Genomic DNA, 115,343 nt, shown 5'->3' with positions numbered 1-115,343 from the left:
TCGCCGCCGACGGATCCCCAGGTTACTGGAGCGTGTTGATCGTTAACAAAGACAGTCCGATCAATAACCTGAACGATCTGATCGCCAAACGTAAGGATCTGACCTTCGGCAACGGCGATCCCAACTCAACGTCAGGCTTCCTCGTCCCCGGCTACTACGTCTTCGCCAAAAACAACATCTCCGCCAGCGACTTCAAACGCACCGTTAACGCCGGACACGAAACCAACGCGCTGGCCGTCGCCAACAAGCAGGTCGATGTCGCCACCAACAACACCGAAAACCTCGACAAGCTGAAAACTTCCGCGCCGGAAAAACTGAAAGAACTGAAGGTGATCTGGAAGTCGCCGCTGATCCCGGGCGATCCGATCGTCTGGCGTAAAAACCTCTCCGAAACCACCAAGGACAAGGTGTACGACTTCTTTATGAATTACGGCAAAACGCCGGAACAAAAAACCGTACTGGAACGCCTGGGATGGGCACCGTTCCGCGCCTCCAGCGATCTGCAACTGGTGCCGATTCGCCAGCTGGCGCTGTTTAAAGAGATGCAGGGTGTGAAGGACAACAAAGGGCTGAACGAGGAAGAGAAAACCAGCAAAACCTCGGCATTGAAAGCGCAGCTCGATGACCTTGACCGTCTGACCGCCGCACTGGGCGCTATGACCAGCGTCACCAAAGCGGTGCAGTAAACCTGGTGACCAAATTGTAGGCCTGATAAGCGCAGCGCCATCAGGCAATGCAAGGGATTCCATGCCGGATGGCGGTGCCAGCACCTTATCCGGCCTACAACAGACCCGAAACATCGACACCCAGGAGCTAAACATGCAAACCATCACCGTCGCCCCGCCCAAACGTAGCTGGTTCTCGCTGCTGAGCTGGGCCATTCTTCTCGCCGTGCTGGTGATCTCGTGGAAAGGTGCCGAAATGGCCCCGCTCACGCTGATCCAGGATTCCGGCAATATGGCGACCTTCGCCGCCGACTTCTTCCCGCCGGACTTCAGCCAGTGGCAGGACTATCTCGGTGAAATGGCCGTCACCCTGCAAATTGCCGTCTGGGGGACTGCCCTCGCCGTTGTGCTGTCGATTCCCTTCGGCCTGATGTGCGCCGATAACCTCGTGCCGTGGTGGATTTACCAGCCGATGCGTCGCCTGATGGACGCCTGCCGCGCCATCAATGAAATGGTCTTCGCCATGCTGTTCGTGGTCGCCGTCGGGTTAGGCCCATTCGCCGGGGTGATGGCGCTGTTTATCCACACTACCGGGGTGCTCTCCAAGCTGCTTTCCGAAGCGGTAGAAGCTATTGAGCCAGGTCCGGTAGAAGGCATTCGCGCCACCGGTGCCAACAAAATTGAAGAGATTCTGTACGGCGTTCTGCCACAGGTCATGCCGCTGCTTATCTCTTACTCGCTGTATCGCTTTGAATCCAACGTTCGCTCGGCCACGGTGGTCGGAATGGTGGGTGCAGGCGGTATTGGCGTGACCTTATGGGAGGCGATTCGCGGCTTTCAGTTCCAGCAAACCTGCGCCCTGATGGTGTTAATCATCGTCACCGTCAGCCTGTTGGATTTCCTTTCCCAGCGTTTGCGTAAGCACTTTATCTGATTAGCGAGGCATTGATTGCTATGCACTTGTCTACACATCCGACCAGTTATCCAACGCGTTATCAGGAAATTGCCGCGAGACTTGAGCAGGAGCTACGTCAACATTATCGCTGCGGTGACTATCTGCCCGCCGAGCATCAGCTTGCCGCGCGCTACGAGGTAAACCGCCACACCCTGCGCCGCGCCATTGACCAGTTGGTTGAACGCGGTTGGGTTCAGCGTCGTCAGGGCGTCGGCGTGCTGGTGCTGATGCGCCCGTTCGATTACCCGCTTAATGCCCAGGCGCGCTTTAGTCAGAATCTGCTGGACCAGGGCAGCCATCCCACCAGCGAAAAACTGCTGGCGGTGCTGCGTCCGGCCTCCAGCCACATTGCCGATGCGCTCAGCATAAACGAGGGCGATAACGTGATTCACCTGCGCACCCTGCGCCGGGTTAACGGCATCGCACTGTGCCAGATCGACCACTATTTTTCCGACCTCTCGCTGTGGCCGCTGCTGCAAGGCTTCAACAGCGGTTCGCTGCATGACTACCTGCGCGAACAGTCCGGTCTGACGCTGCTACGCACGCAAACGCGCATCAGCGCCCGCCGCGCGCAGGCCAAAGAGAGCAAGGTACTGGAAATCCCCAATATGGCGCCGCTGCTGTGCGTGCGCACCCTGAACCACCGTGAAGGCGAAGAACACGCGGCGGAATACTCCGTCAGCCTGACCCGCGCCGACATGATCGAATTCACTATGGAGCACTGAATGCATTTCGATACTGCCACCCGCCAGCGCTGGATGCGCGCGCTGGCTTACAGCAATGCCGATGTCCTGAACGCCCGCATCACCGCGCTCAAACTGACGCCGGACTATGAACTTATCCGCGCTCCGGAAAGCGGACTGATGCAGATCCAGGCCCGTATGGGCGGTACCGGCAACCGCTTCTTTGCCGGTGACACCACGCTTACCCGCGCAGTGGTACGCCTGAAGAGCGGCACGCTGGGTTACAGCTACCTGCTGGGACGCAATAAACAACATGCCGAGCAGTGCGCGGTGATTGACGCACTGCTGCAGGAACAAACGCATTTCCAGAACCTAATGGAAACCTTAATTGCCCCGCTGGAAGCGGAACGCGATGCGCTGATTAACGCACGCCGTGCCGAAGTCAACGCCAGCCGGGTCGACTTCTTCACGCTGGTACGCGGAGATAACGCATGACACGATCTACAGCACTTCTGACCGCTTTTAATTTACCCGTTCAGGATGCTCAGCAGAGCTTTCGTCGCCTGCTGAAAGCCATGAGCGAACCGGGCGTAATCGTCGCCCTGCATCAACTGAAACACGGCTGGCAGCCGCTGGGTCTGGCAACCACCAGCGTGCTGCTGACCCTGGTCGATGGCGACACGCCGGTCTGGCTGGCGCCGTCGATGGATAACGATATTGCCCGCCAGAACCTGCGTTTTCATACCAACGCGCCGCTGGTGGATCAGCCGCAGCTGGCGGCCTTTGCCGTCGCCGACGAGCGCATCAGCAGCGAACAGCTTAACGCCCTCTCCGCCGGTTCAGCCGTCGCGCCAGAGACCAGCGCCACGCTGATTGTGCAGGTCTCTGGCTTAAGCGGCGGACGCATGCTGCGTCTGACCGGCGCGGGCATTGCCGAAGAGCGCATGATCGCGCCACAGCTGCCGGAATGTCTGATTCACGAACTCACCGAACGCCCGCACCCGTTCCCACTGGGGGTCGATCTGATCCTCACCTGCGGCGAACGCCTGCTGGCTATTCCGCGAACCACCCATGTGGAGGTGTGCTGATGTACGTCGCCGTCAAAGGGGGCGAAAAGGCGATAGCCAACGCCCACGCCCTACAGGAAAACCGACGCCGGGGCGATGAAACCATTGCTGAACTGAGCGTGGCGCAAATCGAACAGCAGATGAACCTGGCCGTTGACCGGGTGATGACCGAAGGCGGTATTGCCGACCGTGAACTGGCGGCACTGGCGCTGAAGCAGGCCAGCGGCGATAACGTCGAAGCCATCTTTTTGCTCCGCGCCTACCGCACTACGCTGGCAAAAGTGGCGGTCAGTGAACCGGTTAACAGCGCAGAAATGCGCCTTGAGCGCCGAATCTCGGCGGTCTACAAGGATATTCCCGGCGGGCAACTGTTGGGTCCAACCTATGACTACACCCATCGCCTGCTGGATTTTACCCTGCTGGCCAATGGCGAAACGCCGCCTCTGCGCAGCGCAGACGGCGTGCAGGATGCCTCCCCGCACGTCTTTTCCCTGCTGGCCAACCAGGGGCTGGCAAAGCGTGAAGAGGATGATGGCGCGACACCCGACGACATCACCCGCACACCGCCGGTTTATCCCTGTTCACGTGCTTCACGCCTGCAACAGCTGATGCGCGGCGACGAAGGCTATCTGCTGGCGCTGGCCTACTCCACCCAGCGCGGCTACGGGCGCAATCACCCGTTTGCCGCCGAAATCCGCAGCGGCTATGTGGCACTGGAAACGGTGCCGGAAGAGCTGGGATTTGCGGTTAACGTCGGCGAACTGCTGATGACCGAATGTGAAATGGTGAACGGGTTTGTCGCACCAGAAAACGAATCCCCCCATTTTACCCGCGGCTACGGGCTGGTGTTCGGTATGAGCGAACGTAAAGCGATGGCGATGGCGCTGGTGGACCGCGCCCTACAGGCAGCCGAATACGATGAAACGGTCACAGGACCGGCGCAGGACGAAGAGTTCGTGCTGGCGCATGCGGATAACGTCGAGGCGGCGGGTTTTGTTTCGCACCTCAAACTTCCCCATTACGTCGATTTCCAGGCCGAACTGGAACTGCTCAAACGCCTGCAACAGGAGGCCGCCCGTGACCACTAACCTCTCCGGCTACAACTTTGCCTATCTTGATGAGCAGACCAAACGCATGATCCGCCGCGCCATTCTGAAAGCGGTGGCAATCCCGGGTTACCAGGTCCCGTTTGGCGGACGTGAGATGCCGATGCCCTACGGCTGGGGAACCGGCGGTATTCAGCTTACCGCCAGCGTGATTGGCGAGCCGGACGTACTGAAGGTGATTGACCAGGGCGCAGACGACACCACTAACGCCGTGTCGATTCGTAATTTCTTCAAGCGTGTGACCGGGGTGAATACCACTGAGCGTACGGAAGATGCGACGCTGATCCAGACCCGCCACCGCATCCCGGAAACGCCGCTGGTGGAAGATCAGATAATCATCTTCCAGGTACCGATCCCTGAACCGCTGCGCTTTATCGAACCGCGTGAAACGGAAACTCGCACCATGCACGCGCTGGAAGAGTACGGCATCATGCAGGTGAAACTGTATGAAGATATCGCCCGCTTCGGCCATATCGCCACCACTTACGCCTATCCGGTGAAGGTCAATAACCGCTACGTCATGGACCCGTCGCCCATCCCGAAATTCGACAATCCAAAGATGGACATGATGCCAGCCCTGCAACTGTTTGGCGCTGGCCGCGAAAAGCGTATCTATGCCGTTCCACCTTACACCCGCGTGGAAAGCCTCGATTTCGACGATCACCCGTTTACCGTGCAGAGCTGGGATGAGCCTTGCGCCATCTGCGGCTCAACCCACAGCTATCTCGATGAAGTGGTGCTCGATGACACCGGCAAACGCATGTTTGTCTGCTCCGACACCGACTACTGCCGCCAACAGAGCGAGGCCCTCAGCAAATGACGCAACCGCTGCTTTCAGTCAACAACCTGACCCATCTCTACGCGCCGGGCAAGGGCTTCAGCGATGTCTCTTTTGACCTGTGGCCAGGCGAAGTGCTGGGCATCGTCGGCGAGTCCGGTTCCGGCAAAACCACGCTGCTGAAATCGATCTCTTCACGGCTGACGCCGCAGAGCGGTGAGATTTTGTATCAGAACCGTTCGCTGTACGGCATGAACGAGGCCGACCGTCGCCGTCTGCTGCGCACCGAATGGGGCGTGGTGCATCAGCATCCGCTGGATGGCCTTCGCCGTCAGGTCTCCGCAGGCGGCAATATCGGCGAACGTCTGATGGCCACCGGCGCACGTCACTACGGCGACATCCGCGCCACCGCGCAGCGCTGGCTGGAGGAGGTAGAGATCCCTGACTCGCGTATCGACGATCTACCCACCACCTTTTCCGGCGGCATGCAGCAGCGCCTGCAGATTGCCCGCAACCTCGTCACCCATCCCAAACTGGTGTTTATGGACGAACCTACCGGCGGGCTGGACGTTTCGGTACAGGCCAAACTGCTGGACCTGCTGCGCGGCCTGGTGGTGGAACTGGATCTGGCGGTAGTGATTGTCACCCACGATTTGGGCGTCGCGCGCCTGCTGGCCGACCGTTTGCTGGTGATGAAGCAGGGTCAGGTGGTGGAAAGTGGGTTAACTGACCGCGTGCTCGACGATCCGCATCATCCGTATACCCAGCTGCTGGTGTCGTCGGTGTTGCAGAACTGATTTTTTGTTGTGCCGGATGGCGGCTGCGCCTTATCCGGCCTACGGAGCGGCATTGGTTGTAGGCCTGATAAGCGAAGCGCCATCCGGCAATCGAACGCAAAAATGTCTAAAGAGGCTAAAAATGAACGCGATCCGCGTTGAAAATGTCAGTAAAACCTTTGTCCTGCATCAGCAAAACGGCGTGCGTCTGCCGGTGCTGAAAAACGCCACTCTGGACGTTAAAAGCGGCGAATGCGTGGTGCTGCACGGTCACTCGGGCAGCGGCAAATCCACATTGCTGCGTTCGCTGTACGCCAACTACCTGCCGGATGAAGGACACATCCACATCCGTCACAGCGATGAATGGGTCGATCTGGTGCAGGCCCCGGCGCGCAAAGTACTGGAAGTTCGCCGTTCAACCATCGGCTGGGTGAGCCAGTTCCTGCGCGTGATCCCGAGGATTTCCGCGCTGGATGTGGTGATGCAACCGCTGCTGGATCTGGGGGTCTCCCGTGAGGAGTGTGCAGCCAAAGCAGCTAACCTGCTTACCCGCCTGAACGTGCCGGAGCGGTTGTGGCACCTGGCGCCGTCGACCTTTTCCGGCGGCGAACAGCAGCGCGTCAATATCGCCCGCGGGTTTATCGTCGATTACCCAATTCTGCTGCTCGATGAGCCTACCGCCTCGCTGGACGCCAAAAACAGCGCCGCCGTCGTCGCATTAATTGAAGAGGCGAAAGCCCGCGGCGCAGCAATTGTCGGCATTTTTCACGATCAAACCGTGCGCGACCGCGTAGCGGATCGTCTGCATCTGATGGGAACAACAGCATGATTATCAATAATGTAAAGCTGGTACTGGAAGATGAAGTGGTGCAAGGATCGCTGGAAATCGAGGGCGGGGTCATTCGCACCTTTGCAAAAAGTCCGAGCAGCCTACCTGAGGCGCTGGACGGCGAAGGCGGCTGGCTGCTACCAGGGCTTATCGAGCTGCATACCGATAATCTCGACAAATTTTTCACCCCGCGCCCGAAGGTAGACTGGCCTGCCCACTCGGCGATGAGCAGCCACGACGCGCTAATGGTCGCCAGCGGCATTACCACCGTGCTGGACGCGGTGGCAATTGGCGATGTGCGCGACGGCGGCGACCGTCTGGAAAATCTGGAGAAGATGATCAATGCGGTCGAAGAGACGCAAAAGCGCGGGGTCAATCGCGCCGAGCATCGCCTGCACCTGCGCTGTGAGCTGCCGCATCACACTACCCTGCCGCTGTTTGAAAAGCTGGTCGGCCGCGAGCCGGTAACGCTGGTGTCACTGATGGATCACTCGCCAGGCCAGCGTCAGTTCGCCAATCGCGAGAAGTACCGCGAGTATTATCAAGGCAAGTATTCGCTCACCGACGAGCAGATGGCCCGCTATGAAGAAGAACAGTTAGCGCTGGCGGCGCGTTGGTCACAGCCCAATCGCACGGCGATTGCCCAGATGTGTCGTGAGCGCCAGATTGCGCTGGCGAGCCATGATGATGCCACCCATGATCATGTGCTGGAATCGCACCAGCTTGGCAGCGTGATCGCCGAATTCCCCACTACCTTCGAAGCGGCTGAAGCCTCGCGCCAGCATGGTATGAACGTGCTGATGGGGGCGCCCAACATCGTGCGCGGAGGTTCTCACTCCGGCAACGTAGCGGCGCATAAGCTGGCTGAGCTGGGGCTTTTGGATATTCTCTCTTCCGACTATTACCCCGCCAGCCTGCTCGATGCGGCGTTTCGCGTAGCGGACGACGACGCCAACCGCTTTACGCTGCCACAGGCCATTCGTCTGGTGACCCGCAATCCGGCACGGGCATTAAATCTCGACGATCGTGGCGTTGTAGCCGAAGGCAAACGCGCGGATCTGGTGCTGGCACACCGCAAAGGCGGCAACATCCATATCGACCACGTCTGGCGTCAGGGCAAAAGGGTATTCTGACTATGGGTAAACTGATCTGGCTGATGGGGCCATCCGGCTCCGGTAAGGACAGTCTGCTGGCCGAACTCCGCCAGCAGGAACCGGCGCAACTGCTGGTGGCGCACCGTTACATCACCCGCGCCGCCAACGCCGGGAATGAAAATCATATTGCGCTGAGCGAACAAGAGTTTTTTACCCGCGCCGGGCAGAACCTGCTGGCGCTGAGCTGGCACGCCAATGGCTTCTACTACGGCGTTGGCGTGGAGATTGACCTCTGGCTACACGCCGGTTTTGATGTGGTGGTCAACGGCTCACGGGCGCATCTGCCCCAGGCGCAGGCCCGTTACGGCACATCTTTACTCCCCATTTGCTTACAGGTTTCTCCGGCGATTTTACGCCAGCGCTTGCAGGCTCGTGGACGGGAGAGCGAAACGGAAATCGCCGCCCGTCTTGAGCGCGCAGCCCGCTACGCCCCGTATGACTGCCACGTCCTGAACAACGATGGAAGTTTGCTACAGTCTGTCGATACACTACTCACACTGATGGGACGCAAGGAGAAGAAACATGTCTGTCTGTGAATTACGCCGCGCTACGCTATACGATACCGATGCGGTTTATGCGCTCATCTGTGAGTTGAAACAGGGTCAATTCGACCTGCAGGCCTTTAGTGCCGGATACGCCGCAAATCTGCAAGATCCCAATATGCACTACCAACTGGCGCAGCTCGACGGACAGGTCGTCGGCTTGATCGGTCTGCACCTGCAGTTTCATCTGCACCACGCTAACTGGATTGGCGAAATACAGGAACTGGTGGTGATGCCGCAGGCGCGAGGATTAACGGTAGGCAGTCAGTTACTGGCCTGGGCCGAAGCCACCGCGCGCGAAGCGGGTGCAGAGATGACCGAGCTTTCCACCAGCACTCAACGCCTTAACGCTCACCGTTTTTATCAGCGCGAAGGCTATACCCAGAGCCATTTTCGCTTCACTAAACCGTTGTAGGGGGAGCCATGAGTCTGACCATTACGCTGACGGGAACGGGCGGCGCGCAGCTGGTGCCGACATTTGGCTGCGACTGTGCGGCCTGCCAACGAGCACGCTTACAGGCGCAATACCGTCGACGCCCTTGTAGCGGGGTGGTCAGGTTCAATAATGCGTTGACGCTGCTGGACGCGGGGATCCCGCATCTGATTGACGACTGGCCGGCGGGCAGCTTCCAGCAGTTTTTGCTGACCCACTATCATATGGATCATGTGCAAGGGCTGTTTCCGTTGCGCTGGGGTGTGGGGGCGACTATCCCGGTGTACGGTCCGCCGGATGAACAGGGTTGCGACGATCTGTTTAAGCATCCCGGCATCCTCGATTTTAGCCATACCGTGGCACCGTTCGTGGTGTTCGACCTGCAAGGATTGCAGGTAACGCCGCTACCGCTCAACCATTCAAAGCTGACGTTTGGTTATCTGCTGGAGACCGCACATAGCCGCGTGGCATGGCTCTCCGATACCGCCGGACTTCCCGACAAGACGTTGAAGTTTCTCCACAATAACCAGCCTCAGGTGATTATCATTGACTGCAGCCATGCCCCGCGCGCCGAGCCACCGCGCAATCATTGTGATTTAAACACCGTTATCGCATTGAACGACTTCATCCGCTGCCCACGGGTGATCCTGACGCATATCAGCCACCAGTTCGACCTGTGGATGATGGAACATCCGCTACCAGTAGGGTTTGAGGCAGGATATGACGGAATGGAGATTGTGCTGGAGTAAGGAAATTTGCCGGATGCGATGAAAACATCTTATCCGGCCTACAAACAGATGATTAAGCGACTTTTTTTGCGCCGACATCTCGCTGCGCAATAAAATCTTTAACTGAAACAATCCGGTTCAGTTCTTCTTGCGCCCGCATGTCATTTTCAACTTCCCACAGGTCAACCGCCGCCTGTAGGTTACGCCAGAAATCAACGGAGGTATCGAACGCTTTTGCCAAACGAAACGCCATATCCGTTGTTAATTTGCGATTATTGTTGACCAGTGCGCTCACTGTATTGCGGTGAACATGCAGAATTTCAGCCAGATCGTTGATTTTCAGATCAAGCGGTTCCAGGTATTCATATTGCAGGATATCACCCACAGTCGTTGGTTTTCTGGATGCCTGTTTCATATCGTTACCTTACGTTTTCTCTAATAGATGTGTGGATCTAAGTACACATCTTCGGCCTTACCATTAATCCATTTAAATATTAATCGGTACTGCTTGTTTACTCTGATTGAAGAATATTCCTGTAATTTTCCGGTTAACTCTTCATATCTGTTACCGGGTGGCGAGCGCAAATCCCGATGCGAAACAGCCGCATTAATGATATCCAGCTTTCTGGCTAATGCAGTGTGAATATCCGCAGGTATTTTTCTGTGCGATGTCGCCCGTTCAAAAAAATCTTCAAGCCATGTATCCCGAAAATTTCTGATATTTAATGATTTAGACATTCCATTGCCAGCACCTTTTCCATAAGCATAGAGAGATTGTAGTGCATACATGCACTGTGCTCAAGTGCATTCATTAACATAAAATGGTGAGCCGTTGGGCGAGCAGGTAAATCCCTGCCAGAAAGATAAAATACCCATAAATTTAATCGTTACCGCTAACGATCGTAATCCTCTTCCATTCTGCGCTCTTCGTCTTCTAACTGACGCCGTTCTTGATCGAGCTGGCGCTGACGGTCATCCAGTTGGCGACGTCGATCTTCAAACTGGCGGCGGCGATTGTCATATTGCCTGCGCCGGTCGTCACTCATCTGGCGCAGCCAGCTTTCATCACGGGAGTCATCATAATCCCGCCCGTTGTCCGGTTTGTATGCGTCGTTAATCGCCTGCTGAATATTACCAATGGCGTCATCGATAATATCCGCCTGTGCCGATACGGTGGTCAGCATTAGCAAACTAAAAAGAAGGAATGTCGCGGAGCGTTGCATAAAACCAGCCTCATCAAGAAACTCGCCCCACGGTAATCAAAGCGTATTTACGCGGGTAGCGGAGGAATCTCAATTACGCGAATGCCGCAGCGCCTGCGCCAGCTCTCCCCGAGTAAAAGGCTTACGCAATAGCGCCACATCCGGCAACGCCGGGTTATGCGCCGGACGTAAATCCTGACCGCTTATCAGCAGGATGGACAACTGCGGATAATGTGCCTGAGCATGGTTAACCACATCCACGCCGCTTAAACCACCTGGCAGCATTAAGTCGCTGATAAAAATATCAATCTCGGATGAAGCCGCCAGCATATGCATCGCCTGTTCCCCGTTTGCGGCCTCTAACGTCAGGTAGCCCAGCAGGTGTAATTGCTCGCACAACGTCTGGCGTACATCGTCCTCATCCTCGAGCACCAGTACCAGTTTTTCACCGCTGTTCGCCGCATGTACCGCCACCGGTTCTGCCTGAGCCTGCACCGGCACAACGGCGCGAGGCAGTTGTAGCCTGACCGTCGTTCCCTGCCCGGGAGCGCTTTCAATCTCCACCCGACCACCGGACTGGCGCACAAAACCGTAAACCATCGACAGCCCCAGTCCGCTGCCGCTACCGGTCTGTTTGGTGGTGAAAAACGGCTCGAAGACCTGGGCTTTCACCTCCTGTGACATCCCGCTTCCCTGGTCGGCAACCTCCAGCATCACCATATCCTGCTTGCGCCCATCGCTGCGCGTGACCCGCTGATTCCAGGTACGGATTTTAATCGTGCCCGCCTGCCCGTCCATGGCGTCACGGGCGTTCATCACCAGATTGATAATGGCGTTTTCCAGTTGGCTGACGTCAATCCACGCGGGCCAGGCGGGAGACTGGGCTTCAATCTCCAGCGTCAACGTGGCCGGAAGAGAGTGGCGCATCAGTTCGCCCAGATTTTCCAGCAGCGTTTTCAGCTCCACCGCATGAGGGTGCAACGACTGTTTGCGCGAAAAGGCCAGCAGTCGCTGGGTAAGCAACGCCCCACGCTCGGCGGCTTTTAGCGCCCGATTTACCCGTGGCGCATCGGGCGACTCCGGATTCACCAGATCCAGACTGCCAATAATAACCGCCAGCAGGTTATTGAAATCATGTGCTAATCCACCCGTCAGTTGCCCCACCGCCTTAAGCTTTTGGCTGTGCAACAGCGCTTCTTCCAGCCCCTGACGTTCGGTGCGATCGATTTCCATCTGGCTGGTTTTTTCTTTGAGCAGTCGGGTGGTGTGCTCCAGCGACGCCGTATTCCGGGCAAAGACGCTAAAGGCGCGGGCCAGCTCGCCCAGCTCATCGCGACGCTGCAGGGCCGGGACGCTGACGTCTGATTCACCGTGCGCCAGCCGGGTCATCGCCCGTGAAATGGCCGTCAGGTTGGAACCGAGATTACGGTAGATATACCACCCAGCAAAACCGGTGATCACCACCGCCAGCAGCGCAAACACTAAAATAAACAACGCGCCGGATTGCAGTTCCTGATGGCTTTGCGCCACCCGTTGCTCTGAGATCAGCGCCACCTGCGAGGCATACTGATTGATATCGCTGTTGAGGATCGCCACCAGCGCTTTGATATGAAACATATACCAGTTGATGGCCAAATCGCTCTGCTCCAGCGCGGAAGAGAGCGGCTCCAGCTTATGCAGCTCCTGGTTGAAGTCGTTGAGGATACCGCTAATCAGCGGACTAGCATGGCGCAAGGGAAGCGCAGGCATCGCCGCATCCAGTTGTTTCACCACCGAACGCGGCGTGGGCGTGTCGATGGCGGCAACAATTAAGCGGTCCATCTGCCCCAGCAGCGCATCATCCTGCGCGCCGGTCAACTTTTGCAGATGACGTAAATAGCTTTGATTTTGATACAGCGAACTGAGCAACGCGTTACGCTCCAGGTGTCGCCGCTGCCCGCGCTGCAACATCCCTTCTACGCTGCTTTGTAGTTCATTACTGCGCTGGATAATACGCTCGACCAGCACCGGCTCTTGTTGTGCCAGCGGCGCGGTAGCCAGTTGTTCCAGCGACTGCTTCAGCGCCCTTTGCGTCTCCTGCAGCCGCTCCGCTTCCCCTTTGTATTCCAGCGCCCCGACCACCTGCGACAACCGCACTGCCGCCGTCGCCACGTTCGCCGTATCCCGCGCCAGGTTCATGCTGCCGGTCATGTCGTCAACGGTTTGCTGCTGCACCTGCTCCTGAATCTGACTGGCATGCTGAAAACCCAGCACCGCCACGCCGCTCACCATCAGCGTGACAGCCACCACCAGCAGATTGAAGAACAGCAATCGTCCGCGCGCACTGGCGAGAAAGTGACGTCCCGGTTGCGGCATATCACGCTCCGTGAAGAAAAATCGCAATATGACAAATATGAACGGCTTCTGACATTTTGCATTTACATTCCTGTGATGGACTGCTGATATCGGCCACCCCACAGGAGATCCGCCATGAGCAGGACACCGGTTCTGGAGATGCGCAACATTGCTAAAGCGTTTGGCAAATTTTACGCGCTGAAAGGGGTCGATTTAACGGTCTGGCCGGGCGAGATTCATGCCCTGATGGGCGAGAATGGCGCGGGGAAGAGCACCCTGATGAAGATCCTCGCAGGCGCCTATACCGCCACCAGCGGTGAGATCCTGATTGACGGTCAGCCGTTTCACATTCGCGGTCCCAAAGATGCACTTAGCGCAGGCATCACGCTGATTTATCAGGAGATGCAGCTCGCGCCGAACCTGACGGTAGCGGAAAATATCTTTCTTGGCAGCGAGCTGTCGCGCGGCGGGCTGGTCCAGCGTAAAGAGATGGTCATGCAGTCGCAGAAAGTCATCGACCGACTCGGCGCCCAGTTTAAGGCCAGCGACCGTGTGATGACGTTGACCATCGCCGAACAGCAGCAGGTGGAAATTGCCCGCGCCCTGCACCGTAACAGCCGCATTCTGGTAATGGATGAACCCACCGCCGCCCTCTCCTCACGTGAAACTCACCGCCTGTTTGAACTGATCATGCGCCTGCGCGATGAGGGGATGGCGATTATCTACATCAGCCACCGCATGGCGGAAGTGTACGAACTCTCGGACCGCGTCAGCGTCCTGCGCGATGGGCAATATGTTGGCAGCCTGACCCGCGACAAGCTCAACGCCTCGGAGCTGGTGCGCATGATGGTGGGCCGTCCGTTGAGCGATCTGTTCAACAAAGAGCGCGATATTCCCTTAGGTAAAGCACGCCTCAATGTTCATCACCTGACCGACGGCCATAAAGTCCAGCCGTGCAGCTTGCTGGTGCGCTCCGGGGAGATCGTCGGCCTGGCCGGGCTAGTCGGTGCCGGGCGTTCTGAACTGGCTCAGCTTATTTTTGGCGTGCGTAAAGCCATCGGCGGCATGATTGAAGTAGACGGTGAACCGGTAGTGATCCACTCCCCGCGCGAGGCGATTGACCACGGCATTGGCTTTCTGACGGAAAACCGCAAAGAACAGGGATTATTTTTAGAGCTGGCAGCGGCAGAAAACATCACCATGGCAACGCTGGAGCGTGACGCCAACTGGGGCATGCTCGATCGCAAAAAGGCGCAGGCTATTTCCGATGACGCCATCAAGCTGCTCAACATCCGTGTGCCGCACGCACAGGTACGCGCGGGTGGGCTGTCCGGCGGAAATCAGCAAAAACTGCTGATTTCACGCTGGGTCGCGATCGGCCCACGTATTTTGATCCTCGATGAACCCACGCGCGGCGTGGACGTCGGTGCCAAAAGCGAGATCTACCGGATCATGAACGATATGGCGCGCAAAGGCGTAGCGATCCTGATGATCTCCAGCGAGCTGCCGGAAGTCGTCGGTATGAGCGATCGCGTGTACGTCATGCGGGAAGGCAGTATTGCCGGCGAGCTGAACGGACAAAGCATTACCCAGGAAAATATTATGACGCTGGCAACCGGCGTGAACGACTCCCACCATCAGGCGGTGCCCCATGAATAATCCAACCACTCCCCAGCAGGTGGCAAAATCCGCCTCCGCAAAAAAAATGCTGATGAGCGATCTGATGCAAACGGTCGGCATCTTACCGATTCTCATCCTGATTGTGGCGGTATTTGGCTTTATCGCGCCTAACTTTTTTACCGAAAGTAACCTGCTGAATATTACCCGTCAGGCCTCAATCAACATCGTGCTGGCGGCTGGCATGACCTTCATTATTTTGACCGGTGGGATCGACCTCTCGGTTGGCTCGATTCTCGGTACCACCGCTGTCGCAGCCATGGTCGTTTCTCTTATTCCTGAGCTTGCCATGCTGTCGATTCCGGCGGCGCTGATGCTCGGTCTGGTGCTGGGGCTGTTTAACGGCGCGCTGGTCGCTTTTGCCGGACTACCGCCGTTTATCGTCACGCTTGGAACCTATACGGCGCTGCGCGGTGCGGCCTATCTGCTGGCCGACGGTACAACGGTGATTAACTCCAATATCAGCTTTGAGTGGATCGGTAACAACTATCTCGGCCCGGTTCCGTGGCTGGTGGTCATTGCGCTGGCGGTGGTGGTGGTGTGCTGGTTCATTCTGCGCCGCACCACGCTCGGCGTTCATATCTACGCGGTCGGCGGCAATATGCAGGCCGCACGTTTAACCGGGATCAAAGTGTGGCTGGTGCTGCTGTTCGTCTACGGCATGAGCGGTTTGCTCTCAGGTCTTGGCGGGGTGATGAGCGCCTCGCGGCTGTATAGCGCCAACGGCAACTTAGGTATGGGTTACGAGCTGGACGCCATCGCGGCGGTGATCCTCGGCGGCACCAGCTTTGTTGGCGGGATCGGCACCATCACCGGCACGCTGGTGGGGGCGTTGATAATCGCCACGCTCAATAACGGCATGACGCTGATGGGCGTCTCCTATTTCTGGCAACTGGTGATCAAAGGGGCGGTGATCATCATAGCGGTGCTGATCGACAAATACCGTACCCGACACCATCAAAGTGCATAGACAAGCTTACTGGCCTACTCATTCGTAGGCCTGATAAGCGCAGCGCCATCAGGCGTATAACAACAATACCCTACGTGAGGAAACGAGTATGCGTTTGAAGCCATTAGTAACCGCGCTCTGTGCTGGCGCCCTGCTTGCTGCAGCTCCGTTTGTGCAGGCAAAAGAACTGAAATCGATCGGCGTTACGGTAGGCGATCTGGCCAACCCGTTCTTCGTGCAGATCACCAAAGGCGCGGAGCTGGAAGCACGCAAGCTGGCAGGTGATAGCGTTAAAGTAACGCTGGTTTCCAGCGGTTACGATTTGGGGCAACAGGTGTCGCAGATCGACAACTTTATTGCCGCAAAAGTCGACATGATTATCCTTAACGCCGCCGACTCTAAAGGCATCGGCCCGGCGGTAAAACGCGCGAAAGACGCCGGGATTGTGGTGGTTGCCGTTGACGTGGCGGCGGAAGGCGCAGACGCGACCATTACCTCCGATAACACCCAGGCAGGTGAAATGGCCTGTAAATACATTACCGACCGCCTGAAAGGCAAAGGCAACGTCGTCATCATCAACGGGCCGCCGGTTTCCGCCGTCCAGAACCGCGTGGAAGGCTGCCAGACTGAGTTCAAACGCCACCCGGACATCAAGGTGCTGTCGCATAACCAAAACGCCAAAGGCAGTCGCGAAGGCGGGCTGGAGATCATGACCGCGCTGCTGGCGGCGAATCCGAAGATCGACGGCGTATTCGCCATTAACGATCCGACGGCGATCGGTGCCGATCTGGCGGCAAAACAGGCGCAGCGTAGCGAATTCTTTATTGTCGGCGTAGATGGATCCCCGGACGGTGAAGAAGCGCTGAAGCGCGAAAACTCACTATTTGTGGCGACTCCGGCACAAGATCCGCAGGTGATGGCTGCCAAAGCGGTCGAAATCGGCTATGACATATTGCAGGGGAAACCCGCCCCGAAAGAACCCGTGCTAATCCCGGTGACGATGATCGATAAAAACAACGTCGGCAGTTATAAGGGTTGGACGGTTAAATAGCCCGCCACAACAACGCCGGATGGCGGCGAAAATGCCCTATCCGGCCTACAAGATCGCTATGAATTTGTAGGCCGGATAAGCGCGGCCCATCCGGCATTATATTAAGGAGGATTCAGCCGATGAAACGCTCCGCAATAAACGAGATCCTTGGCCACACGCGCCAGTTTTTCTCTCAGCACGACGTGCATCTCCCCCCTTTTGCCAGCTTCCCCCCGACCCAATGGCGCAAGCTTGATGCCACAGCCTGGAGCGAAGTGTTCGACCTTAAGCTCGGTTGGGATGTCACCGCATTTGGCGGCAACAATTTCGCCGCGCAAGGGTTAACGCTGTTCACTCTGCGTAATGGCTCGCCGAAAGGAATGCCTTACGAGAAATGCTACGCCGAGAAAATCATGCATGTTCGCGATGCGCAGGTCACGCCGATGCATTTTCACTGGCGCAAACGCGAAGACATTATCAATCGCGGCGGCGGCAATTTAATTGTGGAACTGTGGAATGCGGGGATCCGGGAACAAACGGAAGAGACCGACGTCAGCGTAGTGATTGATGGCTGTCGGCAAACCCATGCAGCGGGCAGTCAGTTACGCCTGACGCCGGGTGAAAGCATCTGCCTGCCGCCGGGCCTGTATCACAGCTTCTGGGCAGAAGAAGGTTTTGGCGACGTGCTGGTCGGCGAGGTTTCTTCTGTTAATGACGACGACCACGATAACCACTTTTTGCAACCGATCGCCCGCTATAACGACATTGAAGAAGACGAGCCGGCGCAGCTGGTGCTGTGTAACGAATATCGCCTGTTCCGCTAACCAAGGAGCGCATTATGCCGTTGATATCTCTCGCTGATGGTCTTGCACATGCCCGTGAGCATCACTATGCCTTAGGGGCATTTAATGTTCTGGATTCACACTTCCTGCGCGCGCTGTTTGCCGCAGCTAAACAGGAACGTTCGCCGTTTATCATCAACATCGCCGAGGTGCATTTTAAATATATCTCGCTGGATTCTCTGGTCGAAGCGGTCAAATTCGAAGCCGCCAGGCATGACATTCCGGTGGTGCTGAACCTTGACCACGGCCTGCACTTTGAGTCAGTGGTGCGGGCGCTACGCTTAGGTTTCAGTTCAGTGATGTTCGATGGTTCCACGCTGGAGTATGAAGAAAATATCCGCCAGACCCGCGAAGTGGTGAAAATGTGCCATGCCGTCGGCGTGTCGGTGGAAGCCGAACTGGGTGCGGTGGGCGGTGATGAGGGCGGCGCGCTGTACGGTCATGCCGACGAGTCGCTGTTTACCGACCCAATGATGGCGCGTGATTTCGTCGACAGAACCGGGATTGACGCGCTGGCGGTCGCCATTGGCAATGCCCACGGCAAATACAAAGGCGAACCGCTGCTCGACTTCCCGCGTCTGGACGCCATTCGCCAGCAGGCGGCAATCCCGCTGGTACTGCACGGCGGCTCCGGTATCAGCGACGACGATTTCAAGCGCGCGATTGAACTCGGCATTCACAAAATCAACTTCTATACCGGCATGTCGCAGGCGGCGCTGTCGGCGGTAGAAACACGGATGGCGAATCGCCAGCCGCTGTACGACGAATTCGCCGAACTGCTGCTCGGCATTGAAGAGGCCATTACCGATACCGTTTCGGAACAGATGCGCATTTTTGGCAGCGCGGGACGGGTCTGATGGAACGCAAAGGCGTTATCGCCGCAGGCAACATGCTGGTCGATCACGTGCATCAAATTGTGCAGTGGCCGGAACGTGGCTGGCTGGCGGAAATCACCCGTAGCGAACGCGCCACGGGCGGTGCGCCGCTTAATGTGCTGCTGACGCTGGCAAAAATGCACACTGGGCTGCCGTTGCAGGCGGTGGGGTTAATCGGTCAGGACAGCGACGGCGACTACATCATGGCGATGCTGGAGCAGTATCACGTTAATCGCCAACACGTGCAGCGCACCACATTCGCCCCCACGTCGATGTCGCAGGTGATGACCGATCCCAGCGGTCAGCGCACCTTTTTCCACTCGCCCGGGGCCAATCGGCTACTCGATCTGCCTGCGTTTGAGCAACTGGATACCTCGATGAAAATCTTCCATCTGGGATATCTGCTGCTGCTCGACAGTCTGGACATGCCGGATGAGGAGTTCGGGACGCGTAGCGCACGGCTGCTGGCGCAAATGCGCGACAACGGCTTTGAAACGTCGCTGGATCTGGTCTCACGTAAGGGCGACCCGCGCTATCAACCGCTGGTGATGCCAGCCCTGCGCCATCTCGACTATCTGGTGATTAACGAGCTGGAAGCCGGGGAGTTCAGCGGGCTGGAGATCCGCCAGCCCAACGGCGAACTGCATATTGCGCACATCGCCACCGCCGCACGCGAATTATTGGATGCAGGTGTACGCCAGCGGGTGGTGATCCACTGTCCGGAAGGTGCCTGGGGTGAAGCGCCGGATCTACCGGGCGTCTGGATCCCGTCGCAGTACCTGGCGCAGGAGGAGATCGTTGGCAGCGTCGGAGCGGGAGATGCGTTTTGCGCTGGATTTTTGTATGGCTGTCATGAGCGCTGGTCGCTGACGGACAGCGTCAGGTTGGCACACGCCTGTGCGCGGGCAAGCTTGCTGTGCGCGAATGCGATAGATGGCGCGAAGACGCTGGCAGAGTTGAAAGCAGAAATGGCTGACGCCTGATGCGCTACGCTTATCAGGCCTACGGGGTCGTTATCGTTTTTGTAGGCCGGATAAGGCGTTTACGCCGCATCCGGCAACTGCACACGATCACGCCGCCTTATCGTGATGTTGCACGTCGGCGGCAAACACATAACCCAGCCCGCGCAGGGTTTTGATCAACATTGGCTGGTGCGGATTGTTCTCTATTTTTCGCCGCAGCCGCATGATTAACACGTCAATAGTGCGGTCAAACACCTCAACGCTGTCGCTGCGCGTCAGCTCCAGCAGCTGTTCCCGGCTCAGCACCCGGCGGGCATTTTGGGCCAGCGCCAACAGCAGGCTGTATTCCCCTTGCGTCAACTCCACCTTCAACTGCTGGGGATTATGTAACTGGCAACCGGCGGTATCCAGATGCCAGCCATTGAAAGAAAGCCCCGTGGTCTGTGGGCTGCCGCTTTCTGCCGTTAACACGCCAACGCGTCTGAGCACCGCCTTTACCCGCGCCACCAGCACCCGCGCATTGAACGGCTTACCGATATAGTCGTCAGCCCCCATTTCCAACCCAACAACTACATCCGACTCGCTGCCAAGCCCGGTCAGCATCACCACCGGTAATCCGGGCCTCAACTTCTGCACCTGTTGTAGCACCATCAGGCCGTTAGTATCGGGCAACATCATATCCAGTAATACCAGAGCGATATACGGCTGAGTCTCAATGCAGCGCAGCGCCTCCTGCCCGGTGTGACAGGCGGTCACCGTAAAGACGTGTTCGCTCAGCACATCCTGTAAAAGCGTGCAGACAGCGATGTCATCATCCACAACCAGTATGGCTGGCTTCATTGTTTTTCCCCATTTCTGGCCAACTTAAATGAGTGTGATTGATTCTGCACAGAGTGACAGCGATAAGGCACAAGGATGTGCGGGAAACATAACCTCGGTCACACTGCCGGGGCGTCACGTATTGGAGATTCGTCACGTCAAATATGACGACAGCCTGTTTTTCGTCAGGGTTTTGCGCAAAATTCGCCCGTAATATCGACTAATGCCCCTGATAAAAACATGGCATAAAAGATGCATAACAAAAACGACAAGCGCGTATGCGCGATTTGATTAACTGGAGCGAGACCGATGAAAAAAGTCGTCACGGTTTGCCCATATTGCGCATCAGGTTGCAAAATCAACCTGGTGGTCGATAACGGCAAAATCGTCCGGGCTGAAGCGGCGCAGGGGAAAACCAACCAGGGTACCCTGTGTCTGAAGGGCTACTATGGCTGGGATTTTATCAATGATACCCAGATCCTTACCCCTCGTCTGAAAACCCCTATGATCCGTCGCCAGCGTGGCGGCAAACTGGAATCTGTTTCCTGGGATGAAGCGCTGAATTACGTCGCCGATCGCCTGAGCGCCATCAAAGCGAAGTACGGCCCGGACGCTATTCAGACGACCGGTTCATCTCGCGGTACAGGTAACGAAACCAACTATGTAATGCAAAAATTCGCGCGCGCCGTTATTGGTACCAATAACGTTGACTGCTGCGCTCGCGTCTGACACGGCCCATCGGTTGCAGGTCTGCACCAATCGGTCGGTAACGGCGCAATGAGTAATGCTATCAATGAAATTGATAACACGGATTTAGTGTTCATCTTCGGGTATAACCCTGCGGATTCCCACCCGATCGTGGCGAATCACGTGATTAATGCTAAACGTAACGGGGCGAAAATCATCGTCTGCGATCCGCGCAAAATTGAAACCGCGCGTATTGCCGACATGCACATCGCATTGAAAAACGGCTCGAACATCGCGCTGCTCAACGCCATGGGGCATGTCATCATCGAAGAAAAACTGTACGACCAGGCGTTCGTCGCCTCCCGTACGGAAGGATTCGAAGAGTACAGCAAGATCGTCGAAGGCTACACGCCGGAGTCCGTCGAAGATATCACTGGCGTTAGCGCGCAGGATATTCGTCAGGCTGCACGTATGTATGCCACGGCGAAAAGCGCGGCCATCCTGTGGGGCATGGGTGTTACCCAGTTCTATCAGGGCGTGGAAACCGTGCGTTCACTGACTAGCCTCGCAATGCTGACCGGCAACCTCGGTAAGCCGAGCGTGGGCGTTAACCCGGTTCGTGGGCAGAACAACGTTCAGGGCGCATGTGACATGGGCGCGCTGCCGGATACCTATCCGGGCTATCAGTATGTGAAAGATCCGGCTAACCGCGAGAAGTTCGCTAAAGCCTGGGGCGTGGAAAGTCTGCCTGCTCATACCGGTTATCGCATCAGCGAACTGCCGCACCGTGCAGCGCATGGCGAAGTCCGCGCGGCGTACATCATGGGTGAAGATCCATTACAAACCGATGCTGAACTCTCCGCAGTGCGCAAAGGCTTTGAGGATCTGGAACTGGTTATCGTGCAGGATATCTTCATGACCAAAACTGCCGCTGCCGCAGACGTTATTTTACCGTCTACGTCATGGGGTGAGCATGAAGGCGTTTTCTCCGCAGCTGACCGTGGCTTCCAGCGCTTCTTTAAAGCCGTTGAGCCGAAGTGGGATCTGAAAACGGACTGGCAGATTATCAGTGAAATCGCCACCCGTATGGGCTATCCGATGCACTACAACAACACCCAGGAAATCTGGGACGAGTTGCGTCATCTGTGCCCGGATTTCTACGGTGCCACTTACGAGAAAATGGGCGAACTGGGTTATATCCAGTGGCCTTGCCGCGACACCTCAGAAGCCGACCAGGGTACGTCTTATCTCTTCAAAGAGAAGTTCGACACCCCGAACGGCCTGGCGCAGTTCTTCACCTGCGACTGGGTAGCGCCAATCGACAAACTCACTGAGGAGTACCCGATGGTACTGTCTACAGTGCGTGAAGTCGGCCACTACTCTTGCCGTTCGATGACCGGTAACTGTGCGGCGTTGGCCGCGCTGGCGGATGAACCGGGCTATGCCCAGATCAACACCGCCGACGCAGAACGCCTGGGCATCCAGGATGAAGAGCTGGTGTGGGTGAACTCGCGTAAAGGCCGGGTCATTACCCGTGCGGCAGTCAGCGATCGTCCAAACAAAGGCGCGATTTACATGACCTACCAGTGGTGGATTGGCGCATGTAATGAACTGGTAACCGAGAACTTAAGTCCGATTACCAAAACGCCGGAGTACAAGTACTGTGCTGTAAACGTTGAACGCATTGCCGATCAGCGCGCTGCCGAGCAGTATGTCATTGATGAGTACACCAAGCTGAAAGCCAGCCTGCGCGAAAGCGCGATGGGTTAAGCTTCCCCTGACGGCCTCCATTCGGAGGCCGTTTTTTTATGCATATAATCTCTCTATACTGTTCATTCCCTACACTAAATCTAAATATAAGATGAAACGACTTTTCGCCTTGATGGTGTTAATGACATGCTTTGTCCATGCCGAAGAGCCCGGTAGTCAGTTTTTGCAAGCCGCCGAGTCCGGAGACCGACGTGCACAATATTTCCTCGCTGATACCTGGTTTAGCTCAGGCGATTTGGGTAAAGCGGAATATTGGGCGCAAAAAGCCGCCGACAATGGTGATGCCGATGCTTACGCATTGCTGGCACAGATTAAGATTACCAATCCGGTCAGTCTGGATTACCCCCAGGCCAAAACGCTGGCGGAAAAAGCGACCCAGGCAGGCAGTAAAACCGGGGAAATTACGCTGGCGCGTATTCTGGTCAATACTCAGGCTGGACACACCGATTACCCCAAAGCCATTACCTTGCTGCAAAACGCCTCCGAGGACCTGGAAAACGACTCCGCCGTCGACGCGCAAATGCTGCTTGGGCTGATTTACGCCAACGGCGTGGGTATTCCCGCAGACGATGAGAAAGCGACGTGGTATTTCAAACGTAGCTCTGCCATTTCCCGCACCGGCTATTCCGAATACTGGGCCGGGATGATGTTCTTAAACGGTGAGCAGGGTTTTATCGTGAAGAATAAACAGAAGGCACTGCACTGGCTGAATCTGAGCTGTACGGAAGGATTCGATACCGGCTGCGAAGAGTTTGATAAGTTAACCAACGGGTAGTCGTTGTAGGCCTGATAAGCGTAGCGCCATCAGGCAACCCGGAGCAGGTTGCCGGATGGCGGCGTTGCCTTATCCGGCCTACAAGGCGGTCTTATCAAACTTACCTAATACTTCGCGCTCATAGGCCAGCGCTTTTTTGCGGTCAAATTTGTGTTCCCACTTGGAGATAACCAGCACCGCCAGTGCGTTACCCACCACGTTCAGCGCGGTACGCGCCATGTCGAGGATACGGTCAACACCGGCAATAAACGCCAGGCCTTCCAGCGGGATCCCCACGCTGCCCAGCGTTGCCAGCAGCACCACGAATGATACGCCCGGCACGCCCGCAATCCCTTTCGAGGTCACCATCAACGTCAACACCAGCACGATTTCCTGCCACAGCGACAGGTCGATACCATACAGCTGCGCAATAAAGATCGCGGCAATACTCTGGTACAGCGTTGAACCATCAAGGTTGAATGAGTAGCCGGTCGGCACCACAAAGCTGGTGATTGAAGCCGGTGCGCCATAGGCTTCCATCTTCTCGATAATACGCGGCAGTACGCTCTCGGAGCTGGCGGTAGAGTAAGCCAGAATCAACTCGTCTTTCAGAATGCGGATCAGGATCCAAATGCTCAAACCGCAGATACGCGCGACAATCCCCAGCACCACCAGCGCGAAGAACAGGATGGCAAAGTGCACCAACAGCACCAGCTTCGCCAGCGGCCACAGGGAGGCAAAACCGAAGTTTGCGACGGTAACGGCAATCAGCGCGAAAACGCCGACTGGCGCATAACGCATAACCATGTGGGTCACTTTAAACATGGTTTCGGAAATAGAGCGGAACACGGTAACCAGCGGCTCGCGGTGAGTGGCTGGCAGGGAAGACAAACCTAAACCGAACAGCACCGCGAAGAAGATAATCGGCAGCATATCGCCTTTTGCCATCGAGGCGACGATATTGGTCGGCACCAGTGACAAAATTGTCCCCATCAAACCATGCGCGTGGCTCTGTACTTCTGCAGTCGTGCTTTGATATTTCGAAATATCCACGGTCGCCAGTTGCGACATATCAATCCCGGAACCCGGCTGGAACACATTAGCCAGCGTGATCCCAAGGATAATCGCCACGGTGGTGATCACTTCGAAATAGAGAATAGTTTTGGCGCCAATGCGGCCCAGCTGTTTTGCATCACCGACTCCGGCGATACCGACAACCAGCGTAGAGATGACAATGGGCACAACGATCATTTTGATCAGATGGATAAAGATATCGCCCGCCGGTGACAGCAGGTTTACAACCAGCCATTCACGGCTGTCACTATGGTAATGCAGGTAACTCCCTAGCAGAATGCCCAGCACCATGGCGATTAGAATCTGCCATGCCAGGCTGACTTTCAAATTTTTCATAACAACGGACTTCCTCGATGGAGCGCTATTCCACATGCGGTGTGTGGGAATAGTACATACTGAAAGGGTATGAATTGTGTTGCGTTCGTTTATGGAGTTTTTTAACGCTTATTATCATTATCATCTGCATGGCATTCCGCGCAACCCTCTAAGAACAGGGCTTTTGGCTGATTTTATGCATAAAAATGCAATTTTATCGCGGTATTGATGAATAACTTTTTGTTATAAAAGAATTTTAATATGTTCAAAAATGAAGAAGTCATGGTGTGAGTTTTTTTCGCCAATTTGTTCGTTTGCCTGTTTTTTAAACAGGCCAAATGATACAAATCACAAAAAAAACAAATTTATTTTTGCCGATTCTGCAATAACTTCGCCATATTAATAGAGTCAACGAGCTGTGCCCGGTTCACCCTAGGCGAGTTTAAATCCATAACCTTTTGCCACACTGAAATAGCCTGGGCGTAGTCTGCCTGCATAAACGCATCTGAGGCTAACAGCATCAGCGCTGTGACCTCTGCCGGATCCAGCGCCAGAGCCTTATCAATCATCTCGCGAGTGGGTGGCGTCATATGTTGTCCGGCCTGGTAATACAATACCGTTGCCATCGCTGAATAGATCTCAGCATTTTCACCGCCGACACGCAGCGCCTGCTCGTAGGCCAGCAGCGCATTATGATACGCGTTTTGCCAAAGATAGTACTCCCCGAGTTGCGCCCATTTCACGCCGTTCTGGGGATTAGCGCGAATCTGCGATTGCAGCAAAAGCAACTGTTTTTCCTGAACATTCTCATCGGAGAAAGCATGTAAAGGGTCCGCCAGCCGCGTCTGCTCCTGACGAACCGCCTGCCATTTTGGCGTCAACAAGTAGCCTCCAATGCAGGCCACAACCATCAGCACCGCCGCAGCGGTCAGCCGCTTCACAGGCATTGGGCGTAACAGCGGTTCGGACTGGTTCATTGTTCACCTGCCTCCGTATGCTGACGTCTTCTCACTCGCCAGACCACCACCCCTACCAGCAATAACAACAGGCACGGTAACGCCCACAGCAGCAGCGTTTGCTCATTCAGCGGCGGATTATAACGAACGAAGTCACCATAACGCTCGGTCATCCATGTCGTGATCTCGGCTTCGCTTTTCCCTTCCGCTACCATGCTATAAACCTGATGGCGCATACTGACCGCTACCGGCGCATTGGATTCCAGCAAGTTTTGGTTTTGACACTGCGGGCAGCGAAGCTGGCTGGCAATGGACAGCGCTTGTTCCTGCTGTTGCGGATTTTCAAAGCGCCAGGTATCCACAACCTGGGCATGGGTGGTAAAAGGTAGAAAAATCAGTAAAGCCACAAGTAACATCGTTTTGCCGGATGGCGGCGTGAACGCCTTATCCGGCCTACCATGCTTTTCACTCGTAGGCCTGATAAGCGCAGCGCCATCAGGCAATAACTCTGGATGCTTCCTTCCTCGCCACGCGCACAGCAGCGCGCCAAAGACCATTAATAGTCCCCCACCCCAAATCCAGCGCACGCCGGTCTGCACGTACAAACGCATGGCATAGCGGTCAGGTCCGGTTTTTTCACCCATTACCGCGTACCAGTCATGCATCAGATTCCAGCGGATCCCCGGCTCCATCATCTGTTGACGGCGCGCGGCATAGAAGCGCCTTTCAGGTTGCAGGCTGCCAATACGTTTCTCATTGTGCCACAGCGTGATCTGCGCTTTTTCACTGGTGTAGTTACCTTTGGCTTCCAGGTCGAGGCGCTCAAAACGGAAAATGTAACCCGCCAGTTCAACCTGCTGCCCAGGGCTCAGGTTCAGGCTTATCTCCTGACGGCTACCGCTGGAAAAGACGATCCCCGCCGCAAACACCAGCACCCCGGCATGCGCCAGCAGTGCCGGAAGCTGGATGCGGAAAGACACGTTGCGGCTTCTGACCGTTGCCAGCACGATAACCAGCAGCATCAGCAGGCCAAAGGGCAGCGTAGCGCGGTTAAAGTACGGTGCGCCTACGGAGAGCCGTCCCCAGCCGAACAGCCCGTAAATCATCGGGTAGAGCGTGCCAATCAACACAATCAGCAGCACCGCACTAAAGAGCAGCAGCGCAACCAGAATCAGCATCTCGCGTGACCAACCGCCAAAACGCGCATTCTGCCGGACTTGCTGGCCCCGCCAAGCGTACAGCCCGAGCGACGCCAGACTCAACACGGTAAACAGCACAAACAGGGGCGCGGCGCGGACGTTATCCAACGCGAAAGCATGTACCGAAACGAGAATACCGGAACGTACAATCAGCGTCCCAAGCAGCGATAAAATCAGCGTGACGATCGCCAGTAGCAGCGACCAGTGGCGGAAGATTCCGCGCTGGCGCGTGATATACAGGCTATGCAGCAGCGCGCTGGCGGAAAGCCAGGGTAATAAGGAAGCATTTTCAACCGGGTCCCAGAACCACCAGCCGCCCCAGCCCAGTTCGCAGTAGGCCCACCAGGAGCCGAGGATAATCCCCAGCGTCAGCGCGCACCAGCCGGGCAGCGCCCAGCGCCAGCACACCCAGGCGCTCTGCGCATTAAAGTCACCACGTAGCAGCGAGGCCAGCGCCACGCCTGCCGCCACCATCAAACCACCGTAACCCAGGTACAGCAGAGGTGGATGGAGGATTAACCCGAGATGTTGCAGCATCGGGTTAAGGTCGCGCCCTTCAATGGCTGGCGGGAAGATGCGCACGAACGGATCGGACCATAGCACCACAAACAGCAACAGCAGGGCCGTTATCATTGAAAGGACGCTGAGCGTCAGCGGAAACAGCGCGTCGGTATCACGCCGATAGCGTAAAGCGAACAGCGCGCTCCAGCCGGAAAGAAACAGCACCCACAGCAGCAGCGATCCTTCATGACCGCCCCACACCGCCGCCAGTTTTAATCCCCACGGCAGCAGGCTGTAGCTGTGCTGAGCAACGTAGACCACCGAAAAGTCGCTGGTCAAAAAGCAGAATACCAGAATGGCAAAAGCCAGCAGTAGCAGGGTAAATTGCGCCCACACGCCCACCGTTGCAAGCCGCATCACCCCTTGCCAGCGCTGGCGGACACCCACCAGCACGGCAAGCGGGGTCAACACGTTGACCCCAAGGCTTAATAACAGCGCCAGAAAACCGGCTTCAGGAAGGAGAACGTCCAGATATCACCTTACGCAACGGTTAGCTGACCCGCATAGAGTATAAAAAAACGCAGCAGCAGTACGCCGGTCAGGCTGGCGCCGCACACTGCCAGCACGCCATGAAACGTCGAACTGCGGTTGGCCCAGGGTTTTAGCAGCATCGGCAGTATCAGCCCAAGCCCAGCCACGCCAAGCCAGAACCACCAGGTCCAGAATCCGCCGCCCAATGCCGCCGCCAGCGCGCGCATTTTGCCGTCATCGCCCAGCGCCAGACCGACGAAGAACGCCGCCAGCAGGAAGATCTCCAGCCATACCACCGGGACTTCCATGCGATGCACAAAGTGCGCTTCGGTGCTGTGCGGGTTGCTACGATGGCGTAACGCCATGGCGATCAGCGCCACCGCGGCGCCGGAGGAGATCCCAGAGAACAGGAACAGCACCGGCAGGATCGGGTTATTCAGGAACGGGTAAGATTTCAGCGCCGACAGCAGAAAACCGGTGTACGCCCCGAGCAGGACCGCCAGCACCAGCATTAACGTCTCAAGCGCACGATGGAACGGCCCTATCAACGTCAATACTTTCTGCACGATACCTAACCGCGGCAGCCAGCGCTGTTGCAGAGCAATCACCTCTTTTTCAAAGATTTTTGCCAGCCACAGCACTAACACCACCATGTACAACTGGAACAACATGACCCCCATCGACATCACCGAAGTGAAGCTGTAGTGGAACATCAGTTTCCAGAAGGTCCATGGACGCGTCAGGTGGAACACCAGAATCAACAGACCGAGGATAATCGCCCCCGGCCCTAACACCAGCGTAGTGCGCAGCAGCGTGCTGTCCGAACCGCCCGCCTCCGGATGGAAGCGACGCAGCAGAATCGCCAGCGTGACCAGTCCGGCAGAGATACCTATCAGGAACAGATAGATGGCAATGGGCCAGTCCCACACCAGTGATTCAAAATGAAATGCAGAAGCGGATGTCATTGGCTCACCTCCCCAAATTTAAAGGGAACGCGGTAGACCTTCGGTTTTGTACCCAACGCCAGCTTGTAACGGTAGGTCGTTTTCTGCTGCAACAAACGGGAGATATCGCTGTTGGGATCGTCCAGATTACCAAACGTCAGCGCCTTCGTCGGACATGACTCAACGCAGGCGGGCTGTTTGCCCGCTTTCAGGTTGGTTTTCCGGCAGAAATCGCATTTATCCGCCGTTTTGCTCACCGGATGGATAAAGCGCACGCGATAAGGACACGCGGCAATGCAGTACTGGCAGCCAACGCAAAGGTCCGGGTTCACATCCACAATGCCGCTGGCGGCATCACGATACGATGCCCCCGTCGGGCAGACGTCAACGCAGGGAGCGTGGTCGCAGTGCTGGCACGAGTGACGGAAGAAGCGATACTTCACATCAGGAAACGTTCCTTGCGGCTCACTGCGAATAATCGTCAGACGCGATACGCCTTCCGGCACGTTGTTGACTTCGCGACAAGCATCCATACAGGCCGTACAGCCGATGCATAATGACTCATCATGTACCATACCGTAACGCACGCCGTTGATGTTCAGCGTCTTCGCCACAACGCGCCCCGCCGTCCCGCTCACTGCCACCAGCGCGCCGACGCCGGTGATAAACTGGCGACGAGAGCAACTCATGGATGCTCCTTAAGCAACGGAATCGACGCCGGGTTAAAGTTCGGATTGTTACGCTGATCGCTATGGCAATCGACGCAAATCTTGATCCGTCCTTTATCGCTCAGCGTTTGCATCGTGTCTTGCTTCGGATGCAGTGAGTGACAGCTGGCACACGCCACTTTGGTTACGTGGACATCGTGCGGCCAGAACGCTTTTTGCAGCTGCTCAGGCAGGTGACAGGACATACAGACGCTGTTCTGCTGCTCCACGTTGTACATCGGCTCATTAAAGCGCATCACATCTTTCACCCCTTCACGGTGGTTCGGTGACGGCTGGCCGTGACAGTTGGTGCAGGTGACCGGCAGTTTGTTATTCGGGTTGATGACTTCCGCATGCTTACCATGCATGCCTTCGGTATCCGGCTTGTGACAGTCCAGACAGGCGGCATCCGGATTACGCTGTTGGGTAACCGTCCAGCGTTGATCCGACTCCTGCGGCGTTGGCGTGGCAGTGATTCCACTCAGGCTCCATAACAAGCCTGACGCCAGCACCCCAGCAGTTAATAACGAACGTAATACGCTCATATTCACTCCGTTGAGTTATCCGCCCCTTGCGGGGCGGAATGGGGTTATTGGCTTAACAGACCGTTTTTACGTGCCTGATCTTCCCACTGTGGAATCACCGTTTTGATGAAGTCCTGCTTCTCAGCATTGATTTGCTGCATGTTCAGACCAATCGCCGCCTGGGCTTTCTCTTTGGTCGAGATATCCGGCAACGGAATTTCATGCGTGATACCTTTGGTCGCCAGCAGACGGACCAGTTTGGTACGCGCGTCGGCGGCTTTATCCATTGCGCTACCCAGCATCCGCAGACCTTCTTCCGGGGCGTGCATATGAATACCGTGTGAGGCGATAGACAGGTCCCAGCGCCATTGTGCGTGACGGATATCTTCCAGAATCGGCTTCATTTCCGCTTCAGTCGCGCCCGCATCCCATGCGGCTTTCGCTTCGAAGTGCGCACGAACCAGCTGATCTTCAACTTTGATTTTCAGGTCATGAATGGCCTGTTTACGCTCGGCGACCACTTTTTGCAGGGACGCTTTGTCCTGGGTGTGGCAGTTCGCGCAGGTCTGAGGGAAGTTGTCGAACGGGTTACCAATCTTATGGTCGGTATAGATCTTGCCTTCCGCGTTTTGCACTTTCGGCATGTGACAGTCGATACAGGTCACGTTGTTCTTGCCGTGAATGCCCGCGCTCCAGGTTTCATACTCCGGGTGCTGCGCTTTCAGCATCGGCGTTTTAGACAGGGAGTTGGTCCAGTCAGAGAAAGCAATGTTGTCGTAGTATTTCTCCATGTTCTCGACTTTCATGCCGTCGTCCCACGGGAACTTAACGGCTTTGTTTTTACCGTCGAAGTAGTATTCCACGTGGCACTGGCCGCAGACCATGGATTGCTGGTCAAAGCGACCGGCTTTCTCAAACGGTTTACCGATGGCTTCCATCGCGCGTTCTGCATAAGGACGCGACAGGGTCAGTTCTGGCTTGCCTTTGGCGAAGTCTGGTGACGCGGTATTATGGCAATCCGCACAACCGAGGTTGTTAACAATTTCCGGACCGCCGCGCGCCCATTTACCGTGGAAGTAGCCATCTTCACCGTCTTTCTGGATAAGACGCGCTACGTCCGGGCTTTTACAGCTCCAGCAGGCCATCGGCAACGGACCATCTTCTGCCGTTTTTGGTGCGCCGGTACGTAAGGTTTCACGGACATCGGTCACGGCATACGCGTGTCCCCGCGGTTTGTTGTAATCGCGCGAGAATGGGTATCCCGCCCACAGGATCACCAGACGCGGATCTTCTGCCAGTGCATCTTCACGGGCTGATTGCTCAGACGTGGCTTTCCAGGAGAGATATTGATCGGGATGCTGAGGTGCGAAGGTTTCATTCTTCGCTTCAACGGTGACGGTTTTTGCAGGTACAGAAGTTTGTTCAGCGTGAACAGCAGAAATAAATAATAAAGGTAATAACAGGCTGAAGAAACGGCGTACGCGTGATTTTATCCTTGCCATAGGGGTCTCATCCAGATGACGCCATTATCTGCAATGGCGGTTCTTTTATTGTTTTCCACAACAGCAACCACACGAATACTGTCATGACATTGCTCCACCCTATTTGTAACAAGAAACCACACTGAAAATGTTGTTTTTAATCAATTGTAAGTGTATGTAAAATACCACTTTAGAGTTATAACACCCCTCTAATCTCTCACTCTTTTGTCTAATTCAGAGACAGATCACCTTTTCAACAATCCTTTAGATAACTGCATGTTATCGCGAGATTTAATCAATTTTTGCTAGTTCCCTTCAAAATTCAGTTTGTCGCTAATTTGCACAATTCGTTTATTGCGTGATCTGCCGCGCAAATACTAAACAAAACTCTCAAAGCCCCTACATTTAACGTTTATGAGACATATTATTAACATCCTACAAGGAGAACAAAAGCCATGAGCCAAATACATAAACACGCTATTCCCGCAAACATTGCGGATCGTTGCCTGATAAATCCGGAGCAGTACGCAGAGAAATACCAGCAATCCGTTAACGAACCCGACACATTTTGGGGCGAGCAGGGAAAGATTCTTGATTGGATCAAGCCGTACAGCCAGGTGAAGAACACCTCCTTCGCACCAGGCAACGTGTCTATTAAATGGTACGAAGACGGCACCCTGAACCTGGCCGCAAACTGCCTTGACCGCCATCTGCAGGTAAACGGCGATCGTACCGCCATTATCTGGGAAGGCGATGACGCTACCCAAAGCAAAAACATTACCTATCGCGAGTTGCATCGCGATGTCTGCCGTTTCGCCAATACGCTACTGGATTTAGGCATTAAAAAAGGTGATGTGGTGGCCATTTATATGCCGATGGTGCCAGAGGCTGCGGTTGCCATGCTGGCCTGTGCCCGCATTGGGGCCGTGCATTCTGTCATCTTCGGTGGTTTCTCACCGGAAGCCGTCGCCGGACGTATTATCGACTCCAATTCACGCCTGGTGATCACCGCCGACGAAGGCGTACGCGCCGGGCGCGCTATCCCACTGAAAAAGAACGTGGATGATGCGCTGAAAAACCCAAACGTGAAAACCGTTGAACATGTGGTCGTCCTCAAACGTACCGGTGGTAAAACGGAGTGGCAGGAAGGCCGTGACCTGTGGTGGTCCGATCTTATCGAGAAAGCCAGCTCAGAACACCAACCGGAAGAGATGAACGCGGAAGATCCGCTGTTTATCCTGTATACCTCCGGTTCAACCGGCAAGCCGAAAGGCGTGCTGCACACTACCGGCGGGTATCTGGTCTACGCTGCAACCACCTTTAAGTACGTGTTTGATTACCATCAAGGCGATATCTATTGGTGCACCGCTGACGTGGGTTGGGTAACCGGACACAGCTACCTGCTGTACGGTCCGCTGGCCTGCGGCGCAACCACGCTGATGTTCGAAGGCGTACCAAACTGGCCAACGCCTGCGCGTATGTCACAGGTTGTGGACAAGCACCAGGTCAATATTCTGTATACCGCACCGACCGCCATTCGCGCACTGATGGCAGAAGGCGACAAAGCGATTGAAGGTACTGACCGTTCGTCGCTGCGTATCCTGGGTTCCGTTGGCGAGCCGATCAACCCGGAAGCGTGGGAGTGGTACTGGAAGAAGATCGGCAACGAAAAATGTCCGGTCGTCGATACCTGGTGGCAGACCGAAACCGGGGGATTCATGATCACCCCACTGCCGGGCGCTACCGAGCTGAAAGCCGGTTCTGCAACCCGTCCATTCTTTGGCGTACAGCCTGCGATTGTCGATAACGAAGGTAATCCACTGGAAGGCGCGACGGAAGGTAACCTGGTGATTACCGACTCGTGGCCAGGCCAGGCGAGAACGCTGTTTGGCGATCACGAACGCTTTGAGCAAACCTACTTCTCTACCTTCAAGAATATGTACTTCAGCGGCGACGGCGCGCGCCGTGACGAAGATGGCTATTACTGGATCACCGGACGTGTGGACGATGTGCTGAACGTCTCTGGCCACCGTCTGGGAACGGCTGAAATCGAATCAGCGCTGGTGTCGCATCCGAAGATTGCCGAAGCCGCGGTGGTGGGAATTCCGCATAATATTAAAGGCCAGGCGATCTACGCCTACGTCACGCTGAATCACGGTGAAGAGCCGTCACCTGAGTTGTACGCCGAGGTTCGCAACTGGGTGCGTAAAGAAATTGGCCCGCTGGCAACGCCAGACGTGCTGCACTGGACCGACTCACTGCCGAAAACCCGCTCCGGCAAAATCATGCGCCGCATCCTGCGCAAAATTGCGGCGGGCGATACCAGCAATCTGGGCGATACCTCGACCCTCGCCGATCCTGGCGTCGTGGAGAAACTGCTCGAAGAGAAGCAGGCCATCGCGATGCCATCATAACAAAGTCCTGAAAATGCCGGATGGCGACGCGAAAGCGTCTTATCCGGCCTACAAATCTGACCCTACCCTCTCTTCACCGGGAGGGAAATATAAAAAACCTCCCCCAAAGGATTTCGTGTTACAGGAAGGCGGCAAGCGAGCACATCCCCAAGAGCATAGTTCACTATGTGACTGGGGTGGGCGAGTGCGGCCAACGAACTTGTAGCACGAAAGACGCAGGGGGACCTCTGGAGAGCTCTGTGATGAATGACCAAATTTATCAGCGGATAGAAGACAGTGCGCGTTTCAGGGAGTTAGTAGAAAAACGGCAACGGTTTGCCACCATTCTGTCCATCATCATGCTGGCAGTTTATATCAGCTTTATATTATTGATTGCCTTTGCGCCGGGCTGGCTGGGTACTCCGCTACACGCGGGAACCAGCGTCACCCGCGGTATTCCGATTGGGGTCGGTGTGATCCTTATCTCCTTCATCCTGACCGGGATCTACATCTGGCGGGCAAACGGTGAATTCGATCGCCTGAACAATGCGGTTTTGCACGAGGTTAAAGCATCATGAAGAGAGTCCTGACGGCGCTTGCCGCCACGCTGCCCTTCGCCGCAAACGCGGCGGATGCTATTAGCGGTGCAGTCCAACGCCAGCCAACCAACTGGCAGGCGATTATCATGTTCCTGATTTTCGTCATCTTTACGCTCGGCATTACCTACTGGGCGTCAAAGCGCGTACGTTCGCGTAATGACTACTACACCGCTGGCGGTAACATCACCGGTTTCCAGAACGGGCTGGCGATTGCGGGCGACTATATGTCGGCGGCATCGTTCCTCGGGATTTCCGCGCTGGTCTTTACCTCCGGTTATGACGGGCTGATCTATTCACTCGGCTTCCTGGTCGGCTGGCCAATTATCCTGTTCCTGATTGCTGAGCGTTTGCGTAACCTGGGTCGTTACACCTTTGCAGACGTTGCGTCTTATCGTCTGAAGCAAGGGCCAATCCGTATTCTGTCCGCCTGTGGTTCCCTGGTGGTGGTTGCGCTGTATCTGATCGCGCAGATGGTTGGTGCAGGTAAGCTGATTGAGCTGCTGTTTGGTCTGAACTATCACATCGCTGTCGTACTGGTTGGCGTGCTGATGATGATGTACGTTTTGTTTGGCGGCATGTTGGCGACCACCTGGGTACAGATCATCAAAGCCGTACTGTTGCTGTTCGGTGCCAGCTTTATGGCCTTTATGGTGATGAAGCACGTCGGCTTTAGCTTCAATAATCTGTTCACCGAAGCGATGGCGGTACACCCGAAAGGTTCAGCCATTATGAGCCCGGGCGGGTTGGTAAAAGACCCAATCTCCGCACTGTCGTTAGGTCTCGGCCTGATGTTTGGTACGGCGGGCTTGCCGCACATCCTGATGCGCTTCTTCACGGTTAGCGATGCCCGTGAAGCACGTAAGAGCGTGTTCTACGCCACCGGTTTTATGGGTTATTTCTATATCCTGACCTTTATCATCGGCTTTGGCGCAATCATGCTGGTAGGTGCAAATCCGGCGTACAAAGATGCTGCGGGCGCGCTGATTGGCGGTAATAACATGGCGGCGGTTCACCTGGCGAATGCGGTGGGCGGTAACCTGTTCCTCGGCTTCATCTCAGCCGTGGCGTTTGCCACCATTCTGGCGGTGGTTGCCGGTCTGACGCTGGCGGGCGCATCGGCAGTGTCTCACGACCTGTACGCCAACGTGTTCCGCAAAGGCGCCACCGAACGTGAAGAGCTGCGGGTTTCGAAAATAACCGTGCTGGTGCTGGGCGTGATTGCCATCGTGCTCGGCGTGCTGTTCGAAAACCAGAACATCGCCTTCATGGTCGGCCTGGCGTTCGCCATCGCGGCGAGCTGTAACTTCCCCATCATTCTGCTCTCTATGTACTGGTCGAAACTGACCACGCGTGGCGCAATGTTGGGTGGCTGGTTAGGCCTGCTGACGGCAGTGGTGCTGATGATTCTTGGTCCAACGATTTGGGTCCAGATCCTCGGTCACGAAAAAGCCATTTTCCCGTATGAGTATCCGGCGCTGTTCTCCATCAGCGTAGCATTCCTCGGGATCTGGTTCTTCTCTGCCACCGACAACTCAGAAGAAGGCAACCGCGAACGCGAGCAGTTCCGTGCTCAGTTCATCCGTTCCCAGACCGGGTACGGCGTAGAACAAGGTCGCGCGCACTAACTTCCCTTCTCCTCCGGCTTTCGGGCCGGAGGATTACATCCTTTCTCAGAACATCAGCCTCGCCACCAGCGGTGCCACCAGCACCATTACCACGCCGGAAAGCATCATCACCAGGCTGGCAACGACCCCTTCCTGCTGACCGAGTTCATAAGAGCGTGCCGTGCCTGCGCCGTGCGATGCTGCGCCAAATCCTGCGCCTTTCGCCATCCCTTCACGAATGGAAAGCCGTAAAAACAGCACATCGCCGACCGCCATACCAAATACGCCGGTCACCACCACGAACAATGCCACCAGGTCCGGCTGCCCGCCCAACGGTTCTGCCGCCGCCAGCGCAAACGGTGTGGTGACGGAGCGCACCGCCAGACTACGTTGGATCTCATCAGGCAACATAAACAGGCGCGCCAGCCATACGGAACTGGTGACGGCCACCAGCGTTGCCGTTACCACGCCCGCCGTCAGCGACATCCAGTGACGCTTAATCACGGCAAGGTTGTCATACACCGGAACGGCAAAGGCGATGGTCGCCGGGCCTAACAGCCACAGCAACCAGTGCGATTCACCAATATAGTTTTGCCAGGAGATATGGCCGAAAACCAGCATCAGCACCAGCAGGGCCGGGGTGAGAACTAATGGCATCAGGGGTAATTTACGAAAACGGCGATACAGACGCTTATTGGCAAAGTAGATACCCAGCGTAATCACCAGACACAATACGCTTAGCTGGAAATTACTCACGGTTTAGCCTGCGCATTTCATAGCGATACACTTTATCCACCACCCACGCCGTTGCGCCGAGCACCATCAGCGTACTGATCGCAATCACGGCAAATATACGCCAGCCATCAACCAGCAACAGCTGCGTGTAGTTCACAACGGCGACCACCGCCGGAACAAAAAACAGCAGCATTTCAGCCAGTAACCAGCGAGCACCTGCGCGAATCCAGTTCAGCGGGATAACCCGGCAGACAATTAACGCCAGCATCAGCACCATCCCGACCAGGTTGGCAGGAAGCGGTAGATGCAGCCAGGAGACAAGATATTGAGCAAATACAAAGAGACCTGCATACAACAGAACCTGAACGGGGATCTGGAGTCGATGAATAACGGCAGGCGTCACGCGGCTTATCGCCACAGCCATGAGGGTATGTCCTTAAAAAATAGAGAGCGCCAGTATAGAGAGCCCCCGTCCAGGACTGAAATGAATTAAACTCATTGCAGGCATAGTCTTAAGGAATAATCATGGATATCAGAACGCTGCGATATTTTGTTGAGGTAGTTCGTCAGCAGAGCTTTACCCGCGCAGCGGAGAAGCTTTTTGTCACCCAGCCCACCATCAGTAAGATGTTGAAGAACCTTGAAGACGAGCTTAACTGCACGCTGTTAATCCGCGACGGTCGGCGACTGCTGTTAACCGACACCGGGCAGGTCGTTTTCGAACGCGGCCTGGCAATCCTTGCCGAGTTTCGCCAGCTTGAAGCGGAACTCAGTGACATTAATCACCTCAACAAGGGCGTGCTGCGCCTCGGTATCCCGCCCATGGTGGGGATGTTAATGGCCGGGCCGATCGGCCTGTTTCGCCAGCGCTATCCCGGCGTGGAGCTGAAGGTCTCTGAATTTGGCGGCTTAACCGTTCAGCAGGCGGTAATGAACGGTGACCTGGATGTCGCGATGACCGCGCTGCCGGTTGAAGAAGAGAGCGGTCTGGCAACCTTACCGCTTTTTAGCCATCCACTCTGTGTGCTGGTTCCTCGCTCCGGCCAGTGGACAACGTGCGAATCTATTCCCCCCGAGGCGCTGGCGGAACATCCGCTGCTTATCTACAACGAAGATTTCGCGTTGAGCCGCCAATTGCTTGAGCTGTTTAGCCAACACAACGTCAAACCCCGCATCGCGGTGCGCAGCGGGCAGTGGGATTTTCTGGCGGCAATGGTACAAGCCGGGATCGGGATTGCCATTTTACCGGAGCCGATTTGCCAGCGGCTGGATAAGCAAACGTTGCGCTGGATCCCTCTGGAGAGTGACTTACGCTGGCAGTTGGGCATGATTTGGCGCGAAGGCGTGTATCTGTCGCACAGCGCCCAGGCGTGGCTCAAATGCTGTGAAGGGTTTTGGCTACCGCAAGCGTCGTAAAATGCCGGATGCGGCTAACGCCTTATCCGGCCTACATCGGTATGCCGGTGTTGTAGGCCTGATAAGCGTAGCGCATCAGGCACGTTCACCCGCATTAAAATCCATGATTTCACCTGCCCAATCTTGCGGGTACAAACCGTGCCTCACATCACGATGAAATGTTGAAAAAGGCCAATCCTGTACCTGTTTTACCCAGGCGTGCTTCACAGGGTTAATGTAAATATAATCAACATGCTGGCGATAATCATGTTCATCACGGATGGTGTGCTCCCAAAAGCGAGATTGCCAGATATGTCGGGAAGACAATGAGTGGGTGAAATGCTTCTTAATTTCCCGCCAGCGAGAGGAATAATCCGCATCATTGCCAGGTAACGTCCATATACAATGCATATGCTCGGGTAAAACGACCCACGCATTGATGCGAAAAGGCCTAACCTTTTTGACCGCAGCGATTGCACACCGAAGCGCGTGAATGTTGGCAGTCAGAAGATGGCTTCGACGGTCCTGCAGATTTACCGTAAAAAACCAGGTTCCCCCATTGATGTAATTTCGTCGATAGTTGGACATGTTTCCCCCTTTCCTCAACCGTATGGAGAAAAGAGGGAATCGACAAGAGGGATGGATTCGTTCAGGAAAGCCACTCACAAATTACACGATGAATAATTTCTTGCAGCCAGTTGCGCGGCATTTGGCCCACCTTTCGCCGGATGCGGCTAAAGCCTTATCCGGCCTACATCGCTATTGCCGGTTTTGTAGGCCTGATAAGCGTAGCGCATCAGGCACACCCTTCGCCGGATGCGGCTAGCGCCTTATCCGGCCTACATCACTATTGCCGGTCTTGTAGGCCTGATAAGCGTAGCGCATCAGGCACACCTTTCGCCGGATGCGGCTAGCGCCTTATCCGGCCTACATCGCTATTGCCGATCTTGTTGGCCTGATAAGCGTAGCGCATCAGGCACACCCTTCGCCGGATGCGGCTAACGCCTTATTCGGCATACATCGGTATGCCGGTCTTGTAGGCCGCATCAGGCACTACCGTTTACTGATTCTCAATCAACAGCGCTTCCAGCAAATCCAGGTCGTGCAGTAGTTTTTGCAGCGTTTCATTGCTGATTTCACGCGTGGCGCGCAGGTGATAAAGCTCCGCGCGTTCTGAACGCAGCGCTGCCAGGCGGAAACGTCGCTCGAGGTTTTCTTCCTGCATCGAGCTTTCCACATCGTTGCGCCCGTCGGCGCGTCGACGCAGGTTACCAATCACGCGTGAACTCACCTCGGTGAGCAACTGGTTATCGATGTTCTCTTCGGTGTCCGCGGCCAGTCGCTCCTCCATTTTCTGGATCGCGACAATCGCCACTTCTGCCGTGGCGGCGCGGGCAATACGTTCCTCTTTCTGCTGCTGCGAGTGGTCTGCCACTTCCAGATGTTGTAGCAGAATCGGCAGCATCACCACGCCAACAAACAACGAGAACAGGATCACGCCTGCGGCAAGGAAGATCAGCTCATATCGCGCCGGGAAGCCGCTACCGTCCGGTAACAACAGAGGAATGGAGAGTACACCGGCGAGGGTAATGGCCCCGCGTACACCGGCAAAAGAGGCGATCATGATTTCACGCGTCGTCCAGGATCCAAACTCCATCGGTTTTTTCTTCAGGAAGCGCAGACTGAACTTTTTCATGGTCCACAGCCAGCCAAAACGCACCAGCATTAGCGCCACGTAAATCAGCACGACATCGGTAAACAGCATCCAGATTTCAACATTCGGATCGGCCTCGGCAGCCGCCAAAGAAGACTCCAGAATCCCCGGTAACTGTAGCCCTAACAGCAAGAAGACCATGCCGTTAAACACAAACTCCAGCATCGCCCAGGTACTGTTAGCACGTAAACGCATCGCCAGCGGCGCGCGGCGCATCACCCCGGAACGGGTGATCGTCATCCCGGCAGCGACCGCCGCGAGGATACCGGAAACGCCGATATGTTCCGCAATCAGGTAAGATGCAAACGGCAGCAGGAACAGCAGGACTATTTGCGTTGCCGGCTCGTCACCGCCCCAGCGGCTGAGGAAGCGCAGGGAGCGGCCGTACAGCCAACTGACGACAAAACCAGCCAGGATGCCGCCAATCGCCACTTTGAAGAACTCAAGCGTTGCGCCACCAACGGTGAATACCATTGTCCCCATCGCCACGGCGACGGCAAACTTCAGAGAGACCAGACCGGAGGCGTCGTTCATCAACGCTTCGCCCTGCAGGATACCCATGATTTTCTTCGGTATACGTCCCTCTCCCACAATGCCGGAAAGTGCGACGGCATCGGTTGGCGATAGCACAGCAGCCAACGCAAAGGCTGGGATGAGAGGGATCCCCGGCACCAGCCAGTAAATCATAAATCCAATGCCGACCACCGTGACCAGCACCAGCGCCAGTGCCAGGCCGAAAATTTCTCGCCCGTGCTCGAGAAACTCACGCGTTGGTGTCTTCCAGCCATCGGCAAAGAGCAGCGGCGGGATGAACAGAACCAGGAACAGCTCAGGATCGAATTCCACATGCAAACCAAACGTCGGCCACGCCAGCAAGGCGCCGATGGCGATCTGCATAAGGGGTAAAGGAAGTTGGAAGGGCAATACGCGAGTAAATACCCCCGACAGCGAGACCACAAGGGTCATGATGAGTATGGTGAAAAAGATTTCCATGCGTTCCCTGTTTGCGATGTTTCTTATGATTGCTAATGAGAGGCGTCGTGCCTCAATTCTATCTAATTGAGAGTAACGCAAAAGACAACGAGTGTGTTCTGAAAATGAAAACGGGCGGCCAAAGCCACCCGTTTTTAGGATCGTCAGGAAATCAGAATCAGATAGCCCAACCGCCGGCGTAGAAGGCCACCAGCGCGATGGCGATCACCACGGTGCCGATGTTCAGTTTGCGCCATTCACCAGAAACGATGCGGCCAATTACCAGGGTAGCAAAGCCAATCATGATGCCGGTAACGATGTTACAGGTCAGCACGATAAATACGGCCGTAACCAGTCCTGCCATTGCGTCGACAAAGTCAGCAAAGTCGATTTTCGCGACGTTGCTCAGCATCAACAGACCCACATACATCAGCGCAGGTGCCGTTGCGTACACAGGTACAAGATAAGAGAGCGGAGAGAGGAACAGGATCAGCAGGAACAGTACGCCAACGGTGATCGCTGTCAGGCCAGTTTTACCGCCTGCCGCCGTACCCGCTGCGGATTCAATGTAAACCGCCGCCGGAGCTGCACCCACCAGACCAGAGAACACGCTGCTCAGGGAGTCAGTGGTCAGCGCTTTGCCACCGTCGATAATCTGTCCGTCTTTATCCAGCAGATTCGCCTGTCCGGCTACCGCGCGGATGGTTCCGGTTGCATCGAAGACAGCGGTCATGACCAGCGCCAGCACGCTCGGCAGGACAATCGGGTTCAGTGCACCCATGATATCCAGGCTGCCGATCAGCGAGTTGCCGTTTTCATCACTCAGAGACGGCATGGCAAAAATGCCGGAGAAATGCACGGCCGGGTCGAAAATCAGACCAACCACGGAAATACCGATAATGGTCAGCAGAATGCCACCCGGTACTTTCAGTTTTTCGAGGCCAATAATCACCGCCAGACCAATTAACGACATAATGACCGGGAAGGTATCGAAGTCACCCAGCGCAACCGGCAGGCCGTCCAGCGGGTTCTTAATTACCAGACCGACACCGTTTGCCGCAATCAGCAGCAGGAACAGGCCGATACCAATCCCCGTACCATGCGCAACGCCCTGCGGCAGATTGCGCAGGATCCAGCTACGGATACCGGTCGCGGAAATGATGGTAAACAGGACACCCATCAGGAACACCGCACCCAGCGCAACGGGCACGCTAATATGTTGGCCCAGCACCAGGCTGAATGCGGTAAATGCGGTCAGAGAAATGGCGCAACCAATTGCCAGCGGCAGGTTTGCCCACAGGCCCATCACAATAGAACCGACGCCCGCGACCAGACAGGTCGCCACAAATACAGCAGCAGGTGGGAACCCGGCTTTACCCAGCATCCCCGGAACCACGATAACGGAGTAGACCATGGCCAGGAAGGTCGTTAATCCGGCAACGACTTCCTGACGAACGGTACTGCCGCGGAGCGAAATTTTAAACCAGGCGTCGAGTGAACCGCCGGTACGCGCTGAAGGCGTAGACATAGAAAACATCCCCTGAGAGTTTATTTTTTCGTCATTATGCGTGCTGGACAATCCACTGCCTGCTAAACGTTTTCTCCATGTGCCAGGTTTGCGTCAATAGGGGTGTCGCAAAAAAGCAAACGTTTAGCTCCGCGCATAAAAAACGGGTGGTAAAAAAAAGCAAACGATTATCTAGCGATCATACGCTGGTTTTCAACTGAACTTTGCCGCTTTTTACTCATTTCTTCTTATAACGCGCAAGAAATAACCAGTCGATGCGCAAACGTTATCGTCAATGCGCAATTTGGCAACAAATTTCGCGGAGTTATTACAACATCGGCGTGTTTATTTCGCGCAACTCGCGCAAGAAAACAGGTGAAGATGCGTAAAATTTTTTGGCTAAAAAATCACCATTTCACTGGCAAATGGAGGGAGGTGGCTTACACTTACATTATCAACACAGGCCGGAACCTCCCCTAATGTGCTCGACTGAGGGGTGTTGATGTCGGGGGAAACCCTCCCGTGAACCAGCGGGATAGAGTGAAAGACAAAGACCGGAACCAAACTAAAGCGCCCTCTGTGGCGCTTTAGTTTTATATCCTTCATACCCGTCACATATTTTAAACCAATTAATCATCTTCCAGCAGGCGCGCTCCGGTCCCCTGCTCGCCAAGCTGATCGCCAGGGTTACGCAACGGGCAATCGCTACGTGACAAGCATCCGCAACCAATACACCCATCCAGCTCATCGCGTAGCGCCACCAAAGTATGGATGCGTCGGTCCAGTTCTTCACGCCATTGCGAAGAGAGCTGCTTCCACTCTTTGGCACTAAGCGAATGCCCCTCAGGTAATACACCTAACGCGTCACCGATCGTGGCCAGCGGGATCCCGATGCGTTGAGCAATCTTGATTATCGCGACGTAACGCAACACATCACGTTTGTATCGCCGCTGATTGCCGCTGTTGCGCATGCTACTGATTAACCCTTTGCTTTCATAGAAATGCAGGGTCGATACCGCCACGCCGCTACGTTTGGCGACTTCACCTGGTGTGAGCAGCGCTTTTATCCGGGGTAATTTCTTTTCCATAAATCGCTTTACCTCAAGTTAACTTGAGGAATTATACTCGCCCACAGACAAAACGACGAATCGAATACTGAGAAAGAGGCAGCCCTATGTCCCATCAGCAGATTATTCAGACCCTTATTGAATGGATTGATGAACATATCGATCAACCGCTCAACATTGAGGCGGTGGCGAAAAAATCAGGTTACTCGAAGTGGTATTTACAAAGAATGTTCCGCACGGTGACGCGCCAGACCTTGGGTGACTACATCCGCCAGCGTCGACTTTTGCTGGCCGCCGTTGAACTACGGACAACTGAGCGACCTATTTTTGATATCGCGATGGATCTTGGTTATGTGTCGCAACAAACCTTCTCGCGTGTGTTTCGCCGCGAATTTGATCGTACTCCCAGCGACTACCGCCATCGTCTGTAAGATTATTGCCCGCTCTGCGTCAGTATGGCGGGCGACCGTTGTATCCAGTGCATGAACTCCTGCGGCGGCAGCGCCTTCGCAAAATACCAGCCCTGACAATACTGTACGCCGCGTTCAAGCAGCCATTCGATTTGCTCCTTCGTTTCCACCCCTTCCGCAATCGTCTTCAGGTGTAAGCTTTGTGCCATCTCAATAATATGTTCGGCAATCAAGTGACTGGTGCTGTTAGTGGACAACGTGCTAATAAACGATTTGTCGATCTTCAGGATATCGACATTCAGCGCTGACAAATTATGCAGATTGGAATATCCCGTGCCAAAATCATCAAATGCCACTTCATAACCCGCTTTGCGGAACGCCTGGATTACGGGGGTCATTTTATGTACATCTATGAACCCACGCTCGGTCACTTCGACTTTAATTTGCTGGGCCGCCACGGAGTACTCACGATTTTTGTCGTTAATCAGAGCAATCAATCGGGATGAATGAAAGTCAGAAGCGGAAAGGTTAATCGATATAGAAAGCTGAGGATGCGCCGAAAGAAAATACCCCAAATCGTTGAACACCTCTTCAACGACATAATCCGTGATCCGCTCAATCATTCCCTCTTTTTCAGCCAGTGGAATAAACTCCGTCGGGCTCATCACCTCACCTTTACAGCCCGGCCAGCGCAGCAGAGCTTCAGCACCAACACATTGCCCATTCTTAATATCAATGATCGGCTGGTAATGCAGGCAAAGCTGACGTTTTTTGATCGCGCGTTTTAATAAGCGCCGGGGAGATAAGTATTCCTGGCGCGTGCGCCACCACATTAGCAGTATCAGGATGCTGCAGATAATCCCGAAGGGAATGGTTAATGCCGCCTCGTGATAGAAAATCTGACTTACGCGGTTGTCTGAGGTCGACACAATAATCGCAATTGGACGTTTTTCTGAATGCACGATGGTGTAGAAGCGATCGTCTTGTTGAAAGGTCGAGGCTTCACCGCGTATGAGCGGCGCGAATTGCGCAATATTTGCCGCTTCACTAGCAGAGAAAAACGTATCTGTTACTGTGTCATACACGCCCCAGGAGAGATCCGGATCATCTGACATGACTTCGCTGTAGGACAATGGATTGATGACTGCGACGTAGTTTCCGCGTTGCATGTACGTCATTCTGTAGCCAGCGAAAAAAGGGGTATCGCGGTAGTAATAGATGGCGATATCCGGCGTACGTTTATAATCGGCTGTCGGCATAATATAAGTAACAGGCGGCGCCATCGACGTAGAGCACAAAAAGTGATCGCCCTGCGCATAAATTAGCTCACTGATATATAAACGACCGCGAATAATATTTAGCATACTTTTCTGATGTGCCGGGGTACACATCTTACCCTGATACAACTGGGCCATATCACGCGCCAAATCAGCTTGTAGGATCACCAATTCTGTTTTATTTAACACCAGTTGAGCAAAAGAGCGGAGTTGGCTATGGGTTTCGGTCATCGCCCGGATGTGCGCAAACCATATCGCCAGCACCACGGGGAACAATACCACCATGAATGTTCCCAGGAACTTCAGCATCTTGCGTCGCGCACTGTGATTCATGTCAGCCCTATTTCCCTGTTTCGTATATGCCAGAACCCATCAAGGCAGGATGCTATAAACACCGACTGATTAAGTTGCATGAATCTATCAGTATTAGCAACAGACTTCTCTATGTAAAAGTCTGATAATAGTTGATGATGATATTATTTTTCCGTAAGGCAAACTTAAAGTTATGCTTATTTCATAACGTTATTATCCCCACGGAGTAATTTTTTATGAGCATTATCCTGGCTGCATTTAAGAAATTCATTAAATTTTTTTAACGTTTAATTTAGGATAAATATAACAAGTAGATTAAATGTATGTTTAAAAGATGGTTATTTATTATCAACTCTTCATTAAACAAAACCACACACTTAGGGTGGTTATAAGCCTGCAAAAATAACGGCCAATACTGGTGAACAAACGACCAGATGTGATATAGTTCACAAAAATCATGTAACAGAAACAATGTTTCATTCATGTTATTGCCCGTCGAGAGCCAGAGTACTACACCCTCGGTGAACACCCCCGCGCTGTCATGGGCATCAAGACTTTCTGAGGACGTTTTTCATGGCGACAATAACAACTGGCGTGGTTCTTCTGCGGTGGCAACTACTCAGCGCGGTGCTGATGTTTTTAGCCAGTACGCTCAATATCCGTTTTCGTAAATCAGATTATATTGGCCTGGCCGTCATTAGCAGCGGTTTGGGGCTGGTTTTTGCCTGCTGGTTTGCGACTGGATTGCTCGGCATAACCCTGGTGGATATGTCCGCTATCTGGAAGAACATTGAAACCGTAATGGTTGACGTGATGAGCCACACACCGCCAGATTGGCCTATGGTGTTGAACTGATAACAAAATTGCATATGGCTACCCCAGTCTTGAGGTAGCCATTATTTTCAGCGTAGCGCAGTGGGATTAGAACGGAATATCGTCGTCGAAATCCATCGGCGGCTCGTTAGACGGCGCTGCCGGAGCTGACTGTTGCGGACGAGACTGCGCGCCGCCGCTGAACTGGTTACCACCCTGCGGCTGCTGAGGTTGACCCCAACCGCCCTGCTGCTGACCGCCACCTGCCGGAGCACCACCACCCTGACGACCACCCAGCATTTGCATGGTGCCGCCAACGTTAACCACAACTTCTGTGGTGTACTTTTCTACGCCGGACTGATCGGTCCATTTGCGGGTACGCAGCTGACCTTCGATATAGACCTGAGAACCTTTACGCAGATATTCGCTGGCCACTTCCGCCAGTTTGCCGAACAGCACAACACGGTGCCATTCAGTCTGCTCTTTCATTTCACCGGTCGCTTTATCACGCCAGGATTCGGAAGTAGCCAGCGTAATGTTGGCAACTGCGCCACCATTCGGCATATAGCGTACTTCCGGGTCCTGGCCCAGATTACCGACGAGAATCACCTTGTTTACGCCTCTGCTGGCCATGATCGTGTCTCCTGAAAAACGTTACTGAATAAGTGTAAGCGCGGGATTGTAGCATTTCCAATAGCGCTTTTACTACGTTGCGAAGTTGATTCCAGTAAACAACCCCAGCCAGACATTGTTGCACAGACGTCTGCGTTTTGCATTCCAATACTGTATATCCATTCAGGTCAGGTTGTGTCATAATTAACCGTTTGTGATCGCCGGTAGCACCATGCAGCCAGGCAAAAAAGCGTTTAATCCGGGAAAGATGAATGGATAAGATCGAAGTTCGGGGCGCCCGCACCCATAATCTCAAAAACATCAACCTCGTCATCCCGCGCGACAAGCTGATTGTCGTCACCGGGCTTTCGGGCTCAGGCAAATCTTCGCTCGCTTTCGACACCTTATATGCCGAAGGGCAGCGTCGTTACGTTGAATCCCTTTCCGCGTACGCGCGTCAATTTCTGTCGCTGATGGAAAAACCGGACGTCGACCACATTGAGGGGCTCTCTCCTGCCATCTCAATTGAACAAAAATCGACGTCCCATAACCCGCGATCCACGGTAGGTACAATTACCGAAATTCACGACTATCTCCGTCTGCTGTTTGCCCGCGTTGGCGAGCCGCGCTGTCCGGATCACGACGTTCCCCTGGCAGCGCAGACCGTAAGCCAGATGGTGGATAACGTCCTGTCGCAGCCGGAAGGTAAGCGTCTGATGCTGCTGGCGCCGGTGATCAAAGAGCGTAAAGGCGAGCACACCAAAACGCTGGAAAACCTGGCAGGCCAGGGCTATATCCGCGCCCGTATCGACGGAGAAGTCTGTGACCTTTCCGATCCGCCCAAGCTTGAGCTGCAAAAGAAACACACCATTGAAGTGGTGATTGACCGCTTTAAAGTCCGTGACGATCTCACCCAACGACTGGCGGAATCCTTTGAAACCGCGCTGGAACTGTCCGGCGGTACGGCGGTCGTTGCCGATATGGACGACCCGAAAGCAGAGGAGCTGCTGTTCTCCGCCAACTTCGCCTGCCCTATCTGCGGCTATAGCATGCGCGAACTGGAACCGCGGCTGTTCTCGTTTAACAACCCGGCGGGCGCGTGTCCAACCTGTGACGGTCTCGGCGTGCAGCAATATTTCGATCCTGATCGGGTGATCCAAAACCCGGAACTGTCGCTGGCCGGTGGTGCTATCCGCGGTTGGGATCGCCGTAACTTCTATTACTTCCAGATGCTTAAGTCTCTGGCGGAACACTATAAATTCGACGTTGAAGCCCCGTGGGCCAGCCTGAACCCTGCCGTGCATAAAGTGGTACTGTACGGTTCCGGTAAAGAGAATATCGAATTTAAATACATGAACGATCGTGGTGATACGTCCGTACGTCGCCATCCGTTCGAAGGCGTATTGCACAATATGGAGCGCCGCTATAAAGAGACGGAATCCAGCGCAGTACGTGAAGAATTAGCCAAGTTCATCAGTAACCGTCCTTGCGCCAGCTGTGAAGGGACGCGTTTACGCCGGGAAGCCCGTCACGTATTTGTTGAAAATACGCCGCTGCCTGCGATTTCTGACATGAGCATCGGTCATGCAATGGATTTCTTCAACAATCTGAAGCTCGCAGGTCAGCGGGCGAAGATTGCCGAGAAAATTCTTAAAGAGATTGGCGATCGTCTGAAGTTCCTGGTCAACGTCGGCCTCAACTACCTGACGCTATCGCGGTCGGCGGAAACACTCTCCGGCGGTGAGGCCCAGCGTATTCGCCTGGCAAGCCAGATCGGCGCGGGTCTGGTCGGTGTAATGTACGTACTGGATGAGCCGTCTATTGGCCTGCACCAGCGCGATAACGAACGTCTGCTGGGTACGCTTATCCACCTGCGTAATCTGGGTAATACCGTTATTGTGGTCGAGCACGATGAAGACGCGATTCGCGCCGCTGACCACGTTATCGATATCGGCCCGGGCGCGGGTGTTCACGGCGGTCAGGTCGTCGCCGAAGGGACACTCGACGACATCATGGCAGTGCCTGAGTCGCTGACCGGCCAGTACATGAGCGGTAAACGCAAGATTGAAGTGCCTAAACAGCGCGTTGCGGCTGACCCAGAGAAAGTGCTGAAGCTCACCGGCGCACGCGGTAACAACCTGAAAGATGTCACCCTGACGCTGCCGGTAGGTTTATTTACCTGCATTACCGGTGTTTCCGGTTCGGGTAAATCGACGCTGATTAACGACACACTGTTCCCGATTGCACAGACGGCGCTGAACGGTGCGACGCTGGCTGAACCTGCGCCGTATCGCGACGTTCAGGGCCTGGAGCATTTCGACAAAGTGATCGACATTGACCAAAGCCCGATTGGCCGTACGCCGCGCTCTAACCCGGCAACCTACACCGGCGTATTTACGCCAGTGCGCGAACTGTTTGCCGGTGTACCGGAGTCACGCGCACGCGGTTACACGCCTGGGCGTTTCAGCTTTAACGTCCGTGGCGGACGCTGTGAAGCCTGTCAGGGCGACGGCGTGATCAAAGTCGAAATGCACTTCCTGCCGGATATCTACGTGCCGTGCGATCAGTGCAAAGGCAAGCGCTATAACCGCGAAACGTTAGAAATTAAGTACAAAGGCAAGACTATCCACGAAGTGCTGGATATGACGATTGAAGAAGCACGTGAGTTCTTCGATGCCGTTCCGGCGCTGGCACGTAAGCTGCAAACGCTGATGGACGTTGGCCTGACGTACATTCGACTGGGTCAGTCCGCTACCACGCTCTCAGGCGGTGAAGCACAGCGCGTGAAGCTGGCGCGCGAGCTGTCCAAACGCGGTACCGGGCAAACGCTGTATATTCTCGATGAGCCGACCACCGGTCTGCATTTTGCGGATATTCAGCAACTGTTGGACGTGCTGCATCAACTCCGGGATCAGGGCAACACCATCGTGGTGATTGAGCACAATCTGGACGTGATTAAGACCGCAGACTGGATTGTCGATCTCGGTCCGGAAGGCGGCAGCGGCGGCGGCGAAATCCTTGTCTCCGGCACACCAGAAACGGTCGCTGAGTGTGAAGCCTCACACACGGCCCGCTTCCTCAAACCGCTGTTGTAATTACGCTACGCTTATCAGGCCTACGAAACTACAGATCAGGTATAAAGCTTGTCGGCCGGATAAGGCGCTTGCGCCGCATCCGGCAACCGTTGTGCCTGATGGCACTGCGCTTATCAGCACCTACGAAACTACAGAATACGCATAAAGCCTGTAGGCCGGATAAGGCGCTTGCGCCGCATCCGGCAACCGTTGTGCCTGATGGCGCTGCGCTTATCAGACCTACGAAACTACAGAATACGCATAAAGCCTGTAGGCCGGATAAGGCGCTTACACCGCATCCGGCTACGGTTGTGCCTGATGGCGCTGCGCTTATCAGGCCTACGAAACTACAGACCGGGCATAAAGCCTGTAGGCCGGATAAGGCGCTTGCGCCGCATCCGGCAACAGTTGTGCCTGATGGCACTGCGCTTATCAGCACCTACGAAACTACAGAATACGCATAAAGCCTGTAGGCCGGATAAGGCGCTTGCGCCGCATCCGGCAACCGTTGTGCCTGATGGCGCTGCGCTTATCAGACCTACGAAACTACAGAATACGCATAAAGCCTGTAGGCCGGATAAGGCGCTTACACCGCATCCGGCTACGGTTGTGCCTGATGGCGCTGCGCTTATCAGGCCTACGAAACTACAGACCGGGCATAAAGCCTGTAGGCCGGATAAGGCGCTTGCGCCGCATCCGGCGAAACGGATCAGGGCTGCGTCAGTATCCGGCGTTTATCTTCCGGCAACGTGTTCACAGCCTGCTGATAAGAGGCGTCGACCAGATAATAAATCTGTGAATCCGGCAGCGAGCCGTCCAGATACACCGTACTCCAGTGCGCCTTATTGAGATGCCTGCTTGGCCGAACATCGCTATGCTGCTGGCGCAACAGTTCTGCCAGTTCAGGGCTGGTTTTCAGAGACACCGCCGGGCGTTCTTCCACCTCTTTTACCATGGCAAAAAGCACATCTTCGACTTTGATTTGCGTGGCCTTCCAGTCACTGTGAACGCTCTGCTCCGCGCCCGTTTTTGCCATGCAGTATTGCAGCAACTCCGAATTCGTCATCTTTATTCCCCTTACCAGCATATTGCCTCATGAGAACATCTTTTATTCAGTGTGCAGCAAGTCCGCAAAAGGTAAAAGCCAGCAATGTAAATTTGTTTAAAAAAACAGCAATCCGCAGCCAGCGTCCTCAATATTCCGAGTTGACAATCACCTCTTCACCAAACGCACCGGCCTGTGGCAGCGGCTTATAAGTGGAGTTAGAGGCGCGCAAAATGCGAATACCGCGAATACCCACGTCGCGAGCGGCGGTAATGTCATTATCGGAGTCACCGTAGAACATGCGGATATTTTTATCCTGCAGCCACTGCGTTTTGGTGTTCTGACCCGGCTTGTCGCCGGCAAAAATGACCGGATTCATATTTCCAGCTGGGATGTGAAAGTTATCAGACAACGTTTTCGACACCGTTTCAGTCTTCGTCTGGCTACGCCCGGTCACGAAAAAGATGCTGTCACCGCGACGCACGTGCATATCAATCAGTTGGCGCGCGACTTCTTTTGGAATACTAAACTCGTCCCAGCCATTGTTCATTTTTTCCCAGAAGGCCGGATTCTTCAGGTAATCCTCACTGTCCGGAGAATACGTTTTTTTACCGCGCCAGAAGCCAGGGCTGGAAAAGAGGACGGTGTCATCAATATCAAACCCGACGGCCATCGGTGGACGTCCGGTCAGACTGTTTTCAATTTGTGCCACGGAGACCCAGTGAATGGGTGCCTGCTCAGCGAGTTTTGCAACGTTAGTGCCTGGATTGAGCTGAGAGGGAGAAGAAACGAGTGCCTGGGCTGGCTGATTTAGCGTGAACAATAAACAAACGGCACTCAGTGCCAACGTAAACTTGCGCATATTTTTCCCTAAGTAGTCAGTTAGTTATCATTTTTTTATTAACAACTGGTCAAAAAACTATCTGACCTTACCCCTTAGGGGGAGGGAAAGGAAGGATTTTCTCTGGTTTTGTCCTGGAAAAGGAGCACGATCACATTGGAAAACAGGCCTGATGGCGCGACGCTTATCAGGCCTGCAAAGTCGATTACATGACGGCGGCAAATGCCTTCGCCACGCGCTGCACGTTACCGTGATTCAACCCGGCCACGCACATGCGACCGCTGGCGATCAGGTATACACCGAACTCATCGCGCAGACGATCAACCTGGGCTGCGCTAAGCCCGGTATAGCTGAACATCCCGCGCTGTTGCAGCAGGTAGTCAAAGTTACGGCCTGGGATCTCCGTATTCAATACGTTAACCAACTCCTGGCGCATCACCAGAATGCGGGTACGCATCTCTTCAACTTCCGCCAGCCAACTGGCTTTCAGCGCGTCATCACCCAGTACCGCGGCAACTACCTGCGCACCAAAGTTTGGCGGGCTGGAGTAGTTCCGACGCACCGTCGCTTTTAGCTGCCCCAGCACGCGGCTAGAGGCTTCAGCGTCTTCACATACCACTGACAGTCCGCCGACACGCTCGCCGTATAAGGAGAAAATCTTCGAGAATGAGTTACTGACCAGAGCAGGCAATCCGGCGCTGGCAATGGCGCGAATCGCATAGGCGTCGTCTTCCATTCCACCACCAAAGCCCTGGTAAGCAATGTCCAGGAACGGAATCAGATCACGTGCTTTCAGGATCTCAATAACGCTATCCCACTGCGCAGGCGTTAAATCCGCCCCTGTCGGGTTATGGCAGCACGGATGTAGCAGCACGATGCTGCGCGCCGGTAGGGTATTCAGCGTTGCCAGCAGGTCGTTGAAACGCACGCCGTTGGTCGTGTCGTCATACCATGGGTAAGTGCTTACTTCGAATCCGGCACCTTCAAAAATCGCGATATGGTTTTCCCAGGTCGGAGCGCTGACCCACACGCCAGAATCAGGGAAATAACGTTTCAGGAAGTCTGCGCCAACCTTTAACGCACCGGAGCCGCCCAGCGTCTGAATGGTTGCGACGCGCTGCTGCTGGAGAACCGGATGTTCTGCGCCAAACAGCAGCGGCGCAATAGTATGGCGATACGTGTTCAGACCTTCCATCGGCAGATACAGCGAAGCGCCATGCGGTTTGGCATTGAAGCGGGCTTCCGCTTCCGCCACAGCTTTAAGCTGAGGAATAATGCCGTCTTCGTTGTAATACAGGCCGATACTGAGATTCACTTTGTCGCTACGTGAATCTTCTTTGAAGCGCTCCATGAGCGATAAGATCGGGTCGCCGGCGTAGGCGTCAACTTTTTGAAACACGTGTGGTTCTCCGGGTTTACAGGCAGGGGTTACGAACACAATAAACCGGAAGTGGGAGAAGATCGAGAGGATGTTGAGAGGAATATTGCCGGAAGGCGGCGTAACCACCTGTCCGGCACATCATGCTGCTAATCGATATACTTCATCGCTACCCTTGAGGTCAGGCGCGTAATAAGTTCGTAAGCACTTACTTTCGTCATTTCAGCAATGCGTTCAACGGGCAAGCCCTCGCCCCACAGAATCACCGAATCGCCGGCTTTATCCTGCGCTTCGGGGCCTAAATCGACGCAGATCATATCCATCGCAACGCGACCGACGATTGGCACTTCACGGCCATTGACCAGCACCGGTGTTCCAGACGGCGCCGCACGCGGGTAACCATCACCATACCCCATCGCCACCACGCCTAAACGCGTGTCGCGCTCGCTCTGCCAGGTACCGCCATAGCCGACCGGTTCGCCCGCTTTGTGCTCACGCACCGCAATCAGGCTGGAGGTTAGCGACATTACCGGCTGGCAGCCAAAATCAGCGCCGATAGAGTGGTTTTCCAGCGGTGATACACCGTACAGAATCAGCCCCGGACGCGCCCAGTCGAAGTGAGACTGCGGCCACAGCAAAATACCACCCGACGCGGCAATCGAACGCTGCCCCGGTTTGCCTTCACAAAAACTGTTGAAGATATCGAGCTGTTTTTCGGTCGCGCCACACTCAGGCTCGTCCGCGCGAGCAAAGTGGCTGACGATATTGACCGGCTGGCGCACGTTTTCACACTGTGTTAAGCGCTGATAAAACGCCTCGGCCTGCTCAGGGCGTACGCCCAGTCGATGCATACCCGTGTCGAGCTTCATCCAGACGGTAACGGGTTCAGCCAGTTTAGCGGCTTCCAGGGCTTCGAGCTGCTCCTGGTTGTGGACGGCAGTATGCAGGCGCTGCGCGGAAATAGTCGGCAGATCGGAGGCATCAAAAAATCCCTCCAGCAGCAGGATGGGCTGCGTGATCCCTCCCGCTCGCAAGCGCAGGGCTTCTTCAAGACGAGCGACACCAAAAGCGTCCGCATCGGGGAGCGTTCGCGCGGTCTCTAACAGACCATGGCCGTAGGCGTTCGCTTTCACAACCGCAACCAGTTTGCTGGCTGGAGCCAGTTCACGCAGACGTTGCAGGTTGTGTCGCAGAGCGCGGCGGTTAATAACTACAGTTGCCGCTTGCATTTGTATTCCTTAGAAATTACTCATCGTCATATTGAGGACCGGCATAGTTGTCAAAGCGCGACCACTGTCCGTTAAACGTCAGGCGAACCGTTCCGATCGGGCCGTTACGTTGCTTACCAATAATGATTTCTGCGATCCCTTTCAGGTCGCTGTTTTCGTGATAAACCTCATCACGATAGATAAACATGATTAAGTCGGCATCCTGCTCGATGGAGCCAGACTCACGCAGATCCGAGTTGACCGGACGCTTGTCGGCACGTTGTTCCAGAGAGCGGTTAAGCTGCGACAGCGCCACCACCGGCACATGCAGTTCTTTCGCTAACGCTTTCAGCGAGCGGGAGATTTCTGCAATTTCCAGCGTACGGTTGTCGGAGAGCGACGGTACGCGCATCAGTTGCAGGTAGTCGATCATGATAAGTCCGATACCGCCATGTTCACGGGCGATACGACGGGCACGCGAGCGCACTTCCGTAGGCGTCAGGCCGGAGGAGTCATCAATATAGATGTTTCGTTTCTCCAGCAAAATACCCATTGTTCCGGAAATTCGCGCCCAGTCTTCATCATCCAGTTGACCGGTACGAATTTTGGTTTGGTCTACGCGTGAGAGCGAGGCCAGGGAACGCATCATGATCTGTTCTGAGGGCATTTCAAGACTAAAGATAAGAACCGGCTTATCCTGCAACATCGCCGCATTTTCGACGAGGTTCATTGCAAATGTCGTTTTACCCATCGACGGACGCGCGGCGACGATAATTAAGTCTGACGGCTGCAAACCAGCCGTCTTTTTATTGAGGTCGTCATAACCGGTGTTCACCCCGGTGACGCCGTCGTGCGGTTGCTGGAACAGCTGCTCGATACGCGCGACGGTGGCGTCGAGCACGTCAGTAATATTTTTCGGGCCTTCGTCTTTATTAGCGCGGCTTTCCGCGATTTTAAAGACACGGGATTCTGCAAGGTCCAACAGATCTTCACTGGAGCGTCCTTGCGGATCAAAACCGGCTTCCGCGATTTCGTTTGCAACTGAAATCATGTCACGAACAACGGCGCGTTCGCGGACGATATCCGCATAAGCGCTAATGTTCGCCGCACTTGGCGTGTTTTTCGACAACTCAGCCAGGTAAGCAAAACCGCCGACGCTGTCCAGTTGTCCCTGAACTTCCAGCGACTCAGCCAGCGTGATCAGATCGATGGGTTTTCCCATCTCCTGCAGGCGATGCATTTCCGTGAAGATATGCCGGTGCGGACGGGTATAAAAATCTTCCGCCACCACACGCTCGGCGACATCGTCCCAGCGTTCGTTATCCAGCATTAAACCGCCCAACACCGACTGTTCCGCTTCAATCGAGTGCGGCGGTACTTTCAGCCCGGCGACCTGGGGATCGCGCTCACGAGCATCAGTCTGTTGTTTGTTGAAGGGTTTATTTCCTGCCATAGTGAATGGAGTTACCGAGATAATGATTGGGTCGAAAGATTACCACATTTCTTTTGGAGGAAGCATGGCAACACGTATTGAATTTCACAAGCATGGTGGCCCTGATGTACTCAAGGCGGTGGAGTTTACGCCCGTAGACCCGGCGGAAAACGAAATCCAGGTCGAGAACAAAGCGATTGGGATCAACTATATCGACACCTACATCCGCAGTGGTCTTTATCCGCCGCCATCTCTGCCCAGCGGTCTGGGTACCGAAGCTGCCGGCGTAGTCAGCAAAGTTGGCAGCAAAGTAACACACATTAAAGCTGGCGATCGCGTGGTGTACGCCCAGTCTGCTCTTGGCGCCTACAGCTCAGTGCATAACGTTCCGGCCGATAAAGCCGCCATCCTGCCTAACGCTATCTCGTTTGAACAAGCTGCCGCCTCGTTTCTTAAAGGGCTAACCGTTTTTTATCTGTTACGTAAAACCTATGAAATTCAACCTGATGAGCCGTTTTTGTTCCATGCGGCTGCGGGCGGCGTCGGCATGATTGCCTGCCAGTGGGCAAAAGCCTTGGGTGCGAAACTGATAGGTACCGTCGGCAGTGCGCAAAAAGCGCAAATTGCATTGCAGGCTGGCGCATGGCAGGCCATTAACTATCGTGAAGAGAGCATTGTTGAGCGAGTGAAAGAGGTAACTGGCGGTAAAAAAGTGCGGGTGGTGTATGACTCGGTGGGGAAAGATACCTGGGAAGCCTCGCTGGATTGTTTGCAGCGCCGGGGATTAATGGTCAGCTTTGGTAATGCTTCCGGGCCGGTGACCGGCGTGAACTTAGGCATTCTGAACCAGAAAGGTTCGCTCTACGTGACCCGTCCTTCTCTACAGGGTTACATCACCAATCACCGCGAATTAACCGAAGCCAGCAATGAGCTTTTCTCGCTGATTGCCAGCGGAGTGATCAAAGTGGATGTCGCACCTGGTCAGACGTTCGCACTGCACGATGCACAGCGTGCTCATGAAGTACTGGAAAGCCGGGCCACGCAGGGATCGAGTTTGCTGATTCCGTAACGCCATCATTTTCCCCTAAATAATTCAAGCTCCAGGAAGGCGGCAATGGAATGAATCCCCAGGAGCTTACTGGAGTAAGTGACTGGGGTGAATGAAAGCAGCCAACACACCTGGAGTTTGAATTATGACGGGGAAAGAAAGAATTAGGGCTTCCCGCAGGAAGCCCTTTCTTTTTTTAGTTCGGCTGTATGTAGGGTACAGCTCGATGAATTCGTTAACCTGGCAATAGTGACAGATTTGATAATCAATTCCTATTTGGTTCTAAAGGCAATGTTGCAGGTTGTGACGTACCGCTCAATACCTTAGTAAAACCGGCGGTTATTGCGCTGATACTGTGGGACTTTTGGCGCTTTTATCGCCTTGATCACCCACACCACAGCAACAGCCAGTAGCAGCCAGGGCAACAGTTTAATCATCAAGGCAAATAGTCCGCCCAGAAACATCACGGCGGTGGCTACGACCAATGCGGCCAGAACGCCCAGCAAAGATACGCCGGTGACCATCAGCATGATAAAAAATCCAATCACAAAAAGTAGTTCCAGCATGGCTCTCTCCCGAAATGAAATTCTCTCCATTGCTTTACAAGAAACATGCCAAAAATAATGCGTTGATTTATAAAGAAAACGCCCCGCGACAAAGCGCAGGGCGTGGTGAAATTAACTAACTTTTGGTGAAAACTTAACGCTTGTCTGCCACCAGCTTCAGCGCATGCTCCAGAACGTTAATATCTGCCCCGGCTTTATGTGCATTCTCGCTCAGATAGCGACGCCACTGACGGGCACCAGGGATGCCCTGAAACAGCCCCAACATATGGCGTGTCACATGTCCCAAATAGGTTCCCTTACTCAGTTCACGCTCAATATACGGGTACATGGCACGCACCACGGCGACTGGACCGGTATCTTCGGTGGTAGCTGCAAAAATCTCGCGGTCAACGGACGCCAGAATGCCTGGGTTTTGATACGCCTCACGCCCCACCATCACGCCATCCATATGTTGCAGATGAATTTTCGCTTCTTCCAACGATTTAATGCCGCCGTTGATCGACATCGTCAGATGCGGAAAATCACGCTTTAACTGATAAACACGGTCATAATCCAGCGGTGGAATTTCGCGGTTTTCTTTCGGGCTTAACCCGGACAGCCAGGCCTTGCGGGCGTGAATGATAAACATCTCACATTCGCCTTTGCCAGATACCGTGTTGATGAAATCGCAAAGGAATTCGTAGCTGTCCTGGTCATCAATGCCGATACGAGTTTTCACCGTTACCGGAATCGACACCACGTCGCGCATTGCTTTGATGCAATCGGCAACCAGTTGCGCATTCCCCATCAGGCAGGCGCCAAACATGCCATTCTGTACGCGGTCGGAAGGACAACCCACGTTGAGGTTAATTTCGTCGTAGCCCCGCTGCTCAGCGAGCTTTGCGCACTGCGCCAGCGCCGCAGGATCGCTCCCGCCCAGTTGCAATGCGACCGGATGTTCTTCTTCGCTATACGCCAGATAATCGCCTTTACCATGAATGATTGCCCCAGTGGTTACCATCTCCGTATAGAGCAGCGTCTGGCTGGACAGTAAGCGCAAAAAGTAGCGGCAGTGTCTGTCCGTCCAGTCGAGCATCGGCGCGATAGAAAAACGATGAGCGGGAAAAGCGGTAGACTGAGATTCAGGCAGCATGGCGAATATTCAAGTATCCGGTTAAAAAAGGGGCGCTACTATAGCATAGACCGTTACGATAGTGAGCCACATCCTCGCGGCTCACTCCCCCTGACCCTAAACAAAAGCTATTTACGCCCCGGTTTTCCGTCATGAGATCCAAAAAACTGCGGCGGATGGTCGACCCAGCGATCCTCACGTGTAGCGGCATAGACCGGGTTAAGCGGATAATAAATGCGGTTGTATTTTTTGTTCGCCTCACCCACGACTAACAGGCGCACCTCTTCACTGGTGTTATTGATAAAGGTATGGCACACGCCTGTACCTGCCGGGAAACCGACGCTGTCGCCCGGTTCCAGCTTCCATAAATACCCGTTAATCCAGGCCTCAGGATAACCTTCCAGCACGTAGATAAATTCTTCTTCATCGCTTTCAGCGTGCGGGTACGACGTGCGCCGACCCGGCGGCAGGCGTTCATGATGAATACCGAGTCGTCCTAACCCCAACTTGCGGGCAAGCGGCGCACCAATAGCAAATAGCTCATCGCTGTCAGGATAAGTGGAGTCATCAGCCCCCTCAACCTCACGCCAGTGGCGAATACAATCGGGTCTTTTCATGGTTATTTTCCAGTATTGCGATGCGTCAGGTATAGCACACCACGGTGGATCTCGGCGTTTTAAGCAGAACATGTTAAAGTAAGGGATTAACCTTCCACGCAAATCGAGGCGCCAAATGGACAAAACCACTACGCAAGAGTTATTGGCTCAAGCTGAAAAACTCTGCGCGCAACGCAACGTGCGGCTTACGCCACAACGCCTCGAAGTACTGCGCCTGATGAGCCTGCAGGAAGGTGCGATCAGCGCCTATGACCTGCTCGACCTGTTGCGGGAAACCGAGCCGCAGGCTAAGCCACCTACCGTATATCGTGCGCTCGATTTTCTGCTGGAACAAGGTTTCGTGCACAAGGTGGAATCCACCAACAGCTATGTGCTTTGTCATCTGTTCGATCAGCCAACCCACAGCTCGGCGATGTTCATTTGCGACCGCTGTGGCGTGGTAAAAGAAGAGTGTGCGGAAGGCGTGGAAGACATTATGCATACGCTGGCGGCAAAAATGGGCTTTGCACTGCGGCATAACGTTATTGAAGCCCACGGGCTGTGTCCGGCCTGTGTGGAAGTTGAATCTTGCCGCCATCCTGGCGAGTGCCAGCACGACCATACGATTCAGGTGAAGAAGAAAGTTGGGCGCTAGGTAAGCGGGAGAGCGTACATCCTTGTACTCTCAGGAGGGAAGGGTTAATTACCAGCGGTAATCATTACGTTTTTCCCAATCGTTAACTTCTTTCTCCGCCTGATCTTTCGCGTAACCGTAACGCTCCTGGACTTTACCGACCAGTTGGTCACGTTTACCTTCAATGACCGTCATATCATCATCGGTCAGTTTGCCCCATTGCTCTTTCACTTTACCTTTAAACTGCTTCCAGTTGCCGCCGACTTCGTCTTTATTCATCATCAAGTCCTCATCGTTAGGTTGTGAATAGCGAGAGTGCCATGTCCAGACACATGCTGTTTTTGCTGGACGTGAGAATAAGTGTAGTCAGTGATTCTGGGTTTTATTTACTATTCGGAATTTTTAACCATCCCGCTCAGGCAAACCAGGTTCCATTACGCCAGTGACGTCGCCAGATAAAGGCCAGTGAAAGCCCGCGCAACGCCAGGAAAACGGTTAACGCCAACCACAAGCCATGATTTCCCAGCCACGGCAAAGTCAGCAGCGTTAATGCGAATCCTGTGGCGGCAACGGCCATACTGTTGCGCATTTCTGCCGCGCGCGTCGCGCCAATAAACATTCCGTCGAGCAGATAACACCAGACACCCACCAGCGGTAACACCACCTGCCAGAAAAGATAGCGATCGGCCAGCTGTTGGATCTGCGGCAGCGAGGTCAGCAGCGCAACAATCTGCTCGCCAAACAGGGCATAAGCCAGCGAAAACAAAATAGCCACAATACCGGACTGTCGGCAGGCCGCCCGCCAGACGTCCAGCAACTGGCTACCATCTCGCGCCCCATAGGCCTGGCCCGAATGCGCTTCCACGGCATAGGCAAATCCATCCAGCGCGTAGGCGGTAAAGGTTAGCAGAGTCATCAGAACGGCATTAACCGCAATGATATCGCCTCCCAGACGCGCACCCAGCACCGTGATAGCGCCAAAACAGAGCTGCAGCAGTAGCGAGCGCAACATGATGTCACGGTTAAGCGCCAGCAAACGGCGGAAGTTGCCACGCCACGCCTGCTTCAGCATTGCCAGCGAAATTCCGCGCATATGCAGGACTTTGCGCACCATCATCAGGCCGATCAGCAAGGTGGCATATTCAGCAATCACCGTTGCCAGTGCCGCACCCTGCACGTTCATATGCAGGCCCATCACCAGCCATATATCAAGCACAATGTTGAGAATATTGCCGACAATCAACAAGATAACCGGCGCACGCGCATACTGAACGCCAAGCAGCCAGCCGAGCAGCACCAGATTCGCCAGCGAGGCGGGTGCGCTTAACCAGCGAATTTCGAGGAAACGTCGGGCCTGCTCCAGTACCGCTTCACTTCCGCCAACAATGTGCAGAGCCAGATCGATAATCGGCGTACGAAAAAGTGCGATAAGCAACCCTGCTCCCAGCGCCAGCATGAGCGGCTGCACCAGTGCGCGCGCCAGCGCCTGCGGATTTTTCGCACCAAATGCCTGGGCGGTAAGACCGGTGGTGCTCATGCGCAAAAAAAGCAGCAGCATAAAAAGAAAACTGGTTGCCGTAGCACCAACCGCAACACCGCCAAGATAGGCCGGACTATCCAGATGACCAATCACCGCGGTATCCACCAGTCCCAGCAGGGGAACGGTGATATTGGAAAAGATCATGGGTAAGGCGAGGTGCCAGAGTGCTTTATCAGAAGAGGTAAAGAAAGGCATACAGGAGGGCCTGAGAAGAAGTTAGACGTACTGGATAATGTGATGCAGGCCCGGCAAGCGCAGCGCTACCGGGCACGTTGCCGGATGGCGACGTCATCGTCTTATCCGGCCTACAGGGATTCAACAGAAAATTACAGCCATTCACCGTTACGGATGACGCCTACTGCCAGCCCTTCAATAGTGAAGTTTTGTTCGCGCAGGTCGACAACGATAGGTTTGAATTCGCTGTTTTCTGGCAGGAGTTCAACCTTGTTTCCCTGCTTTTTCAGGCGCTTAACCGTAACTTCGTCATCAATACGGGCAACAACAACCTGGCCGTTACGCACGTCCTGGGTTTTATGCACAGCGAGTAAATCACCGTCCATAATCCCGATATCTTTCATCGACATACCGCTAACGCGCAGAAGAAAATCGGCGTTCGGTTTGAACAGTGAAGGATCGACTTGATAGTGGCCTTCGATGTGCTGCTGCGCCAGAAGTGGCTCACCGGCTGCCACGCGCCCCACAAGCGGTAACCCTTCTTCTTCTTCCTGCAACAGTCGAATACCGCGCGATGCGCCGGATACAATTTCCAGCACACCTTTACGCGCCAGCGCTTTCAGGTGTTCTTCAGCTGCGTTTGGGGAACGGAACCCCAAACGCTGCGCGATCTCCGCACGCGTCGGTGGCATACCTGTCTGGCTGATGTGATCTCTAATGAGATCAAACACCTCTTGTTGCCTGGCCGTTAACGCTTTCATTCCGCCCCCTGGGTGTATATACAGTTATGCTGTGAGTATATACAGCTAAAGGCGATTTTGGAACCGCAAACTGCACAAAAAACAGGAGATTTATGCAGTTGTGGAAGCCTTATCGCAAATGCGACCACAACAGGATGCCCCAGGTGATTAGAGCGACAAAAATAGACAGCAATACCGCAGCCGACCCCATATCTTTCGCTCGACCGGAAAGTTCGTGGTACTCAGAACCAATACGATCAACCACCGCTTCAATCGCACTGTTGAGGATTTCAACGATCATCACCAGCATCACAGAACCGATCAACAACACGCGGGTAATTGCATCAACATCCAGCCAGCAGGCGATGGCGACGCCCAGCAGGACGGCAACACTTTCCTGACGGAATGCCGCCTCATTAATCCATGCGGCGCGAAAACCTTTCCAGGAATAACCTGCAGCTTTGATAATTCGGGTGAATCCAGTGGTATTATTGGCCATCAAAAAGAACCTTTTTACATTATTAGCGTCAATGTCATTGTAACGTTACCCCGTTTGTTCAGGGTGTGGCAAAGCAGCGCGAAGTATGACCGGATACCACAGAAATTCACTAAACTTTCTGATATCCTTGCAGCGCATTTGCATTATTAACCAGAGGCTTTACATCGTTTATGTCCGGCTGGCCACGAATTTACTACAAATTACTGAATTTACCATTAAGCGTCCTGGTAAAAAGCAAGTCTATTCCAGCAGAACCTGCTCCGGAATTGGGACTCGATACTTCGCGTCCCATTATGTACGTCCTACCGTACAATTCGAAAGCAGACTTGCTGACGCTGCGTGCCCAATGTCTGGTGCACGACCTCCCCGATCCCCTGGAACCACTAGAGATAGACGGAACGCTGTTACCGCGCTACGTGTTTATTCACGGCGGTCCGCGTGTATTCACCTATTACACGCCGAAAGAAGAGTCCATCAAGCTGTTCCACAACTATCTCGACTTGCATCGCAGCAATCCGGATCTGGATGTGCAGATGGTGCCGGTTTCGGTGATGTTTGGCCGTGCGCCAGGGCGTGAGAAAGGCGAGGTCAATCCGCCGTTACGTATGCTAAACGGCGTACAGAAATTCTTTGCGGTGTCCTGGCTGGGTCGCGACAGTTTTGTCCGCTTCTCCCCGTCAGTTTCTCTGCGTCGTATGGCGGATGAACACGGTACGGATAAGATCATCGCCCAGAAGCTGGCTCGCGTGGCGCGTATGCACTTTGCTCGCCAGCGCCTGGCCGCTGTCGGCCCGCGCCTCCCTGCCCGCCAGGATCTGTTTAATAAGCTGTTAGCTTCAAAAGCGATCGCTCGTGCGGTAGAAGATGAAGCGCGCAGTAAAAAAATCTCCCACGAAAAAGCGCAGCAAAATGCCATTGCGCTGATGGAAGAGATTGCCGCCAACTTCTCCTACGAAATGATTCGTCTGACGGACCGTATTCTGGGCTTTACCTGGAACCGTCTGTATCAGGGGATTAACGTTCACAATGCTGAACGTGTACGCCAGTTGGCGCACGATGGGCATGAAATCGTGTACGTTCCGTGCCACCGCAGCCATATGGACTATATGCTGCTGTCGTACGTTCTGTACCATCAGGGTCTGGTGCCGCCGCACATCGCAGCCGGTATCAACCTGAACTTCTGGCCCGCGGGTCCGATTTTCCGCCGTCTGGGCGCGTTCTTTATTCGTCGTACCTTCAAGGGCAACAAGCTCTATTCCACCGTATTCCGTGAATACCTGGGCGAGCTGTTCAGCCGTGGTTACTCGGTTGAGTACTTTGTCGAAGGGGGCCGTTCACGTACCGGTCGTCTGCTCGACCCGAAAACCGGCACGCTGTCGATGACTATTCAGGCGATGCTGCGCGGCGGTACACGTCCGATTACCCTCGTTCCTATTTACATCGGCTATGAGCACGTAATGGAAGTGGGCACCTACGCAAAAGAGCTGCGTGGCGCGACGAAAGAGAAAGAAAGTCTGCCGCAAATGCTGCGTGGCTTAAGCAAGCTGCGTAATCTGGGTCAGGGCTACGTCAACTTTGGTGAACCAATGCCATTGATGACTTACCTCAACCAGCATGTGCCGGAGTGGCGTGAATCTATTGACCCTATCGAGTCTATCCGCCCGGCCTGGCTGACGCCGACGGTGAATAACATTGCCGCCGATTTGATGGTGCGCATTAACAACGCAGGCGCGGCCAATGCCATGAACCTGTGCTGTACTGCTTTACTGGCCTCCCGCCAGCGCTCTCTGACCCGTGAACAGCTGACCGAACAACTCGACTGCTACCTGAGCCTGCTGCGCAATGTGCCGTATGCTGCGGATTCGACTGTGCCGGCACAGAGCGCCAGTGAACTGATCGACCACGCCTTGCAGATGAACAAGTTTGAGGTCGAGAAAGACACCATCGGTGACATCATTATTCTGCCGCGCGAGCAGGCGGTATTGATGACCTACTACCGCAATAACATTGCGCATATGCTGGTTCTGCCTTCGTTGATGGCAGCCATTGTGACTCAGCATCGTCGTATTTCACGCGCCGCGTTGCAGCAGCATATTGATGCGCTGTACCCGATGCTGAAAGCGGAGCTGTTCTTACGCTGGGAGCGTGATGAGCTTGCCGGAGTGATTGACGAACTGGCCAGCGAAATGCAGCGCCAGGGACTCATCACCCTGACCGATGACGAACTGCATATCAATCCAGCCCGCTCCCGCACGCTACAGCTGCTGGCGGCAGGTGCTCGCGAGACGTTGCAGCGCTATGCCATTACCTTCTGGCTGCTGAGCGCGAACCCGTCCATTAACCGTGGCACGCTGGAGAAAGAGAGCCGCACCGTGGCGCAACGCCTCTCAGTGCTGCACGGCATTAACGCGCCGGAATTCTTCGATAAAGCCGTGTTCAGCTCTCTGGTGCTGACGCTGCGTGACGAGGGATTCATCAGCGATACCGGAGATGCCGAACCGGAAGAGACGATGAAGATCTATCAGATGCTGGCCGAACTGGTCACGTCAGATGTGCGTCTGACCATCGAGAGCGCCACTCAGGGCGAGTAAGCATAAAAAAACCGGTCGAAATGACCGGTTTTTTTATTTTGCAGGCTAAGCCAAAATCAAAAATGCCAGTAGCTCATTGCCAGACCTAAGAACAGCACCAGACCGACGTAGTTATTGTTCATAAACGCTTTAAAGCAAGCATCACGTTCACGGTTGACGATCAGTTTCTGCTGATAGACAAACAGCGCGCCCGCCACCAACAGAGACCAGTAATAGCCCAGTCCTAACCCGTTTAACCAGCCCACCAGCGCCATCAGCACCAGCACACCTACCTGCAAAATACCAATAATCAGCTTGTCGTTCTGACCGAACAGGATCGCGGTCGATTTAATGCCGATCTTCAGGTCATCATCCCGGTCAACCATGGCGTACTGCGTATCATAGGCCACCGCCCAGAGAATATTCGCAAGGAACATCAGCCAGCAGCTCAGCGGTACGGATTCACTCACGGCAGCGAACGCCATCGGGATCGACCAGCCAAACGCCGCCCCCAGCACCACCTGCGGCAGATGCGTATAGCGCTTCATAAACGGGTAAACCCACGCTAATGCTAATGCCGCAACGGACAACAAAATGGTCATCGTGTTGAGGGTCAAAACCAGCAGGAAGGCCAGCAGCACCAGTACCACAAACAGCGTTCGGGCTTCTTTCTCGGTGACAGCCCCGCTCGGCAGCGGTCGATTCGCGGTGCGTTTGACGTGCCCGTCAAATTTCCTGTCGGCATAATCATTCACCACGCATCCGGCGGCACGCATTAACCAAACGCCAGCGACAAAAACCGCCAGGATCCACAGTTGCGGCATGCCTGGGGTCGCCACCCACAGAGCCCACAGCGTAGGCCAGAGCAGCAGTAAGGCGCCGATTGGCTTATCCGTACGCATCAAGCGGTGAAACGCCAGCAGCTTATTCTGCGTCAGACTCCACTCCATCTTTATCTTCCTCTCAGTACAACGGCGACGCAGGCAGAAAAAGCTCGGTAAGCATCAGTGGCTTACCGCTCAGCCGCAGGCGGGAACGACGCCCCCACAGCGCTGCATCGCGGCCAATCTCAATAAAATCTCGGGTCAATGTCGATGACGTAAACAGGTAGCGTCCGAGCGGGGTTTTCCCCAGGTTCTGTAAGGCCAGTTCAGGGCCGCACAAGGTTGATTCAGGCACCACAGTCCGTCCGGCAAGCCAGGGTTCACCATCCGCGCATAACAGGATTTCACGTAACCAATAACGAGACTCTTTAGGCAGCAGCGTCAGTTCTTCAGCCACCTCATTTTGCCCAACGAATTCTTCGCGAATCAACGTTACGGTGACCTTTTTCCCCTGCTGCTCAAAACGTTTGGTCATGGAATCTTCCAATAACAACCAGTCGAGCAGTTGGGCGTCCAGCGCCGGGATCGCATCAAAATAACGCAGCGCACGCAGTTGCGTTAACGCAGGGTGTGGCATGCCTTACTCTCCGATTTATAACCTGAAGGCATTGTATCGCAGAAAAGGCATTACGGGGTGAGCAAACACGATTAAGTGATCGGTAGGGCAACATAAGTGTAACAATTAGCACCGAAGGATAAAAAAAGGTGCGCCAGGAGACGCACCAGTTGTTGCAAAATCAACAATGTGGGGAGATGTTTACCCCTTGCCTTTTACACTGCTGATAAAGGTGGATCGGGCAGATTTGGATCCCAGACGTTCCGCTTCATCAAGCAGCTTCAGCGCTTTATCAACATCGCCTTTCGCCACGGCATCCTTAATCGCCTGATTAAAATAGCTTTCCGTGTCGTTCAGCATTGGCTCGCTTTTCTTCACGGGTTGTGGTGCCGGAGCAGCAACGGCTGCCGCCGGAGCCGCGTAAGCCACTGCAGGCGCGGCGGTATTACCAACCGTAACAGGGCCAGGGCCGGAAGAACCAAACAGCGGCCCGACCAGCACGCTGGAGGAGGAGCTGGTTTTAACTTTCAGTTTCAGCAGACCATCGGTGGTATGACGCGCGATCGGGTCAGGGATATCAGGAACAGCGTTACCTACCCCCTTGGCATAGGCTTTTGCCGGGTCGAGCAGGGTCGTGGTCTGCTGGAGATCTTTATCTGTGGTAAAGACCAGAACATACAGTTTTTGCTGGCCCAGCGCTGGCGTCAGACGCATTACGCCTTCCAGACGATCGGCACTCATCACGCCGGGCTCCTGGTAGGTGAAATAGCTGCTGGGGAAGAACGCAGATGGCGTCATGTTTTGGTCAAGAATTAAGACGTTTGGCGCAAATACGCTGGTTTGTTTGTTGACTTCACTGGACAGCGTCAGGGTCAGTTCGCCAATATTCGCCGGTACGCTATAGGCTGCGACCGGGCCAGTAATACCAGCAACATCTAAACGCTGACCTGCATTGGCAAGCTGTGTGGACTGAGTTTTAGATTGATCAACCGGCGTCCAGGTTAACTGTTGCAGCGCAGCAGTGGGGATTGTTGGGGCCGCGGTGGTGTTCTGCGGAACAATATTTACATCGGCCAGGCTGATGCCAGGCGCGCTGGCAAATAACCCTGCAGATAAACAAAGGGCAACGAGACTTTTCTTCATTTTCATTGTTATCACCTCAGATAGCATGGGTTCAGCGGTGGCCAGGCAATAGCGCGCTAAACCGTAATCAAGAGGGGCTTGCGCCCCTCTTTCGGTCTTTACGTCAGGTTAGTGCTGAATTACCACCAGATTTCCATCTGAGCACCGAAGGACCACTCATCGCTGTCGCCACGGCTGGTGGTGCTGATACCAGAGTTTGTTGCAGCTGCGTATTTAGATACGTTGTTACCATTTTTAACGTAGCCCCACTCTTCATCCCATTTTGCATAGGTTGCAAAGACGCGGATTGCCGGACGAGACCAGATGCTGTCGCCTGCCTGCCACTGTTGCGCCAGGGTGATTTTGTATTGGCTGTTGCGATCGCCAGTCTGTTGAGATTTGACGTTGTCGTAGCCGACTTCCATCAGGGTGCTCATGATCGGCGTCCATTTGTACATCGGACGAATACCCACGGTGTACCATTCGGTCCCCAGGTCGTTATCCATATCGATATTCTGATACATACCGACGTACATCAGGTCCCACTTGTCGCCCAGAGAGATAGCACCGTGGTCAAGTACGCGCACCAGGCTACCGTTGTTATTCACAACATTGTTGGCATAGTTCACGCCATCAATAGTAATGCTAGATGAGCCGTAGGAACCTTGAGACAGGCCTTTGCCCTGAGTGGTCATAGAATCTGTCGCGTACTGAACCACAAACTTGTTGTAGCCCTTCAGCATGCTCTGGGTATGTTCAGCGGTGAACATCCAACCGTCTTTAGATGCGCCGTCTGCCAGGCTGTAGTCGTCGGTGGTGTTAGCACGACCGTAGTCGACGCCCAGCTCCAACATACCATCCGGGTTAGTAGCCATCTGCGCTAAACGAACGTCAAATACATCGTTCGCGGTGTCTTTGGTACGGTCATAGATATTCTGGCTGCTGAACGCGTATGAACCACCCGCTTCCTGAGAACGGGTTGCTGCCAGAGATAGTTTACCGAAGCCCAGATCGATGTTTTCAATACCAGCACCAGGACCTGAAATATCCCAGTAATAGAAGTCGATCATGTGGACGTCATGACGCTGATAGAAGCGCTTACCGGCCCAGATAGTGGAGCCTGGCAGCCATTCAATCAGGTTTTTACCCTGCACGTTGGCTTCACGGAAGGCCGGGTCAGTCCCTTCCCAGTCATTTTGCTGTGCAACGGAGTAGGCGACGTTGGTGTCGAAGTAGAAGCTCTTATCACCTTCTTTCCACACTTCCTGGCCTAATTTAATTTCAGCGTAGGTTTCACATTCGTTACCGAGACGGTATTTACTTTGTGCACCTGTTGCCTGGAAACATTGTTGTTCGCCGCCACTACCCGTCCAGCCGATACCGGAACGAGCATAACCATGGAAATCCACAGCCATTGCCTGAACAGACATAATGCCTGCTGCCACAGCAACCGCCAGAGGAAGTTTGCGCAGAGTAATCATCGTTCTATCTCCTGAGATCATTGCTTTTCTTTAAACGCTGCCACCTTCTAAAACTGCGAATGGTTTTGCGTTTCGTTTTTTTATGGGGACCTTAAACGCCTGGCTCCTGGTGCAACCGACGACATGCAGTGCCATCCTCACGGAACAGATGGCAACGCTCTGGCGGCAGGCCGATAGCGAATGTGGCACCCTCTTCTACCAACACCACGTCGTTCTGGCGGTAAACCAGGTTTTGACGGATGGCGGGGATCTGGATATGAATTTGTGTTTCGTGACCAAGCTGCTCGACCACCTGCACTTCACCTTCAAGGGTGACATCGGCGATATCGCTGGGCAGCAGATGTTCCGGGCGGATACCTAAAGACATGTTGGCGCCAACCTGTACCGCATGGCTGTCCACCGGGAGCCAGACTTGCTGGCGGTTTGGTAATTCAACCTGCACCTGATCAATCGCCGTTGCCGTGACTTTCACCGGCAGGAAGTTCATCTTCGGTGAACCAATGAAGCCCGCCACAAAGCGGTCAGCCGGGTAGTGATACAGTTCCAGAGGCTTACCAACCTGCGCTACGCGACCGGCATCCAGCACCACAATTTTGTCGGCCAGCGTCATCGCTTCGACCTGATCGTGGGTGACGTAAATCATCGTGCGGCCAAGACGTTTATGCAGGCGGGAGATTTCAATACGCATCTGCACGCGCAGAGCGGCGTCGAGGTTCGACAGTGGTTCGTCCAGCAGGAATACGCGCGGTTCGGCGACCAGCGTACGGCCAATCGCCACACGCTGACGTTGTCCACCGGAAAGCGCTTTCGGTTTACGCTCCAGCAGGTGTGCCAGTTGCAGAACTTCCGCAACCTGATTCACGCGCTGGTTCATCACCTCTTTTTTCGCTCCGGCCAGTTTAAGGCCGAACGACATGTTCTCCGCGACAGACAAATGGGGATACAACGCGTAGGACTGAAAGACCATGCCCACTCCGCGTTCGGCGGGCGGAATGTCGTTCATCCGGATCTCCCCGATAAACAGGTCACCACTGGTGATGGTTTCAAGTCCGGCGATCATACGCAGCAAGGTCGACTTACCGCAGCCTGACGGTCCGACAAACACCACGAATTCCCCTTCGTGAATGTCGAGATTGATATCTTTCGATACCACCACGTCACCCCAGGCTTTCGTTACATTTCGTAGCTGTACGCTCGCCATGCCCTTCTCCCTTCGTTACAACCTGTCATCGACAGCAACATTCATGATGGGCTGACTATGCGCGATCCCTTGACTGGGTGAATCCTCCACCCCCCGGCTTTTTTATGGGGGAGGAGGCGGGAGGATGAGAGAGCAGCGTCTGAGACCCGGGCCACCAGCCTCAGAGGAATTTCGTGATGCAGCCTGCAAAAATCGGTGGGTTTTTATGTGCGCCAGTACGCAATACTCACATTTATGTAACACAGATCACATAAAGAGCGGGTGGGGCGTAGGGGTAAGGAGGATGGAAAGAGGTTGTCGTATAAAGAAACTAGTAACCGTTAAGCCACCTCTGCAAAATCACCAAACAGGATGGGAACTATGAAAATCAAAACTGGCGCACGCATCCTCGCATTGTCTGCATTAACGACGATGATGTTTTCCGCCTCGGCTCTCGCCAAGATTGAAGAAGGTAAGCTGGTTATCTGGATTAACGGCGACAAAGGCTATAACGGCCTCGCTGAAGTGGGCAAAAAATTCGAGAAAGACACCGGGATCAAAGTCACTATTGAGCACCCTGACAAACTGGAAGAGAAATTCCCGCAGGTTGCCGCGACCGGCGACGGCCCGGACATCATCTTCTGGGCACATGACCGTTTTGGCGGCTACGCTCAGTCTGGCCTGCTGGCTGAAATCACGCCTGACAAAGCGTTCCAGGACAAGCTCTATCCGTTCACCTGGGATGCCGTACGCTATAACGGCAAACTGATTGCCTACCCGATCGCGGTTGAAGCGCTGTCGCTGATTTACAACAAAGACCTCGTTCCAAATCCACCGAAAACCTGGGAAGAAATTCCTGCACTGGATAAAGAGCTGAAGGCGAAAGGTAAATCCGCGCTGATGTTTAACCTGCAAGAACCGTACTTCACCTGGCCGCTGATTGCCGCCGACGGTGGTTACGCGTTCAAGTTTGAGAACGGTAAGTACGATGTGAAAGATGTTGGCGTGGATAACGCTGGCGCGAAAGCGGGTCTGACCTTCCTGGTTGATCTGATCAAGAACAAACACATGAACGCGGATACCGATTACTCCATCGCCGAAGCGGCCTTTAACAAAGGCGATACCGCGATGACCATCAACGGTCCGTGGGCGTGGTCCAACATCGATAAGAGCAAAATCAACTACGGCGTCACGCTGCTGCCAACCTTCAAAGGCAAAGCGTCTAAACCGTTTGTTGGCGTTCTGAGCGCCGGTATCAACGCCGCCAGCCCGAACAAAGAACTGGCGAAAGAGTTCCTCGAAAACTACCTGCTGACCGATCAGGGTCTGGATGAAGTGAACAAGGACAAACCGCTGGGCGCCGTTGCGCTGAAATCCTTCCAGGATCAGTTAGCGAAAGACCCACGTATCGCCGCCACCATGGATAACGCCCAGAAAGGCGAAATCATGCCGAACATCCCACAGATGTCTGCATTCTGGTATGCCGTTCGTACCGCAGTGATCAACGCAGCCAGCGGCCGTCAGACCGTCGATGCCGCACTGAAAGACGCGCAGGGTCGTATCACCAAGTAATGCAGTTGTGAACGTCCCGGATGGCGGCATAAATGCCTTATCAGGCCTACATACCCTGTAGGCCTGATAAGCGCAGCGTCATCAGGCACGCTGACCAACAGGTTTTCATTGTTGTTGAGGATTGAACCCCATGGATGTCATTAAAAAGAAACACTGGTGGCAAAGCGACACGCTGAAATGGTCAGTGATGGGTCTGCTTGGGCTGCTGGTCGGTTACCTTGTTGTTTTGATGTACGCTCAGGGGGAGTACCTGTTTGCCATCATGACGCTGATTTTAAGCTCTGCTGGCCTGTATATTTTCGCTAACCGTAAAGCCTATGCCTGGCGCTATGTTTACCCGGGCGTTGCCGGTATGGGGCTGTTTGTCCTGTTTCCACTGATTTGTACGATCGCCATTGCCTTTACCAACTACAGCAGTACCAACCAGCTGACATTTGAACGTGCTCAGGAAGTCCTGATGGATCGTTCGTATCAGGCTGGGAAAACCTACAACTTTGGCCTGTATCCGGCGGGTGATGAGTGGCAACTGGCCCTCACCGACGGTGAAACCGGCAAGAATTACCTTTCTGACGCCTTTAAATTTGGCGGCGAGCAGAAACTGCAACTGAAAGAAGCCGAGGCGCTGCCGGCAGGCGAACGTGCAACGCTGCGTATCATCACGCAGAATCGCCAGGCGCTTACCCAATTGACCGCCATCCTGCCGGATGAAAGCAAAGTTACCATGAGTTCGCTGCGCCAGTTTTCCGGCACGCAGCCACTCTATACGCTCGCTGAAGACGGTACGCTCACCAACAGCCAGAGCGGCGTAAAATACCGCGCCAACAACGATATTGGTTATTATCAGGCGATTAACGCTGACGGTAGCTGGGGTAGCGAAAAACTCAGCCCGGGCTACACCGTTGCCATCGGCTGGGATAACTTCACCCGCGTATTTACCGACGAGGGCATCCAGAAACCGTTCTTCGCCATCTTCGTCTGGACGGTGGTCTTCTCGGTACTGACCGTTATTTTGACCGTTGCCGTGGGCATGGTGCTGGCCTGTCTCGTACAGTGGGAGTCTCTCAAAGGCAAAGCGATTTACCGCGTCCTGCTGATTCTTCCGTATGCCGTACCGTCGTTTATCTCGATTCTGATTTTCAAGGGCTTATTCAACCAGAGCTTTGGTGAAATCAACATGATGCTGAGCGCGCTGTTTGGCATCAAACCGGCCTGGTTCAGCGACCCAACCACCGCGCGTTCGATGATTATTATCGTCAACACCTGGCTCGGTTATCCATACATGATGATCCTGTGCATGGGTCTGCTGAAAGCGATTCCTGACGACCTGTATGAAGCCTCGGCGATGGATGGCGCAGGTCCGTTCCAGAACTTCTTTAAGATAACGCTACCGCTGTTGATTAAGCCGCTGACGCCGCTGATGATCGCCAGCTTCGCCTTTAACTTTAACAACTTCGTGCTGATTCAGTTGTTGACCAACGGTGGTCCGGACCGTCTTGGTACCACCACACCAGCCGGTTATACCGACCTGCTCGTAAGCTACACCTACCGTATCGCCTTTGAAGGCGGCGGTGGTCAGGACTTCGGTCTGGCGGCGGCGATTGCCACGCTGATCTTCCTGCTGGTTGGTGCGCTGGCGATTGTGAACCTGAAAGCCACACGTATGAAGTTTGATTAAGGGAGATAACGACAATGGCTATGGTCCAACCGAAATCACAAAAGTTACGTTTATTCGCAACGCACTTAGGGCTGCTGATTTTTATCGCGGCGATCATGTTCCCGCTGCTGATGGTTATCGCTATCTCGCTGCGCGAAGGTAACTTTGCCACCGGCAGCCTGATCCCGGAAAACATCTCCTGGGAACACTGGAAACTGGCGCTGGGCTTTAGCGTTGAACACGCGGATGGCCGTGTGACGCCACCGCCGTTCCCGGTACTGTTATGGCTGTGGAACTCGGTGAAAGTGGCCAGCATTACCGCGATCGGTATCGTGACGCTTTCCACTACCTGTGCTTACGCCTTTGCCCGTATGCGTTTCCCGGGCAAAGCAACCCTGCTGAAAGGGATGCTGATTTTCCAGATGTTCCCGGCGGTGCTGTCTCTGGTCGCGTTGTATGCTTTGTTTGATCGCCTGGGCCAGTACATTCCGTTTATCGGCCTGAACACGCACGGCGGCGTGATCTTCGCCTACCTCGGCGGTATTGCGCTGCATGTATGGACGATTAAGGGCTATTTCGAAACTATCGACGGTTCACTGGAAGAAGCGGCCGCGCTGGATGGCGCTACGCCGTGGCAGGCATTCCGCCTGGTGCTGCTGCCGCTTTCCGTTCCGATTCTGGCGGTCGTGTTTATTCTGTCTTTCATTGCCGCTATTACCGAAGTACCGGTCGCGTCACTGCTGCTGCGTGATGTGAACAGCTATACCCTTGCGGTAGGTATGCAGCAGTACCTCAACCCACAGAACTATTTGTGGGGCGACTTTGCCGCCGCGGCTGTACTTTCAGCCATTCCGATCACTCTGGTGTTCTTGCTGGCACAGCGCTGGCTAGTCAACGGTCTGACCGCGGGTGGTGTGAAAGGTTAAGTTTTACCGAAGTACCTGCCCGGCAACGGGCAATGCCACTGCAACCCTCAACTTATGTTATCCCAACCTGTGACTGTTATTCGGCGCTCTACGGAGCGCCCTTTTTTTATGTTATTTTGCATCACTGTTACGATTATTTCCTTTCGTGCTCTCCATCACTGCAATTCTATTTTCCGTCTGAATATAGATAAATTAAACAGAATTAAGATCACAGAAAAGACAAAACGTAATTGCAATGTAAAAAATGATAATTGTCTTCCCTGCCTGTTAAATTCAACATCACGGCACTGATCAAAAGAGCTGTATCCTCTAAGGCAGGTCTGAATGAACTCTCAATATAATTCCAGTTATATTTTTTCGATTACATTAGTGGCAACGTTAGGAGGGCTATTATTCGGCTACGACACTGCGGTCATATCCGGAACGGTAGAATCCCTGAATACCGTGTTTGTCGCGCCACAACATTTAAGTGAATCCGCCGCCAACTCGCTGTTGGGCTTTTGCGTCGCCAGTGCGTTGATAGGCTGCATCATCGGCGGTGCACTGGGCGGCTATTGCAGTAACCGGTTTGGCCGCCGGGACTCGCTGAAAATCGCGGCTCTGCTGTTCTTTATTTCCGGTATTGGTTCCGCCTGGCCGGAATTAGGCTTTACGACGATTAATCCTGATAATTCCGTACCTGTTTATTTGGCCGGATACGTTCCCGAATTTGTTATTTATCGTATCATTGGTGGTATTGGCGTAGGTTTAGCCTCAATGCTCTCACCAATGTATATTGCTGAACTGGCACCCGCACATATTCGTGGAAAACTGGTGTCATTTAACCAATTCGCCATTATTTTTGGTCAATTGTTGGTGTATTGCGTTAACTATTTTATCGCCCGTTCTGGCGACGCTAACTGGTTGAATACCGATGGCTGGCGCTATATGTTTGCGTCCGAAAGTATTCCCGCCCTGCTGTTTTTACTGCTGCTGTACACCGTACCAGAAAGCCCGCGCTGGCTGATGGCGCGTGGCAGACACGAGCAGGCGGAAGGTATTCTGCGCAAAATTATGGGCAGCACCCTCGCCACCCAGGCCATGCAGGAGATCAATCAGTCTCTGGACCATGGTCGTAAAACCGGTGGTCGCCTGCTGATGTTTGGCGCAGGCGTTATCGTCATCGGCGTAATGCTGTCTATCTTCCAGCAATTCGTCGGTATTAACGTCGTGCTCTACTACGCCCCAGAGGTGTTTAAAACGCTGGGAGCCAGCACCGATGTAGCGCTGTTACAGACCATCATTGTTGGCGTGATCAACCTGAGCTTTACCGTGCTGGCGATCATGACGGTGGATAAATTTGGTCGCAAACCGCTGCAGATTATTGGCGCTCTGGGCATGGCCATTGGTATGTTCAGCCTCGGTACCGCGTTTTATACCCAGGCTTCCGGGCTGGTTGCTCTGCTGTCGATGCTGTTTTACGTCGCCGCATTCGCCATGTCCTGGGGACCGGTTTGCTGGGTGCTGCTGGCAGAAATCTTCCCCAATGCGATTCGCGGCAAAGCGCTCGCCATTGCGGTGGCCGCACAATGGCTGGCGAACTATTTCGTCTCCTGGACCTTCCCGATGATGGACAAAAATTCGTGGCTGGTTTCCCATTTTCACAACGGTTTCTCCTACTGGATTTACGGTTGTATGGGTATTCTGGCGGCGCTGTTTATGTGGAAGTTTGTACCGGAAACCAAAGGCAAAACGCTGGAAGAACTTGAAGAACTGTGGGAACCCGCCGCAGAGAAAACCCAGCCTGCCTCTGCGCAGTAATCCTGACCTGCAACACGCCGCAGCCCGATTGCGGCGTGTTGTCTTTTACTCTCGCTTCAGCCGTTTTGAATTACACAGCCACAGGGTGATCACCAGCAGCAGGATCGCCGCGGAATAGATCAGCACATCCATCGGTGCTTTATGATCGACAATGATCAACCGCACAATCGCGGTGATCCCGATATAAACAAAATAGCGCAACGGAAAGTGAAACCCCGACTGAAAGTACTTCACAATCAGCGCGATAAATTCAAAATAGAGGAAGTAAACCACCAGCCCTTCCACCAGCTCATACTTGCTGGTTTGTTCCGGCGCGAACAGCACATCCGCCAGATGCAGCGTTTCTTTCCCGAGGAATACAACCAGGATCAGGCCCAGACTCAGCAGTCCCAGATTCAACACGGTCTGTAAGATGGTGGAGATAAACTCCACTCGCGGACGAGATAGCGACGTCATAACAGCACCTCTTACTCAGTGGCGAGGTTCATGTATAACGCAAAAATGTGACAGAGATCTACATTTTTTGTTTATGTTTTGTGCAAGAAAGGTCAGCGGGGAATGATGAATGTCACGACACATTTCACAGGATGAAGTATGCAGCTAAGACAATCCGCTGTCCGCAACGTTACCTGCGGTGAGAACGTGGTAATTTATGAACCCGCAAATCTCTACAATTGCACATTGGGTGACAACGTTTTTGTCGGGCCATTTGTTGAAATCCAGGGTAATACGCAAATTGGCGCAGGCAGCAAAATTCAGTCGCACAGCTTCATCTGCGAATATGTCACCCTGGGCGCCCGCTGTTTTATCGGTCATGGCGTGATGTTCGCCAACGATATGTTTCGTGAAGGAAAACCCAACGCCGACCGCAACAGTTGGGGAAGAATTTCGATTGGCAACGATGTCTCAATCGGCAGTGGAGCGACCATTCTGGCGGTCACAATCTGCGATGGCGCGGTCATCGGTGCGGGGAGCGTGGTGACCAAATCGATCACCGAGAAAGGCGTGTATGCAGGAAACCCGGCAAAATTATTGCGTCGCCTGTAACTTGCCTGCTGACGGCGCAAATGCCTTATCCGGCCTGCAGTACAGGCAGTTTGTAGGCCGGATAAGCGTAGCGCCATCCGGCTGGCAAACGGCTCGATTACCGGAAGTTCTCACTTCTGTCGCTGGTCATGTCGTACAGACCAAACTTACGTCCAAGCTGCTGGCCGCCATCACGCGTTAACGGCGTCCAGCCAATCGCCGCACGGCTGCGGGTCGGGCCTGACGAGAACAGATCCAGCGGCACGGATACGTACACCCCTTTGGTAAAATCACCCTCTCCGTACTCATCCGGCGAGGCGTCGGTGATGGTCGCATAGCCGCCTACCACAACGCCACTGTCAAAGCGCTTCGCCACTTCCAGCGTTCCGCCCTTATCTCCCGCCAGATACTGACCCACGCTGGCTTTCACCAGTACATCCTGAGCGAATGACGGATTCCAGTACGCCGTCAAATGCCCGGTCTTCACGCTGTAGTCGGTGAATTTCATCATGTCCTGCGCGCTACGCCAGTCACGCTGTTTCACGTAGTTGGCATCAACACCAAACGCCCAGTTGCTGTCCAGCGGACGATACAGCACTTCTGCCCCCGCTCCGCCGTACATGGTTTCCAGATAGCCACCGTAAACCTGTCCGTAGAACCCGTTTCCGAGTGACTGGAAGTAGTTGGCCTGTAGGTTATTCACGTAGACATCGTTTTGCACATACTCGCGCACATGGGTACGCACTCGTGGCAAATGCGAATCCTGCGGCGGGTTGGTGTAGTTAAATTTGTCATAGTTATTGGCGAGGTTGGCGAACAAACTCCCGGTGGTCAGCAGGTGATCGGTAACCCACCAATCCGCCGTTCCCATCACGCCCAACTGATACATATAGAAGTTTTCCGGGCCGCCCACCGACTGGTTAAGCACCGGATCGATGTGGAAATCGAAGCGTGACTTATCGATATACCAGCCCTGCTCGGTCGTTTTCGGCACCACGGGCTCAACGCGTTTTTGCGCCAGCTGGGTTTCATGGCCCAACGGTTCGCCTTCCAGATGACGCTTGAGGCTGGAAACCTCCGTTTCGGTCGTCACCTGCGGCAAGTTAAGACGATTTTCCGTAATACGGATCGTGCGGATCCCATCGGGAAGATCGTTCATCACGATCCGGTTGGCACGTTCGATCCCTTCGCGCGAATCACGGTATTTCACCTGTTCACCGGTCACATACAGCGTATCGCCCTGCACCTGAATTTTAGGATCGGCCAGTCCGGCGTTATATTTCAGCAGCGTTAGCTGATTCGCCACCACCGAGTGTTGCAGGATGGCATCCTGCGGCTGTGGCTGATATTTCGGGCGGGCGTTGTCGTTATAGTTTGGCCGCAGATCGTTGAAGTTAGTCCGCAGCGTGACCCCAAACATAAAGGTGTTCCCGCGCTCATAGCTGAGGTTAACGTCGGCCCAATCGGTGACGCGATAAATAGCGCCGACGTTAAACTTGCTCTTCTGATCCAACTTGCCCGCAAAATCCTGCTGGTAATTGTTTCCCTCATACTCCAGTTTCAGACGCAACGGCTGCCAGGGCGTCTGATACTCGACGCCGCCAAACAGCGATGCCGGGCCGTGGAACATCTGGCTGCCGTCAATAGAACCGGCCTGCTTGTAGCTGTTATCGCGATAGCAGAATTTATCGCTGTATGAGCAAAACGGATTGCTGACGTTACCGCTGGTCCCGAGATATCCCCAGCCCAGGCCAAGCGAGAAATCAAACGGCCCCCAGGCTTTATTCGCCACAATATACTCCGCATCGAACAAGCCAGTTCCGCCAATATCTCGCGCGCCAACCGCCACCTGCGGCATCCAGTAGCTCTCTTCCCATAGCCGTAGTTTGAGATCAAAAGCTTTATCCTTGTAAGTCTGATCGCCAGAAAACGACTCCACGCTACTGTATTTTTTGGTACGCACATCGGTATAACGCAGCGTGGTTTCCAGCCACGGGAAGAGCTGCACCGACGCAGAGTAGTAGCGGTACTGATCGTTATCGCGGTAATTGAGGCTCATTTCGCCCTCGCGCGCCATGCGTGCGGTTGGGGTTTGCAGCAGCCCCACGCCGCCAAAATCGGACTGCGAAGGTCCAATGGGCGCGGGCCAGGTTTCACCGTGGCAGGCAACGCTTACGCCCAGCGCCAGTAAGCTGAGCAGATAAGTTTTTCTCATTATTCGGGTATCCGCTGGGTCAGGGTGCGAAGAATGTCGGCATTAATTTCATCCGGGGTGCTGCTCCAGACAGCATCAGAGAGTCCGACATAAATGATGCTGCCGGGCATCGGCTCAACGTGACGTTTGTTCCAGTAAGCGACCGGTACTTTTTGCGTGCGCCCGTCAGGATAGATAACCCAGGCGAAGCTACGATCCGCGCCGCTGAGCCGACTTTGCCCATCGAGATAACTGGCAACATCACGCCCGGGCATAAACGGTTGTTTACCCGGACGGCTTAGCATGCCAAACAGCGTGATATGCGTTGGCTGCGCTCCGACCCACAGCGTGTAATTGCCCTGCAACGGCGGGTTGCCTCGCTCGCTGACGCGCACAACATCCGGGTCAAGATTAATCATCTGCCTGCCGGTCACCTTCAGCGCCTGAATCCGCTGGCGTAATGTGTTGATAGCCTCGGCATCGTCACCGCTTTCTTCAGCACTCAGCGCTGCCAGACGAGCCAGTAATGTCTGCTGTTGGCGTTCTGCCGCCGCCGTTGCCCGCTCTTCGCTGATGACCACTCCGGGCCACCAGCTATTACTCAACCGCGGCTGTCCAACCAGGTCGAGCAGATGTTCGGCCCCGGTCAGCGTTTTTGGCTCTTCGCTGGCGGAGGTAAAGACCTTGACGCTGCCCGCAGCAAAAACAGACGCTGCGCTCAGGCTCAACAGCAGCGCCATAACGACTCGTTTGATCATGATTTTGCCGCCTTAATCAGCGTGGTTTTCACCGGGAAGTAATGCGCGCCAAGATACTGTTCCGACTGGCGAATCTGCCCTTCACTGTCGATCCAGTAGCGGTTATGCCAGCGCGTTTGATCGGTAGTTATCTCTTCATCGAGGATCCGTACCGGGGTGTCATCGCTGCCGACCTTGATGGTGTCTGCGCCATCCCATTTGAAAACCGATCGCGCGGTGGCATAGCGTACCTGCTGATGTTCAGTCCAGCCCATTGTGCGGGTCCACGTTGCGCCATCGACTATCTGATTGGGTTTGATGAGTGGGTCTGCCGCCAGATTATTCACCTCAATTAGGTTGTCCCCGCCGAGATGCGTTTTCACAATGCGCCCATGCTGCGTGACGAGAATAGCCCGATCCTGAGTCACCCATTTCTGCTGTCCGTTTTCCGCAAACGCGAGTACCACAAACAACTGGGGACCGCCGTTTAGCTGCATATACTGGCTGGCGTAGGGCATATTTTGGATTTCATCGTCCGTCATCTGTACGCCGGGAGTACCAAACACGCTATCCCACAGCGAATGCCCCAACCCTTCGGTGGTGGCTGAGCACGCCTGCAGTAACAGGCAAACCATTATGAGCGCTGGTCGCTTCACGACGTTTCTCCGCATTATTGCCGGGTGGCGCAACGCTTATCCGGCCTACAAATCCCACATACATTTGGCAATAATTCAAAATAACCACACCGAAGTGTGGTTAGAATTAAACGTACCTCTATTACTGGGTACTGGTGGTTGTGGTGGTTGTAGTTCCGGTATTAGAACCATCGCCGCCACCGGTCGCCGCCAGGGCGACTCCCACTGCAGAACTTACGGTGCTCACGCTGGTTGCGGAGGAACTTCCTGCCGAAACCGACGCGGCAGCCGACCCTGCTGCCTCACCCACCTGAACGGGGGCGGCATAGACAGAAGTCGCCGCAAGCGCAGATATAGCCCACAGGCCATACAGAACTTTTTTCATCACAAATTCCCTTCATTGTATGAATGGAGATTTACCCAAAAGAATTTCGGGCGAGATCGAGTATACACAAGCCAAAGTGTGCAAATTACGCCACGCGGGAATTTAGGATAATTAGATAACGAAAGGAAAAATGATTAAAAAATACAACAAAGACAAATGAATCAATAAATTAAAATATAAAAATTAAAATGCAATATCCGGTAAATCCGAAAACATCAGAAATTGAATAACATTAATAAAATTATTTTAGGATTAAGCTCAATTAAGGTATGAAGTTAGAACGTAGATATCCTGGAGCATTCTTATAAAAAAGCCGATATTAATATCGGCTTTTTATTTCATTAATGCCGGAGGCGGCTAAACGCCTTATCCGGCCTACAAGTGTGTGCTATCAAGCACGCCAGGACTTATAACGGTTAATCAAACCGTTGGTAGAACTGTCGTGGCTGCTCACTTCGGAACCATCTTTCAGCTCTGGCAGAATGCGGTTCGCCAGCTGTTTGCCCAGCTCAACGCCCCACTGGTCAAAGGTGAAGATGTTCAGGATAGCGCCCTGAGTGAAGATTTTGTGTTCGTACAGTGCAATCAGCGCACCCAGGCTGAACGGCGTGATTTCGCGCAGCAGGATGGAGTTCGTTGGGCGGTTACCTTCGAACACTTTGAACGGTACAACGTGGTCCAACGTTGCCGGATCTTTACCCTGGTCGCGGTATTCCTGCTCAACCACTTCACGAGATTTACCGAATGCCAGCGCTTCGGTTTGCGCGAAGAAGTTAGACAGCAGTTTCGGATGGTGATCCGACAGCGGGTTGTGGGTGATGGCCGGCGCGATGAAATCGCATGGAACCATTTTGGTGCCCTGGTGGATCAGCTGGTAGAACGCATGCTGGCCGTTAGTACCCGGCTCACCCCAGATGATTGGGCCAGTCTGGTAATCCACCGCATTGCCGTTACGGTCAACGTATTTACCGTTGGATTCCATGTTGCCCTGCTGGAAGTAAGCCGCGAAACGGTGCATATACTGGTCATACGGCAGAATCGCTTCGGTTTCGGCACCGAAGAAGTTGTTGTACCAGATACCGATCAGCGCCAGCAGCACCGGCAGGTTTTTCTCAGCCGGAGTGGTGGAGAAGTGTTTGTCCATCGCATGCGCGCCGGAGAGCAGCTCAACAAAGTTGTCGAAGCCTACGGACAGGATGATGGACAGACCGATTGCAGACCACAGGGAGTAACGACCGCCAACCCAGTCCCAGAACTCGAACATATTGGCAGTATCAATACCAAACTCGCCAACCGCTTTACCGTTAGTGGAGAGCGCTGCGAAGTGTTTGGCAACGTGCTTGTTGTCGCCTGCGGTCGCCAGGAACCAGTCGCGCGCGCTGTGGGCGTTGGTCATGGTTTCCTGGGTGGTGAAGGTTTTGGAAGCGACCAGGAACAGCGTGGTTTCCGGGTTCACTTTCTTCAGCACTTCAGCAATGTGCGTACCATCGACGTTAGACACAAAGTGCATGTTCAGGTGATTTTTGTACGGACGCAGCGCTTCGGTCACCATGAACGGGCCGAGGTCAGAACCGCCGATACCGATGTTTACTACATCAGTGATGGCTTTACCGGTATAGCCTTTCCAGCTTCCGGAGATGATCGCTTCAGAGAAGGATTTCATCTTCTCCAGCACAGCATTCACTTCCGGCATGACATCTTTGCCGTCAACGATGATAGGCGTATTGCTACGGTTGCGTAGCGCCACGTGCAGCACGGCACGGTCTTCAGTGCGGTTGATTTTCTCACCGGAGAACATGGACTTGATGGCACCCGCCAAATCGGTTTCTTTCGCCAGATCCTGCAGTTTAGCCAGCGTCTCTTCAGTGATGCGGTTTTTGGAGAAATCCACCAGCATCAAATCGTCAAACGTCGCGGAAAACTTAGTGAAACGATCGCTATCTTTCGCGAAAAGATCCGCGATAGTAACGTCTTTCATTTCTTCAAAGTGTTTTTGTAGTGCCTGCCAGGCTGAGGTCTGCGTTGGATTGATGTTTTTCATTAGCAATACTCTTCTGATTTTGAGAATTGTGACTGAGATCGATTGTAACGCCAGTCACAGAAAAGTGTGATTGTTTTAATGCCATTGCCAGGGCATCCGCCAAACGTGGCTAAAAAGTATAGCGGTTATTAGCGTTGTTATTAGTACCGTTACTCAACGCAGTTGCAGCATGAAAAATCCGCATAATCCCAGCGTTGACAGTGCAAGCTACACATTTTATTTATAAATACGGTATTTGCATTTGCGCCTGCACCGGTTTCTGTTCTGCCTTATGTGCCATGGTCGCTCTATTCATTCCCTGACACGAGGTAGTTATGACTGATGTAGTTGTCTCCAAATTTGGCGGTACCAGCGTGGCGGATTTTGATGCCATGAATCGCAGCGCTGATGTAGTACTTTCTGATGCTAACGTCCGTGTAGTGGTACTTTCCGCTTCTGCGGGAATCACCAACCTGCTGGTCGCACTGGCTGAAGGGCTGGAGCCAACCGCGCGCTTCGAAAAACTCGATGCCATTCGTCAAATTCAGTTCAATATTCTGGAACGCCTGCGTTATCCAAACGTGATCCGTGAAGAGATCGACCGTCTGCTGGAAAACATCACCACGCTGGCTGAAGCGGCGTCACTGGCGACCTCAACTGCGCTGACCGACGAACTGGTCAGCCACGGCGAACTGATGTCTACCTTGCTGTTCGTCGAGATCCTGCGTGAGCGCAACGTGCAGGCGCAGTGGTTTGACGTACGTAAAGTGATGCGCACCAACGATCGTTTTGGCCGCGCAGAACCTGACGTCGCGGCGCTGGCCGAACTGGCAACGCTCCAGTTGGCCCCGCGTCTGAGCGAAGGTCTGGTGATTACTCAGGGCTTTATCGGCAGTGAAGGTAAAGGCCGCACCACCACGTTGGGGCGCGGCGGGAGCGATTATACGGCTGCCCTGCTGGCCGAAGCGCTGCACGCCACGCGCGTCGATATCTGGACCGATGTTCCTGGCATTTACACGACCGATCCGCGCGTTGTTCCGGCGGCGCAGCGTATTGATGAAATCGCCTTTGAAGAGGCCGCAGAAATGGCGACCTTTGGCGCGAAAGTGCTACACCCGGCAACGTTGTTACCTGCCGTACGTAGCGATATCCCGGTGTTTGTTGGCTCGAGTAAGGATCCAAAAGCAGGCGGTACGCTGGTATGCAATAAAACCGCGAATCCACCGCTGTTCCGGGCGCTGGCACTGCGTCGTAAGCAAACGCTGCTGACGCTGCATAGCCTGAATATGCTGCACTCTCGCGGCTTTTTGGCGGAAGTGTTCGGCATCCTCGCACGCCATAACATTTCGGTCGATTTAATTACCACATCCGAAGTCAGCGTGGCGCTGACGCTGGATACCACCGGTTCGACCTCCACCGGCGATACACTGTTAACACAGTCTCTGCTGATGGAACTGTCTGCCCTGTGTCGGGTTGAAGTGGAAGAAGGCCTGGCGCTGGTGGCGCTGATTGGTAACGACCTGTCCAAAGCCTGTGGAGTGGGTAAAGAGGTGTTCGGCGTACTGGAGCCATTCAACATCCGCATGATTTGCTACGGCGCGTCCAGTCATAACCTGTGCTTCCTGGTGCCCGGTACTGAAGCCGAACAGGTGGTACAGAAGCTGCACCATAATTTGTTTGAATAAAATTTCATCACGCAATAAACAATAACTATAGCCGGGCTCGAACCCGGCTTTTTTATAACAACACATTTCAATCGCAAGGAATATAACATGCTCGCTACTCTCACGCGGCTGTTCCCGTTATGGGCACTGCTGCTCTCTGTTGTTGCGTATTACACGCCCACCACCTTTACGCCTGTCGGGCCATTCGTGCCGTCGTTACTGATGCTGATCATGTTCGGTATGGGCGTTCACCTGAAGGTAGACGACTTTAAACGCGTACTCTCACGTCCTGCACCAGTCGCGGCGGGTATTTTCCTGCACTATCTGGTGATGCCGCTCGCCGCATGGATTTTAGCGCTGGCATTTAATATGCCGCCGGAATTGTCCGCAGGGATGGTGCTGGTCGGTAGCGTCGCCAGCGGAACAGCATCAAACGTAATGATCTATCTGGCAAAAGGCGATGTGGCGCTCTCTGTGACTATTTCATCGGTTTCAACGTTGGTCGGCGTTGTCGCCACACCGCTGCTGACACGGCTGTATGTCGACGCGCATATCCAGGTGGATGTGATGGGTATGCTGCTGAGTATCCTGCAGATCGTGGTCATTCCAATTGCGTTGGGGTTGGTCATTCACCACCTGTTCCCACGCGTCGTAAAAGTCGTGGAACCGTATCTGCCCGCATTTTCAATGGTGTGCATTCTGGCAATCATCAGCGCCGTCGTGGCGGGTTCTGCCTCGCACATTGCATCCGTCGGCTTTGTGGTGATTATCGCCGTAATCCTACATAACACCATTGGCCTGCTCAGCGGCTACTGGGGCGGAAAATTGTTTGGTTTCGACGAGTCAACCTGCCGTACGTTGGCAATCGAAGTGGGCATGCAGAATTCAGGACTTGCCGCTGCGCTGGGCAAGATCTACTTTGGCCCGCTTGCCGCCCTGCCTGGCGCGTTATTCTCCGTCTGGCACAACCTTTCCGGTTCGCTGTTGGCAGGCTACTGGTCCGGTAAGTCGATTGAAGAGAAACCACACTCAGTAAAACAACACTAATCTTCATAAATGGAGGAGGCATCCTCCATTTCTCCCTACCCGCATTTGAACCCCATCACAAAACAACAAACATCAACATAAAACAAAATAATTATTTAATTGTTATTTTTCAATAAAATACACAAACAAACCTGTTTTTAATTCAAATTTAATCATTTTTCTAATGTTGATTTAGTTTGTTTTAATTGGGAATATGATTTCACTACAACACAGATAAACCCTTACCCTATCTTCGAGGCCGCTATGAAAAAAATTGCGATTATTGGAAGCAGTGGAGGCAACCTCTACAACCTGGGTGGTGCTGAACCAGAAAAGCTACTCCAGGAAATTTACCAGCAGTGCGAAGCCGCAGGAGTGGAAGTTGCCGCTGTGCAGTTCATTGCGGCAGAAGCCTCAATGGACGTTGCCAAAGCTCACACGCCAGCGTCGGTATTTGCACTAACCACAGAAAACCAACAAAAACCACAAAGGATATTTCAGGGCAAACTTTCAGATGTGAACGACTCGGTAGTTGAGAGCGATTGCAGGATTGCTGAAATGATCCGTAACGGTGAGATCGACGGGATCATCGTGATGAGCGCCGATCCGGTGAAGGCCAACCAGGCTGTCTTTGCCGCAGCTGTTGAAATGAAAACACCGATTGTTGGCACCGGCGGAACCTCAATGGCGCTAGTGGCGGCAAAAGGGGCAAATGTCGTCGCAACCTCGGGCACGACGGGTACCACCAGCCGGACCCGCGCAGTCTCCTTCATCGCATCACTGTGTAAGCACTGGGGCGTTAAATACAAACCACAGTTGGGCAGTGCCTCTCCTTCACAGGGCGGTTCTGGAAAAAGTCTGCTTAAGCGCTTCAATATTCGCAGCATAATGATCCCTGCGCTGCCGGGCTTTATTGCCATGGCAATCGTGCTCGCACTCAGTCACATTCCGGGCCTGGAAAAACTCAACGATATCTTTGAAATTCTACTGAAGGGCCTACCGGTTTTAGTTGCGGTTCTCGCAGCAAAACAGATTTCGGAACTGGATGAAGTCTCAATTGTTGCCGGGGTGGTCGCCGGAGTACTTTCCGTCGAAGGCGGTCTGATTGGAGGGATCATCGGTGGTTTGATGGCCGGGATTTTCGTTCGTTGGCTGTTCGAATTATGCCTGAATTGGCGCTTTCCGATGACCACCGTCAACATTGTAGCGGGTGGGATCTCAGGCCTGGCCGCTGGGTTAATCATGCACTATCTGCTGAGTCCGCTGGCGCTGTCAGCAGGTAATTACATCAAACTGGCTATCGAAAGCACGCTGGCCTTCAGCCCTATTCTTGCCGGCCTGCTGGCTGGGTTGGTTATCTGGCCAGCTATTCTGGGGGGAGTCTATCACGCAGTCATTCTGCCGCTGGTGCTCCTGGAAATGGAAAAATCCGGAGTCAGCTTCCTCGGCGCTGTCGATATGGTAGGCCTGGTGATGGTTGCTGCAGGAATCAACCTGGCTAACGTCATCGCACCACGAGAAAAAAGCGAAGCAGCCGTCGCGACGCCCGGCCTGCTTATCAACCTCGGCTTTGGGACCTTCGTTGAATCGGCCTATCCGTTCATGTTTGCCAACAAAATTGTCTTTGGTTCAGCGATCGTTTGGGCCGGTCTGGGCGGCATGATGCTGGGTTTCTTTAACGTCAAAGGCGTGGCTTATGTCCCCGCATTTGCCTCTCCGTTCTTATCCAGCAATGCGCTGCAAATGGCGATTGTGATGGTTACCGTCATGGGCCTGACCTGTATTTCCACCATTATTGCCAACCGTTTTAAGGCTGTCGCACAGAAAGAATCTACCGCGTCAGCCCATTAATTAATGCACCAACACCAGAGGTACACCATGTTTAAAGGCGATATGAATAAAAAACGCGCTAAAGCGTTACAGAAAGTGAAAGATGCCATCACGCTGCACGGCGGGCAGACCATCCTCAGTACAGGGATAACCGGCGACGATGCGCGTCTGGCAAAAGCAGTATGTGAGGCGGGCGTTAAGCTGCTCGAACCGAACCATCCCGCACTGGCGCTGGCGCGTGGGCATAAGGGGGTGAGCAACATGCACGCGGCAGAACAAATCCGCCACGAAATCACCAACAGCCAGATGGCCGAAGCAGTACATGGCGTACGTAATGTGGTTCCTGACGATATCTTCATTACCGTCGGTATCGCAGGTGGCTTTACCGAAACGTTACCGGTCCCGCTCACGGAAACAGAGATACTGGAGATTGCTCGTGCTGGTGCCGATGGCTTACACACTCATAAATCCGACTGGGACGATCTACAGGACATCGTTAATCTCGCCCATCAGTATGGCCTGACCGTTGATGCTTATATTGGTCACCCGGATGACCTGCATACCTTCGGTATTCCTGCACGCACTCCAGAAGAGGTCGCCAGCGTAGCAAAACGGATGCAGGAGATTGGCGTCGACATGATTGGTTTAATGACCGGTATGAGCTACGAAGGTGTAGCCGCAGGTGATATTCCGCAAGCCATTAAAGATCGCCTGTGGGCGCTGGTCGGCGCGGTAAGCGTGCCGACGCTGGCGGAAGGCGGAATTAACCTCGCCAATGCCAAAGCGTTTAAGGATACCGGGGTCAATATTCTGGTCGTCGGTACGGCAATCGACAATATGGTCTGCAACGCCGCCAAAGAGGCTGTCACACCGTTTATTGCGCATTGATATTAAGGGAAAAAAAGCATGTTACTGGTCACCGATCTGGATGGAACACTACTGACTTCGCAAAAGACAATCAGTCCACGCACTCGTCAAGCACTCGTAGAATTCCACCAGCGCGGTGGCCTGTTGGCCGCCTGTTCCGCCAGACCGGTCTCCTCTATGATGCGCCTGCTACAGCAGCAGCAGGTTAATGCTCTGTTTGGCTGGTGCGCAGGCTTTAACGGAGGTCAGATCCTCGAGATGGCGCAGCAGCGCAATATTCATACTGCAGCGCTCTCTTGTATGAATCTTCGGGATATTGACCGACATATTGCACTTTCCCTCTGCCCTCATCACTTTTTTAGCGCCGATGCTATTTATCATCGTTGCGACCTACAGGTAGCGCCATGGACAACTTATGAAGCCCGTTTATTTGAATTACCACTTATTCCTGCAGCACCCGGTAATATTTTAAACCGACAAGATATTTATAAAATCACACTCGTTTCTGAGCAGTTAAAAATAAATGCGTTGTGTGCAGACGTGAATAATAAATTGCCTTATGGTTATACAGCGACTATCACTGGGGAGAATTACATTGATATCCAACGTAGCGAAATAAATAAAGGTTATGCTATTAGCATGTTAATGCACCAGCTAAATATAACAGCCGATAAAGTTGCGGCGATTGGCGACCAGCAAAACGATATCAGTATGTTTTCCGCCGCCGGCATTGGTATTGCAATGGGGAATGCGCCTGAGGTAGTAAAACGACAAGCCAGCTATGTGACGGCCTCTAATGATGATGAGGGTATTGTCTGTGCGCTGGAGTGGTTGCGTTGCTCTGCACATCCAGTTACCATGCGCCAAAGCACGACGTTGGCGGAAAATAATGAACCCGATTAAAAGAAGAAAACATATCCTCGATGAATTAAATAAATTCGGTGAAGTGACGGTTATCAAATTATCGGAAACGCTAAAAGTCACATCAGAGACCATTCGCCGCGATCTCTCCATACTGGAGTCTGAAGGGCAAATTACCAAGATTCACGGCGGAGCCGTCAAAAAGCAGGTTGTTCAGGAAGATGAATTTGGCGCGCGGATTGATATACACCGCGAAGAAAAAATGGCAATTGGTAAACTTGCCGCCGGGATGGTCAGCGAGCACGACACTCTATTCATTGACTCCTGTACAACAAATCTTATTCTGGCCGAACAATTACCTCCTCTGGCCTACTCCGTTATTACTAACTCAGCCTTAATTGCCGATAAAATAAAAGAACATAATCTTAAAGCGCGCGTTTATGTATTAGGTGGTGAATATGACTACCATTTCCGTGCCAATCTCGGCGTCTCCGTTTGTCAGCAAATAAACACTATTCACGCAGATATCTGCTTCATCGGCGCGGGTGGTATTTCACCTCAACATGGTGTCCTGGTGAAAAGCTTCGATGAAGCCTATGTTGCCAAATCAATGATTGCTATGAGTAAAAAGTCGGTAATTCTTGCCGACCATACAAAATTTGGCCAGGACGGAGTGATGTGTATCGCCACATTAAAAGAGATCGATAACATCATCACAGACAAACGATTCAGAACAACGGGCTATACACAGCAGGACTTCGCCGGAAAATTACGTATTGCTGAATAATACAATACATGACGCTATCAGCAGGTTCTGGATTACCGTACACTGAGGATATCGGCTAACAGAGGGCACCCTTATGGCACTCCCCCGCATTACCCAAAAAGAGATGACCGAGCGCGAACAGCGTGAACTGAAAACGCTGCTCGACCGCGCGCGCATTGCACATGGTCGTCTGCTGACCAACGCAGAGACCAACAGCATCAAGAAAGAGTACATCGATAAACTGATGGCCTTGCGCGAAGCAGAAGCTAAAAAAGCCCGCCAGTTGAAGAAAAAGCAGGCCTATAAACCGGATGCGGAAGCATCGTTTTCCTGGTCAGCAAATACGCCGACGCGCGGCAGACGTTAACGTCCCTTCTTCTTACGTCCCGGCGAAGTAAAACGCTTACCATTTGCCGCCGGGCGCGATTTCTCTTTCTCCGCTGATTTTTCGATTTTCACCACCGGACGCTTAATGCCTGCGGTTTTTGGCTTCGCTTTCGCCTTCGGTTTGGCTTCTGAGGACGAGTTCTCAATCAGCTTGAACAGATCGATCAGTTCGTCATCTGTCAGGTCGCGCCATTCACCAAGCGGCAGACCAGACAAACCAACGTTCATGATACGCGTACGCTCAAGCTTGGTAACTTCATAGCCAAAGTGTTCGCACATACGACGGATCTGACGGTTAAGCCCCTGAATCAGCGTAATACGAAACACAAACGGCGCTTCTTTCTTCACCTTACATTTTTTGGTGACGGTACCGAGAATGGGCACACCGGCCCCCATACCACGGATAAAGTCATCAGTGACCGGCTTATCGACCGTCACCAGATATTCTTTTTCGTGATCGTTACCGGCACGCAGGATTTTATTCACCAGGTCGCCGTGGTTGGTCAGAAAGATAAGTCCCTGAGAATCTTTGTCCAGACGACCAATTGGAAACACGCGCTTGCTGTGATTCACGAAATCAACAATGTTGTCGCGTTCGCTGTCTTCGGTGGTGCTGACAATCCCTACCGGCTTATTCAGCGCGATAAAAACCAGATCTTCCGCTTCACGCGGCTCAATCAACCGACCATTTACTTTTACGACGTCGCCAGGCATCACCTGATCGCCGATGGTGGCGCGTTTACCATTCAGGAAGACATTCCCTTGTTCGATAAAGCGATCCGCCTCGCGGCGCGAGCAGATTCCGCTTTCACTGATGTATTTATTTAATCGGATGGATGAGTCGGGCAGCATAGTTTCTCCTTTGACAGCGAAATATACCCTACCTTGCGGACGATAAAAAATAATCGTGTTCGACTGTCCACGCGCTATTTGTGATCCGTCACACCTTTTGACACAAAAGTGTCAGCGATCCATCCCTGCAATTTTGTTGAGTGAAAACAAGCAGAATCAATACATTAGAGAGGTATGCACATCTGTGCCGACAACGCGCCATCACCACATCAAATGTGCAACACAATCGGTCATTTCAGGGCGCTGAAATAAGTGAAAATAGCTTTGAGATGGAGAACAGATGGGGTTATATCAGATCAAGAAGGCAATTTCGTGATTTGCACAAATGTGCAGGAGTCCAAAAATGGCGACGGAAAACAGCGATGATATCCGCCTGATCGTAAAAATAGCGCAGTTGTATTACGAACAGGATATGACACAAGCGCAAATCGCCCGCGAGCTGGGTATTTATCGCACCACGATCAGCCGGTTACTAAAACGTGGACGCGAGCAGGGTATCGTCACCATCGCCATTAATTACGACTACAACGAAAATCTGTGGCTGGAACAGCAGCTAAAACAGAAATTTGGCCTGAAAGAGGCGGTCGTAGTCTCCTGCGACAGCGAGCAGGAAGATGAACAACTTAATATGATGGGCGTACATGGCGCGCAGTTGCTGGAACGCTTACTGGAACCTGGGGACATTATCGGGTTCTCATGGGGCCGCGCGGTACGGGGACTGGTGGAAGGATTATCTCCTGCCAGCCAGTCGCGCCAGCTGATCTGTGTGCCGATTATCGGCGGACCATCCGGCAAGCTTGAAAGCCGCTACCATGTCAATACGCTGACCTACGGCGCTGCGGCAAAGCTCAAAGGGGAATCACACCTGGCAGATTTCCCGGCACTGCTGGAAAACCCGCTGATCCGTAACGGGATCATGCAGTCACGACATTTTAAATCGATTTCCGCGTACTGGGATAATCTGGACATCGCGCTGGTCGGGATTGGATCTCCGGCGATACGTGATGGCGCCAACTGGCACGCTTTTTACGGCAGTGAAGAGAGTGATGACCTGCATGCCCGCCAGGTTGCCGGAGACATTTGCTCGCGCTTTTACGATATCAACGGTGTAACCGTAGAGACCAATATGAGTGAAAAGACGCTCTCCATCGAAACCAATAAATTAAAACAGGCGCGTTACTCCATTGGCATTGCAATGGGTGAAGAAAAATACAGTGGGATATTAGGCGCATTACGTGGGAATTATATTAACTGTTTAGTTACCAACAGCCATACCGCTGAATTATTGTTGAAGTAAATAAATTCTAATTGGTCCTGCCATAATTAATTTTATGTGGGATCCCCTTATCTGAATCGGGAGTTTATTATGCAAACGTGGTTAAACTTGCAGGGCAAAGTCATTATTGTTACCGGTGGCGCATCCGGAATTGGTCTGGCGATTGTCGAAGAGTTATTAGCGCAAGGCGCTAATGTACAAATGGCAGATATTCATGGCGGAGAAGGTAAATACGATAGCCATGACGGGTATCATTTCTGGCCAACGGATATTTCCAGTGCCAAAGAGGTTAATCATACTGTCGCTGAACTTATCCAACGCTACGGACGTATTGATGGGCTGGTAAATAATGCTGGCGTTAATTTTCCGCGTCTGCTGGTCGATGAAAAAGCACCCGCCGGGCAATACGAACTCAACGAAGCTGCTTTCGAAAAAATGGTTAATATCAACCAGAAAGGTGTGTTCTTAATGTCGCAGGCAGCGGCACGCCAAATGATAAAACAGCGTAACGGCGTGATTGTGAATGTCTCTTCAGAAAGCGGACTGGAAGGCTCTGAGGGCCAAAGCTGCTATGCCGCCACTAAAGCCGCGTTGAATAGCTTTACCCGCTCCTGGTCGAAAGAGTTGGGCAAACACGGCATTCGCGTGGTTGGTATTGCACCTGGCATTCTGGAAAAAACCGGACTGCGGACTCCCGAGTATGAAAAAGCGCTGGCCTGGACCCGCAACATCACCGTCGAACAGCTGCGCGAGGGCTACACCAAGAACGCGATCCCGATTGGTCGGTCAGGGCGCTTAAGCGAAGTCGCTGATTTTGTTTGTTATCTTTTATCTGAGCGCGCCAGTTACATCACCGGAGTAACCACTAACATTGCGGGCGGAAAAACGCGCGGCTAAGGAGGTTTTATGGTCAATGCAATCTTCTGTGCTCACGGCAAACTGGCCTGCGCCATGCTGGAATCGGTACAGATGGTCTACGGTGATGCCAACGTTGAAGCCGTGGCATTTGTTCCCGGAGAGAACGCCAGCGACATTGTGGAAAAGCTAAAAAAGTTAGTAAGCATTCACACTGGCGATGAATGGCTGATTGCCGTCGATTTACAGTGTGGCAGTCCCTGGAATGCTGCCGCGACGCTGGCGATGCACAATCCGGCGATACGGGTCATTAGCGGGTTATCACTGCCGTTGGCGCTGGAGCTGGTAGACAACCAAAGCAGTATGAATGTAGATGAACTGTGCGAACACCTGACGACCATTGCTCAACAAACCTGTGTCGTCTGGAAGCATCTGGAAACGGCCGAAGAGGATTTCTGATGAACATTACCCTTGCTCGTATTGATGACCGCCTGATCCACGGTCAGGTCACCACCGTCTGGTCGAAGGTGGCGAATGCCCAACGGATTATTATCTGTAATGACGACGTTTATAACGATGAAGTACGCCGCACATTATTACGTCAGGCTGCCCCACCGGGAATGAAAGTGAACGTCGTTAATATCGAAAAGGCGGTCGCGGTTTATCATAATCCGCAATACCAGAACGAAACCGTTTTTTATCTATTTACCCGTCCACAGGATGCATTAGCAATGGTAAAACAAGGGGTAAAAATTGCCACGTTAAATATTGGCGGCATGGCCTGGCGACCAGGTAAAAAACAATTAACCAAAGCCGTTTCTTTAGACAGCGACGACATTAATGCGTTTCGTGAGTTAGATAAACTGGGTGTTACGCTGGATTTACGCGTTGTCGCATCCGATCCATCTATTAATATTCTCGAAAAAATAGAAGAACAATCGTTCGCTGAATAAATAAAAATGCCTGTGTACTTATGCTTTAACAGGCAGGGATGATCACATTCACAAGGTGACATATTATGGAAATAAGTACCCTACAAATTATCGCCATATTCCTATTTTCCTGTATTGCCGGAATGGGCAGCGTGCTGGATGAGTTTCAGACCCACCGTCCGCTAATTGCTTGTACCGTTATCGGCCTGATCCTCGGTGATTTAAAAACCGGGATTATGCTCGGCGGCACGCTGGAGTTAATCGCCCTTGGCTGGATGAACGTCGGCGCAGCGCAGTCTCCCGATTCGGCGCTCGCCAGTATTATCTCCGCCATTCTGGTTATCGTCGGTCAGCAAAGCATTGCTACCGGTATCGCCATCGCCCTGCCAGTCGCGGCGGCAGGTCAGGTGCTGACGGTATTCGCCCGAACCATCACCGTGGTGTTCCAGCACGCGGCGGATAAAGCAGCCGAAGACGCCCGCTTTCGCACCATCGACATGCTGCACGTTTCCGCTCTCGGCGTACAGGCGCTGCGCGTTGCCATCCCTGCATTAATCGTCTCGCTGTTTGTCAGCGCCGATATGGTCAGCAATATGCTCAACGCCATTCCGGAATTCGTCACCCGCGGATTGCAGATTGCCGGTGGCTTTATCGTGGTGGTCGGCTACGCCATGGTGCTGCGCATGATGGGCGTGAAGTACCTGATGCCCTTCTTCTTCCTCGGGTTTATCGCTGGGGGTTATCTCGATTTGAGCCTGCTGGCTTTCGGTGGGGTTGGTGTGATTATCGCGCTGGTCTACATCCAGTTGAACCCACAGTGGCGTAAAGCCGAACCGCAGGTGCAACCCGCCTCTTCTCAAGCTCTCGATCAGCTTGATGACTAATGGAGCCAGCCATGGAACAGAAAAAACTGACCAAATCCGACCTGTTTAGCATGTTTGTTCGCTCCAACCTGCAACAGGCGTCATTTAACTTTGAACGCATTCATGGGCTGGGCTTTTGCTACGACATGATCCCTGCCATCAAGCGCCTGTATCCGCTGAAAGAGGACCAGGTTGCGGCACTCAAACGCCACCTGGTGTTTTTCAACACCACGCCTGCCGTTTGCGGCCCGGTGATTGGCGTGACCGCCGCGATGGAAGAAGCTCGTGCCAATGGTGCGGAAATTGACGACGGTGCCATCAACGGCATCAAAGTTGGGCTGATGGGCCCGCTGGCCGGTGTTGGCGACCCGTTGGTCTGGGGAACATTGCGCCCGATTACCGCCGCGCTCGGCGCATCGCTGGCGCTGTCCGGAAACATTCTCGGCCCACTATTGTTCTTCTTTATTTTCAATGCAGTACGTCTTGCCATGAAGTGGTACGGCTTACAGCTTGGCTTTCGTAAAGGGGTCAATATCGTCAGCGACATGGGCGGCAACCTGCTGCAGAAACTGACCGAAGGCGCATCGATTCTCGGCCTGTTTGTCATGGGGGTGTTGGTCACTAAATGGACCAGCATCAACGTGCCGCTGGTGGTATCGCAAACGCCTGGCGCAGACGGCACCACCGTCACCATGACCGTGCAGAACATTCTCGACCAACTCTGCCCCGGCCTGCTGGCGCTGGGTCTGACGCTGCTGATGGTGCGTCTGCTCAACAAGAAAATTAACCCGGTATGGCTGATCTTCGCCCTGTTTGCGCTGGGAATTATCGGTAACGCGCTGGGCTTCCTGTCCTGATTTTTTCGCCCCGGCGATGCCGGGGCTACTTCAACAAATAGTCCTCGAAAGAGGAAGAGGTGGTAACAATGCAAACAACAACAGCTTTACGCCTTTATGGTAAACGCGATCTGCGCCTGGAAACCTTCGATCTTCCTGAAATGCAGGACGATGAAATTCTGGCCTCAGTCGTAACCGACAGCCTGTGCCTTTCTTCCTGGAAAGAGGCTAACCAGGGCGAGAACCACAAAAAGGTGCCGGACGATGTGGCCACCAACCCGATCATCATCGGTCACGAGTTTTGCGGCGATATCATTGCCGTAGGCAAAAAATGGCAGCATAAGTTTCAGCCCGGCCAGCGCTATGTCATTCAGGCTAACCTGCAACTGCCGGATCGCCCGGACTGCCCCGGCTACTCCTTCCCGTGGGTAGGTGGTGAAGCCACGCACGTCATCATTCCAGATGAAGTCATGGAGCAGGACTGCCTGTTAGCCTACGAAGGTGAAACCTATTTTGAAGGCTCGTTGGTTGAGCCGCTGTCCTGCGTGATTGGCGCATTCAACGCCAACTATCACCTACAGGAAGGCACTTATAACCACAATATGGGCATTCGTCCGCAGGGGCGTACACTGATACTCGGCGGCACCGGGCCAATGGGACTGCTGGCAATCGACTACGCGCTGCATGGTCCGGTTAACCCGGCGCTGCTGGTGGTAACCGACACCAATCACGACAAGTTGAACTACGCCCGCAAGCACTATCCATCAGAACCACAAACGTTGATCCATTATCTCCACGCCCAGGATGCAGGTTATGACACCTTGATGGCGTTGAGCGGCGGGCACGGGTTTGATGACATCTTTGTGTTTGTGCCCAACGAACAGTTGGTTACGCTGGCCTCTTCTTTGCTGGCTGCCGATGGTTGCATGAACTTCTTTGCCGGTCCGCAGGATAAGCAGTTTAGCGCGCCGATTAACTTCTACGACGTGCACTATGCCTTCACCCATTATGTTGGGACATCTGGCGGCAATACCGACGACATGCGCACGGCGGTAAAACTGATCGAAGAGAAGAAAGTTCAGGCGGCAAAAGTGGTGACGCACATTCTGGGATTGAATGCGGCAGGTGAAACAACGCTGGAACTGCCGCAGGTCGGTGGAGGTAAAAAACTGGTTTACACCGGAAAAGCATTGCCGTTAACTGCGCTCACCCAGATTGACGATCCGGCCTTGCGCGCTATCCTGGAGCGTCATCAGGGGATCTGGTCGCAGGAAGCCGAACAGTACATATTGTCTCACGCCGAGGAAATTTAACATGATTAACCGCGACACCCAGTTGTGCATGTCGCTTGCCGGTCGCCCCGGCAACTTTGGCACACGCTTTCATAACTATCTGTATGAAAAATTAGGGTTAAATTTTATCTACAAAGCCTTTACTACGCAGGATATTGAGGCCGCAGTCAAAGGCGTTCGCGCACTCGGGATTCGCGGCTGTGCGGTCTCTATGCCGTTTAAAGATAGCTGCATGCCGTTTCTGGATGCCATCGATCCTTCCGCAAAAGTCATTGACTCCGTTAACACCATCGTCAATGACAACGGTACGCTGACAGGATTTAACACCGACTACATTGCGGTAAAAAGCCTGATTGCCAGCCACCAGCTCAATAGCAGCGCGCGCGTCATGATCCGCGGCAGCGGAGGAATGGGTAAAGCGGTCATTGCCGCATTTCGCGATGCCGGTTTTCGCGATGTGATCGTCGCTGCCCGTAACCGGGAGAGCGGCCCGGCGCTGGCAAAACAGTACGGTTTCCAGTGGCAACCGCAGCCGGAAGGGATTACCTGCGATATTCTGGTCAACGTGACGCCCGTCGGCATGGCTGGCGGTAAAGAGAGCGATGAGCTGGCCTACAGCGAAGCAATGGTCGCTGCCGCCAGCGTGGTGTTTGACGTCGTCGCCCTGCCGCCGGAAACACCGGTAATCAAACTGGCACAGCAATTAGGTAAAAAGACCATCAGCGGCGCAGAGGTGATTGCCTTACAGGCCGTAGAGCAGTTCGCCATGTACACCGGCGTACGCCCGGATGACGCGCTAATCGCCGAAGCGGCAGAATTTGCGCGGGCGGGGTAAAGAAGCAGGAACAGAGCGCCAGGGATGGGCGCTCTGTCTATTTTAGGTACTATGCAACAGCGAACAGTTGCTGGTCAGCTTCCGCTTCCAACTGCGCCAGCGCGGGAATCAATTGGCTGATGTTGACCAGACTGTGTCCTAACTGGCATATGCTCTCATACGCAAAATGTTCCTGACCTTCACCCGCCATGGTCAGCAGGCTTTCGCCCATAAAATTCAGCGTCTGGTACAACCCTGCCAGCGCCTCTTCACAGCCAAACGATAGCGCCAGATTTTCTTCAGTAGTGAGATGGCTACAATCAAGATGGCGGAACGCCTCGGCGAGTGAGAAATAAAGTAGATCGGCCTGTGAAATGAGAGAATAGCGGACATTAAAATGGGGATAAAACGTAGTTAGTCATGCCATCATGAGAGAATAGCGGACATTAAAATGGGGATAAAACGTAGTTAGTCATGCCATCAGCAGGTAATATGACGATACGCAAAAAGTACGCCATCAATTGCTAAATCATCGCGTCTAAGAAGGTTTGGGAGAGTTCAATGTCTTCAGCGTTTCAGCATCGATTCATTCTGACTGGTGGCCCAGGGTCAGGCAAAAGCACGATAATTGATACGATTATAAAACGAGGGTTTTGGTGTTCTAAAGAAGCTGGAAGAGGTGTGATCCAAGACCAGGTTAACATCGGCGGCGATGCATTACCGTGGGCCAACCAGACTGCATTTGCAGATCTGATGCTATCCTGGGAAATGCGTTCGTGGCATGAAGCGGAAGGGCATACACAACCCTGCTTCTTTGATCGTGGTGTTCCTGATGTTGTAGGTTATTTACGTCTTTCTGAACTTACCATACCGAGGCATCTGGAAAACGCCATCAAGAAATTTCGCTATAACCGAATCGTATTTATTGCACCACCCTGGCGTGAAATATATGTACAGGACACAGAGCGCAAACAATCTTTCGATGTTGCCATCGCGACATATCACGCAATGGTAAAAACATACCGTATGTATGACTATCAGTTGATTGAATTACCATGTGTTTCTGTAGAAGAGCGAGTGGATTTTATTCTTTCCAGGATAAAACCCTGCTAAGACGGCAACTACGTGTAGTGGTGAATCACCATGCATGAATCTGTCATATTCTAGTGGACATATAGCTTCCGCTCCTGGCACAAAGCCCTCCCAATCCCCTATCATCGATTCTCGTATCAACCGCAGCATCCTGAAAAACTACGTATTATTGCGAGACACTTTCCTGTTTCCTCCAGCAAGCATTTCCCCTTACTCCCCATTTTTTTACTCTCTAGTCTCAACTTGTCAATTCATAATGTAGTTTATAAAATACATGAAACGTCATCATGGAAATTCTTCAGACAATGGTTTTCCGGCGTTGGGAGCAAAACCTACGGGACAGGAGAGCTAAAACGCTCATTGCCACACGCCTTTTTCGTCTGGCTAATGGTTTAGCTGGTGATGTTAAACCTGTTGGGGAAGGCGTCAGCGAAATGCGCATTTCTTACGGTCCTGGCTACAGGATTTACTTTAAACAGCAAGGTTGCCGCATCATCATTTTGTTATGTGGGGGCGATAAAAGCTCACAAGCCAACGATATTACTCTTGCAAAAATGCTCGCCCGTACACTGGATTCACAGGAGATCTTCTGCCATGAATAAACTTACTCACTACGATCCCGCGACTGCGCTGGTTGATGATGAAGAAATTGCCGTGTTTATGGCCGATGCCCTCGAAACAGGCGATGCAGCATACATTGCAAAAGCACTGGGCGTGGTAGCTCGCGCTAAGGGAATGGCGAACATTGCGGCAGAAACGGGATTATCCCGCGAGCAGCTTTATCGCTCTTTTAGCGAGAAAGGTAACCCGACGCTGAAAACCACCCTTGCAGTGATGAAGGTACTCGGCATTGAATTGACACTTAAAAAATAGCCTCAGCTTCTATCTCCCCCTTCCAACATCGTGAGCCATATCAGTAAGGCGTTTGGCTGATAGTGGTAGCATTAGCGCGGTTTGTAATTTTCTGATTACATGGAGAAATGATGGAACTGCTTTTATTGAGTAACTCGACGCTGCCGGGCAAAGGCTGGATGGAACATGCGCTGCCGCTGATTGCTGAACAACTGAATGGTCGCCGTACGGCGGTGTTTATTCCGTTCGCTGGCGTGACGCAAACCTGGGATGAGTACACGGCGAAAACGGCAGCCATCTTTGCGCCAATGGGCGTCAACGTTACGGGTATTCATACCGTTGCCGACCCGATTGCCGCTATTGAAAACGCAGAGCTGGTGATTGTCGGCGGGGGTAATACCTTCCAGTTACTGAAAGAAAGCCGCGAGCGCGGTCTGTTGGCTCCGATTGTGGATGTCGTCAAACGCGGTGCGCTGTACATCGGCTGGAGCGCAGGTTCCAACCTTGCCTGCCAGACCATCCGCACTACCAACGACATGCCGATTGTCGATCCAAAAGGTTTTGATGCGCTGGGTCTGTTCCCGCTGCAAATTAACCCACACTTCACCAACGCGCTGCCGGAAGGCCACAAAGGCGAAACGCGTGAACAGCGTATCCGCGAGCTGCTGGTTGTGGCACCGGAGCTGACGGTGATTGGCCTGCCGGAAGGGAACTGGATTAAGGTAAGTAACGGTCAATCCGTGCTCGGCGGCCCGAACACCACGTATATCTTTAAAGCGGGTGAAGAAGCGGTTGCCGTTGAAGCGGGCCACTGCTTTTAGTTGATTTGTTGTCTGATGCCGGATGGCGGCTTCGCCTTATCCGGCCTACAAGATCGACGACAACATTGCCGGATGGTGGCATAAATGCCTTATCCTGCCTACTGCTTCACCTCACTCAAAAATCATCCCGTCCATCGTCTTCATCCGGCTGTTCCAGCACGCTGTAAGCCACGGAACAAAACAGCGAGTTCAGACGCTGCATATCGCCCAACAGCGCCAGGTGCAAGGAGCTGGTTTCGATGCTCTGCACATTCTGCTGATGCAAACGGTCAACGTGCGCATGCGAATAACGACGATTGAGAATACGGAAGCGGTGCTTGCTGCGGCGCAGACGACGGGCACTGGTCACATCTCCTGAGAAGAACACCGACATCGCCAGTTGCAGATTGCTGAGCAACTGATCGTAGAGCGCATCCAGTTCTTTCAGCCCTTCGACAGAGAATGCCCGGCGAGCAGCCAGCGACTTATCGGCTATCTCGCTGCCCATACGTTCGACAATATCGGAAGCCTGTTCAAGGTTGAGCGACATTTCGATAATCTCCGCCCAACGGCGCGATTCCTCTTCAGCTAGCTCATCCTTTGGCATCCGCGCCAGATAGAGCTTAATTGCCGTGTACAGCACGTTAATGTCGTCCGCCATCCTGCGCAGCTCTTTCTCTTCACGTGGCTCGCCGTGCATTACTTTCTTCAGCCCGTCCATCATCTGCTCCATCGCGTCGCCGATACGCAGGGCTTCACGGGCGGCATTGGCCAGCGCGAGCGTCGGCGTATCCAGCGCGCTGACGTCCAGATGTTTGGGTTTCAGATGTGCATCCAGCTCCGGCTCATCGCGGATGATGCGCTTACAAAAACGCGCCATCGGTTCGGCAAACGGCACCATCGCCACGCAGCGCACCAGGTTGTAGAAGACGTGGAAATAGATAACCAGTTCAGATTTCGGCAGCGGCAGTTCATCCATCAGATTGGCCAGCGGATGAACAAACGGCAGGATAATCAGGCTCCCCACCAGCTTAAATAGCAGGCTACCGAGCGCCACACGGCGTGCTGCGGCGTTAGCGGCGCTGTTATTCAACATCGCCAGCAGGCCGGACCCGAGGTTGGCACCAATCACCAGACACAACGCCACCGGGAACGAGATAATACCTGCCGCGGTCAGCGTGGCCGTCAGCAGCACCGCCGCCAGGCTGGAGTAACTGATAATCGCAAACATGGCGCCAATCAGCGCATCGAGCATAATATCGCCAGTGAGCGAGGCAAAAATAACCTGTACACCATTAGCCTGGGTGATCGGCGTTACCGCCTGCACAATCAGCTCCAGCGCCAGCAAAATCAACCCCAGCCCAATACCGACCCGCCCCAGTTGCCCCACGCGGGACTGCTTACGGCCGAGAAAGAAGATCACGCCGATAAAAATCAGCAGTGGTGACAGCCAGGAGAGATCGAAGGTCAGGATACGCGCCATCAGCGCGGTCCCCACGTCGGCACCCAGCACTATGACCAGCGCAGGGGTAAGCGCCACGAGATCTTGTGCAACAAACGAGGTCACCAGCATGGTGGTGGCGTTGCTGCTTTGCACCAGCGCCGTTACGCCGATACCCGCACAAAAGGCGAGCGGCTTCTTTTCAACACTACGGCTGAGCACGGTACGCAAACGGGCGCCGAAGACGCGCATCACGCCGGTACGCACAATATGCGTACCCCAAACCAGCATAGATACAGCAGAAAGCAGGTGTAACAGAGTTAACACGGAATCAGGTTCTCCTTATTTTTATGGTTTTTTGAGGCTCATTTGCCTGATGGCGCTGCGCTTATCAGGCCTACAAATCATCCCTATGTAGGCCGGATAAGGCGTTTACGCCGCCATCCGGCAACGGCCCCCTTTCAGTATAAGGGTTTAAACGTAATAAAGAGACAGGGCACTCATTGAGCGCCCTGTTTGTTGTAAAGAAAGATGACAGTTTTGTGAATCAGTCGGCGTCATAGCCGAGGTTCGGCGCTAACCAGCGCTCCACTTCCGCCACGCTCATCCCTTTACGGAAGGCATAATCTTCAACCTGATCGCGCTGGATTTGCGCCACGGCGTAGTACTTGCTGTCCGGATGACTGAAATACCAGCCGGAAACCGACGCGCCTGGCCACATGGCGAAGGATTCGGTGAGCTTCATCCCGGTGTGCGCTTCCACATCCAGCAGTTCCCAGATGGTGGCTTTTTCGGTGTGTTCCGGGCACGCCGGATAGCCTGGTGCCGGGCGAATCCCCTGGTAGTTTTCGCGGATCAGCTCCTCGTTACTGAGGTTCTCATTCGCCGCATAGCCCCAGTAGACTTTACGCACGCGCTCATGCAGATATTCTGCGAACGCTTCCGCCAGACGGTCAGCGATCGCTTTCACCATGATCTTGTTGTAGTCGTCATGCTGGGCTTCAAAGGCGTCCGCCAGCGCATCTTCCTCAAGACCACCAGTAACCGCGAAAGCACCGATATAATCCGCTTTGCCACTCAGTTTCGGCGCAACAAAGTCAGACAGGCAGTAGTTGGCGAAACCGACTTTTTCCGTCTGCTGGCGCAGATGATGGCTCACGTTGATGACGTGCGTACGCGTCTCGTCACGGTAAATCTCGATGTCGTCACCCACGCGGTTTGCCGGGAATAACCCCACTACGCCGCGCGGATTCAGGGTCTTCTCGGTGCTGAGTTTATCCAGCATGTCGTTAGCGTCTTTGAACAGGCGCTTCGCCTCTTCTCCTACTACCTCATCTTCGAGAATGCGCGGGTATTTCCCGGCCAGCGACCAGGTCATAAAGAACGGCGTCCAGTCGATGTAATTGCGCAGAGTTTCGATGCTGGCTTCCACTTCCTGCACGCCCAGACGGTGCGCCACCGGCGGGGTGTAGTTTTCCCAGTCGAAGGCCAGATCGTTGTCGCGGGCAGCCTGTAACGTTACTGGCGGGGTACGCGGTTTCTTACGCGCATGCTGGATACGCACGGTTTCGTACTCTTTACGCGTACGGGCGACAAAGTCATCACGCTGGGTGTCAGAGAGCAGCGCAGCCACCACGCCAACGGTACGCGAGGCGTTCTGCACGTACACCGTCGGGCCGCTGTAGTTCTGCTCAATTTTCACCGCCGTGTGTGCTTTTGAGGTGGTCGCGCCGCCAATCAGCAGCGGAATAGTGAATCCCTGACGCTCCATCTCTTTCGCCACGTTGACCATTTCGTCCAGCGATGGGGTAATCAGCCCGGAAAGGCCTATCAAGTCGGCATTCACTTCACGCGCCGTTCTGAGGATTTTCTCCGCGGGCACCATCACGCCAAGATCGACGATCTCGTAGTTGTTACATTGCAGCACCACGCCGACAATGTTTTTGCCGATATCGTGCACATCGCCCTTCACAGTCGCGATGACCATTTTGCCGTTGCTGGAGCCTTTCTCTTTGCTGGCCTCAATGTACGGTTCGAGGTACGCCACCGCCTGCTTCATCACGCGGGCGGATTTCACCACCTGCGGCAGGAACATTTTGCCCTCGCCGAACAGATCGCCAACGACGTTCATGCCGTCCATCAGCGGTCCTTCAATAACTTCGATCGGACGCGCAGCCTGCTGGCGCGCTTCCTCGGTATCCAGCTCAATAAACTCGGTAATGCCTTTCACCAGCGAGTATTCGAGGCGCTTTTTCACGTCCCAGGTGCGCCACTCCGCCATCTGGGCATTCGCCGTGTCGTCGGTTTTACTGCCGCGATATTTCTCTGCCAGCTCCAGCAGTCGTTCGGTGCCATCGTCACGACGGTTGAGGATCACATCTTCAACAGCATCGCGCAGCTCGGCGGGCAAGTCGTCGTAAATAGCCAGCTGTCCGGCGTTGACGATCCCCATGTCCATGCCGTTGCGAATGGCGTAGTAGAGGAATACCGCGTGAATGGCTTCACGTACCGGGTCGTTGCCACGGAACGAGAATGAAACGTTAGAAACGCCGCCGGAGATCAGTGCGTGCGGCAGCTCGCGTTTGATGTCTTCACACGCGCCGATAAAGTCCTGCGCGTAATTGTTGTGCTCATCAATACCGGTCGCGACAGCAAAGATGTTTGGGTCGAAGATGATGTCTTCCGGCGGGAAGCCCACCTCTTCGGTAAGAATTTTGTACGCCCGACGGCAGATCTCAATTTTACGTGCGCGGGTGTCGGCCTGCCCTTGCTCGTCAAAGGCCATCACCACCACCGCGGCACCGTAGCGACGCAGCAGCTTCGCGTGATGGATAAAGGTCTCAACCCCCTCTTTCATCGAGATGGAGTTAACGATGCCTTTACCCTGAATGCACTTCAGCCCTTTCTCGATAACGTCCCATTTCGAGGAGTCGATCATAATCGGTACGCGGGCGATATCCGGCTCACCGGCGATCAGGTTGAGGAAACGCACCATTGCCGCTTCGGCGTCGAGCATCCCCTCATCCATGTTGATATCGATGATCTGCGCGCCGCTTTCCACCTGCTGACGAGCGACGTCCAGCGCTTCGCTGTATTTCTCTTCTTTGATCAGGCGTTTAAACTTCGCCGAACCGGTGACGTTGGTACGCTCGCCAACGTTCACAAACAGGCTGTCGTCGCCGATGTTCAGCGGCTCAAGGCCGGAAAGGCGGCAGGCAACCGGGATTTCCGGCAAGCGGCGCGGCGGTAAGCCATCCACTGCGCGGCTCATGGCGGCGATATGTTCCGGCGTGGTGCCGCAGCAGCCGCCGACGATATTCAGGAAACCGGCCTCAGCCCACTCGCGAATCTGCGCCGCCATGGTGTCGGCGTCGAGATCGTATTCACCAAAGGCGTTCGGCAGACCGGCGTTCGGGTGCGCGGTGACGTAGCATTCAGCAATGCGCGACAGTTCCTGCACGTACTGGCGCAGCTCGTCCGGGCCTAAGGCGCAGTTCAGACCGAAGGTCAGCGCATCGGCGTGGCGCAGGGAGTTGTAGAATGCTTCGGTAGTCTGGCCGGAGAGCGTACGCCCGGAAGCATCGGTGATGGTGCCGGAGAGCATAATCGGCAGCTCAACGCCCAGCGCTTCAAATTCGGTTTTAACCGCGAAAATAGCGGCTTTGGCGTTCAGAGTATCGAAGACGGTTTCAATCAGGATCAGGTCACTGCCGCCTTCCACCAGCGCTTTGGTGGATTCACGGTAGGCGGCCACCAGCTGATCAAAGGTAATGTTGCGGTAAGCCGGGTCGTTAACATCAGGCGAGATAGACGCCGTACGGTTCGTTGGGCCGAGCACGCCCGCGACGTAGCGCGGTTTTTCCGGCGTGCGCGCCGTCCATTCGTCAGCCGCCGCACGCGCCAGTTTGGCTGCCGCAAAGTTGATTTCCGCCGACAGGGATTCCATCTGGTAATCCGCCATGGCGATAGTCGTCGAGTTAAAGGTGTTGGTTTCGATGATATCCGCGCCCGCCTCAAAGTAGGCGTTATGGATGGCGGCGATGACCTCCGGTTTGCTGAGCACCAACAAGTCGTTGTTACCTTTCAGATCGCACGGCCAGTCGGCAAAGCGTTCGCCGCGGAAATCCTCTTCGCTCAGACGATATCCCTGGATCATGGTGCCCATACCGCCGTCCAGCACCAGAATACGTTCATTTAACTGCTGACGTAATTGTTCTACTTTGCTGCTCACACTCGCTCCCGACAACGCTCAACCAGACCGAAAAAAACTCAACAGGTCATACTGGCACAAACCTGAGAGGCGGAAAAGAGAACAACGGCCAACATGAGACATGTTCAGCTTCACTCATCCGATCAGTACAGGAATTCTTGCATTATAATTGAATAAAACGAAAATGATTTCCACGATACAGAAAAGGAGTCTGCCATGGTAGCCACTGTCCCCGCGAAACGCGGTAGAAAACCCGCCGCCGCTACTGCGCCTGCAACCGGGCAGGTTCAGTCTCTGACCCGCGGTCTGAAGCTGCTGGAGTGGATTGCGGAATCCAACGGCAGCGTGGCGTTGACCGAGCTGGCGCAGCAGGCTGGCCTGCCAAACTCCACGACTCACCGTTTGCTGACCACCATGCAGCAGCTGGGTTTTGTCCGTCAGGTAGGTGAATTAGGCCACTGGGCCGTAGGTGCGCATGCGTTCATCGTCGGCAGCAGCTTTTTGCAAAGCCGTAATCTGCTGGCGATTGTCCATCCGATCCTGCGCAAGCTGATGGAAGATTCCGGTGAGACGGTAAACCTGGCCGTGCTGGATCAAAGCGATCATCAGGCCATTATTATCGACCAGGTGCAGTGCACCCAACTGATGCGCATGTCCGCGCCTATCGGCGGCAAGCTGCCGATGCACGCCTCCGGTGCGGGTAAGGCGTTTTTATCCCAACTGAGCGAAGAACAAGTGACTGGCCTGCTGCACCGTAAAGGCCTGCATGCTTATACACACGCCACGCTGGTGTCGCCAGTGCATCTGAAAGAGGATTTGGCCCAGACGCGCAAGCGCGGCTATTCCTTTGATGATGAGGAACATGCGCTGGGTCTGCGCTGCGTGGCGTCGTGCATTTATGACGAGCACCGCGAGCCGTTCGCTGCGATTTCCATCTCCGGACCCATTTCTCGTATTACCGACGATCGCGTGACCGAGTTTGGCGCCATGGCGATCAAAGCGGCGAAAGAAGTAACGCTGGCGTACGGCGGATTTCGCTAAGATGGGGTTGCCGGGTGGCAGCTACGCCTTACCCGGCCTGCTATCTAAGGTTAGGGCAGATTTGTAGGCCTGATAAGCGTAGCGCATCAGGCACGGCGCACATTGCCGGATGGCGGCGCAAGTACCTTATCCGGCCTACGGTCGGTTTCATAACGCACGCTGAACCGCTGCCGACGTCGGTAGGCGTAAACATCTTCCACGTGACCGTTTTTGATGCGCGTCTGTAGGCCGCGCCAGTAGTCAGCGCTGAACAGGTCAGCGTGCATCTCTTCAAATAGCGGCCCTATACGCGGGTCGGCACATAGCCAGTGACGAAATTCTTCCGGGAAGACATCTCCCGGCGATACGCTGTACCACGGCTCAGCGCTCATCTCATCTTCCGGGTAGCGTGGCGGCGGGATATGGCGGAAATTCACCTCCGTCATGTAGCAGATTTCATCGTAATCGTAGAACACCACACGCCCGTGACGGGTCACGCCGAAGTTCTTAAATAGCATATCACCGGGGAAAATGTTGGCGGCGGCCAGCTGACGAATGGCGTTGCCATACTCTTCAATGGCATCGCGCAGTTGCTGACCTTCGACCTGCTCCAGCCAGATATTCAGCGGCACCATCCGTCGTTCAATATACAGATGGCGAATGACGATCTGATCGCCGAGATCGGTAATTTTTTCCGGGGCTTCCTGCAATAACAGCGCCATCAGCGCCGGATCGATTTGCCGTTTCTCCAGCACAAAATTCTCGAATTCCTGGGTGTCAGCCATCCGCCCAACACGATCGTGTTCTTTGACCAGTTGATAGCAGGCGCGGACGTGGGCGGCAGACATCTCTTTTTGCGGGGCAAATTTGTCTTTGATGATTTTAAACACCCGGTCAAAACCCGGCAGCGTAAACACCAACATCACCATGCCGCGGATCCCAGGCGCTTCAATAAATTGCTCATAGCAATGGGCAAGATAGAGCAGATATTCGCGGTAACTTTCGGTCTTCGCGTGTTTCTGACAGCCAATCGCCATGTACAGTTCGGCGGTGGTTTTACCGGGCAGGATCTCGCGCAGCCACTCCACCAGCGCCGCGGGCAAAGGGGCGTAAACCATAAAATAGGAGCGGGCGAAGCCAAACACAATGCTCGCCTCCGCCGTCGTGGTCAGACAGGTATCGACAAACAATTCGCCTTCATCAGTCCGGTGGATTGGCAGTAAAAACGGTAGCGTCCCCGAAGGAGTAATCAGCTTACCGACCAGCCAGGCGGCCTTGTTGCGATAAAACAGTTCGTTCGCCACCTGTAAATGGCAGCCCGACAACACATCCGCTCCCAGGGTTTCGGTCAGGTGTTCGATGATGTAGTGGATATCACGATGTTTGTTCTGCCACGGCAGACGCAGGGGCAGATCGCTAAGGACGCGCGTCAGCAGCCACTCCCAGCCGGTATCCGGAAAAAAGTCTTTCGCCAGGGGACGTGGGATCGTGCGAAAACGGCGCTCTGGCTGAGAACTGAAAATAAACAGCCGCTCGGGAGTCAGCGAGCGGTGGTCAAATAACCGACAGTAAACGGAGTTAAAGAAACTCTCCGCAATCTCGAAGCGCGGGTAATCCGGCAGTAGCCGGGTGTAATGCTCTTTCACGCGAAGTAAAAAATCCGCGTCGGTACTTTTGCCGTCAGTAATGCAGCGCAACTGCTCCACCACCAGACCCACGTGATGATCGTAAAGGTGAATACGGCTTTTCATCGCCTGCTGAACCGCATGCCAGTCGGCATGTTCAAAACGCTGCTGCGCGCCGGAGGTAACTTCCAGAAAACGCCCGTACTGGGCGTCGAAACCTTGCAAGATAGTCTGAGCAATCAGTAATTCCAGGCCACGCGTCATCAATGTCTCCCATCCGGCACAACGTCATGCCGGATGGCGCGTTCGCTTATCCGGCCTACATCCCCTCGTAGGCCCGGTAAGCGCAGCGCCACCGGGCATTAATCAAAACTGCGATTCTTCGGTCGAGCCGGTCAGCGCGGTCACCGAGGAAGCTCCGCCCTGAATGATGGTGGTGACTTTGTCGAAGTAACCTGTGCCCACTTCCTGCTGATGGGAGACGAAGGTGTAACCGTCTTTAGCTGCCGCAAATTCTGGCTGCTGAACCTTCTCAACATAGTGGCGCATGCCTTCACCCTGCGCATAGGAGTGCGCGAGGTCGAACATGTTGAACCACATGCTGTGGATACCCGCCAAGGTAATGAACTGGTATTTGTAACCCATATCCGACAGCTGCTGCTGGAAGCTGGCAATGGTTTTGTCATCCAGGTTTTTCTGCCAGTTAAACGACGGCGAACAGTTGTAAGCCAGCAGTTTGCCTGGGTATTTCGCGTGGATCGCATCGGCAAAGCGCTTCGCCAGTTCAAGGTCCGGCGTGGAGGTTTCACACCACACCAGATCCGCATACGGTGCGTAGGCCAGACCACGGCTGATCGCCTGCTCAATACCCGCATGCGTACGGTAGAACCCTTCGCTGGTACGTTCGCCAGTGATGAACTCGCTGTCGTATGGGTCGCAATCAGACGTAATCAGATCGGCTGCGTCGGCATCGGTACGTGCAATCACCAGCGTCGGCACACCCATGACGTCGGCTGCCAGACGGGCGGCCACCAGTTTCTGGATAGCTTCCTGCGTCGGAACCAGCACTTTGCCGCCCATGTGACCACATTTTTTCACCGATGCGAGCTGATCTTCGAAGTGAACGGCCGCTGCACCAGCCTCAATCATCGATTTCATCAGTTCAAACGCGTTCAGTACGCCGCCAAACCCTGCTTCCGCATCGGCAACGATCGGCAGGAAGTAATCGACATAGCGAGGATCGTTCGGCTCAATACCGGTTGACCATTGGATCTGATCAGCGCGACGGAATGTGTTGTTGATCCGATCAACCACCGCCGGGACGGAGTTCGCCGGATACAGCGATTGGTCCGGGTACATGCTGGATGCCAGGTTGGCATCTGCCGCCACCTGCCAGCCTGAAAGGTAGACCGCTTCAATACCGGCTTTCGCCTGCTGCAGCGCCTGACCGCCGGTCAGCGCGCCGAGGCTGTTGATATAACCTTTCTTCGATTCGCCGTGCAGCAGACGCCACATTTTCGCCGCGCCAAGCTGCGCCAGCGTGCATTCCGGGTTGACCGAGCCACGTAATTTCACCACTTCCTCCGCGCTATATGGACGGGTGATGCCTTCCCAGCGCGGTTGAGTCCATTCTTTCTGTAATTCTTCGATTTGTTGAGTACGGGTTTTCATGTGCAGATGCTCCATATTGTTATGTGGTGGATTACGCCAGCAGGCGGTAGCCTGGCAGGGTCAAGAAATCGATCAGTTCATCAGAGGTAGTGATTTGCTCCATCAGGCGCGCGGCATCGTCAAAACGCCCGCTGCTGTAGCGGTGTTCGCCCAGCTCGTCCTGAATCACCAGCATCTCTTCGGCCAGCATCTGACGGAACAGCGGTTTGGTAACCGGCTTGCCGTTGCTGAGCGTCTTCTCGTGGTGGATCCACTGCCAGATGGAGGTACGGGAGATTTCGGCGGTGGCCGCGTCTTCCATCAGACCGTAAATCGGTACGCAGCCGTTACCGGAGATCCACGCTTCGATGTACTGCACCGCGACACGGATATTGGCGCGCATGCCTTCTTCAGTACGCTCACCTTCACAAGGTGCCAGCAGTTGCTCTGCGGTAATCGGGGCATCTTCTTCACGGGTCACGAACAGCTGATTTTTGTTTTCACCGAGTACGTCGTTGAACACCGCCATGGCGGTATCTGCCAGTCCCGGATGGGCAATCCATGTGCCGTCATGACCGTTATTTGCTTCCAGTGCTTTGTCCGCTTTTACCTTGGTCAAAACCTGGTTGTTACGTTCCGCATCTTTGCTGGGAATGAACGCTGCCATGCCGCCCATCGCGAATGCGCCACGTTTATGACAGGTTTTAATCAGCAGACGCGAATAGGCGCTGAGGAATGGCTTATCCATCGTCACCACCTGACGGTCCGGCAGCACGCGATCCGGGTGGTTCTTCAGCGTTTTGATATAGCTAAAAATGTAGTCCCAACGACCGCAGTTCAGACCCACAATGTGGTCACGCAGGGCGTGCAGAATTTCGTCCATCTGGAAGACGGCAGGCAGCGTTTCAATCAGCAGGGTCGCTTTAATGGTGCCGCGCGGCAGGTTAAAGCGGTCCTCTGCATAGCTGAACACTTCGCTCCACCATGCCGCTTCTTGCCAGGCCTGCGTTTTTGGCAGATAGAAATAAGGGCCGCTGCCTTTCGCCAGCAACGTTTTGTAGTTGTGGAAGAAATAGAGGGCAAAGTCGAACAGGCTGCCCGGGATAGATTCGCCACGCCAGGTGACGTGTTTTTCCGGCAGATGCAGACCACGAACGCGACATACCAACAGAGCCGGATTAGGCTTGAGCTGATAAATTTTACCCGCTTCGTTGGTGTAGCTAATGATGCCATTGACCGCATCGCGCAGGTTGATCTGCCCGTCGATAACTTTGCTCCACTCAGGAGCCAGTGAATCTTCGAAGTCAGCCATAAAGACTTTGACGTTCGCGTTCAGCGCGTTGATGACCATCTTGCGCTCAACGGGTCCGGTGATCTCTACGCGGCGATCCAGTAAATCATCAGGAATTCCGCGAATTTTCCAGTTACCTTCACGAATGGAAGCTGTTTCCGAAATAAAATCAGGCAACTTACCGTCATCAATATCCTGCTGCTGCTGGATACGTGCAGCCAGAAGTTTATTCCGCTTTGGCGTAAATCTTGTCACCAGTTCAGTCAGAAACTCCACTGCTTCAGCGGTCAGAATTTGCTGTTCCTGTTCGCCACGCGGCCTGGTGAAGACCAGTTCATCGGTTGTCGTTGCCTGTTGATTCATTGCGTAGTTCCTCGTCATTGATCCAAACACATCCCCAATGCGAACGAAGGATCGTTGTGCGCTTTTCGTTCAGCACAACTAAGACTACTCATTTAAATTTCAAAATCAAAAACAATTTCCATTTTTAATTTAATTATCAATTAACCTATTGATAACAATATAAATAAAATTTAATTACACGATGAGGTGCGTTTCGGAAATAAAAAAGGCACCCGAAGGTGCCTGATTCAATATGCTGAAACGCTTAAGGATCGTCTGCTACAGAAGATTAATCCAGCGTTGGATTCATGTGACGCAGATCATATGGCGTGATCTGGTAGACGTAATAGTTGAGCCAGTTGGTAAACAACAAATTACCGTGGCTACGCCAGGTTGCCCGCGGTTTGTTTTGCGGGTCATCTTTCGGGAAATAGTTATAGGGTACTTCCGGCGATAAGCCCGCTTCGACGTCACGAAAATATTCGCTGCCGAGTGTATGGTCGTCATACTCAGGATGACCCGTCACGAAGGCGATACGTTTATCTTTGCTGGCAAACAGGTAAGCATCTCCCTCTTCGGTTTCAGCAAAAATCTCGAGATCGGTGTAGTCGCGGATAAGCGCTGCAGGGAAATCAGCATAGCGGGAATGCGGGGCCAGGAACGCATCATCGAATCCACGCGTCAGTAGCGCATGAGGGTGCAGAATATGGTGCTCATAGACGCCTGAGAGTTTGTCCGTGCGGGTTTGCTTGGGAATTCCGTACAGGATATTCAACGCGGCTTGCACCGCCCAACAGACAAATAGCGTCGAGGTAACGTGATCTTTGGCCCATTCAAGCACTTGCTTAATCTGCGACCAGTAAGCCACATCATTAAATTCAACCAGGCCCAACGGTGCGCCGGTCACGATCAATCCGTCAAAGTTCTGATCGCAGATATCCTCGAAATTACAGTAGAAGTTATTCAGATGCTCCGTTGGGGTGTTGCGTGACTCGCGGGCATCGATGCGCAATAGCTGAACATCTACCTGCAGCGGTGAGTTAGACAGTAAGCGCAGGAACTGGTTTTCCGTTTCAATCTTCTTGGGCATCAGGTTAAGGATGAGCACCTTCAGTGGACGAATTTCCTGACCGGAAGCGCGGGATGTCGTCATCACGAAGACGTTTTCCTCACGCAAAAAATTGACGGCGGGTAGCTCGTCCTGCACGCGAATTGGCATAACCTGATAACCTCACAACATACGTTTAAACGTTTAGACATCCAGATAGCTGAAGATACCCAGGAATCATGCGAATGTCGAGCCTGCATCCTCAAGTTGAGAAAGTTTCACGGCTCCTTGCTGTAGAATAGTGCAGTAAAGAAAAAAAGGAGAATGCTATGAACCTTACCATTCGTCGTTCGCGTCAGGACGAAGGAGATAAGTTAGTTTCTATTTGGTGTCGCTCAGTAGATGCCACGCACCATTTCCTCTCTGCGGATTATCGGATTGAGCTGGAGGAGCTGGTACGTTCATTTTTACCAGAAGCCCCTCTGTGGGTTGCAGTGACAGAACAGGATGAGCCCGTCGCCTTTATGCTCCTGACCGACCAGCATATAGATGCTTTGTTTGTCGATCCGGATGTGCGTGGTAGTGGCGTTGGTAACCTGCTGATTGAACATGCTTTATCAATGAGTTCAACGCTAACAACCAACGTTAACGAGCAGAATGAGCAAGCGGTTGGATTCTATAAGAAGATGGGATTTAGCGTGACGGGACGTACAGAGGTGGACGATCTCGGACGACCGTACCCGTTACTCAACCTCGTACGCGGGTAGCAGGACTAGCTTTTGTAGGCCGGATAAGGCGATACGCCGCATCCGGCAGTATGCAGACGTGTTGCCTGATGCGCTGCGCTTATCAGGCCTACAAAATACGTTCAGCCCGGCCCCTGCAGGCCGGATAAGGCGGCACGCCGCATCCGGCGGTTTTCATCCCGCACAGACGCAAAAAAGCCCATCCGTCAGGATGGGCT

The 115,343-nt window shown here is 53.9% G+C and carries 108 protein-coding genes (1 of these 108 running past the window's edge); 57 read left to right on the top strand and 51 right to left on the bottom strand.

What is annotated here, in order from left to right; genetic code table 11:
• From phnD to phnP, 13 genes are all read left to right on the top strand, one after another.
• Positions 1-686: the 3' portion of a phosphonate ABC transporter substrate-binding protein gene (gene phnD, locus OGY68_RS11000; RefSeq protein ID WP_057068396.1), read on the top strand. Its footprint begins 331 nt before the window's first position; the window shows 686 of its 1,017 coding nt (coding positions 332-1,017); its start codon lies beyond the left edge, outside the window; it ends in the stop codon at positions 684-686.
• A gap of 133 nt (positions 687-819) precedes the next feature.
• Positions 820-1,599, top strand: a complete 780-nt coding sequence (gene phnE, locus OGY68_RS10995; protein ID WP_057068415.1) for a phosphonate ABC transporter, permease protein PhnE — start codon at positions 820-822, stop codon at positions 1,597-1,599.
• Between the two features lie 20 nt (positions 1,600-1,619).
• Positions 1,620-2,345: a phosphonate metabolism transcriptional regulator PhnF gene (phnF, locus tag OGY68_RS10990; protein ID WP_020996086.1), complete on the top strand. Its 726-nt coding sequence runs from the start codon at positions 1,620-1,622 to the stop codon at positions 2,343-2,345.
• Complete coding sequence (gene phnG / locus OGY68_RS10985; protein ID WP_003826718.1) at positions 2,346-2,798, top strand: phosphonate C-P lyase system protein PhnG; 453 nt, start codon at positions 2,346-2,348, stop codon at positions 2,796-2,798.
• Positions 2,795-3,391: a phosphonate C-P lyase system protein PhnH gene (gene phnH, locus OGY68_RS10980; protein ID WP_008786957.1), complete on the top strand. Its 597-nt coding sequence runs from the start codon at positions 2,795-2,797 to the stop codon at positions 3,389-3,391. Before phnG ends, phnH begins: the two co-directional genes overlap by 4 nt.
• Positions 3,391-4,458: a carbon-phosphorus lyase complex subunit gene (locus tag OGY68_RS10975; protein WP_057068394.1), complete on the top strand. Its 1,068-nt coding sequence runs from the start codon at positions 3,391-3,393 to the stop codon at positions 4,456-4,458. The genes phnH and OGY68_RS10975 overlap by 1 nt, the downstream gene beginning before the upstream one ends.
• Before the next feature lie 46 nt (positions 4,459-4,504).
• A complete protein-coding gene (gene phnJ / locus OGY68_RS10970; protein ID WP_234096745.1) occupies positions 4,505-5,296 on the top strand; it encodes an alpha-D-ribose 1-methylphosphonate 5-phosphate C-P-lyase PhnJ in 792 nt (263 codons plus the stop codon).
• A complete protein-coding gene (gene phnK / locus OGY68_RS10965) occupies positions 5,293-6,051 on the top strand; it encodes a phosphonate C-P lyase system protein PhnK (protein ID WP_057068392.1) in 759 nt (252 codons plus the stop codon). Before phnJ ends, phnK begins: the two co-directional genes overlap by 4 nt.
• Positions 6,052-6,172: 121 nt before the next feature.
• A complete protein-coding gene (gene phnL, locus OGY68_RS10960) occupies positions 6,173-6,859 on the top strand; it encodes a phosphonate C-P lyase system protein PhnL (protein WP_057068390.1) in 687 nt (228 codons plus the stop codon).
• Positions 6,856-7,992, top strand: coding sequence for an alpha-D-ribose 1-methylphosphonate 5-triphosphate diphosphatase (gene phnM / locus OGY68_RS10955; protein WP_057068389.1), 1,137 nt, complete (start codon positions 6,856-6,858; stop codon positions 7,990-7,992). Before phnL ends, phnM begins: the two co-directional genes overlap by 4 nt.
• Positions 7,993-7,994: 2 nt before the next feature.
• On the top strand, positions 7,995-8,549 hold the full coding sequence (gene phnN / locus OGY68_RS10950; protein WP_008786953.1) for a ribose 1,5-bisphosphokinase: 555 nt from the start codon (positions 7,995-7,997) through the stop codon (positions 8,547-8,549).
• Positions 8,536-8,970, top strand: a complete 435-nt coding sequence (phnO, locus tag OGY68_RS10945; protein ID WP_008786952.1) for an aminoalkylphosphonate N-acetyltransferase — start codon at positions 8,536-8,538, stop codon at positions 8,968-8,970. Before phnN ends, phnO begins: the two co-directional genes overlap by 14 nt.
• An 8-nt stretch (positions 8,971-8,978) precedes the next feature.
• The gene (gene phnP / locus OGY68_RS10940; RefSeq protein WP_057068387.1) at positions 8,979-9,737 is read left to right on the top strand and encodes a phosphonate metabolism protein PhnP; all 759 of its coding nucleotides are present in this window, start codon (positions 8,979-8,981) and stop codon (positions 9,735-9,737) included.
• A gap of 52 nt (positions 9,738-9,789) precedes the next feature.
• Here the strand turns inward: phnP and OGY68_RS10935 are convergent, their stop codons facing one another.
• The 4 genes from OGY68_RS10935 to OGY68_RS10920 all read right to left on the bottom strand — a co-directional run bounded on the left by OGY68_RS10935 (position 9,790) and on the right by OGY68_RS10920 (position 13,273).
• The gene (locus OGY68_RS10935; RefSeq protein WP_008786950.1) at positions 9,790-10,131 is read right to left on the bottom strand and encodes a HigA family addiction module antitoxin; all 342 of its coding nucleotides are present in this window, start codon (positions 10,129-10,131) and stop codon (positions 9,790-9,792) included.
• 20 nt (positions 10,132-10,151) lie between these two features.
• Positions 10,152-10,454 carry a type II toxin-antitoxin system RelE/ParE family toxin gene (locus OGY68_RS10930; protein WP_032942116.1) on the bottom strand — a complete coding sequence of 101 codons (303 nt, stop codon included), beginning with the start codon at positions 10,452-10,454 and terminating at the stop codon, positions 10,152-10,154.
• A 155-nt stretch (positions 10,455-10,609) separates the two neighbouring features.
• On the bottom strand, positions 10,610-10,939 hold the full coding sequence (gene yjdP, locus OGY68_RS10925; protein ID WP_057068385.1) for a DDRRRQL repeat protein YjdP: 330 nt from the start codon (positions 10,937-10,939) through the stop codon (positions 10,610-10,612).
• A 69-nt stretch (positions 10,940-11,008) separates the two neighbouring features.
• On the bottom strand, positions 11,009-13,273 hold the full coding sequence (locus OGY68_RS10920) for a hybrid sensor histidine kinase/response regulator (protein ID WP_057068382.1): 2,265 nt from the start codon (positions 13,271-13,273) through the stop codon (positions 11,009-11,011).
• A 114-nt stretch (positions 13,274-13,387) separates the two neighbouring features.
• On the opposite strand from OGY68_RS10920, the gene OGY68_RS10915 reads away from it, so the two are divergent.
• The 6 genes from OGY68_RS10915 (at position 13,388) to OGY68_RS10890 (ending at position 19,608) form a co-directional block, all read left to right on the top strand.
• Positions 13,388-14,911 (top strand): sugar ABC transporter ATP-binding protein, encoded by a 1,524-nt coding sequence (locus tag OGY68_RS10915; protein WP_003844755.1) that lies wholly within the window; start codon positions 13,388-13,390, stop codon positions 14,909-14,911.
• Entirely contained in the window at positions 14,904-15,899 is a 996-nt protein-coding gene (locus OGY68_RS10910) for an ABC transporter permease subunit (protein ID WP_008786947.1), read from the top strand. Before OGY68_RS10915 ends, OGY68_RS10910 begins: the two co-directional genes overlap by 8 nt.
• Positions 15,900-15,987: 88 nt before the next feature.
• Positions 15,988-16,929 (top strand): ABC transporter substrate-binding protein, encoded by a 942-nt coding sequence (locus OGY68_RS10905; RefSeq protein WP_003826688.1) that lies wholly within the window; start codon positions 15,988-15,990, stop codon positions 16,927-16,929.
• 119 nt (positions 16,930-17,048) lie between these two features.
• Entirely contained in the window at positions 17,049-17,732 is a 684-nt protein-coding gene (locus tag OGY68_RS10900) for a D-lyxose/D-mannose isomerase (RefSeq protein ID WP_008786945.1), read from the top strand.
• A gap of 14 nt (positions 17,733-17,746) precedes the next feature.
• Positions 17,747-18,607, top strand: a complete 861-nt coding sequence (locus tag OGY68_RS10895) for a ketose 1,6-bisphosphate aldolase (protein ID WP_008786944.1) — start codon at positions 17,747-17,749, stop codon at positions 18,605-18,607.
• Positions 18,604-19,608: a carbohydrate kinase family protein gene (locus OGY68_RS10890; protein ID WP_100247236.1), complete on the top strand. Its 1,005-nt coding sequence runs from the start codon at positions 18,604-18,606 to the stop codon at positions 19,606-19,608. Before OGY68_RS10895 ends, OGY68_RS10890 begins: the two co-directional genes overlap by 4 nt.
• 87 nt (positions 19,609-19,695) lie before the next feature.
• Here OGY68_RS10890 and OGY68_RS10885 read toward each other — a convergent pair whose 3' ends face one another.
• A complete protein-coding gene (locus OGY68_RS10885; protein ID WP_057068926.1) occupies positions 19,696-20,427 on the bottom strand; it encodes a response regulator in 732 nt (243 codons plus the stop codon).
• 288 nt (positions 20,428-20,715) lie between these two features.
• On the opposite strand from OGY68_RS10885, the gene fdhF reads away from it, so the two are divergent.
• Complete coding sequence (gene fdhF, locus OGY68_RS10880; RefSeq protein ID WP_081305660.1) at positions 20,716-22,863, top strand: formate dehydrogenase subunit alpha; 2,148 nt, start codon at positions 20,716-20,718, stop codon at positions 22,861-22,863.
• Between the two features lie 91 nt (positions 22,864-22,954).
• Positions 22,955-23,638 (top strand): Sel1 family TPR-like repeat protein YjcO, encoded by a 684-nt coding sequence (gene yjcO / locus OGY68_RS10875; protein WP_057068924.1) that lies wholly within the window; start codon positions 22,955-22,957, stop codon positions 23,636-23,638.
• A 78-nt stretch (positions 23,639-23,716) separates the two neighbouring features.
• Here the strand turns inward: yjcO and gltP are convergent, their stop codons facing one another.
• The 7 genes from gltP to nrfA form a co-directional block, all read right to left on the bottom strand.
• Positions 23,717-25,027 carry a glutamate/aspartate:proton symporter GltP gene (gene gltP, locus OGY68_RS10870; protein ID WP_057068922.1) on the bottom strand — a complete coding sequence of 437 codons (1,311 nt, stop codon included), beginning with the start codon at positions 25,025-25,027 and terminating at the stop codon, positions 23,717-23,719.
• Between the two features lie 344 nt (positions 25,028-25,371).
• Positions 25,372-25,983, bottom strand: a complete 612-nt coding sequence (gene nrfG, locus OGY68_RS10865; protein WP_057068918.1) for a heme lyase NrfEFG subunit NrfG — start codon at positions 25,981-25,983, stop codon at positions 25,372-25,374.
• Positions 25,980-28,193: a heme lyase NrfEFG subunit NrfF gene (gene nrfF, locus OGY68_RS10860; protein WP_057068916.1), complete on the bottom strand. Its 2,214-nt coding sequence runs from the start codon at positions 28,191-28,193 to the stop codon at positions 25,980-25,982. The genes nrfG and nrfF overlap by 4 nt, the downstream gene beginning before the upstream one ends.
• A gap of 8 nt (positions 28,194-28,201) precedes the next feature.
• The gene (gene nrfD, locus OGY68_RS10855; protein WP_003826653.1) at positions 28,202-29,158 is read right to left on the bottom strand and encodes a cytochrome c nitrite reductase subunit NrfD; all 957 of its coding nucleotides are present in this window, start codon (positions 29,156-29,158) and stop codon (positions 28,202-28,204) included.
• Positions 29,155-29,826, bottom strand: a complete 672-nt coding sequence (nrfC, locus tag OGY68_RS10850; RefSeq protein ID WP_003031761.1) for a cytochrome c nitrite reductase Fe-S protein — start codon at positions 29,824-29,826, stop codon at positions 29,155-29,157. The genes nrfD and nrfC overlap by 4 nt, the downstream gene beginning before the upstream one ends.
• Positions 29,823-30,389: a cytochrome c nitrite reductase pentaheme subunit gene (nrfB, locus tag OGY68_RS10845; protein ID WP_003826649.1), complete on the bottom strand. Its 567-nt coding sequence runs from the start codon at positions 30,387-30,389 to the stop codon at positions 29,823-29,825. Before nrfB ends, nrfC begins: the two co-directional genes overlap by 4 nt.
• A 44-nt stretch (positions 30,390-30,433) precedes the next feature.
• Positions 30,434-31,870, bottom strand: a complete 1,437-nt coding sequence (gene nrfA, locus OGY68_RS10840; protein ID WP_003826647.1) for an ammonia-forming nitrite reductase cytochrome c552 subunit — start codon at positions 31,868-31,870, stop codon at positions 30,434-30,436.
• 434 nt (positions 31,871-32,304) lie between these two features.
• Between nrfA and acs the strand changes: the two genes are divergently transcribed.
• The 3 genes from acs (at position 32,305) to actP (ending at position 36,466) form a co-directional block, all read left to right on the top strand.
• Positions 32,305-34,263, top strand: a complete 1,959-nt coding sequence (gene acs, locus OGY68_RS10835; protein ID WP_057068915.1) for an acetate--CoA ligase — start codon at positions 32,305-32,307, stop codon at positions 34,261-34,263.
• Positions 34,264-34,505: 242 nt separating this feature from the next.
• Complete coding sequence (locus OGY68_RS10830) at positions 34,506-34,820, top strand: DUF485 domain-containing protein (protein ID WP_003031750.1); 315 nt, start codon at positions 34,506-34,508, stop codon at positions 34,818-34,820.
• A complete protein-coding gene (gene actP / locus OGY68_RS10825; protein ID WP_008786931.1) occupies positions 34,817-36,466 on the top strand; it encodes a cation/acetate symporter ActP in 1,650 nt (549 codons plus the stop codon). Before OGY68_RS10830 ends, actP begins: the two co-directional genes overlap by 4 nt.
• 45 nt (positions 36,467-36,511) lie before the next feature.
• Here actP and OGY68_RS10820 read toward each other — a convergent pair whose 3' ends face one another.
• Positions 36,512-37,201: an LrgB family protein gene (locus OGY68_RS10820; RefSeq protein ID WP_003031745.1), complete on the bottom strand. Its 690-nt coding sequence runs from the start codon at positions 37,199-37,201 to the stop codon at positions 36,512-36,514.
• A complete protein-coding gene (locus tag OGY68_RS10815) occupies positions 37,194-37,604 on the bottom strand; it encodes a CidA/LrgA family protein (RefSeq protein WP_003826638.1) in 411 nt (136 codons plus the stop codon). Before OGY68_RS10815 ends, OGY68_RS10820 begins: the two co-directional genes overlap by 8 nt.
• Before the next feature lie 101 nt (positions 37,605-37,705).
• On the opposite strand from OGY68_RS10815, the gene OGY68_RS10810 reads away from it, so the two are divergent.
• The gene (locus tag OGY68_RS10810; RefSeq protein WP_057068913.1) at positions 37,706-38,596 is read left to right on the top strand and encodes a LysR family transcriptional regulator; all 891 of its coding nucleotides are present in this window, start codon (positions 37,706-37,708) and stop codon (positions 38,594-38,596) included.
• A 75-nt stretch (positions 38,597-38,671) separates the two neighbouring features.
• Here OGY68_RS10810 and OGY68_RS10805 read toward each other — a convergent pair whose 3' ends face one another.
• From OGY68_RS10805 to soxR, 4 genes are all read right to left on the bottom strand, one after another.
• Positions 38,672-39,163 carry an REP-associated tyrosine transposase gene (locus OGY68_RS10805; protein WP_057068910.1) on the bottom strand — a complete coding sequence of 164 codons (492 nt, stop codon included), beginning with the start codon at positions 39,161-39,163 and terminating at the stop codon, positions 38,672-38,674.
• 472 nt (positions 39,164-39,635) lie between these two features.
• A complete protein-coding gene (locus OGY68_RS10800) occupies positions 39,636-41,282 on the bottom strand; it encodes a Na+/H+ antiporter (RefSeq protein ID WP_003826634.1) in 1,647 nt (548 codons plus the stop codon).
• 157 nt (positions 41,283-41,439) lie between these two features.
• Positions 41,440-42,789 (bottom strand): guanine/hypoxanthine transporter GhxP, encoded by a 1,350-nt coding sequence (ghxP, locus tag OGY68_RS10795; RefSeq protein WP_003826632.1) that lies wholly within the window; start codon positions 42,787-42,789, stop codon positions 41,440-41,442.
• A 608-nt stretch (positions 42,790-43,397) separates the two neighbouring features.
• A complete protein-coding gene (soxR, locus tag OGY68_RS10790; protein ID WP_003826630.1) occupies positions 43,398-43,856 on the bottom strand; it encodes a redox-sensitive transcriptional activator SoxR in 459 nt (152 codons plus the stop codon).
• An 86-nt stretch (positions 43,857-43,942) separates the two neighbouring features.
• Here soxR and soxS point away from each other — a divergent pair, with 86 nt between their 5' ends.
• A complete protein-coding gene (soxS, locus tag OGY68_RS10785) occupies positions 43,943-44,266 on the top strand; it encodes a superoxide response transcriptional regulator SoxS (protein ID WP_003031731.1) in 324 nt (107 codons plus the stop codon).
• Positions 44,267-44,268: 2 nt separating this feature from the next.
• Here the strand turns inward: soxS and pdeC are convergent, their stop codons facing one another.
• Positions 44,269-45,855 (bottom strand): cyclic di-3',5'-guanosine monophosphate phosphodiesterase PdeC, encoded by a 1,587-nt coding sequence (gene pdeC, locus OGY68_RS10780; protein ID WP_048236344.1) that lies wholly within the window; start codon positions 45,853-45,855, stop codon positions 44,269-44,271.
• A 552-nt stretch (positions 45,856-46,407) separates the two neighbouring features.
• Here pdeC and OGY68_RS10775 point away from each other — a divergent pair.
• Complete coding sequence (locus OGY68_RS10775; RefSeq protein WP_003826625.1) at positions 46,408-46,689, top strand: YjcB family protein; 282 nt, start codon at positions 46,408-46,410, stop codon at positions 46,687-46,689.
• Between the two features lie 66 nt (positions 46,690-46,755).
• Here the strand turns inward: OGY68_RS10775 and ssb1 are convergent, their stop codons facing one another.
• The gene (gene ssb1 / locus OGY68_RS10770; protein ID WP_003826621.1) at positions 46,756-47,280 is read right to left on the bottom strand and encodes a single-stranded DNA-binding protein SSB1; all 525 of its coding nucleotides are present in this window, start codon (positions 47,278-47,280) and stop codon (positions 46,756-46,758) included.
• 251 nt (positions 47,281-47,531) lie between these two features.
• Here ssb1 and uvrA point away from each other — a divergent pair, with 251 nt between their 5' ends.
• Positions 47,532-50,354, top strand: coding sequence for an excinuclease ABC subunit UvrA (gene uvrA, locus OGY68_RS10765; RefSeq protein ID WP_003826619.1), 2,823 nt, complete (start codon positions 47,532-47,534; stop codon positions 50,352-50,354).
• Between the two features lie 688 nt (positions 50,355-51,042).
• Here the strand turns inward: uvrA and OGY68_RS10760 are convergent.
• The 5 genes from OGY68_RS10760 to dnaB all read right to left on the bottom strand — a co-directional run bounded on the left by OGY68_RS10760 (position 51,043) and on the right by dnaB (position 56,258).
• A complete protein-coding gene (locus OGY68_RS10760; protein WP_008786927.1) occupies positions 51,043-51,399 on the bottom strand; it encodes an MmcQ/YjbR family DNA-binding protein in 357 nt (118 codons plus the stop codon).
• A 127-nt stretch (positions 51,400-51,526) separates the two neighbouring features.
• On the bottom strand, positions 51,527-52,240 hold the full coding sequence (gene aphA, locus OGY68_RS10755; protein WP_003826615.1) for an acid phosphatase AphA: 714 nt from the start codon (positions 52,238-52,240) through the stop codon (positions 51,527-51,529).
• A 184-nt stretch (positions 52,241-52,424) separates the two neighbouring features.
• Positions 52,425-53,618, bottom strand: coding sequence for an aromatic amino acid transaminase (gene tyrB, locus OGY68_RS10750; RefSeq protein WP_286617059.1), 1,194 nt, complete (start codon positions 53,616-53,618; stop codon positions 52,425-52,427).
• A 128-nt stretch (positions 53,619-53,746) separates the two neighbouring features.
• A complete protein-coding gene (gene alr / locus OGY68_RS10745; protein WP_008786925.1) occupies positions 53,747-54,826 on the bottom strand; it encodes an alanine racemase in 1,080 nt (359 codons plus the stop codon).
• A 16-nt stretch (positions 54,827-54,842) separates the two neighbouring features.
• Positions 54,843-56,258: a replicative DNA helicase gene (gene dnaB, locus OGY68_RS10740; RefSeq protein WP_003826610.1), complete on the bottom strand. Its 1,416-nt coding sequence runs from the start codon at positions 56,256-56,258 to the stop codon at positions 54,843-54,845.
• 64 nt (positions 56,259-56,322) lie between these two features.
• Between dnaB and OGY68_RS10735 the strand changes: the two genes are divergently transcribed.
• Complete coding sequence (locus OGY68_RS10735; protein ID WP_057068691.1) at positions 56,323-57,306, top strand: quinone oxidoreductase; 984 nt, start codon at positions 56,323-56,325, stop codon at positions 57,304-57,306.
• Positions 57,307-57,608: 302 nt separating this feature from the next.
• On the opposite strand, the gene pspG is transcribed toward OGY68_RS10735, so the two are convergent.
• The 3 genes from pspG to OGY68_RS10720 all read right to left on the bottom strand — a co-directional run bounded on the left by pspG (position 57,609) and on the right by OGY68_RS10720 (position 59,579).
• Positions 57,609-57,851: an envelope stress response protein PspG gene (gene pspG / locus OGY68_RS10730; protein ID WP_003031713.1), complete on the bottom strand. Its 243-nt coding sequence runs from the start codon at positions 57,849-57,851 to the stop codon at positions 57,609-57,611.
• Positions 57,852-57,984: 133 nt separating this feature from the next.
• Positions 57,985-58,983, bottom strand: a complete 999-nt coding sequence (gene dusA, locus OGY68_RS10725) for a tRNA dihydrouridine(20/20a) synthase DusA (protein WP_057068689.1) — start codon at positions 58,981-58,983, stop codon at positions 57,985-57,987.
• Positions 58,984-59,090: 107 nt separating this feature from the next.
• Entirely contained in the window at positions 59,091-59,579 is a 489-nt protein-coding gene (locus OGY68_RS10720) for a cupin domain-containing protein (RefSeq protein WP_003031710.1), read from the bottom strand.
• 115 nt (positions 59,580-59,694) lie between these two features.
• Here OGY68_RS10720 and zur point away from each other — a divergent pair, with 115 nt between their 5' ends.
• On the top strand, positions 59,695-60,213 hold the full coding sequence (gene zur, locus OGY68_RS10715; RefSeq protein ID WP_003031709.1) for a zinc uptake transcriptional repressor Zur: 519 nt from the start codon (positions 59,695-59,697) through the stop codon (positions 60,211-60,213).
• 48 nt (positions 60,214-60,261) lie between these two features.
• Here the strand turns inward: zur and OGY68_RS10710 are convergent, their stop codons facing one another.
• The 4 genes from OGY68_RS10710 to OGY68_RS10695 all read right to left on the bottom strand — a co-directional run bounded on the left by OGY68_RS10710 (position 60,262) and on the right by OGY68_RS10695 (position 63,145).
• Positions 60,262-60,471, bottom strand: coding sequence for a CsbD family protein (locus OGY68_RS10710; protein ID WP_003031706.1), 210 nt, complete (start codon positions 60,469-60,471; stop codon positions 60,262-60,264).
• Positions 60,472-60,607: 136 nt separating this feature from the next.
• Complete coding sequence (gene dinF / locus OGY68_RS10705; RefSeq protein ID WP_057068687.1) at positions 60,608-61,927, bottom strand: MATE family efflux transporter DinF; 1,320 nt, start codon at positions 61,925-61,927, stop codon at positions 60,608-60,610.
• Positions 61,928-62,058: 131 nt separating this feature from the next.
• Positions 62,059-62,667 carry a transcriptional repressor LexA gene (gene lexA, locus OGY68_RS10700; protein WP_003826596.1) on the bottom strand — a complete coding sequence of 203 codons (609 nt, stop codon included), beginning with the start codon at positions 62,665-62,667 and terminating at the stop codon, positions 62,059-62,061.
• Positions 62,668-62,776: 109 nt separating this feature from the next.
• The gene (locus OGY68_RS10695; RefSeq protein ID WP_003826594.1) at positions 62,777-63,145 is read right to left on the bottom strand and encodes a diacylglycerol kinase; all 369 of its coding nucleotides are present in this window, start codon (positions 63,143-63,145) and stop codon (positions 62,777-62,779) included.
• A gap of 170 nt (positions 63,146-63,315) precedes the next feature.
• Between OGY68_RS10695 and plsB the strand changes: the two genes are divergently transcribed.
• Positions 63,316-65,736, top strand: coding sequence for a glycerol-3-phosphate 1-O-acyltransferase PlsB (plsB, locus tag OGY68_RS10690; RefSeq protein ID WP_008786919.1), 2,421 nt, complete (start codon positions 63,316-63,318; stop codon positions 65,734-65,736).
• 56 nt (positions 65,737-65,792) lie between these two features.
• Here plsB and ubiA read toward each other — a convergent pair whose 3' ends face one another.
• From ubiA to malK, 5 genes are all read right to left on the bottom strand, one after another.
• Complete coding sequence (ubiA, locus tag OGY68_RS10685) at positions 65,793-66,665, bottom strand: 4-hydroxybenzoate octaprenyltransferase (protein WP_003826589.1); 873 nt, start codon at positions 66,663-66,665, stop codon at positions 65,793-65,795.
• 13 nt (positions 66,666-66,678) lie between these two features.
• Positions 66,679-67,176: a chorismate lyase gene (gene ubiC, locus OGY68_RS10680; protein ID WP_003826587.1), complete on the bottom strand. Its 498-nt coding sequence runs from the start codon at positions 67,174-67,176 to the stop codon at positions 66,679-66,681.
• A gap of 180 nt (positions 67,177-67,356) precedes the next feature.
• Entirely contained in the window at positions 67,357-68,304 is a 948-nt protein-coding gene (gene malM, locus OGY68_RS10675; RefSeq protein ID WP_008786918.1) for a maltose operon protein MalM, read from the bottom strand.
• A gap of 113 nt (positions 68,305-68,417) precedes the next feature.
• Entirely contained in the window at positions 68,418-69,758 is a 1,341-nt protein-coding gene (locus tag OGY68_RS10670) for a maltoporin (RefSeq protein WP_020996090.1), read from the bottom strand.
• Positions 69,759-69,849: 91 nt separating this feature from the next.
• Positions 69,850-70,959 (bottom strand): maltose/maltodextrin ABC transporter ATP-binding protein MalK, encoded by a 1,110-nt coding sequence (gene malK / locus OGY68_RS10665; RefSeq protein WP_057068685.1) that lies wholly within the window; start codon positions 70,957-70,959, stop codon positions 69,850-69,852.
• Between the two features lie 360 nt (positions 70,960-71,319).
• Between malK and malE the strand changes: the two genes are divergently transcribed.
• The 4 genes from malE (at position 71,320) to xylE (ending at position 76,890) form a co-directional block, all read left to right on the top strand.
• Positions 71,320-72,510, top strand: a complete 1,191-nt coding sequence (gene malE / locus OGY68_RS10660) for a maltose/maltodextrin ABC transporter substrate-binding protein MalE (protein ID WP_003031680.1) — start codon at positions 71,320-71,322, stop codon at positions 72,508-72,510.
• 130 nt (positions 72,511-72,640) lie between these two features.
• Positions 72,641-74,185 carry a maltose ABC transporter permease MalF gene (gene malF, locus OGY68_RS10655; protein ID WP_003826577.1) on the top strand — a complete coding sequence of 515 codons (1,545 nt, stop codon included), beginning with the start codon at positions 72,641-72,643 and terminating at the stop codon, positions 74,183-74,185.
• Positions 74,186-74,199: 14 nt separating this feature from the next.
• Positions 74,200-75,090: a maltose ABC transporter permease MalG gene (gene malG, locus OGY68_RS10650; RefSeq protein ID WP_003826575.1), complete on the top strand. Its 891-nt coding sequence runs from the start codon at positions 74,200-74,202 to the stop codon at positions 75,088-75,090.
• A 324-nt stretch (positions 75,091-75,414) separates the two neighbouring features.
• On the top strand, positions 75,415-76,890 hold the full coding sequence (xylE, locus tag OGY68_RS10645; protein ID WP_032942091.1) for a D-xylose transporter XylE: 1,476 nt from the start codon (positions 75,415-75,417) through the stop codon (positions 76,888-76,890).
• Positions 76,891-76,935: 45 nt separating this feature from the next.
• On the opposite strand, the gene psiE is transcribed toward xylE, so the two are convergent.
• A complete protein-coding gene (gene psiE / locus OGY68_RS10640; protein WP_003031674.1) occupies positions 76,936-77,346 on the bottom strand; it encodes a phosphate-starvation-inducible protein PsiE in 411 nt (136 codons plus the stop codon).
• A gap of 138 nt (positions 77,347-77,484) precedes the next feature.
• Here psiE and OGY68_RS10635 point away from each other — a divergent pair, with 138 nt between their 5' ends.
• Positions 77,485-77,937: an acyltransferase gene (locus OGY68_RS10635; RefSeq protein ID WP_057068684.1), complete on the top strand. Its 453-nt coding sequence runs from the start codon at positions 77,485-77,487 to the stop codon at positions 77,935-77,937.
• Between the two features lie 97 nt (positions 77,938-78,034).
• Here OGY68_RS10635 and OGY68_RS10630 read toward each other — a convergent pair whose 3' ends face one another.
• The 5 genes from OGY68_RS10630 to pgi form a co-directional block, all read right to left on the bottom strand.
• Positions 78,035-80,131 carry a YjbH domain-containing protein gene (locus tag OGY68_RS10630; RefSeq protein ID WP_057068682.1) on the bottom strand — a complete coding sequence of 699 codons (2,097 nt, stop codon included), beginning with the start codon at positions 80,129-80,131 and terminating at the stop codon, positions 78,035-78,037.
• Positions 80,131-80,868: a capsule biosynthesis GfcC family protein gene (locus OGY68_RS10625; RefSeq protein WP_057068680.1), complete on the bottom strand. Its 738-nt coding sequence runs from the start codon at positions 80,866-80,868 to the stop codon at positions 80,131-80,133. The genes OGY68_RS10630 and OGY68_RS10625 overlap by 1 nt, the downstream gene beginning before the upstream one ends.
• The gene (locus OGY68_RS10620; RefSeq protein ID WP_057068678.1) at positions 80,865-81,503 is read right to left on the bottom strand and encodes a YjbF family lipoprotein; all 639 of its coding nucleotides are present in this window, start codon (positions 81,501-81,503) and stop codon (positions 80,865-80,867) included. Before OGY68_RS10620 ends, OGY68_RS10625 begins: the two co-directional genes overlap by 4 nt.
• A 121-nt stretch (positions 81,504-81,624) precedes the next feature.
• Positions 81,625-81,867, bottom strand: coding sequence for an exopolysaccharide production protein YjbE (gene yjbE / locus OGY68_RS10615; protein WP_003826562.1), 243 nt, complete (start codon positions 81,865-81,867; stop codon positions 81,625-81,627).
• A 391-nt stretch (positions 81,868-82,258) separates the two neighbouring features.
• Positions 82,259-83,908: a glucose-6-phosphate isomerase gene (pgi, locus tag OGY68_RS10610; protein ID WP_003826559.1), complete on the bottom strand. Its 1,650-nt coding sequence runs from the start codon at positions 83,906-83,908 to the stop codon at positions 82,259-82,261.
• A gap of 314 nt (positions 83,909-84,222) precedes the next feature.
• Between pgi and lysC the strand changes: the two genes are divergently transcribed.
• From lysC to OGY68_RS10575, 7 genes are all read left to right on the top strand, one after another.
• A complete protein-coding gene (gene lysC, locus OGY68_RS10605) occupies positions 84,223-85,572 on the top strand; it encodes a lysine-sensitive aspartokinase 3 (RefSeq protein ID WP_032942084.1) in 1,350 nt (449 codons plus the stop codon).
• A gap of 87 nt (positions 85,573-85,659) precedes the next feature.
• Positions 85,660-86,598, top strand: a complete 939-nt coding sequence (panS, locus tag OGY68_RS10600; protein ID WP_032942083.1) for a ketopantoate/pantoate/pantothenate transporter PanS — start codon at positions 85,660-85,662, stop codon at positions 86,596-86,598.
• A 243-nt stretch (positions 86,599-86,841) separates the two neighbouring features.
• Positions 86,842-88,428: a hypothetical protein gene (locus OGY68_RS10595; protein WP_057068619.1), complete on the top strand. Its 1,587-nt coding sequence runs from the start codon at positions 86,842-86,844 to the stop codon at positions 88,426-88,428.
• 27 nt (positions 88,429-88,455) lie between these two features.
• Positions 88,456-89,295 (top strand): beta/alpha barrel domain-containing protein, encoded by an 840-nt coding sequence (locus OGY68_RS10590; protein WP_032942081.1) that lies wholly within the window; start codon positions 88,456-88,458, stop codon positions 89,293-89,295.
• A gap of 18 nt (positions 89,296-89,313) precedes the next feature.
• The gene (locus OGY68_RS10585) at positions 89,314-90,177 is read left to right on the top strand and encodes a Cof-type HAD-IIB family hydrolase (RefSeq protein ID WP_057068617.1); all 864 of its coding nucleotides are present in this window, start codon (positions 89,314-89,316) and stop codon (positions 90,175-90,177) included.
• A complete protein-coding gene (locus tag OGY68_RS10580; protein ID WP_032942078.1) occupies positions 90,164-90,922 on the top strand; it encodes a DeoR/GlpR family DNA-binding transcription regulator in 759 nt (252 codons plus the stop codon). The genes OGY68_RS10585 and OGY68_RS10580 overlap by 14 nt, the downstream gene beginning before the upstream one ends.
• A gap of 73 nt (positions 90,923-90,995) precedes the next feature.
• Entirely contained in the window at positions 90,996-91,268 is a 273-nt protein-coding gene (locus tag OGY68_RS10575) for a YjbD family protein (protein ID WP_003826541.1), read from the top strand.
• Here the strand turns inward: OGY68_RS10575 and rluF are convergent.
• Positions 91,265-92,140 (bottom strand): 23S rRNA pseudouridine(2604) synthase RluF, encoded by an 876-nt coding sequence (gene rluF, locus OGY68_RS10570; protein ID WP_008786901.1) that lies wholly within the window; start codon positions 92,138-92,140, stop codon positions 91,265-91,267. The two genes, OGY68_RS10575 and rluF, sit on opposite strands and share 4 nt — an antisense overlap.
• A gap of 343 nt (positions 92,141-92,483) precedes the next feature.
• On the opposite strand from rluF, the gene OGY68_RS10565 reads away from it, so the two are divergent.
• The 8 genes from OGY68_RS10565 to OGY68_RS10530 all read left to right on the top strand — a co-directional run bounded on the left by OGY68_RS10565 (position 92,484) and on the right by OGY68_RS10530 (position 99,029).
• Complete coding sequence (locus tag OGY68_RS10565; RefSeq protein WP_032942077.1) at positions 92,484-93,437, top strand: sugar-binding transcriptional regulator; 954 nt, start codon at positions 92,484-92,486, stop codon at positions 93,435-93,437.
• Between the two features lie 69 nt (positions 93,438-93,506).
• Positions 93,507-94,313 carry an SDR family oxidoreductase gene (locus OGY68_RS10560; RefSeq protein ID WP_286617056.1) on the top strand — a complete coding sequence of 269 codons (807 nt, stop codon included), beginning with the start codon at positions 93,507-93,509 and terminating at the stop codon, positions 94,311-94,313.
• A gap of 9 nt (positions 94,314-94,322) precedes the next feature.
• A complete protein-coding gene (locus OGY68_RS10555) occupies positions 94,323-94,730 on the top strand; it encodes a mannose/fructose/sorbose PTS transporter subunit IIA (RefSeq protein ID WP_003031647.1) in 408 nt (135 codons plus the stop codon).
• Complete coding sequence (locus OGY68_RS10550) at positions 94,730-95,224, top strand: PTS sugar transporter subunit IIB (RefSeq protein ID WP_048227499.1); 495 nt, start codon at positions 94,730-94,732, stop codon at positions 95,222-95,224. The genes OGY68_RS10555 and OGY68_RS10550 overlap by 1 nt, the downstream gene beginning before the upstream one ends.
• A gap of 65 nt (positions 95,225-95,289) precedes the next feature.
• Entirely contained in the window at positions 95,290-96,087 is a 798-nt protein-coding gene (locus OGY68_RS10545) for a PTS mannose/fructose/sorbose transporter subunit IIC (RefSeq protein ID WP_057068613.1), read from the top strand.
• Between the two features lie 11 nt (positions 96,088-96,098).
• On the top strand, positions 96,099-96,923 hold the full coding sequence (locus OGY68_RS10540) for a PTS system mannose/fructose/sorbose family transporter subunit IID (RefSeq protein ID WP_003031641.1): 825 nt from the start codon (positions 96,099-96,101) through the stop codon (positions 96,921-96,923).
• Positions 96,924-96,991: 68 nt separating this feature from the next.
• Positions 96,992-98,215, top strand: a complete 1,224-nt coding sequence (gene sorE, locus OGY68_RS10535) for an L-sorbose 1-phosphate reductase (RefSeq protein WP_057068612.1) — start codon at positions 96,992-96,994, stop codon at positions 98,213-98,215.
• Position 98,216: 1 nt separating this feature from the next.
• A complete protein-coding gene (locus OGY68_RS10530; RefSeq protein WP_057068609.1) occupies positions 98,217-99,029 on the top strand; it encodes a shikimate 5-dehydrogenase in 813 nt (270 codons plus the stop codon).
• A gap of 49 nt (positions 99,030-99,078) precedes the next feature.
• On the opposite strand, the gene OGY68_RS10525 is transcribed toward OGY68_RS10530, so the two are convergent.
• Positions 99,079-99,240 (bottom strand): hypothetical protein, encoded by a 162-nt coding sequence (locus OGY68_RS10525; RefSeq protein WP_275150540.1) that lies wholly within the window; start codon positions 99,238-99,240, stop codon positions 99,079-99,081.
• A gap of 329 nt (positions 99,241-99,569) precedes the next feature.
• On the opposite strand from OGY68_RS10525, the gene OGY68_RS10520 reads away from it, so the two are divergent.
• The 4 genes from OGY68_RS10520 (at position 99,570) to pepE (ending at position 101,773) form a co-directional block, all read left to right on the top strand.
• On the top strand, positions 99,570-100,121 hold the full coding sequence (locus OGY68_RS10520) for an AAA family ATPase (protein WP_057068606.1): 552 nt from the start codon (positions 99,570-99,572) through the stop codon (positions 100,119-100,121).
• Between the two features lie 263 nt (positions 100,122-100,384).
• Positions 100,385-100,702, top strand: a complete 318-nt coding sequence (locus tag OGY68_RS10515) for a type II toxin-antitoxin system RelE/ParE family toxin (protein WP_032942059.1) — start codon at positions 100,385-100,387, stop codon at positions 100,700-100,702.
• Positions 100,695-100,973 carry an addiction module antidote protein gene (locus tag OGY68_RS10510; RefSeq protein WP_032942057.1) on the top strand — a complete coding sequence of 93 codons (279 nt, stop codon included), beginning with the start codon at positions 100,695-100,697 and terminating at the stop codon, positions 100,971-100,973. The genes OGY68_RS10515 and OGY68_RS10510 overlap by 8 nt, the downstream gene beginning before the upstream one ends.
• Before the next feature lie 110 nt (positions 100,974-101,083).
• Positions 101,084-101,773: a dipeptidase PepE gene (pepE, locus tag OGY68_RS10505; protein ID WP_032942056.1), complete on the top strand. Its 690-nt coding sequence runs from the start codon at positions 101,084-101,086 to the stop codon at positions 101,771-101,773.
• Between the two features lie 115 nt (positions 101,774-101,888).
• On the opposite strand, the gene OGY68_RS10500 is transcribed toward pepE, so the two are convergent.
• Positions 101,889-103,520: a Na/Pi cotransporter family protein gene (locus OGY68_RS10500; RefSeq protein ID WP_048236377.1), complete on the bottom strand. Its 1,632-nt coding sequence runs from the start codon at positions 103,518-103,520 to the stop codon at positions 101,889-101,891.
• A 220-nt stretch (positions 103,521-103,740) separates the two neighbouring features.
• Positions 103,741-107,424 carry a methionine synthase gene (gene metH, locus OGY68_RS10495; RefSeq protein WP_057068603.1) on the bottom strand — a complete coding sequence of 1,228 codons (3,684 nt, stop codon included), beginning with the start codon at positions 107,422-107,424 and terminating at the stop codon, positions 103,741-103,743.
• A gap of 195 nt (positions 107,425-107,619) precedes the next feature.
• Between metH and iclR the strand changes: the two genes are divergently transcribed.
• Complete coding sequence (gene iclR / locus OGY68_RS10490; protein ID WP_057068601.1) at positions 107,620-108,444, top strand: glyoxylate bypass operon transcriptional repressor IclR; 825 nt, start codon at positions 107,620-107,622, stop codon at positions 108,442-108,444.
• Positions 108,445-108,530: 86 nt separating this feature from the next.
• Here iclR and aceK read toward each other — a convergent pair whose 3' ends face one another.
• The 4 genes from aceK to metA all read right to left on the bottom strand — a co-directional run bounded on the left by aceK (position 108,531) and on the right by metA (position 114,550).
• A complete protein-coding gene (aceK, locus tag OGY68_RS10485) occupies positions 108,531-110,312 on the bottom strand; it encodes a bifunctional isocitrate dehydrogenase kinase/phosphatase (RefSeq protein WP_057068600.1) in 1,782 nt (593 codons plus the stop codon).
• Between the two features lie 102 nt (positions 110,313-110,414).
• Positions 110,415-111,719, bottom strand: a complete 1,305-nt coding sequence (gene aceA, locus OGY68_RS10480; RefSeq protein ID WP_003826506.1) for an isocitrate lyase — start codon at positions 111,717-111,719, stop codon at positions 110,415-110,417.
• A gap of 31 nt (positions 111,720-111,750) precedes the next feature.
• Positions 111,751-113,352 (bottom strand): malate synthase A, encoded by a 1,602-nt coding sequence (gene aceB / locus OGY68_RS10475; protein WP_286617054.1) that lies wholly within the window; start codon positions 113,350-113,352, stop codon positions 111,751-111,753.
• 268 nt (positions 113,353-113,620) lie between these two features.
• Positions 113,621-114,550, bottom strand: a complete 930-nt coding sequence (gene metA, locus OGY68_RS10470) for a homoserine O-acetyltransferase MetA (protein WP_057069249.1) — start codon at positions 114,548-114,550, stop codon at positions 113,621-113,623.
• 158 nt (positions 114,551-114,708) lie between these two features.
• On the opposite strand from metA, the gene OGY68_RS10465 reads away from it, so the two are divergent.
• A complete protein-coding gene (locus OGY68_RS10465; protein WP_057069246.1) occupies positions 114,709-115,146 on the top strand; it encodes an acetyltransferase in 438 nt (145 codons plus the stop codon).
• Positions 115,147-115,343: the final 197 nt, after the last annotated feature.

The organism is Citrobacter sp. Cpo065, assembly GCF_030332805.1.
Classification (GTDB): Bacteria; Pseudomonadota; Gammaproteobacteria; order Enterobacterales; family Enterobacteriaceae; genus Citrobacter; species Citrobacter portucalensis.
The sequence above is the reverse complement of the archived record's forward strand: the minus strand, read 5'-3'. Positions and strand labels throughout refer to the sequence as shown.

Coding starts and splice junctions, on each gene's coding strand:
- OGY68_RS10695 (WP_003826594.1), bottom strand. CDS start 63,145: ATGGCCAATAATACCACTGGATTCACCCGAATTATCAAAGCTGCAGGT.
- phnF (WP_020996086.1), top strand. CDS start 1,620: ATGCACTTGTCTACACATCCGACCAGTTATCCAACGCGTTATCAGGAA.
- rluF (WP_008786901.1), bottom strand. CDS start 92,140: ATGCTGCCCGACTCATCCATCCGATTAAATAAATACATCAGTGAAAGC.
- dinF (WP_057068687.1), bottom strand. CDS start 61,927: ATGCCTTTCTTTACCTCTTCTGATAAAGCACTCTGGCACCTCGCCTTA.
- OGY68_RS10575 (WP_003826541.1), top strand. CDS start 90,996: ATGGCACTCCCCCGCATTACCCAAAAAGAGATGACCGAGCGCGAACAG.
- OGY68_RS10915 (WP_003844755.1), top strand. CDS start 13,388: ATGAGCAGGACACCGGTTCTGGAGATGCGCAACATTGCTAAAGCGTTT.
- yjbE (WP_003826562.1), bottom strand. CDS start 81,867: ATGAAAAAAGTTCTGTATGGCCTGTGGGCTATATCTGCGCTTGCGGCG.
- soxR (WP_003826630.1), bottom strand. CDS start 43,856: ATGGAAAAGAAATTACCCCGGATAAAAGCGCTGCTCACACCAGGTGAA.
- phnJ (WP_234096745.1), top strand. CDS start 4,505: ATGATCCGCCGCGCCATTCTGAAAGCGGTGGCAATCCCGGGTTACCAG.
- OGY68_RS10805 (WP_057068910.1), bottom strand. CDS start 39,163: ATGTCCAACTATCGACGAAATTACATCAATGGGGGAACCTGGTTTTTT.
- OGY68_RS10540 (WP_003031641.1), top strand. CDS start 96,099: ATGGAACAGAAAAAACTGACCAAATCCGACCTGTTTAGCATGTTTGTT.
- OGY68_RS10630 (WP_057068682.1), bottom strand. CDS start 80,131: ATGAGAAAAACTTATCTGCTCAGCTTACTGGCGCTGGGCGTAAGCGTT.
- OGY68_RS10510 (WP_032942057.1), top strand. CDS start 100,695: ATGAATAAACTTACTCACTACGATCCCGCGACTGCGCTGGTTGATGAT.
- OGY68_RS10975 (WP_057068394.1), top strand. CDS start 3,391: ATGTACGTCGCCGTCAAAGGGGGCGAAAAGGCGATAGCCAACGCCCAC.
- aceA (WP_003826506.1), bottom strand. CDS start 111,719: ATGAAAACCCGTACTCAACAAATCGAAGAATTACAGAAAGAATGGACT.
- OGY68_RS10530 (WP_057068609.1), top strand. CDS start 98,217: ATGATTAACCGCGACACCCAGTTGTGCATGTCGCTTGCCGGTCGCCCC.
- phnE (WP_057068415.1), top strand. CDS start 820: ATGCAAACCATCACCGTCGCCCCGCCCAAACGTAGCTGGTTCTCGCTG.
- lysC (WP_032942084.1), top strand. CDS start 84,223: ATGACTGATGTAGTTGTCTCCAAATTTGGCGGTACCAGCGTGGCGGAT.
- OGY68_RS10810 (WP_057068913.1), top strand. CDS start 37,706: ATGGATATCAGAACGCTGCGATATTTTGTTGAGGTAGTTCGTCAGCAG.
- OGY68_RS10595 (WP_057068619.1), top strand. CDS start 86,842: ATGAAAAAAATTGCGATTATTGGAAGCAGTGGAGGCAACCTCTACAAC.
- phnK (WP_057068392.1), top strand. CDS start 5,293: ATGACGCAACCGCTGCTTTCAGTCAACAACCTGACCCATCTCTACGCG.
- OGY68_RS10935 (WP_008786950.1), bottom strand. CDS start 10,131: ATGAAACAGGCATCCAGAAAACCAACGACTGTGGGTGATATCCTGCAA.
- sorE (WP_057068612.1), top strand. CDS start 96,992: ATGCAAACAACAACAGCTTTACGCCTTTATGGTAAACGCGATCTGCGC.
- zur (WP_003031709.1), top strand. CDS start 59,695: ATGGACAAAACCACTACGCAAGAGTTATTGGCTCAAGCTGAAAAACTC.
- OGY68_RS10585 (WP_057068617.1), top strand. CDS start 89,314: ATGTTACTGGTCACCGATCTGGATGGAACACTACTGACTTCGCAAAAG.
- nrfG (WP_057068918.1), bottom strand. CDS start 25,983: ATGAACCAGTCCGAACCGCTGTTACGCCCAATGCCTGTGAAGCGGCTG.
- malE (WP_003031680.1), top strand. CDS start 71,320: ATGAAAATCAAAACTGGCGCACGCATCCTCGCATTGTCTGCATTAACG.
- OGY68_RS10900 (WP_008786945.1), top strand. CDS start 17,049: ATGAAACGCTCCGCAATAAACGAGATCCTTGGCCACACGCGCCAGTTT.
- yjdP (WP_057068385.1), bottom strand. CDS start 10,939: ATGCAACGCTCCGCGACATTCCTTCTTTTTAGTTTGCTAATGCTGACC.
- iclR (WP_057068601.1), top strand. CDS start 107,620: ATGGTAGCCACTGTCCCCGCGAAACGCGGTAGAAAACCCGCCGCCGCT.
- OGY68_RS10465 (WP_057069246.1), top strand. CDS start 114,709: ATGAACCTTACCATTCGTCGTTCGCGTCAGGACGAAGGAGATAAGTTA.
- lexA (WP_003826596.1), bottom strand. CDS start 62,667: ATGAAAGCGTTAACGGCCAGGCAACAAGAGGTGTTTGATCTCATTAGA.
- OGY68_RS10800 (WP_003826634.1), bottom strand. CDS start 41,282: ATGGAAATCTTTTTCACCATACTCATCATGACCCTTGTGGTCTCGCTG.
- malF (WP_003826577.1), top strand. CDS start 72,641: ATGGATGTCATTAAAAAGAAACACTGGTGGCAAAGCGACACGCTGAAA.
- nrfA (WP_003826647.1), bottom strand. CDS start 31,870: ATGGCAAGGATAAAATCACGCGTACGCCGTTTCTTCAGCCTGTTATTA.
- OGY68_RS10905 (WP_003826688.1), top strand. CDS start 15,988: ATGCGTTTGAAGCCATTAGTAACCGCGCTCTGTGCTGGCGCCCTGCTT.
- phnH (WP_008786957.1), top strand. CDS start 2,795: ATGACACGATCTACAGCACTTCTGACCGCTTTTAATTTACCCGTTCAG.
- OGY68_RS10885 (WP_057068926.1), bottom strand. CDS start 20,427: ATGAAGCCAGCCATACTGGTTGTGGATGATGACATCGCTGTCTGCACG.
- OGY68_RS10545 (WP_057068613.1), top strand. CDS start 95,290: ATGGAAATAAGTACCCTACAAATTATCGCCATATTCCTATTTTCCTGT.
- ubiA (WP_003826589.1), bottom strand. CDS start 66,665: ATGGAGTGGAGTCTGACGCAGAATAAGCTGCTGGCGTTTCACCGCTTG.
- ssb1 (WP_003826621.1), bottom strand. CDS start 47,280: ATGGCCAGCAGAGGCGTAAACAAGGTGATTCTCGTCGGTAATCTGGGC.
- OGY68_RS10565 (WP_032942077.1), top strand. CDS start 92,484: ATGGCGACGGAAAACAGCGATGATATCCGCCTGATCGTAAAAATAGCG.
- malM (WP_008786918.1), bottom strand. CDS start 68,304: ATGAAAATGAAGAAAAGTCTCGTTGCCCTTTGTTTATCTGCAGGGTTA.
- phnP (WP_057068387.1), top strand. CDS start 8,979: ATGAGTCTGACCATTACGCTGACGGGAACGGGCGGCGCGCAGCTGGTG.
- dusA (WP_057068689.1), bottom strand. CDS start 58,983: ATGCTGCCTGAATCTCAGTCTACCGCTTTTCCCGCTCATCGTTTTTCT.
- malK (WP_057068685.1), bottom strand. CDS start 70,959: ATGGCGAGCGTACAGCTACGAAATGTAACGAAAGCCTGGGGTGACGTG.
- pspG (WP_003031713.1), bottom strand. CDS start 57,851: ATGCTGGAACTACTTTTTGTGATTGGATTTTTTATCATGCTGATGGTC.
- dnaB (WP_003826610.1), bottom strand. CDS start 56,258: ATGGCAGGAAATAAACCCTTCAACAAACAACAGACTGATGCTCGTGAG.
- OGY68_RS10895 (WP_008786944.1), top strand. CDS start 17,747: ATGCCGTTGATATCTCTCGCTGATGGTCTTGCACATGCCCGTGAGCAT.
- OGY68_RS10910 (WP_008786947.1), top strand. CDS start 14,904: ATGAATAATCCAACCACTCCCCAGCAGGTGGCAAAATCCGCCTCCGCA.
- OGY68_RS10830 (WP_003031750.1), top strand. CDS start 34,506: ATGAATGACCAAATTTATCAGCGGATAGAAGACAGTGCGCGTTTCAGG.
- pepE (WP_032942056.1), top strand. CDS start 101,084: ATGGAACTGCTTTTATTGAGTAACTCGACGCTGCCGGGCAAAGGCTGG.
- OGY68_RS10525 (WP_275150540.1), bottom strand. CDS start 99,240: ATGGGCGAAAGCCTGCTGACCATGGCGGGTGAAGGTCAGGAACATTTT.
- gltP (WP_057068922.1), bottom strand. CDS start 25,027: ATGAAAAATTTGAAAGTCAGCCTGGCATGGCAGATTCTAATCGCCATG.
- OGY68_RS10625 (WP_057068680.1), bottom strand. CDS start 80,868: ATGATCAAACGAGTCGTTATGGCGCTGCTGTTGAGCCTGAGCGCAGCG.
- OGY68_RS10670 (WP_020996090.1), bottom strand. CDS start 69,758: ATGATTACTCTGCGCAAACTTCCTCTGGCGGTTGCTGTGGCAGCAGGC.
- metA (WP_057069249.1), bottom strand. CDS start 114,550: ATGCCAATTCGCGTGCAGGACGAGCTACCCGCCGTCAATTTTTTGCGT.
- OGY68_RS10920 (WP_057068382.1), bottom strand. CDS start 13,273: ATGCCGCAACCGGGACGTCACTTTCTCGCCAGTGCGCGCGGACGATTG.
- phnN (WP_008786953.1), top strand. CDS start 7,995: ATGGGTAAACTGATCTGGCTGATGGGGCCATCCGGCTCCGGTAAGGAC.
- OGY68_RS10590 (WP_032942081.1), top strand. CDS start 88,456: ATGTTTAAAGGCGATATGAATAAAAAACGCGCTAAAGCGTTACAGAAA.
- ubiC (WP_003826587.1), bottom strand. CDS start 67,176: ATGCCACACCCTGCGTTAACGCAACTGCGTGCGCTGCGTTATTTTGAT.
- nrfB (WP_003826649.1), bottom strand. CDS start 30,389: ATGAGCGTATTACGTTCGTTATTAACTGCTGGGGTGCTGGCGTCAGGC.
- plsB (WP_008786919.1), top strand. CDS start 63,316: ATGTCCGGCTGGCCACGAATTTACTACAAATTACTGAATTTACCATTA.
- OGY68_RS10930 (WP_032942116.1), bottom strand. CDS start 10,454: ATGTCTAAATCATTAAATATCAGAAATTTTCGGGATACATGGCTTGAA.
- OGY68_RS10735 (WP_057068691.1), top strand. CDS start 56,323: ATGGCAACACGTATTGAATTTCACAAGCATGGTGGCCCTGATGTACTC.
- OGY68_RS10520 (WP_057068606.1), top strand. CDS start 99,570: ATGTCTTCAGCGTTTCAGCATCGATTCATTCTGACTGGTGGCCCAGGG.
- aceK (WP_057068600.1), bottom strand. CDS start 110,312: ATGACGCGTGGCCTGGAATTACTGATTGCTCAGACTATCTTGCAAGGT.
- uvrA (WP_003826619.1), top strand. CDS start 47,532: ATGGATAAGATCGAAGTTCGGGGCGCCCGCACCCATAATCTCAAAAAC.
- yjcO (WP_057068924.1), top strand. CDS start 22,955: ATGAAACGACTTTTCGCCTTGATGGTGTTAATGACATGCTTTGTCCAT.
- acs (WP_057068915.1), top strand. CDS start 32,305: ATGAGCCAAATACATAAACACGCTATTCCCGCAAACATTGCGGATCGT.
- OGY68_RS10710 (WP_003031706.1), bottom strand. CDS start 60,471: ATGAATAAAGACGAAGTCGGCGGCAACTGGAAGCAGTTTAAAGGTAAA.
- psiE (WP_003031674.1), bottom strand. CDS start 77,346: ATGACGTCGCTATCTCGTCCGCGAGTGGAGTTTATCTCCACCATCTTA.
- soxS (WP_003031731.1), top strand. CDS start 43,943: ATGTCCCATCAGCAGATTATTCAGACCCTTATTGAATGGATTGATGAA.
- OGY68_RS10760 (WP_008786927.1), bottom strand. CDS start 51,399: ATGACGAATTCGGAGTTGCTGCAATACTGCATGGCAAAAACGGGCGCG.
- panS (WP_032942083.1), top strand. CDS start 85,660: ATGCTCGCTACTCTCACGCGGCTGTTCCCGTTATGGGCACTGCTGCTC.
- phnO (WP_008786952.1), top strand. CDS start 8,536: ATGTCTGTCTGTGAATTACGCCGCGCTACGCTATACGATACCGATGCG.
- nrfC (WP_003031761.1), bottom strand. CDS start 29,826: ATGAGTTGCTCTCGTCGCCAGTTTATCACCGGCGTCGGCGCGCTGGTG.
- OGY68_RS10720 (WP_003031710.1), bottom strand. CDS start 59,579: ATGAAAAGACCCGATTGTATTCGCCACTGGCGTGAGGTTGAGGGGGCT.
- ghxP (WP_003826632.1), bottom strand. CDS start 42,789: ATGTCTACGCCTTCAGCGCGTACCGGCGGTTCACTCGACGCCTGGTTT.
- OGY68_RS10550 (WP_048227499.1), top strand. CDS start 94,730: ATGAACATTACCCTTGCTCGTATTGATGACCGCCTGATCCACGGTCAG.
- OGY68_RS10635 (WP_057068684.1), top strand. CDS start 77,485: ATGCAGCTAAGACAATCCGCTGTCCGCAACGTTACCTGCGGTGAGAAC.
- OGY68_RS10580 (WP_032942078.1), top strand. CDS start 90,164: ATGAACCCGATTAAAAGAAGAAAACATATCCTCGATGAATTAAATAAA.
- phnM (WP_057068389.1), top strand. CDS start 6,856: ATGATTATCAATAATGTAAAGCTGGTACTGGAAGATGAAGTGGTGCAA.
- alr (WP_008786925.1), bottom strand. CDS start 54,826: ATGCAAGCGGCAACTGTAGTTATTAACCGCCGCGCTCTGCGACACAAC.
- malG (WP_003826575.1), top strand. CDS start 74,200: ATGGCTATGGTCCAACCGAAATCACAAAAGTTACGTTTATTCGCAACG.
- phnG (WP_003826718.1), top strand. CDS start 2,346: ATGCATTTCGATACTGCCACCCGCCAGCGCTGGATGCGCGCGCTGGCT.
- nrfD (WP_003826653.1), bottom strand. CDS start 29,158: ATGACATCCGCTTCTGCATTTCATTTTGAATCACTGGTGTGGGACTGG.
- OGY68_RS10775 (WP_003826625.1), top strand. CDS start 46,408: ATGGCGACAATAACAACTGGCGTGGTTCTTCTGCGGTGGCAACTACTC.
- xylE (WP_032942091.1), top strand. CDS start 75,415: ATGAACTCTCAATATAATTCCAGTTATATTTTTTCGATTACATTAGTG.
- aceB (WP_286617054.1), bottom strand. CDS start 113,352: ATGAATCAACAGGCAACGACAACCGATGAACTGGTCTTCACCAGGCCG.
- actP (WP_008786931.1), top strand. CDS start 34,817: ATGAAGAGAGTCCTGACGGCGCTTGCCGCCACGCTGCCCTTCGCCGCA.
- OGY68_RS10560 (WP_286617056.1), top strand. CDS start 93,507: ATGCAAACGTGGTTAAACTTGCAGGGCAAAGTCATTATTGTTACCGGT.
- pdeC (WP_048236344.1), bottom strand. CDS start 45,855: ATGAATCACAGTGCGCGACGCAAGATGCTGAAGTTCCTGGGAACATTC.
- OGY68_RS10815 (WP_003826638.1), bottom strand. CDS start 37,604: ATGGCTGTGGCGATAAGCCGCGTGACGCCTGCCGTTATTCATCGACTC.
- pgi (WP_003826559.1), bottom strand. CDS start 83,908: ATGAAAAACATCAATCCAACGCAGACCTCAGCCTGGCAGGCACTACAA.
- aphA (WP_003826615.1), bottom strand. CDS start 52,240: ATGCGCAAGTTTACGTTGGCACTGAGTGCCGTTTGTTTATTGTTCACG.
- OGY68_RS10555 (WP_003031647.1), top strand. CDS start 94,323: ATGGTCAATGCAATCTTCTGTGCTCACGGCAAACTGGCCTGCGCCATG.
- phnL (WP_057068390.1), top strand. CDS start 6,173: ATGAACGCGATCCGCGTTGAAAATGTCAGTAAAACCTTTGTCCTGCAT.